Raw genomic sequence first — 115,343 nt, 5'->3', positions numbered from 1 at the left:
CGAGATACAGCAAAGAACAGTTGGATGTCGCCCTACGCCGTCAAATCATCCTGGAATCAGATGCTGCTGTAGCAGAGGTTAGTGCACGCACAATGCGTCGCTGGATTGCTAAGCAGAACGCCGCATTGGTTAACGGTGGCAATGCGACCATTGCCTTGGTACCGAATACCGATGCCCGTGGAAATCGAACCCCTCGTCTAGAAGAGCAGCAGGAGGCCTTGATATTCCACATCATCGAGAAACATTGGCGTAGTCATGAGGCCATCAGTTATCGCGATTGTCATCGAGAGCTGCGCCTCGCCTGCGACGCACAAGGAGTCAAAGCCCCCTCATATCCCACCCTTATCGCACGCATCAAAGCTGAAGAGACGAACCGTGACCTGAAACTGCGGCATGGCAAGCGTATGGCCTATCAGAAGAGTGCGTTTATTGATGTGCTATATGCCGACACTCCGCCACATGGTAGCCGGCCCTTCCAGTATGTGCATATTGACCACACGCAGCTCGACCTCGAACTGATATCCGACACGACCGGGAAGTCACTAGGTCGCCCTTGGCTATCTTTCGCCATCGATGCCTGGTCGAGACGTATCGTCGCGTTTTACCTTACCTTCGACGCGCCTTCGTATCACTCGGTAATGATGGTCATGCGCGACATGGTCAAGCGATTCCAACGCCTACCCGAGTGCATTGTGGTCGATAACGGACGTGATTTTATGTCCACCGCTTTTGAATCCTTTTTACAGGTCATGGGTGTGCATTTGCGCTTCCGTCCAGCAGGCCAACCTCGACATGGAGCCGTACTCGAGCGGGTCTTTGGTCGCGCACATACCGAATATGTCCATAATCTGGCAGGTAATACCAAAGCTACCAAGAATGTGCGCATGACGACCGGTAAGCATTTGCCAGTTAACTTTGCGGAATGGACATTGGAAGCCATGTATTACGGCATCCAGTTCTGGGCCACGGAGTACTACGAGCAGGAAAACCACCCTGCTTTAGGAATGACTCCCCGTGCAGCCTTTATGCGCGGTCTGCAACAGAGCGGCTCGCGTCCTCAACGACAAATCATCCTCAACCAGGACTTCTTGATTGCTACCTGCCCACCGGTAGACCGCACGGGAACGCGCAAGGTTAATCGACAGAGAGGCGTCAAAGTGAATGACATGCTGTATTGGAGCTCGGAGTTCCTCGACCTCAGGATTGCAGGGCAAGAGCTACCGGTCCGGTACGACCCATGGGATGCATCCTCAGTTTATGTTCGATTCAAAAACCGCTGGATTCATGCCGTCTGCCGCAATTTGATTGGACTCGGTCAATTGACTGAGACAGAACGTCGTGCCGTGACAGAGGAATACTCCAACCGAAACGCTACGGCCGCGCGTGATGCGCAAGCCATGCAGCGGCTCCGCGAATTCAAGCAGGTATTTACGCCTGAAGGAGCACTTGCACTAGCATTCGAGCGCCAAGAGGCCAACAAATCACTTTACAACACCCTGCAGCTAGGAGCGATAACTCCAGTTGCACCCATACAGAAAACTCGCCTTATCGAGGAAAACCCCAGCTCAGCCATTGACGCTGACACCAGGCCATCTATTGCAGATAACTTCGAGACTCCTGCTGAGGCACAGGAACTCGACCTTCCAGATTTTGATGAATTTTAAGGAATCGCCAACATGACACATCGCACTCAACCGGCCTCGACGTTAGCGGCAATTCCGGATGGCCCAGAGAAACTTTATGACTTACGCATCAAGCACTCGCGCATTGCCGAGGTAATGAATGAGCTCGACACGCTGATATATCCGGAAAGCCAAGATAGCATCCTTCTTGTCTGCGGCCCCACAGGTGTGGGCAAAAGCACCTTGGCCAGACACATGGTCGATACAGCCCTGCAAGACGCAGCCAGCCAAATGGAGCAAGACGCAGGAGTGATTCCGGCCGTATATGTGGAGGCCCCATCGTCTGGGGAGAGGAAATTCTCCTGGCGTTTGTTCTATCAACGCCTCCTAAATCAGTTGGAGGGCGAGCTGGAAATGCCCAAAACGGAATTCGGCATCGACACGGTCACTGGCCGTATGGTCAAACCCCGTGGCGGAGCCGCAAATACCCTCGGAGCACTTCGCACTGCTGTAGAAAGAGCCTTACGCGCAAGAAAAACGCGCTTCCTGGTCATCGATGAAGCCGCTCATATCATCCGTCAGACCAGCCGCAATGACCTGGAAATCCAGCTCGACACGCTGAAGTCTCTTGCCAACGAGTGCGGCACGCAAATGGTGCTGGTCGGTTCGTATGACCTCTACCAGTTGGTCTCGCTGTCCGGCCAATTGGCTCGTCGCACTCATGTGCTGCATTTCGAGCGCTACCGCCAGGATACAGAAACCGATGTGCGTGCCTTCAAGATGTGCGTGCAGAAGTTTCAGGACAAGCTGCCTGACCTTTGGGGTGGCAAGCTGATGCAGCATGCTGAGGCACTGCATGAGAATACCCTGGGATGCATCGGCACACTGAGTGCAGTGCTGACCCGCGCCGCGAAACTGGCCCATAAGGATGGCAGCTGGTCGGTGGATGCCCTGCGACGTGCATTGCTGACCGAGGCGCAACGCCATCAGATTCTCGAGGAAGTCCTGGAAGGTGAGGCTGCCATCAACCCAAGCTTGACACGAACCATGACCCGCCCTCGTAGCACGGCCAAGCGGAGCGTAGCATGAGCCAGCCCATGACTAACCCCCGGTCAACACTGCATGCGTTACAGCCCTATGGCGAAGGGACTCCTCACGTCGAGAGCCTGCTGAGCTACTTCTGCCGTCTGGCGGCCTCTCACAGCGTATCCACGCTTACCTTGTCGCGGACCATCGCTGCGCACTTCCAGCACGACATTGCTGCAGACTTTGATTGGCATGAGCGCCAGATTTCTGGAATTCGAGAATCAGCGTTAACTTGGGCGGCGGCCCTGTCGGAGCTGACTTCGATTCAGGGGCTTGATGGACTGACATTCCTGCCTTGGCGCGATGTCATCTCGCAAAATGGGTTATCTATCGCCAAGCGTGGCCAATTCTGCCCATCGTGTTTCGCGGATGATATCGAAAATGGCCGCTCCCCCTACTTCAGACTTGCCTGGGAGTCCAAAGATGTTTCGGTTTGTACGTCACATAGACGGCCGCTGGTTCAGGACTGTGCTCATTGCGGACGGGACAACATCCGGCATAGAGCCGTCTATATTGTGCCTGGATGGTGTACCCACTGCGGGCACTCGCTGGCCAGCCAACATCAGGATGGTGATGTTATCAACCCGGCGACCTTGTGGCGGGCACGTCAAATCGGTGACTTGCTTGCTTCTCAATCCACACTTACTTACAGCCCAAGCAGGGAAGCACTGATAGCGGCTATCGAGAAACTTATCTTGGAGATGGATGATGGCCGGTATGCAGCATTTGCTCGTCGCATCGGGGCAGGCAAAAGCACCGTTCATCATTGGCTCAGGAATGTTGGTACGCCTACTTTGGAAGTAAGCCTGAATATTGCTGCCCAGTGCGGCGTCAGCCTGCAACAACTGCTTATCGGAGACATCAACAATTGGCAGAAACCAGTTACTGAACGGCAGTTGGTCCTGATGCTGCCCAAGATTGAACAAAAAAAACGGGAAACACCGCGTCATCTGGACTGGAAATACATCGAGGCTCAGCTTCAAGGTTTCCTCAAGCTGCCCACACCAATTAGTGTGCTGGAAGCTGCTCGCAGGCTGGATGTAGAGGCGCGGCAGTTATATCTGCGCGCCAATCGCACAACCCGTCAACTCGGGGTGCGATGGAAAGGCTATCTCAAACGGCGCCAAATGGCGGCCGTTGCTGCTGCCAAGCCTTATCTGGAGCAAGCCAGTCTAGAGATTCTGGCGGAAGGAAAAGCAGTGACGCGGCGAGAAATAGTAGCGAGAGTTCCTGCTGAGATTCTGTCTCCAGTTGCCCATCTGCTCAATGTACTTAAGGATGTTCAGCTGCACTTAAAAGTCTCAGGAAAAATCGCCCGAAGCTAAAAATTCCACCATACTAAACCGGCCCATAGCGGCCGGTTTTTTTACGCCTGGAGTTTAGAATGGGAGAAAAATGCCTACTGAATAAGCACAAAAATCGAATAAAGCAAAATGTGGCCCATCGTGGAATTAAGCATAACGTGACCAAGTGGCCACTTTATGGTTAACGGCACAGTTATTTAGATCCGGTGAAGCTGAATTATTGGCGGAAGCGGTGAGATTCGAACTCACGGTAGAGTCGCCCCTACGACGGTTTTCAAGACCGTTGCCTTAAACCACTCGGCCACGCTTCCGTTAAAGAAACACTCGATTGAGCGTTTCGTGGGGCGAGATTCTAACACAAGACGCCCATTATTCATCAGGCAACTGCTGCCCCGGAAACAGCACATCGGCAAAGCCGAAATTGCGGAAATCTCGAATCCTCATGGGATAGAGAATACCCCAGAGATGATCACACTCATGCTGCACCACACGGGCATGAAAGCCGCTCACGGTGCGGTCGATAGCATTGCCGTATTGATCGAATCCCTGGTAGCGTAGCTTGATGTGCCGGGGCACGATGCCGCGCATGCCAGGTACGGAAAGGCACCCTTCCCAACCGTCTTCCATGTCTTCCGAAAACTCGGTCAATACCGGGTTGATCAACACCGTGTACGGGACTTCCTCCGCGTCAGGATAGCGCGGGTTTTTGCCGACGCCGAAAATCACCACTTGCACGCTTTCACCGATCTGCGGTGCCGCGATACCAGCCCCATCCATCGCGCCCATGGTGTCTTGCATGTCCTGAATCAAGGCATGCAACTGAGGAGTATCGAACGCCTCGATCTTCACTGCTTGTTGCAGCAACACAGGATCACCCATGCGCAGCACGGTTCTAACGGCCATGGATCACCACCAGATGCTCGAGAATGGAACGCACGCGAGTCATGGCATCGCCCAGAACGGCGTTAATGTCTTGGTAACGAATGCCGCTTTCGCTCTCACCACGGCCTGCAGCCTGGTTTGCCACCACGGCAATCGCTGCATAGTTAACATCCAGTTCGCGCGCCAATACAGCTTCCGGCATGCCTGTCATACCGACCATGGTCGCACCGTCGCGTTCCAACCGGTTGATTTCGGCCGCCGTCTCCAACCGCGGCCCTTGCACGGCGGCATAAACGCCGCCGTCGATATAGCTTTCGCCTGCTTGGGTAATGGCTTCCATGCAAAGCTTGCGCAGGTCTGCGGAATACGGTTGCGTAAAGTCGATATGAGTCACAGGCGTTTCGCCCACTTCATCGTAATAAGTGCTTCGACGTCCCCAGGTGTAGTCGATGATTTGATCTGGAATGGCTATCGTCCCCGCCTTCAGGTCGGCATGAATGCCGCCGACTGTGGCCACGGAAACGATATCCGTCACGCCTTGCTCACGCAGCGCCCAGATGTTGGCACGGTAATTCACCAGATGCGGCGGAATGGTATGGCCGTAGCCATGGCGTGCCATGAAGGCCACTTGGTGCCCCCTAATACTGCCGAATGTAATGGCGCCGGATGGCTCGCCGTATGGGGTTCTCACGACCATACGGTTGTTGATTTCCAGATTGGCCAGTTGCGTCAGCCCTGTGCCGCCGATGATTCCCAACATTTAGATTGTTCTCCCGATTGTTGCGCCCAATTCTAGCGCAATTGGGGCGGCAAGTCGGGGTGCTATACTCCGCACCCATGCACGACTCTCATCACAGGGCGGAACAGGACAGTCTGAAGCTGGCCAATAGCCATTACGAAAACTTCCCCGTCGCATCGGTATTGCTGCCAATGCGTCTGCGCCGTGCTATCGGCGTCATTTACGCTTTTGCCCGCAACGCAGACGATTTTGCCGATGAGGGCGACCTGCCGCCGGAACAGCGCCTTGCCTTGCTGGACGGCTATCGCAAGCAGCTCGACCGCATCGCCGCGGGCGAAACGCCTGAAGAACCGCTATTCATCGCCGTTGCAGCCATCATTCGGGAACATGCCCTGCCTATTCAGCTGTTCCACGACTTGCTCGATGCATTCAGCCAGGACGTGGTGAAGAAACGCTACGAGAACCTGGGCGAACTTATGGATTATTGCCGACGCTCGGCCAATCCTATTGGTCGTCTCTTGCTGCATCTCTACAAGGAGACGGATGAGCGCAACCTGGCCTATTCCGATGCCATTTGCTCGTCCTTGCAGATCATCAATTTCCTGCAAGACGTGGCTATCGACTATAAAAAGGATCGCATCTATATCCCGCAGGACGACCTGCGCAAATTCCGCATATCCGAGCAGCAAATCGCCAACGGCGACGCGGGTGGCAACTGGTGGATGCTGATGCAATTCGAGATCGAGCGCACCCGTCGTTTGCTTCAAGCAGGTGCGCCGCTCGGCCTGGTGCTCAAGGGCCGCATCGGCCTGGAAATGCGCAGTATCATCGCCGGTGGCGAAACCATCCTGCGCAAGCTGCACCGCAGTCATGGCGACATGTTTAATCACCGTCCCGTTTTGCGCCCATGGGATTGGGCCTATATCCTCTACCGCGCCGTCAGAGCCAAATAAACCATGACGCCCCAACAATATTGCCAGGACAAGGCAGCCGCTAGCGGCTCCAGCTTCTACTACAGCTTCCTGTTTCTGCCCAAACCAAGAAGAGAAGCCATCACTGCCCTCTACGCTTTCTGCCGCGAAGTGGACGATGTGGCCGACGAGTGTAGCGACATCAACCTTGCCCGCACCAAGCTCGCCTGGTGGCGGCAGGAAGTCGGCAATCTCTACGCCGGGAATCCTCAGCACCCCGTAACACAAGCACTGGAATCAGCAGTGCGAGACTATGGCCTGGACGAGGAGCATCTGCTAGAGATCATCGACGGCATGGAAATGGACCTCGACCAGAACCGTTATGCCGATTTCAAGGAACTGCAGCTTTATTGCTACCGCGTCGCCAGCGTCGTGGGCCTGCTCTCCGCTGCCATTTTCGGCTATACCGACCGCAAGACGCTGAAATATGCCCACGATCTTGGCATGGCGTTCCAGTTGACCAACATCATCCGCGACGTGGGCGAAGATGCCCGTCGCGGCCGCATCTACCTGCCGACGGATGAATTGCAGCAGTTCAGTGTTTCGGAAATCGACATCCTGCACGGACACGAAACCGAAAACGTGCGCAAACTGTTGCAGTTTCAGATCGCCCGTGCCCAGGAGTTCTACGATAAGGCATTTGCCGAGCTGCCGGCCGTTGACCGCCGTGCCCAGCGCCCCGGCCTCATGATGGCTGCGATTTATCGCACCGTGCTGGACGAAATCGCCGACGGCGATTGCGAAAAAGTGCTCAACCAGCGCATCAGCCTGACACCGCTACGCAAGCTGTGGCTGGCCTGGAAAACCTGGATCGCCGGTTAGCGGAGAAACGCGTCATGGTGGAGTCCCGCAAATCCGAAGGCATGTACGCAGCCCCGTTGGAAGACACCTTCAACAAGGTGCTCTCGCCGCTGGAAGACTTCATTCACCGCCGGACCACGGGCGGACTACTGCTCATGGCGGCTGCGATTTTGGCACTGTTGGCCGCCAACAGCCCCTGGGCCGAGGTCTATGCGCATCTGCTCCATCTCGGCGGCATCCGCAAGGTGATGCCGTATTTCATCGTCGCCACCCTGCTCTGGTATGCGCTGCTGCAATCGGGCGTACATGCCACATTGGCCGGTGTGCTCGCAGCCTTCACCATCCCCGCCCGTCCCAAATACGACGCGCCGCTGTTCAGCCGGCGCATCAGCCATTTTCTGGAACGCTTCGACCATAGCCATCGTGCCGATTCGAACATCATGACCAACGACGAGCTGCGCACCATCGTACATAGCATGGAACAGGACGCTCGACGGGTGGGCACGCCGTTGCAGCGCATGGAGCACGCATGGCACCTGCCTGTCGCCTTTCTCATCGTGCCGGTGTTCGCCCTGTGCAACGCAGGCATTCCTTTAGAGATCGATCAACTTGGAGCGGTATTGCGGCACCCCGTAACGCAGGGCGTGATGGCCGGGCTGGTGCTGGGCAAGTTCATCGGCATCAGCGGCGCAAGCTGGGCGGCATTGAAACTCGGCATCGCCCAACTCCCTGCCGGCACCCATTTCAAACAGATCATAGGCGTTTCACTATTGGGCGGCATCGGCTTCACCATGGCCATCTTCATCGCCGAACTCGGCTTCGGCCACGAGCCGGAAATGCTGCTGATGGCAAAAACCGGCATCCTGGCCGCCTCCGTGCTGGCAGGTGTCACCGGGTTCGCTTGGCTATGGCTGGCAGCCGAACGCAAACCGGGTTAAGCGATGTATATTCCGCATCATTTTCAGGCGCCGGGCATAGCGGCCATGCATGCCTTGATGGCGGACAGAGCGCTTGCTACCTTGGTGACACTGAATGGCGGACGCATGGATGCCAATCACATTCCGCTGCATTTCGAGCCCCAGGCTTCCCTAAACGGCAGCCTGCAGGGGCATATCGCCAAGGCAAATCCCATTTATGCCGGGGCCAATGAGAAAATCGACGCACTGGCTATTTTTCACGGCCCGGATAGCTATGTTTCACCCAATTGGTATCCCACCAAACAAGAGCACGGCAAAGTTGTTCCCACCTGGAACTACATCGTCGTTCATGCCCGCGGCAAGCTTCGTTTCATCGATGATCCCGTGTGGATACGCGCCCAGCTCGATACGCTTACTGCCCAGCATGAAGCGGCCTTCACGCCGGCATGGAAGACGGGAGATGCCCCGCCCGAATACATCGATCGCATGATGACAGCGATCGTCGGCATCGAGATCGCGGTCGAGACTCTCGAAGGCAAATGGAAAATCAGCCAGAACCAGCCCCGGCAGAACCAGCAAGGCGTCATTGCCGGGCTTAAGTCTGCGAGTCAGCCCGACGGCCTCGCCATCGCGGCTTGGATGGCGGCAAGCGAGCGCGAAGGCTGATGGGGGCAGCGCCGCTTAAAGTTGCCGTCATCGGCGGAGGATGGTCCGGTCTTGCCGCAGCGGTCGAACTCGCGCATGCCGGGGTTTCGGTCACGGTATTCGAAGCGGCGCCCAACCTTGGAGGGCGCGCGCGGGGTTTCAGTCGCAACGGTTTGCAGCTCGACAACGGTCAGCATATCCTGCTGGGTGCCTATCGCCAGACCTTGCAACTGCTGCGTAAGGTCGGCGTGGATGAGCACCGCGTCTTGCAGCGTCTTCCGTTGCGGTTGGAAACGCCGGGGCACCTGTTGCTATCGACGCCGCGCCTGCCTGCGCCGCTGCATCTGGCAGCAGGCTTGCTGCGCGCCGCAGGCTTGAGCTGGGCTGAACGCTGGGCGGCACTACGTTTTGTGATCGGTCTGCGCAAGGCCGGTTTTCGTGCCCCCCGGCCGCAAACCAGCGTTGCCGATCTGCTCGCAAGCCAGCCGGAACGCCTGGTGAAGCTATTGTGGGAACCCTTGTGCCTCGCCGCACTTAACACCCCCATCGGCACGGCGTCGGCGCAGGTCTTTCTTAACGTGCTGCACAACAGCTTCGGCCGTGCCCGTGCTGATAGCGACCTGTTGCTGCCCCGCGTGGATCTTTCCTCCTTGTTCCCCCTCGCCGCGGCAGATGACATCCGGGCGAGAGGCGGCGAGGTTCGCATTGCCGCCACCGTTTCGACTATCGTTGCGAACCATAGCAAGGTCGAAGTGGATGGCGAACCCTTCAGCCATGTCATTTGCGCCGTCTCGCCGCACAACCTGCCGCGTCTGCTGGCCTCCCTGCCGGAAATGACGCCGCTGCTCGACCAAGTCGCTCGGCTCGATTACCAGCCCATTGCCACCGTCTACCTGCAGTATCCGCAACAAGTCGCCCTGCCCTTCCCCATGCTGGGCATGACGGGCGGATTCGGGCAATGGGTTTTCGACCGGGGAGAATTGTGCAAACAAGCAGGTTTACTGGCCGTGGTCATCAGCGCCGAAGGGCCGCACCTGCAATTGCCGCAGGAGGCGCTCGCCGATGCAGTGCACGCAGAGTTGCAAACCCTGCTGGGGCCGCTATCGCCCCCGGAGTGGCATCAGGTCATCATTGAAAAACGCGCCACTTTCGCTTGCGTGGCTGACATGCAACGCCCTAACCACATCACGCCACACCCAAGAATACTGATTGCCGGCGACTACACCACGGGTGATTATCCCGCCACGCTGGAAGGTGCCGTCCGCAGCGGGGTACAATGCGCGACTCTATTAATTTCGCAAGCCGACTCATGAACTACCAAGCTCCCGCCCAGCATCTCAAGGACCGCGTCATTCTCATCACCGGTGCCGGTCAAGGGATTGGTGCGACGGCGGCAAAAGCCTTTGCCGCCCAGGGTGCCACCGTCATCCTGCTAGGACGCAAGCAAAGCAAGCTGGAAGAGGTCTACGACGAGATCGAAGCCGCCGGACATCCTCAGCCGGCGATTTTCCCGGTGGATCTGGCGAAAGCCAACCAGGCCGAATTCACAGCACTGGCCGAGGCCATCTATGCCCAGCTCGGTCGACTCGACGGCATCCTGCACAACGCAGCCCGATTCGATAACCTGAGCCCGCTCGAAATCCAGAACGCCGAGCAATTCAACGGCATGCTGCGCGTGAACCTGATCGCGCCCTTCCTGCTGACCAAGGCCTGTTTCCCGCTACTGAAGCGTTCGCCGGACGCATCGGTCGTATTCACATCCACCACGGCCGCGCATCATCCCGCTGCTTTCTGGGGTGCACACGCCATTTCGAAGAGCGCTGCCGAAACCATGGCGAAAATCTGGTCGGAAGAAATTGGCCTGCTGCCGAATCTGCGGATGAACACGGTTATCCCCGGAGCCATCCAAACGCCGCAACGCAAAAAATCCCACCCGGGTGAATTGGCAGAAAATCGACCGGAAATCGATGCCATCATGCCGTTGTACCTTTACTTGATGGGGCAGGACAGCGCTGGAGTGAACGGTGAGATTTTCGAAGCACTCAAGCCATAACTCGATGCAAAAGCTTAGTCTGTCTGCAGTGCTATCGGCGCTGACCCTGGCGCTCAACTCGCCATCAGTTCTGGCTGCAGATCAGTTCTCCGTGGAGGCTTTCTACAAAGATGGGGCATTGACCTCGTTAATCTTCGATTATCGGGAAGGCCGCAATAAGGCAGTACCGGGATTCTCCGCCAACAACGTACACGTAGCCGGTTCAGCCTGCTACGCCAGAATTCCGGGAAGCGACAACCTCTCTGCTTACTTGCAGTCCATCAAGAATAAGCCGCTATACCGTGAAATCGAAGAAACTCGCGGGAGGATGCGGGCCGCAGTGGGCAAGAACAAACTCGATGTCTGGCAGGAAGTGCTATGCGTAAGCACCAAACAGCCCATTCCCTACTCTGCTACCGGTGCCAATAATGGCGGAAAATGGAGCTCCATTCCAATCACGCTTAATGGTGATAAGCAAGGCGCCTGGAACGATGTGTTTACCGTCCTAAGACCAAACCACATCTATTCGATCACCGTACACCCAACGGCCATTAAACCGCAGAACTAACCGTTTCGTAGCGCATTCATCGCCTGCTCTACCCGCTCCACAGCAATGACTTCTAGGCCAGGGATCGCCTGCTTGGGTTGATTAGCTTTGGGCACGATGGCCTTGGTGAATCCCAGCTTAGCGGCCTCCTTGAGACGTTCCTGCCCGCGCTGGACAGGACGCACTTCCCCGGCCAAACCAATCTCGCCGAACACGACAAGTTTTTCTGGCAAGGGACGGTTCTTGAGACTGGAGACAATCGCCATGAGCACGGCCAAGTCGGCAGCGGGCTCCGTAATCTTGACGCCACCTACCGCATTGACGAACACATCCTGGTCGAAACAAGCCACACCGGCATGACGATGCAGCACAGCGAGCAGCATGGCGAGGCGGTTCTGTTCGAGACCGACGGATAAGCGCTTGGGATTGGGTGCATGCGCCTCGTCAACCAACGCCTGCACTTCCACCAACAGTGGACGTGTGCCTTCCTGGGTCACCATGACGCACGAGCCCGCCACTTGCTCGCTGTGATGAGACAGGAACAAGGCCGAGGGATTGCTGACTTCGCGCAGGCCTTTTTCCGTCATGGCGAACACGCCTAGTTCGTTCACTGCGCCGAAACGATTCTTGAAGGCGCGGATGAGGCGGAAGCTGGAGTTGGAATCCCCCTCGAAATACAGCACGGTATCGACGATGTGTTCGAGTACGCGCGGTCCGGCCAGCGTGCCTTCCTTGGTCACGTGACCGACGAGGATGACGGTCACGCCGCTTTGCTTGGCGAGTCGAGTCAGCTGCGCAGCGCATTCTCGTACTTGCGCGACCGAACCCGGTGCGGATTGCAGCGCTTCGGAATAGAGGGTTTGGATAGAATCGATAACGGCGATTTCGGGCTTGTGCGATTCCAGCGCAGCGCTGATTTTCTCCAGGCTGATCTCGGCCAGGAGTTGCACAGGGCTGGCGTCCAGGCTCAGCCGCTTGGCTCGCAGCGCAATCTGCTGCGCCGATTCTTCGCCGCTCACATAGAGCACCTTATGCTGATGGCCAAGATGACAAAGCGTTTGCAGCAGCAAGGTCGATTTTCCGATGCCCGGATCGCCGCCGATCAGCACTACGCCGCCCCGCACCAAGCCGCCGCCGAGTACACGATCGAATTCCGCAATCCCGGTGGGCTGGCGCGGCACTTCCGCCGCTTCCACATCGGCCAGGCTCTGCACGCTGCTGGTTTTGGCCAGCGCCGCATAGCGATTGGTCGTGGCCGGTGCCGATTCGGCGATGGTTTCGACCATGGTGTTCCAAGCCATGCAGTGCGGACACTGGCCCTGCCATTTAGGGCTCTGGCCGCCGCATTCGGTACAGGTGTAAACGGTTTTTTGTTTGGCCATCAATCCTGCTCCGCTAATCCTGTTCCTTGGGCACGCGCGGCGCCAAGGCGCATAGCAGCTCATAGCCCACCGTACCCGAAGACATTGCCACCTCATCGACGGAAACGTGCTCACCCCAGAGTTCGACCGGGCTGCCGACATCGGCTTCTGGAATACCCGTGAGGTCGACGTACAGCATGTCCATCGAGACCCTGCCCAAGGTGCGAGTGCGTTTACCCGCCACCCAAATCGGCGTGCCCGTCGGGGCATGGCGTGGATAGCCGTCTGCATAACCGCAGGCGACAACGCCAACCCTCACCGGTAGTTCGGCCCTGAACAGGCGTCCGTAGCCGACTGTACTACCTGGGCTCATGTCTTGAGTTGCGATAATGCGGCTGGTCAAGCTCATAGCCGGTTTCAGGCCGATTTCCTGAGCACTTTGGTCGGCGAAAGGACTGGAACCGTAGATCATGATGCCGGGACGCACCCAATGCAGGCGGACTTCCGGATAACGAATCAACGCTGCGGAATTGGCGACGGATTTAGGTAGGTTGATTTCTTCAGTGAGAGAATTGAAGCGGTCGAGCTGTTCGGCAATGCCGACGGCTTCATCGGCAGTAGCAAAATGCGTCATCAAGGCCATGTTGCGGACATTACGACACGTTTTGAGGCGGTCGTATGCAGCCCAGAAACGGGTCGGCAGGAACCCAAGACGATTCATGCCGGTGTTGATCTTGATGAAAACGGCTATCGGCTGCGGCAGTTGCGCTTGTTCAAGAAGACGAATCTGGTCTTCGTTGTGTACGACCAGGGCAAGCCGATGCTGCGCGGCGACAACGATATCGTCTGCATCGAACGCGCCTTCCAGCAGCAAAATCGTTTGCTGGAACCCGGCCTCGCGTAGTGCTACCCCCTCTTCCGCTCGCAGCACGGCAAAACCTTCCGCATCTTTCAGGGCTTCCGCCACGCGCAACATGCCGTGACCGTAACCATCCGCCTTGATGACGGCGAGGATGCTGGATTGCGGGGCCAGCGATTTGGCTAGCGCGAGGTTGTGCTGCAAGGCGGCCGTGTGGATCACAGCGCGGATGGGGCGGGGCATCAGTATTGCTCGGACACGTAGTTTTCGAAGCGAGTGTTCTCGCCCTTGAAGGTAAGTCGCACGGTGCCGGTCGGGCCGCTACGCTGCTTGGCGATGATGACTTCGGCCGAACCTTTGAACTGGGTATCCTTGTTGTAGACCTCGTCCCGGTAGAGAAACAGGATCACGTCGGCGTCCTGCTCGATAGCGCCGGATTCGCGCAAGTCGGACATCACCGGGCGTTTGTCGGTCCGGTCTTCGATCTTACGGTTCACCTGCGACAAGGCGATAATAGGTACGTCCAGCTCCTTGGCCAGAGACTTCAAGGAGCGCGAGATTTCCGACACTTCATTGGCGCGGTTTTCGGTCGGCCGCACCGAGGTCATGAGCTGCAAATAGTCGATGACGATGAGGCCGAGTTTCTTGCCCTCGATGGTTTCGCATTGACGCTTGAGTCGGCGAGCACGCGCCCGCAATTCCATGTAGTTGATACCGCCGGTTTCGTCGATGTGGATAGAGGCATCGTTGAGCTTGCCCAGCGCGTAGGTAAGACGTTCCCAATCGTCGTCTTCAAGCTTGCCGGTACGCATTTTCTGCTGGTCGATCTTGCCGACGGAGCCGATCAGACGCATGGCTAGCTGCGTGCTCGGCATTTCCAGGCTGAATACGGCGACGGACATATCGGCCACCAATGCCACATGCTCGGCAATATTGAGCGCAAATGCGGTCTTACCCATAGCGGGACGACCCGCAATAATGATAAGTTCGCCCCCGTGCATGCCGGAAGTCATGCCGTCGAGGTCGGTATAACCGGTCGGTACGCCGGTAATACCGCTTGGATCGTCGAGGTTGGACAGCTTGTCGAGTTGCTCGACGACGAGCGGCAGTACGGACTTGATGTCGATGAAACCTTGGGCAGCGCGGGCACCGTGCTCTTTGATCTCGAAAATCTTGGCTTCAGCTTCGTCCAGCAAGGCACTGGCGTCCTTGCCTTGAGGATTGAACGCACTTTCTGAAATACTGGAGCCGACTTCGACCAGGCGCCGCATGACCGCACGCTCCCGCACGATTTCGGCGTAGCGGCGGATATTGGCGGAACTGGGGATGTTCTGGGCCAGTGCACCGAGGTAGGCAATCCCGCCCACGCTGCCGAGCTGGCCGGTGCCTTCGAGCGACTCGGCCACCGTGACAATATCGGCAGGCCGCGCACGTTCGATCAGGCGCGAAATATGCTCGTAGATGAGCCTGTGGTCGTGGCGGTAGAAATCTTCCGTGCCCACAAGGTCCGCAATGCGGTCCCATGCGTCGTTTTCGAGCAGCAGGCCGCCCAGAACGGACTGCTCGGCTTCTACGGAATGGGGCGGAAGTTTGAGAAATTCTAGGGTGTCGTCAGCCATCCGCGCATTATAAACGTGAGGGCAAGCCCTCAGGAAAAAATGAGCGGAACGACGATTCGCAGTCCAACCTTTCAGACTCAGGCTCTTACTTGATGATATGTTGATACTCATCAGTGCAATCGCCCTTTTGACCGGCTTCTTGCTGGGCCGCGCACGCGCCATGGGCCGGGAAAATGCCAGCGTTCGCAACCAGATGGAACTCTGGCAGCGCAGCTTTGAGAAGCGTTTCTACAGCATCCTGGAGTATGCCTCCATCGGCATGGCGAGCGTGACACTGGGCGGCCGTATCATCGAGGTCAACCATCAGTTCTCCGCCATCCTCGATTACCTCAAGGAAGAACTCGAATCGGCCAGCCTGGAGGATATATGCCACCCGGACGACCTCGCACTCAACCTGTTCAATATCGACCGTCTTATCAAGCGTTTCACCGATGCCTGCCAGTTGGAAAGCCGCTACCTGACCAAGGATGGACGCACGGTGTGGGTGCTGCAAACCATCTCGCTCCTGGTCAGCGATCAAGGCACGCCGCTGCATCTGATCATCCAGATACAGGACATCACCGAGCGCAAGCAACACGAACATGCCTTGCGCGAAAACGAATATCGCTTGCGCACCATGCTGGACAGTGTCCCGGCACGGATTTCCTACTGGAACCGCGAACTGCGCAACGAATTCGCCAACAGCGGATACGAGGAGTGGTTCGGGTTTACGCCGGAGCAGATGCTGGGACGTCACTTCCGCGAGGTGATCGGGGAAGAGCGCTACCAGGCCAATCTATCCCACATCGAAGCCGTGCTACGCGGCGAGCCGCAGCTATTCGAACGCGAATTCACCGACATGCGCGGGATTTCCCATTACGCTCAAATCACCTATCAACCGGATATTTCAGGCGGGCAAGTGCGCGGCTTTTTCGCACAGGTAACCGATATCACGCAACGTCGCCAGTCCGAACAGGAACTCCGCAAGAGCGAACAGCTTTTCCGCAATGTGTTGGAAAACGCGCCCATCGGCATGGCGCTGGTCGCACTGGACAACCACTTCAAGCAGGTCAACCAGGCGTTTTGCCGGATTTCCGGCTATACGTGGGAAGAATTGATGTCGCTGACGACCTCCGATATCACGCATCCGGACGATAACCAGAGCTATCAAGCCATCGTTCAGCGCCTCAAGGATGGCGAGATCGATGCCTACGAAATCGAAAAACGTTACCTGCACAAGGATGGCACCATCGTATGGGTGCAGCTTACTGCGTCTCTACTGCGCAACGAGAGCGGCAAGCCCTATCAGATCATCAAGCAGGTGCAGGACATCACCGAACGCAAGCAACTGGAATTCGACCTGGAGCGGCAGGCGCACACGGATTATTTGACCGGGCTCGCGAATCGACGGCATTTCCTCGAACTCGCCGAGCACGAACTCGCCCATGTACGGCGTTATGGCGGCGATTTAGCCGTGGCCATGCTGGATCTCGATCATTTCAAGAACATCAACGACACTTACGGCCATCAGGTGGGGGATATTGTGCTGAAAACGCTGGCCGCACTATGCCACCAAATGCTGCGTAACGTAGACGTGATCGGCCGTATCGGCGGCGAGGAGTTCGCCATCCTGTTTCCGGAAACCGACATGCAGGAGGCGCATGAAATTGTTGAGCGGTTGCGCATTGCCATCGCCAGAAAAGACGTGCCGACGGCAGAAAACGGCGCTATCCGCTTTACCGCGTCCATCGGCATCGCTGCCTATACCCCTTCGGATACGGGTATCGATATCTTGATGAGCCGTGCCGACAAGGCACTCTACGATGCAAAGATGACAGGCCGCAATCGCGTCGCCCAGGCAGAAAGCGGGCCCTGAAAAGCAAAAGGGCTGCCGAAGCAGCCCTTTTTCACCATTCCCCGAAGGGAGATGAATTATTCGCCTTGCACGGAGACGGTGATGTCGACCACCACGTCGTGATGCAGGGCCACACTGACCGGATGGTCACCGATGGTCTTGATATGACCGTTCGGCATGCGAACTTCGGCCTTGGCCACTTCGTGACCTTGAGCCTTCAGTGCATCAGCGATGTCGCCGTTGGTGACGGAGCCGAACAGGCGACCGTCAACTCCAGCCTTTTGAGTCAGTTGCAGCGTGAAGCCAGCCAGCTTTTCGCTGCGAGCTTGTGCGCTTGCCAGGATTTCGGCTTGCTTCTTTTCCAGCTCGGCACGGCGAGCAGCGAATTCAGCCTTGTTGGCTTCGGTCGCACGCTTGGCCTTGCCTTGCGGGATCAGGAAGTTACGGCCGTAGCCATCCTTGACCTTGACGATGTCGCCCAGCTGACCGAGGTTAACAACTTTTTCCAGAAGAATAACTTGCATGTTGCGCTCCTCTTAGTGCTTGTCGGTATAGGGCAACAGCGCCAGGAAACGGGCGCGCTTGACCGCGGTGGAAAGTTGACGCTGATAGCGTGCCTTGGTACCGGTAATGCGAGCCGGAATGATCTTGCCGTTTTCGGTGATGAAGTCCTTCAGCACGTCAACATCCTTGTAATCCACTTCCACAGTGCCTTCGGCAGAGAAGCGGCAGTAACGCTTGCGCTTGAACATATCGCGTGACATGGTAATTGCCTTTCGTTAAATACTATTCAGTTTCGAGTTCGTTGAGATGCAGTACCAGCCGGTCGTTCTTGAGGCTTTTTCTGACCAGGAAGCCGGCGACTTTGACTTTGTCGCCCAGATTCAGCGTTTGCGCTTTCTTGGTCAGCTCGCCCATGGCCATCGCAGGAACTTCACATTCGGCTTGCCGTTTCATGCCCGCCTCGATCTGGATCGAAGCATGCCTGATGGTTAACGACAACACCGGAATTCCCGCGGGGGTGTGACGCAAGACTTCTAGCGCCACCACTTCGCCGGAAAGCTCCAGCCGGTTGCAGCTCACTTAGGCTGCAGCTGCAGCTTCTTCTGCCGGTGCTTCAGGCTTCGTACCGATGATGGTCTTGGCCTTTTCTTCCTTCATCATCACGGAAGGCGTAGTTACCGCTTCCTTCATGACGATGGTCAGATGGCGCAGCACAGCGTCGTTGAACTTGAAACCATGTTCGAGTTCGTCCAGGGTTTCCTGGTTGCACTCGATGTTCATGAGCAGGTAGTGCGCTTTGTGGATTTTCTGGATCGGGTAAGCCAGTTGACGGCGGCCCCAGTCTTCCAGACGGTGGATCTGGCCGCCGGAAGCGGTGATCTGATTGCGATAACGCTCGATCATCGCGGGCACTTGCTCGCTTTGGTCCGGATGGACGATGAATACGATTTCGTAATGTCGCATTAAATGCTCCTTATGGATCGTAGCCTCCCGTTATGCGAAAACGGTGAGGCAAGGTTATAAAAACGGGCGCATACCGCCACCCACTCCCGGCCAAAACCGAGAGGCGCGGATTATACGCAAAAATCCTTATCCGGGCAAATTGTTTTGCACTTCCAAGCACTTGCGAAAATAGTTTAAGATGCCCCGCAACATCGCCTATAAAAACAGGGACATTTCATGGCTTCTCCCCCTATCGTTGAAGACGCCGATCTAGCAGCGCGCCGCGCAAAAACCCGCATTGGCGTGGCCGTCGTTCTGCTCGCCATCGCCCTCGGCGGTTTGACCCTATTGAGCCGCAACAACAAAACCCATACCGAACCGGCTGAATCGCCCGTTCCCAGTGAAAAACAGGAGAGTGTTGCCAGTCCAGCACCCCAGGGACCGGCACAAATCAGCAGCGAACAACAAGAACCGCCGCCACCGCCTGCAGCAACACCGGAAACGCCTGCGGCACCCACGGCAGAAACTCCGGCTGAACCACCGCCTCCGCCACCGCCCGCCCCGGTCGTGAGCAAACTGCCTCCGGAGCCTAGCCATACCGCCGCACCGGTGACACCACGCTCCGTCACGGCGGTTTCACCCAAGGCGTTGGCAGAAGAAAAAGCGGAAAAACCGGCTCCAGCAAAACCCGCACAGCCACAAGCGGAACCGGCACCTGCCAAGCAAGCCTCTGCAACACCAGAAAAACCAGTGCCGGTAGCCGCCAAACCGACCAAGGCCGAGCCCAAATCCTACGAAGTGCAGGTAGGCGTATTTACCGACATGGATAACGCCAAACAATTGCAGGCAAAGCTGGCGGAGCACGGCATTCCCTCACATACCGAAACCAAGCTCCAGATCGGCCCGTTTGCCAGCAAGGCAGAGGCTGATGCGGCGCAGGTCAAGCTCAAGGCATTGGGGATGGGGGCTGTGATCGTTCCGGGGAAATAAGCGTTACCAGCGCTGAATCGGCGCCTCGTCCATGAGCGCGATCTGCTCGCGCAGCTCCAGGATGCGGTCCTGCCAATAGCGCTGGGTATTGAACCAGGGAAAAGCGGCCGGAAAGGCAGGATCGCTCCAGCGCCGCGCCAGCCACGCGGAATAATGAATAAGCCGCAAGGTGCGCAAGGCTTCGACCAAATGCAGCTCGCGCGTATCGAATTCCATGAAATCCTCGTAGCCGGCCAGCACATCGGAAAGTTGCCGCGTCATCTCGCTGCGGTCGCCCGAAAGTAGCATCCACAAATCCTGCACGGCAGGCCCCATCCGGCTATCGTCGAAGTCCACGAAATGCGGCCCCCGCTCACCCTCGCCGTCTAGCCAGAGCACATTGCCGACATGGCAATCTCCGTGCAAACGCAGCACATCGAAATCACCTGCTCGATCGAAACACCGACGAACGCCATCCAGTGCCTGCGCAACAACGCCCTCATAAACCGCCTGCAACTCCGGAGGAATCCATCCTCCACTTATCAGATACTGGCTGGGCTCGACACCGAAACTCTCCACATCCAATACCGGACGAGCTTGATAACTAGTATGAGCGCCGACGGCATGAATGCGTCCAATAAATCGGCCCAGCCATTCCAGCGTATCGGGATTATCCAATTCCGGGGCGCGCCCACCGCGGCGCGGAAATACTGAAAAACGAAAACCTTGATAGTGATGCAATCCAATACCAGCAGCATCCACAATGGCGGGAACAACCGGAATTTCCTGCGCATCCAGCTCGGCGACGAAGGCATGTTCTTCCAGGATGGCAGCATCACTCCAGCGCTCCGGGCGGTAGAACTTGGCGACCAGGGGCGAGCCCTCCTCCATACCAACCTGATAAACGCGATTTTCGTAACTGTTGAGCGCCAGCAGGCGGCCATCGCTACGCAGGTTGATACTGTCTAGCGCATCCAGAATGAAATCTGGCGTGAGCGCCGCAAAAGGATGTTGAGATTCAGCGCTCACGGAAGTTGAGCCAAGTCGTTTAGAACGACCCGTATTCGGCTTGATGGAGGACGTAAAAGACGTTGATGCGCTCGGCAGCAATCATGTCAAGCAATCGATGGGCCTCATCGGAGCCGGTGGCAAACTCTACCGAAACCGGCAGATCGTCCGCCAATTCGAAAAAGTGCTCTTCGTGAATGCGCCCATGACGGCCGAAGCCAGCGATGGCGCGAAAAACGGAACCGCCCTTGATGCCAAGCTTGTGCGCCTTTTCGAGCACCCACTCATAGGCCAGCTTATCGCGATGCCGCGCGTTCTGTGACATGTACAGCTTCAAATAAACACCTTGCATTCTTCTTATCCTTTGATCAGGTTTATTGTGAATATGCCCAGCATGGTCATAAGCAGCGATCCGATCACGTGCAATGCAATATGTGCCGCGGCCCAGGACAACTGCTGGCGCATCAGCAATGTAACAGCTTCGGCGGAAAAGGTGGAAAACGTGGTCAGCCCGCCGAGGAAACCCGTGGTGACGAACAAACGGGCTTCGGCGGGAAGACTGGTGTAGTGAGAAAACACACCGAGCGCCAGCCCCATGACGTAACCGCCGATGAGATTGGCTGCCAGCGTGCCGAGTGGCAAGGTGGGAATGAAGGAATTCAGCAGTAGGCCCAGCCACCAGCGCATCCATGCACCGGCAGCGGCCCCCATGCCGACAGCGGCAAAGCTGCTGAATCCCATGTCAGCGAACGATTAGTCGTTGCGCCATTCCTGGTCGTGGCAATCGAACAGCTTGTCGGTGTCCGGGCCCCACGAACCAGCGGGATAAGTCTTGAGATCGGACTTGTCCTTGATCCAGGCCTTCTGGATCGAATCGACCACGCGCCATGCCCATTCCACTTCATCGAAGCGGATGAACAAGGTCTTGTCGCCGCGGATCACGTCGAGCAGCAATGCCTGGTAGGCTTCCAACGGCTTCTCGTCTGCTTGGCGATAGGATGCGTTGAGCGACACCATGCGGGTTTGCATACCGAGACCCGGTGCACGCACGTGCATTTCCATGTGCATGTCCTCGGTCGGCTGCAGCGCCAGGTAGATCCAATTCGGTTCGATCTCTTCCAGGTCGCCCTCGTGGAACAAATGCTGGGGCGGATGACGGAAGCGAATCGCGATGGTGGATTGAGTCTTGCTCAAGCGCTTGCCGGTGCGCAGGTAGAACGGCACGCCGCGCCAGCGCCAGTTGTCGATGTAGAACTTGGCGGCGACGAAGGTTTCAGTGCTCGAATCCTCGGCCACGCCTTGTTCCTGCATGTAGCCTTGCACCGGCTGGCCCTTGGAGGTGCCTTCGGTGTATTGGGCGCGCACCACGTTGTCGGCAACCTTGTCCTCGGGAATGATGCGCAGTGACTTCAGCACCTTGACCTTTTCGTCGCGTACCGCGTCGGCTTCCATCGAAGCAGGCGGTTCCATCGCCACGACGGTCAACAGCTGCATCAAGTGGTTCTGCAGCATGTCGCGCATTGCGCCGCCGGATTTATCATAATAGTCGGCGCGGGTGCCGATACCGAGATCTTCAGCCACAGTGATCTGCACGTGATTGATGAAGTTGCGGTTCCACAACGGCTCGATCAGCGTGTTGGCAAAACGGAACACGAGCAAGTTCTGCACGGTTTCCTTGCCCAGATAGTGGTCGATACGGTAAATCTGCTCTTCGTCGAAGTGCGAGTGCAGCGAACGATTGAGTTCCATCGCGGTTTCGAGGTCGGTGCCGAAGGGCTTTTCGACCACGATGCGATGCAGGCCGCGCGGTTTGGAAAAACCGAATTCGTCCAGGTAATTGATGACCGTGTTGAAGTCTTTCGGGATGATCGAAAGATAGAACACGATGTTGCTGCAGGTTGCGTCCTTCTTCTCGGCCAGACGATCCTTAAGGTGCTGGTAGAACTGAGCCTCGCGGAGGTCGCCGGAAAGATAGGAGAAGCGCTTGGCGAACTTGGCGGCAATGACAGGATCGACCTTGTCGCCGAACTTGTCGTGCAGCACCTTGTCGAGGTGCTCCAGCCAGGCTTCCTGGGTATATTCCTGGCGGCCGAGCGCGAGAATGCTCATGTCGCCGGGAATACGCCCTGCCACTTCCAGATTGTAGAGAGAAGGCAACAGCTTGATGGTTGCCAGGTTGCCGGTCGCGCCGAAAATGACGAAATGGCACGGGCCCGGAATCGTTTCGTTGCTCATGAATTAACCTCGTTGTTTTACTGCATGGCCCCCAAAGCCATTGCGCATCATTGCCAGCATCCTGCTGGCGAAATCACCCTCACCCCGGCTGGCGAATCTGGCCATTAAAGCCGTCGCCATGACTGGGGCAGGCATCCCCTGCTCCACGGATTCGATCACCGTCCAACGTCCCTCCCCGGAATCGGTGACGAATGGTTCGATCGCATCCAGCTGCTGATCCTTGGACAGAAAATCTGCCGTCAGGTCGAGCAGCCAGCTACGCACTACACTGCCGTTGCGCCACACTTCGGCGATGGCAGCCAGATCCATATCGAATTCTGTTTTACCCTTCATCAGGGCGAAGCCCTCGGCATACGCCTGCATCATGCCGTACTCGATGCCGTTATGAACCATCTTGGTGAAATGGCCGGCACCATTAGGGCCGCAATGCAGCCACCCTTGATCGGGCGCAGGCGCCAGTGCTTCAAGGAAAGGCTGCACATGTGCAACGGCCTCTTTCTCTCCGCCCACCATCAGCGAATAGCCGTTGGCAAGCCCCCAGACACCGCCTGAAGTGCCCACATCCACAAAAGACAGCCCGGCCGACTTCATCTCGATGGCGCGCAGCTGCGAATCCTTGTAGTGCGAATTGCCGCCGTCTACCAACACATCCCCAGGCTGCAACATCTGCTTCATCTGTTCCGCCACCGCATCGGTAGCCTCACCAGCCGGCAGCATGAGCCAGACGACGCGCGGCGCATCCAGCTTTGCAACGACATCTTTCAGCGAATCCGCCGGAATCATGCCGGTTTCATCAGCCAATTTACGGTTGACTTCGGCCTCGCGACTATAGCCCACCACCTCGAGTCCGGCACGTCGCATGCGACGCACCATGTTGCCGCCCATGCGGCCTAGTCCTACCATCCCAATCTTCATGGAGCTCTCCAAAATGCTTGGATTGGTACCCTTGCCCAGCCGCGGAAGCAACGGGTATCATCGAATCAAAAAATACCGCCATTATACAGAACAACACCTTCCGGAGTCCTTTTGCGCATCCTCGTAGCAACATCCGAAGCTTATCCTCTCGTGAAAACCGGAGGGCTTGCCGATGTATCCGGCGCGTTGCCTGCGGCTTTGCGGCGGCAGAAAGTTGACGCACGCCTTTTGATCCCCGGCTACCCGCAAGTACTGGCCAAGGTGAAGAATCTCACCTTCCTAACGAAACTGGACTTCATTCCGCAAGTGGGATCAGTCAACGTACTAGCAGGAGAAATGCCTGATAGCGGCGTTCCGGTCTATGTGGTTGACCACGCTGGCCTGTATCAACGGGATGGCGGACCTTATCAGGACACCTTCGGCAAAGACTGGATCGACAACCCGCTGCGCTTCGGCGTGCTCTCGCATGTCGCCGCAGTACTGAGCTCAGGGTTCAGCCCTTTGGATTGGCTGCCGGATATCGTGCATTGCAACGATTGGCAAACCGGCCTGACCCCCGCCATCCTGCACTTTTTTAGAACAACCCGCGCCAAAACGGTGCTGGGAATCCACAACCTGGCTTACCAGGGGAACTACGGCCCGGAGTGGGTCGGCAAGCTCGGCCTTCCGCCCCAAAGCTACCAAACAGATGGCCTGGAATACTACGACCAGATGTCATTCCTGAAGGCTGGGGTCTATTACTCGGATGCCATCATCACAGTCAGTCCCACCTACGCAGAGGAAATTCAGACAGAAGCTTACGGATGCGGCATGCAGGGCTTGCTGAAATCGCGTTCTCAACGCCTGCACGGCATCCTGAACGGCATCGATACGGATGAATGGAACCCTTCGATAGATCCGCACCTGATCTGCAATTACGATGCGTCACGTCTTGCGGAAAAAAGCGCCAACAAGGAAGCGCTGCAAAATCGTCTGGGATTGGATGTGGACGCGAATGCGCCCCTGCTCTCCGTGGTCAGCCGATTGGCGAGCCAGAAGGGCTTGGACTTATTGCTCAATATCGCAACCACGCTTATCCACGAAGGCGCCCAGATCGCCCTACTGGGCAGCGGGGATGCCTGGCTGGAACACGGCTACACCCAGCTTAGCAAGGCCTATCCAGGCCGCATGAGCGCGACGATTGGTTACAACGAAGGGTTGTCGCACCAGATCATGGCGAGTTCGGATATTTTTCTCATGCCCTCGCGCTTTGAGCCGTGTGGTCTCAACCAGATGTACGGCCTGGCTTACGGAACACCGCCGGTAGTGCGGCGTACAGGCGGGTTGGCCGATTCGGTTCAGGATACCGACGAAGGCGCGCTCAAGGCCGGCAAGGCCACGGGTTTCGTCTTCGAAAATGCCAATGAGCAAGAATTCATGGCCGCTATTCGCCGTGCCATTGCGCTCTTCCACGACCGCAAATCCTGGGCGCAATTGCAGCACAACGGCATGAAGCAGGATTTCAGCTGGACGCCCAGTGCCAAAAAATATCTGGATATCTATCGCGGCCTCTAGCCTCAGCCAAAAACGGGAGAAAAAGATGGCATGGATACTGCTTAAGACTCAGCAGGCTATCTCCTAGCCCATCTCCTCCCTCAAGGGCGCCTCGAGCGCCCCTTTTTTTACCTCAATTTCTCACAACCAGGCCATAAGGCCCATTTCATGCGGGTGTGTGAGCAATTCATGGTAAGGATAAGCACGGATCAAATAGCTTAGTTTGCCGCACAGCTCGGGCTGCATTTCGAGCACGAACAGGTGCTCGTTATCCAACACTTGCTTGCATTCGAACAGAAACGGCACTGGATTGGTGCTGGTCTTGATTTGCGAAGTACGTGCCAGCAGCAATTCCACCCGGATATCCTCGGCCTTCAGTCCGCCCAAATGCACGGCAACCTCGATGCGTACGGTACGACCGAACCCGATGCGCTTAGGCGGCATCTCCACTTGCCGCATGGAAACACCGCTCCAGTGTTCCAGCACGTGCGCCTTCCAGGCGGCCAGCGTCTTGGCGGCGACAAAGCCTTTATCGGCATACCGAGCTCCTTGCCGTCCGGCTGGCAGATAAAACTTACTGACATACTCCCGCACCTGCCGCGTTGCGCTAAAGCGCGGAATAATCGTCGCCATTGAGCGCTTGGCCATCCGCACCCACTGCGGCGAATATCCCATCTTGTTCTGGCTGTAGAACGCCGGCATTACGCGGTCCTGCAAGATCTCATACAGCGTTCGCGCATCTTCCCGATACTTGGCCGCATCGTCGAAATGGTCCGGCGCGGGCTTGATGGCCCAGCCGTTGCTCCCGTCATACCCCTCGCCCCACCAGCCATCCAGCACCGACAGATTCAAGGTCCCGTTGATGCCCGCCTTCATGCCGGAAGTTCCTGAGGCCTCCATGGGGTAAACCGGCGTATTGAGCCAGACATCCGCCCCTGCAACCAATCGCCTGGCCAACCCCAAATCATACCCCTCGACCAGCAACACCTTGCCTTCGAATTCCGGCATGTTCGCCACGCGATGCACCTCGCGGATCAAGTCGTGACCTGGCGCATCGGCCGGGTGCGCTTTACCGGCAAAGATGAAGAGTACCGGCCTTTCCTTGCCGCTCGTGATCTCTCGCAGCCAGTCGAGATTCTGGAACAGTAGATTGGCGCGCTTGTAGGTCGCAAAACGTCGCGCAAAGCCTATGGTCAGCACGTTGGGGTTATCGGTATCGCAATACTTGAGCAGACGATCCAGGTGGGCTTCGCTGCCGTGGTTGCGGGCGTGCTGGGCCGAAAGCCGATGACAGATGCTGTAGAGCAGTTGCATCTTGAGCGATAGCCGTACGCTCCAAAATTGCTGGTCAGGAATATCGTCGATGCGCTCCCAGAACTCCGGGTCGTGCAGGTGGTTACGCCATTCGCCGCCCAAATGCCGGTCGAACAGCTCTGCCCATTCCAGAGCTAAAAACGTCGGCACATGCACCCCATTGGTGATGTAGTCCATCGGGTTGTCTTCGGGATCGATTTGCGGCCACAGCTTGCGGCAGATTCCCGACGAAACCTGGCCGTGAATTCGCGACACCCCGTTCTGGTAGCGCGACCCGCGTACTGCGAGGGAGGTCATGTTAAACACGTGATGATTGTCCGGATCGCGCCCCAGGTCGAAAAAACGTTCGGCATCGACATTCAACTGCGGCCAGAAATGGTTGAAATATTCCATGACCATTTCGTAATCGAAATGATCGTGACCGGCAGGGACTGGCGTGTGGGTGGTGAACACCGTGTTCGCCGCGACCGCCTCCAGCGCAGCAGCAAAATCAAGCCCTTCTGCCACCAATTTACGGATACGTTCGAGCACCAGGAAAGCCGCATGGCCTTCGTTGATGTGCCATACCGTAGGTGTTTGACCAACTGCCTCCAGCGCTCTCGCCCCGCCAACCCCGAGCAGGATTTCCTGCTGGATTCGCATGTGGCGGTCGCCGCCGTAGAGTTGGTAGGTGATATTGCGATCGGCCTCTGAATTGATCTCCAGATCGGTATCGAGCAAGTAGAGCGAGATATGGCCGACACGTGCCTGCCACACCTTGGCATGCACTTCCCGTCCAGGCAATTCCACTGAAACTTGAGCCTCCCTGCCATCGGGAGTCATGGCAGGCACCACAGGCAGATCGTCGAAATCGGCAGCTACGTAATGCACCACCTGATTGCCGTCGGCATCGATCTGTTGGGTGAAATAACCTTGCCGGTAGAGAAAACCGACCGCCACAAACGGCAGGTTGAGATCACTCGCCGCCTTGCAGTGATCTCCGGCCAATATGCCCAAGCCGCCCGAATAGATAGGGAAACTTTCGTGCAGGCCGAATTCGGCGCAGAAATAAGCGATCAGCTCGCCCTTGGGGTAGGGCTCCTGCCCTTCCAGCATGGGCGGCGCGTTTTGGTAGCTATCGTAGGAGGCCAGCACGCGGTGGTACTGGATAAGAAAGGCCGGATTCTCAGCGGCATCTTGCAGCCGCTGCTCATCGACACGCCGGAGAAATACCTTGGGATTATGCCCGACGACAGACCATAGCTTGGGATGCAGCTGGGCGAAGAGGCTGCGTGTGGGGCGGTCCCAGCTATACCAGAGGTTGCCCGCAAGCTCTTCCAACCGGGAGAGCTTGCGCGGTATGGCGGGAACCACCTCGATGGAGAACATATTGCCGCTTTTCATGACCACCTCCTGCCTGGAGTGTGGTTGAGTTCGCGGCTGCGCTCCGTCGCTTAACCCACATTAAGGTTATTCCATGCGGAGAAAATGCTCGCGGTAGTACTTGAGTTCTTCGATGGATTCGAGGATATCGGCCATTGCCGTATGGCTGCTAGCCTTCTTGAAGCCGTCGTAGAGCTTGGGGCGCCAGCGGCGGGCCAGTTCCTTGAATACGCTCACGTCTAGGTTGCGGTAGTGAAAATAGGCCTCGAGCTTGGGCATGTAGCGCGCCAGGAAGCGTCGATCCTGACAGATGGAATTACCGCACATAGGAGACTTGCTCGCAGGTACGTACTGCTTCAGGAATTCGATCATCTGCGCTTCGGCTTCGGCTTCGGTCAGGGTAGAAGCCTTGACCTTGTCGATCAAGCCGGACTTGCCATGCGTGCCTTTATTCCAGGCATCCATGCCGTCCAGCACTTCATCGGACTGGTGCACGACCAGCACAGGCGATTCGGCGATGGTATTGAGATGGACGTCGGTGACGATGATCGCCATTTCCAGAATCCGGTCGGAATCAGGCTGCAAGCCGCTCATCTCCAGGTCGATCCATATCAGATTGTCGTTATCCTGTGCCATAATGAACCTTCTCCGCGATTGTTATTCAAAATCCTTGAGATTTTAACTCAAAATTAACTCATGACCGCCTTCACAGCCCTATTTATCGCCCTTCTCGCCGTCACCGTTTTCATGCAGCAATGGCTGGGGCGTCGACAAATCGCGCATGTGCTGGCGCATCGCAATGCGGTACCTAGCGCGTTCGCTCAGGACATCACCCTGGACTCGCATCAAAAAGCGGCCGACTACAGCGTTGCAAAATCCCGGCTGAATTTGAAAGAAACTGCCACCAGCGCCGTCGTGCTCCTGTTGTTGACCCTGGGTGGCGGGCTACAAGCCATCGATACGTTTTGGCAAGGCGCCGTCGCCTCTCATCCCATGCTTGCAGGTGTAGCAGTGATTCTCTCCGCAGTATTGATCACTAGCATTGCAGAAATCCCGTTCGATTATTACAAGACCTTCACCATCGACCAGCGCTTCGGCTTCAACAAAATGACGCCGGCGATGTTTTTCCAGGATCTGGTCAAGAACGCCATCGTGGGCCTTGTCATGGGGCTGCCACTGTTGTTCGCCGCGCTTTGGCTGATGAAATCCGCGGGCAACTACTGGTGGCTGTGGCTGTGGTGCGTATGGGCGGTATTCAACCTGCTCGTACTGGCAATTTACCCCACCTTCATCGCGCCGCTGTTCAATAAATTCTCGCCGCTGACCGATGCCGCGCTGAAGTCGCGCATCGAAACCCTGCTCGCCAAATGCGGATTCAAATCTCAGGGTTTGTTCGTCATGGACGGCTCGCGTCGCAGCAGCCACGGTAACGCCTATTTCACCGGCTTCGGCGCCAACAAGCGCGTGGTGTTTTTCGACACCTTGCTGGAACGCCTGGACGAAGACGAAATCGAGGCCGTGCTGGCGCACGAGTTGGGGCATTTCAAACGTCGCCACGTCATCAAGCGCATCGTCATGATGTTCGCTGTGAGCTTCGCCGGGCTGGCGTTACTGGGTTGGCTCAAGCAGACCGACTGGTTCTACACCGGCCTCGGCGTGCAAACGCCGAGCGACCACATGGCGCTGCTGCTCCTGCTGCTAGTAAGCCCGGTGCTTACCTTCCTGCTGCGCCCGGTGTTTGCCGCCTTTGCCCGCAGCAACGAATTCGAGGCCGACGAATACGCCGCCCAGCACAGCAGCGCTCGTCATCTGGTCGAGGCCTTGGTCAAGCTGTATCGCGACAACGCGTCTACGCTGACGCCCGACCCTCTGCATTCGGCGTTTTACGATTCCCACCCGCCCGCGAGCATTCGCGTGGCTCACCTGGAAAAATTGGCGGCCGCATGATAAAAAACACTCGCTTCGCCCTGCTGGCATTACTACTGGCCTCCTTATCGGCCCACGCCGACCCTTTTGCCGCAGGCGATGCAAAAATCGGCAAGAAGATGGTGCAGCAAAACTGCACCTCATGCCATGTATCGAGTTTCGGCGGCGATGGTTCGTCGGTGTACACGCGCGAGGATCGTATCGTCAAAGACGCCAAGGGTTTGTTGGCCCGCATCCGCACCTGCGAAACCAACCTCAACCTCAAGTGGTTCGAGGATGAAGAAATGCACGTCGCGGCCTACCTCAATCAAACCTACTACCATTTTAAATAATTGCTGCAGCACGGCCTGATCGTTGCCGCGCACGGCAAACGCTACGACGTCGAATTGCACGACGGCGTCATCGTCAGTTGTGTGACGCGCGGGAAGAAAAGCGAACTCGCTTGCGGCGATAAAGTGGAAATCAAACCCACCGGCCCAGGCGAAGGCGTGGTGGAAAACTTCCTGCCGCGCTCCAGCCTACTCTATCGCAGCAATGAATTCCGCAAAAAGCTGCTGGCAGCAAACGTCACCCAAATCGTGATCGTCCTAGCGGCCAAGCCCAGCTTTTATCCTGAGCTGGTAGACCGTTGCCTGGTCGCCGCCGAATCCGAAGGCATCCGGCCGCTGATCGTGCTCAACAAGGCCGACTTGCCGGAAAGCGCTGAAGCCATGGCTCGCTTGTCGCTCTACCAGCGTCTGGGCTACGAAGTTCTCCCGCTCTCAGCCAAGCAGGACATTGCACCGTTGCTCCCTCATCTACACGGCCAAACCAGCGTATTGGTCGGGCAATCGGGCATGGGCAAATCGACCATCGTGAATGCGTTGCTGCCCGATGCCCAGGCCAGGACCGGCGAGATTTCCTCCGCGCTCGACAGCGGCAAGCACACGACGACGGCCGCGCGGCTCTATCATCTCGACGCGGCAAGTCAGCTGATCGATTCCCCTGGCTTGCAGGAATTCGGCTTGGCCCACATCACACCGGACCAAATCGAATATGCATTCCTGGAGTTCCGCCCCTACCTGGGCAAATGCCGATTCAGCGACTGCCGCCACCGCAGCGAACCCGGCTGCGCCGTGCACGAAGCCATCGAGGCCGGTGCTGTGACCACGGGCAGATTGTCGTGCTACCATCAACTCATCGACCACCCCGCTTGAAACACTAAGCCTGAAACACGGTTAGCATGCCAACCGCCTTCATCAGCCACCCGGATACTCTACTGCACGTGATGGACGGCCATCACCCGGAATCTCCCGCACGTATCTCGGCCATTAAAGATCGCTTGATGGCGGCCCATATCTACGATTACCTGCAACATCACGATGCACCAGCGGCTACCGACGAACAATTGGAGCGTGTGCACGACCGGGAATACGTCCGGCGTATTCGTAACCTCGCCCCGCCCGCAGGCATCGTCCATCTTGACCAAGACACTGCCATGGGTCCCATGACCCTGACCGCCATTCAGCATGCGGCGGGGGCCGTGACCCTAGGCGTGGATCTAGTCATGACCGGTAAAGCCCGTAGCGCCTTCTGCTGCGTTCGTCCCCCGGGACATCATGCGGGGCGCGCCCATGCCGGCGGCTTCTGCATTTTCAACAATGTCGCCGTCGGTGTTGCTCACGCCATGGCCGTTTATGGCATCCAACGTGCCGCCATTATCGACTTCGACGTGCATCACGGTGACGGCACGGAAGACATTTTCCGCGATAACCCCAAGGTCATGTTGTGCTCGACCTTTCAGTCTCCGCTCTACCCTTTCCGCGGAGAAGATAGCCGCACCGAGCGCATAATCAATGTGCCTCTGCCTTCGGGGACCGACGGCAAACAATTTCGGGCTGTCGTCGAGAAAGAATTCGCGCCGGCATTGGACGAGTTTGCGCCGGAACTCATATTCATTTCCGCGGGCTTCGATGCGCATCTGGACGATCCGCTAGGTGGGATGCGGCTGGTCCGCGACGATTACATCTGGGTGACCGAATTCGTCATGGATGTGGCTCAGCGCCATGCACAAGGCCGGATCGTCTCCTCACTGGAGGGCGGCTACGATCTTACCTCGCTGGCCGATGCGGCAGCCGCCCACGTCAGAACCCTGTCCGGCCTATAAAGCCAGGCTGGTATAATCAGCGCATCATGCAAATCACCACCAGACTTGAATTCGATGCCGGTCATCGCATTCCCAGCCACAAAAGCCAGTGCCGCAACCTGCACGGTCATCGCTACGTGATCGAAATTACGCTTTCCGGGGACATCATCCAGAACGAAGGGGCTTCGGAACAAGGCATGGTGATGGATTTCTCGGACGTCAAAGCCATTGCGCGGCAGCAAGTGGTCGACAAGTGGGATCATGCCTTCCTCGTCTACAAGGGCGATACGGCTGTACTGGATTTCCTCAAGACCATGCCCGATCATAAGACGGTGGTCATGAATAGCGTCCCCACCGCCGAGAACATGGCTGCAGAAGCTTTCCGCATCTTGGATGCAAGCTACAAGGACACCTACGGCAACCACTTGCGGCTGGAGCGGGTACGCCTGTTCGAAACGCCCAATAGCTGGGCCGACGCCCTGCGCAACGCCGATTAATTAAATCTTATGCTGATCGTCATCGGCTTTTGTGCGGCACTGCTGATCTCGACCACCATCATCCATTACGAAGTATTGCGCGGGTTGACCGCCACTTTGCCTGCACTCAGGATTCCGCCCAGGACCAAGCTGATCGCCGTCATCTTTACGATGTTTCTCGCGCATGCCCTCGAGATTTTGCTGTATGCGGCAACGGTGTATGTACTCGTCCGGTTCGAAGGACTAGGAAGACTCGCAGAAGCCAGCAAGTTCTCCTTCCATACCTGCTTCTATTTTTCTGCGGAAACCTACACTTCGCTGGGGTACGGTGACGTAGTGCCGGGCGGCGACCTGCGCTTGCTTGCCGGGGTGGAAGCGCTCAACGGCTTGCTGCTGATCGGTTGGTCGGCGTCTTACACCTACATCGCCATGGAGCGATTCTGGAACGAATCGGGAACGGCTGGTTAAGGCGGTTATAAAGCGATAGTTGCAGCGTCGTCCAATGCCATCTGCAAACTGGCTCGCCAATCCGGCAGCGCCAACCCGAACACCTTGGCGAGCTTGCCGTTATCCAACATCGAATTCGCTGGGCGTTGCGCAGTCGTGGGATATTGATCGGTACTGATGGGAAAGATATTTTGAGGCTGCAAGCGCAACACCGGCCAGCCGACCGATTCCCGGCGGGCGCGATATTCCTCGATGACGGCGCAAGCCACGCCATGCCATGAGGTCGAGCCTCCGGCGCTGAGATGATACGTTCCGGAAACCTCTTCGATATCGCGTTGCGACAACGTCAGCGCGGTCGTCTGAGCAATCAACCGACTCCATGTAGGCGTGCCGATCTGGTCATCAACGACGCTCAATTCGTGGCGTTCGTTGGCCAGCCGCAATATCGTCAGCACGAAATTCCTGCCGCGCACGCCGTAGACCCAACTCGTGCGAAAAATGAGGTGCGGCACGCCGACAGCCCGTATGGCCTCTTCGCCTGCCAGCTTGGTGCTGCCGTAGACACCCATGGGATGCGTAGGGTCGGTCTCGCGATACGGCCCAGGCTTGGTGCCGTCGAACACATAGTCCGTCGAGTAATGAACCAACCCGGCATGTATGCGCTTGGCTTCTTCCGCCAGGATACCCGGAGCAGTCCCGTTGACAGCCATCGCCAGCTCCGGCTCGGATTCGGCGCGATCAACAGCGGTATAGGCCGCAGAATTGACGATGAGATGAGGACGCACCTCGCGGATGACGCGTCGGATACTGTCAGTATCCGCCAGGTTCAGCACTGCGCTGGAAGGTGCAACGACACGACCCAGCGGCGCCAAGGCACGCTGCAACTCCCATCCTACCTGCCCGCTGGCACCCGTCAATAAAATCGTTTTCACTCAAAATGCTCCGCATCGGCGAAGCTAACGCCCTGGGCATCCTTGGCAGACAACATCGGCTCACCTTGCAATGCCCATTGGATACCGATAGCAGGATCATCCCACTGAACGCAACGCTCATGTTCAGGGGCATAAAAGTCGGTGGTTTTATAGAGAAAATCTGCAGTTTCCGACAACACTAGAAAGCCGTGGGCGAACCCTTCCGGAATCCAGAGCTGACGCTTGTTTTCGGCAGAAAGCAAGGCTCCAGCCCATCGTCCGAAAGTTGGCGACGATTTTCGCAAGTCCACTGCGACGTCGAAGACCTCCCCAGCCACTACGCGCACCAATTTACACTGCGGCTGGCGAATCTGGTAATGCAGGCCACGCAATACGTTCCTGGCCGAGCGTGAATGGTTGTCCTGCACGAAACGCGGGCGCAGCCCGGTCGCTGCAAAAAACTGGTTCTCGTTATAACTCTCGAAAAAAAATCCTCGATCGTCGCCGAACACCTTGGGCTCAAGCAGAAGGACATCGGGGATTTCGGTAGGAATAATCCTCATTAAAAAACTTTCTCTGTCAGCATGCGCTTCAGATACTGCCCGTAGCCGTTCTTGCCGTACAACCCTGCAATCTTCTCCACTTGCGCCGCATCGATATACCCCATGCGGTAGGCGATTTCTTCCGGGCAGGCGATCTTAAGCCCTTGGCGCTTCTCGATGGTTTCGATGAACAAGGAGGCTTCCAGCAGGGATTCATGGGTGCCCGTATCCAGCCACGCATGGCCGCGCCCCATGAGTTCGACGTTCAACTGGTTTTGCGCCAGGTATTGTTTGTTGACATCAGTAATTTCGAGCTCACCGCGAGGCGAAGGCTTGAGATTGGCTGCAATGTCGATCACCTGATTGTCGTAAAAATACAATCCGGTGACGGCGTAGCGAGATTTCGGCATCTTGGGTTTTTCTTCAAGACTGATAGCGCGTCCGACATCATCGAACTCGACCACCCCGTAGCGTTCCGGGTCGTGTACCGGATAAGCAAACACGGTGGCGCCCTCGGCCTGCTCGCCCGCCTGCTTTAAGCTGGGCCCAAGGTCATGACCGTAGAAAATATTGTCGCCCAGCACCAATGCACTGGGATCGCGACCAATGAATTCGCGACCGATGATAAAGGCTTGCGCCAAGCCATCGGGAGAAGGCTGCACTGCGTAGCTGATATTCAGACCCCACTGGCTGCCATCGCCAAGCAGTTCGGAAAAGCGCGGAGTGTCTTGCGGCGTGGAAATCAGCAGGATGTTGCGGATTCCGGACAGCATCAGCGTCGACAGGGGGTAGTACACCATGGGCTTGTCGTACACCGGCAGCAACTGCTTCGAAACGACTTGCGTAACCGGATAAAGCCGCGTGCCGGAACCGCCGGCCAGGATGATGCCTTTTCTCATTTTGTTCTCTCGGCGTAGTTGGTGGCGACCCAGCTGCGGTACTCACCGCTGGTCACGTGCTGGACCCAATCCTGATGATCGAGATACCACTGCACGGTTTTGCGTATCCCTGTCTCGAAGGTTTCGGCAGGTTTCCAGCCCAGTTCGCGCTCGAGCCTAGTGGCATCGATGGCATAGCGTCGATCATGGCCGGGGCGATCAGTGACAAAAATCATTTGCTCGCGATAGGACTTGCCATCGTCACGCGGAGACAATTCGTCCAGGATATCGCACAAGGTCTGCACCACTTCGATGTTGGGCTTTTCGTTCCAACCGCCGACGTTATAAGTCTCACCCACTTCGCCGGCCTCCAGAACGCGCCGGATTGCCGCACAGTGGTCCTTAACGTAGAGCCAGTCGCGAATTTGCTGGCCATCGCCATAAATAGGCAAAGGTTTTCCAGCCAGAGCGTTGTGGATCACCAAAGGAATGAGTTTTTCCGGAAAATGATACGGACCGTAGTTGTTGGAGCAATTGGTAGTGAGCACCGGCAAGCCATAGGTGTGATGGTAGGCCCGCACCAGATGGTCGGAAGCTGCCTTGGAGGCCGAATATGGACTATTGGGTTCGTATCGGTTGGTTTCTTTGAATGCCGGATCGTCCTTGCCTAGCGAGCCGTACACTTCGTCAGTGGAAACATGCAAAAAGCGGAAATCGGACCTCTCCTGATCGTCCAGCCCGTTCCAGTAGGCCCGAACTTCTTCAAGCAGGTGAAAGGTGCCGACAACATTGGTCTGAATAAAATCTTCCGGCCCATGGATCGAGCGGTCGACATGGCTTTCAGCCGCGAAATTCACTACGGCACGCGGCCGGTGCTCGACGAGGAGCTGCTGCACCAGTTTTCGGTCGCCGATATCGCCGTGGACGAAGATATGAGACGGGTTACCTTCTAGAGAAGCCAGGTTTTCCAGGTTGCCCGCATAGGTCAGCTTATCGAGATTGATGACTGTAGCATCGCAATTGTCGATCCAATCCAATACGAAATTAGCACCGATGAAACCGGCACCGCCTGTGACGATGATTTTATTATTCATTATTGCTCGCTTCGAATTGCCGCCATACGGCTGTGCCGCCAGCCGCCTTGTCCAGACTGGCTAGATACTGCTGATGCGCCTCCGCCTCTTCCGCGCTCGCTGCGATGACCTTCAGGGGGCTTTGCCGAACGAAGACGGTTTCTTCCACCACCGCTTGTTCCAGACTTATTTCCATGATCAGGCTGTCCTGACCGCGGGTCATCGCCATGTAGACATCGGCTAGCAATTCGGCGTCCAGCAAGGCGCCGTGCAGCGTACGGTTGGAGTTGTCGATGCCGTAGCGCTTACACAGTGCATCCAGATTGTTGCGCTGACCTGGATGCATCTCCCGCGCCATTTTCAGGGTATCGATGATCGCGTTGCCGATCTTGCCGAGCTCCAGCATGCCGAGTTCGTGGTTCAGGAACCCCAGATCGAACGGTGCATTGTGGATAATCAACTCGGCGTCGCCGATGAAATCCAGGAACTCATGGGCGATTTCGGCGAACTTGGGTTCGTTCTGCAAGCGTTCCAGCGTAATGCCGTGTACGGCTTGTGCCCCGGCATCGATATCGCGCTCTGGATTGATATACACGTGGTAATGATTGCCGGTCAGGCGTCGATTGATCACCTCTACGGCGGCCACTTCAATGATGCGGTGTCCTTGCGCCGGGTCGAGGCCGGTCGTTTCAGTATCGAGAAATATTTGTCTCATTGCGCGCGCCTGTTGCCAAACAGGCGGTCTCCCCCTTGATCTTTAGTATTTTATCCGCCGGATTTTACCCGCTGTGCCAGCACAGTTTCCACACCGCGGTTTGCCAATTGATCCGCACGTTCATTGCCTTCGTGCCCGGCATGCCCCTTGACCCACATCCATTCGATCTGGTGCTTGTTCGCCAGAGTATCGAGTTCCTGCCACAAATCTGCGTTCTTGACCGGCTCCTTGCTGGCTGTCCGCCATCCGCGGGCTTTCCAGCCCTTGATCCATTCGCTGATACCTTTTTGCACATATTGGGAATCGGTCGCGACGCGTGCACGGCTGGGACGTTTAAGCGCCTCGAGCGCCCTGATCACGGCCAACAGCTCCATACGATTATTCGTGGTCAATACCTCGCCGCCGAACAACTCTTTTTCATGCGAGCCGTAACGGAGCCAAGCGCCCCATCCGCCGGGGCCGGGATTACCCTTGCAAGCCCCATCGGTAAAAATTTCGATTAATTGTTCTTCACTCATGCGTTGTCTTATGGAATTCCTTTTGCGTGGGTCGCGGCACCAGCACTTGCGCAATGCTGCGGCTGCCCCATTGCGGTCGAATCAGTCGCATACCGGCAACCCGTTTCTTAGCCACCAGAAAATAGGTGCCGCCCATCATCGGCCACCAGCGGTCGCCAGCACGATTCATCCAGTCGAACTTGGCCAGCCACTTTTGGTTTCTGAGCGGCGGAGCATAGCAGGCCATGCGACCAGCGACCACTTCAAGATCGAGCAGCGCCAGCCAATCTTTCATACGCATCAATGAAATAAACTTGCCGTTCCAGGGCAAGTCTTCATGCTTGCCGAAAAGATACCGCAGCCCCCACAAGCTCACCGGATTGAAACCGCTGATGATGAGGTGCCCTTCTGGCACCAAGGCACGGACGGCATCCCGCAAGGTTTGGTGGGGGTTTTGCGCAAACTCGAGCACATGCGGCAACAACATGAGATCGATACTATGCGAGGCCAGCGGCAGGCGGTCGAAATCGCAACACAGCGCACCGGACTGAACACCTGCGGAAATCCGGTAAGGAATGCGGCTATTGCGCAGAAGATCGATGTTAGGCAGTCCGAGCTGGACGGCGTTGAAACCGAAGATATTGACGACGGCGCTGTCAAATAATTTCTGCTCGCAGGACAACACATAATCGCCCAAAGGAGTCGCAAGCCAGTCGGATTCGCTTATGATTGAAGCCATGAATATCGTTCCCGTACCTGCCTTTAGCGACAATTACATCTGGTTGATCACGCATGGAAACCATGCAGCAGTCGTCGATCCCGGAGATGCTGCACCGGTGCAGGATTACCTCCGCCAACACCGACTAGTCCTCTCAGCGATCCTGATTACACATCGCCACGATGACCATGTAGTCGGCGTTCCAGAGTTGCTTCGGCACTCGCAGGTTCCCGTATATGCGCCTCGCCATGAAAACCTAGCGTTTTCATTCGAGGGCGTAGGCGAAGGCGATGTTGTTACCTTGCCTCATCTACCCGTGGATTTCCGCGTGCTGGACGTACCCGGCCACACCTCTAAACACGTGGCGTATTATGGCGGAAATTCCCTTTTCTGTGGCGACACGCTGTTCGGCTGCGGCTGCGGCCGCATCTTCGACGGTAATACCGAAGACCTCTACCGATCCCTGCAAAAACTCGCTGCGCTACCTGACGAAACCCAGGTCTATTGCACCCATGAATACACATTGGCCAACGAGCGTTTCGCCCGCCTGATCGACCCGGACAATGCCGAACTCATGCGCCGAGTGACCAGCGATCAGCTGCAGCGCGACCAAGGCAATCCCACCCTGCCGTCCACCATCGCCGTAGAAAAAGCAACTAATCCCTTCTTGCGCTGCCATACCCCAGCCATTCGTAAGGCAGCGCAAGAACATGGGTTCGCGACCAATACCGCCGCGGAAATATTCAGCGCCATCAGGACACTTAAAAACAATTATTAATCAAGTGGATATATAAAAACAGGGTCATCCTTTCGCCTTGACGGGACTGAGCTCGGCCGGTAAACTGCGCCGAGTTTCTTCACCGGCCCTACGAATGATGATTAAAAGCCCGTTATCCAACCTGCTTTTCCTCGCATTGTTCGCATCCAGCGCCGTCGCTATGGCGGATGCCGATCCGGCCTCTTCAAGCAACTCCTCAGACGATAACAGCAATACTCCCCAGGTCAGTCAAACGGCCAGCGAGAACATTGGCCCCAACCTGAGCACCTACAGCGACGACGGCCTGCAAATGGACCTGATGCTGCGTAATGCGCCGGATGCCGACCAGGCCAGCAGCGGCGATTTGTGGCAGCGCATCCGCAACGGATACGGCATGCAGACGCTCAACTCGCCCTACACTTCCGTGCACGAATCCTGGTATGCAGCACGGCCGGATTACGTCAAACGCATGATTGCCCGCAGCAAGCGCTACCTGTTCCATGTTGTGGAAGAAGTGCAAAAGCGCGGCATGCCGACCGAAGTGGCCTTGTTGCCCATGGTCGAAAGTGCCTTCAATCCGGTGGCCTACTCCACCAGCAAGGCCTCGGGCATCTGGCAATTCGTGCCGTCCACCGGCAAGAACTTCGGGCTCAAGCAGAACTGGTGGACCGACAATCGCCGCGACGTCACCGCCGCCACCAATGCCGCGTTGAACTACCTGGAAAAGCTGCATGTCATGTTCGGCACGTGGGAACTCGCCTTGGCGGCCTACAACGCCGGCGAAGGCACAGTGCAACGCGCCATCGAATACAACCGCCGCAAAGGTTTGCCGACCGATTACCAAAGCCTGCCGCTGCCGCCGGAAACCCGGAACTACGTTCCCAAGCTGCAAGCCGTCAAGAACATCGTCGACAATCCGGAACAGTACGGGCTTAACATCCAGTCCATCCCCGACCAGCCTTATTTCACGAAGGTTACGGCACCGGCCAAGATCGACGTCAACCTCGCTGCAAAGTTGGCCGGCGTGTCGGTAGAAGAGTTCACCTCGCTCAATCCGGCGTCCAACCGCCCCATCCTGGCCAGCAAAGGTCCGTCGCAGGAAATCCTGCTGCCAGTGGGCAAGGACCAGGAGTTCGAAACCAATCTCGCCAACTACAACAAACCCTTGGTGAGTTGGCAGACCTACGAGACGAAACGCGGCGAGCGCATCGAAGCCATCGCCAACAAGTTCGGCATCAGCGTGGCCGAACTGCGGGACGTCAACGATTTGCCCGCGAAGGGCCGCCTCAAGCCTAACCAGGCGCTGCTGGTACCTGCCAAAGGCGATATCGATCCCGATGCGCAGCTCACCCTGGTAGAGAACGCACCCTCAGTCGAGCCTGATGCCCCCGCCATCAAAACGACGAAATACACCGTCCATAAGGGTGACAGTATCCCGGGCATCGCCAAACGCTTCGGGATGAATCCTAAACAGCTGATGGCGATGAACCATCTCAACGCCGGCAGCAAGCTGAAAAACGGCCAGATGCTGGCCGTGACGACCGTGGTCAAGCGTGGCGACAAGCAGGCCGAAAAGTCCATGACGGCCAAAGCCGAGAAGGCTCAAAAAGCCTCTGGAAAACCGATCAAGGTTGCTGCAGCGAAATCAAAATCGCATTACACGGTCAAACGCGGAGAAACCCTCGCCAGCATCGCCAAGAAGTTCAAGGTTGAAACCAGCGACCTCCAACGCTGGAACAACCTGAATGGCAAGCGTGCGCTGGTACCGGGCCGTACCCTGATCATCATCAAAGAAGACGCTTAACTCCTTGCTTATGCCGCGCGCACTTTGCATCGGCATCCTGCTGGCCCTGCTCGCGGCTTGCGGCAGCAACAATGCTCCACCAGCTAATCTGGATGCCGCATTTCCTCCCGAATCGGGCGGCACCATGGTGGACGCCATGTCCGGCGAGCCATCAGGCCTGATTCCCATGATCGCTGGCGAATCCGCGGCATCGGCCGTCGCCAGCCACATCTTCAATAGCCTACTGAAATACGACCGCAACCTGGAACTGGAAGGCGAACTGGCGAAGTCGTGGGACGTTTCTCCCGACCAGCGCACCATCACGTTTCACCTCAAACCCGATCTCAAGTGGGCCGACGGCCAAGCGCTCACCAGCGAAGATGTGCTGTTTACCTGGAAGCTCGTCACCGACGACAAGACGCGCACCCCTTACGGCGCCGATTACAAACTGGTGGAAAAAGCAGAAGCGCCGGACGCGTTGACATTCAAAGTCACCTACGGCCAGCCCTATGCTCCTGCGCTGGATTCCTGGGCCGGCTTGCAAGTTTTGCCCAAGCATCTGCTGCAAGGCCAGGACATCAACAACACGCCCTTCGCCCGCAACCCTATCGGCAGTAGCTACTACAAGCTGGACGAATGGAAAAACGGCGAACGGATTTCCTTGGTCCGCAACGATCACTCGGTATTGGGCCCGCCGCGCATCGACCGCCTGGTCTCACGTTTTATCCCCGACCCAGCTTCTCAGTTTTTGGAGTTGATGGCGGACAACATCGACGTGATGAACCTCAACCCGATCCAGTACGCCCGCATCGTCCCGGCACGTCCGCAGCTCAACAAACGCATCGCGCTCTACAAGGAGCTCGGCAACGGCTACACCTATCTCGGGTTTAACCTCAAGCATGCGCCGTTCGACGATGTACGCGTGCGCCGCGCAATCAACTACGCCATCGACAAGCAGGAGCTCATCGACGGCGTCTTGCTGGGTCTGGGCGAGCCCATTGCTGCGCCTTACAAACCCGGCACGCGCTGGGTCAATCCGCAGCTCAAGCCCTACCCTTACGATCCCAACAAAGCCAAGCAATTGTTGAAAGAAGCCGGCTTCGAGGACCACGATGGCGACGGCATCCTGGACCGCGACGGCAAGCCCTTGTCGTTCGAAATCCTCACCAACCAGAACAAGCAGCGCGAAATGAGTGCAGTGCTCATCCAGCGCCGCCTCAAGGAAATCGGCATCGACGTCAAAATCCGCGTTCTGGAGTGGGCCAGTTTCCTGGGGCGCTATATCAAGACCGGCGATTTCGACGTGGTCGTGCTGGGCTGGAGCCTATCGCTCGACCCCGACCAGTTCAGCATCTGGCATTCATCCCAAAACAAACCAGGCCAGTTCAACTTCATCAACTACAACAACCCGCAAGTAGACAAACTACTGGAGCAAGGCCGGCTGGAACTCGACCCGGACAAGCGCATGAAGATCTATCACGAGTTCTCACGCCTCCTGCTCGAAGACAGCCCGGTGGTATACCTGTTCGAAGGCTACGGCCTGCCCGCCATCAGCAAGCGCATTCGAGGTATCGACAACCCCGCACCGCCTGCCGGTATCGGCTGGAATTCGGAGCAGTGGTATATACCCACGCCCTTGCGCCGCACGGAGATCAGCGACCGATGATGCGCTACCTGCTGAAACGTCTGTTCTGGATGGTGCCGCTCCTGGTCGGCATCAGCCTGATTTCGTTCCTCATCATGCATCTCGCGCCGGGCGACATCACGACAACCGAAGCCGCGTTCAATCCAAAGGCGAGCGAAGAGTCGCGCGAGAAGCTGCGCAAGCTCTACCACCTCGACGAACCGGTCATCAAGCAATACGGCTATTGGCTGGAACGCATGGTGAAGCTCGATTTCGGCAACTCCTTCGCCAGCCATCAGCGTCCGGTATTCTGGGAAAAACAGGACGAGCACGGCAACGTGCAAAAAGGACTCATCCAGGATGCGCTGCCGGTAACCCTGCTAATCAATGTGCTCAGCCTGGTGTTGATCATCGTGGCAGCTCTACCGCTCGGCGTGCTATCGGCGCTCTACCACAACAAACCGGCAGACCGAGGCATTACGGTGTTCGTCTTCGTCGGCTTTGCCGTGCCTGGATTCTGGCTGGCCTTGATGATGATGTACTGGCTGGGCGTAGCGCATAACTGGCTGCCCATTTCCGGCCTGCACAGCCTGGGACACGAAAAAATGGGCTGGTTCGGCCAGCTTTGGGATTACTTCCGCCATCTGGCGATTCCCGTGTTCATCTCGGCCCTGGGTGGTTTGGCGGGCATTTCGCTCTTCGTTAAAAACGGCATGCTGGACGTGTTGCACCAGGACTACATCACCACGGCGCGCGCCAAAGGTCTGCCCGAAAATACGGTGGTCTATCGTCATGCCCTGCGCAACGCCATGCTGCCGCTGATCACATTGCTCGGCCTCTCTATTCCCGGTCTGATCGGCGGCTCGGTCATCGCGGAGTCTTTGTTTGCGATTCCCGGCATGGGCAAGCTGTTCTACGACGCCGTGCTGATGCGCGACTTCCCCGTCATCATGGGCATCCTCACCATCGGTGCCGCGCTCACGCTCGTCGGCAACCTGTTGGCAGACGTCGCCTATGCCTGGGCCGATCCCCGCGTGCGGCGAGGAGTGATGCATTGAAAGCCGTATTGCAAAATCAATTGGCGCGCTGGGGCTTCGCCATCATTCTCACCATCCTGATACTGGCACTGCTAGCGCCGCTCATCGCACCCTACGACCCGGACGCCATCGACGTTAAATCGATCCTGCTCGCCCCCTCGTCCGCCCACTGGATGGGCACCGACGGCTTGGGACGCGACGTGTTTTCGCGCATGCTGTTCGGCGCTCGCATCTCGCTATTGGTCGGTTTCGTGGCTGTTGGCATTGCCACCGTCATCGGCGTCATCCTGGGTGCAATTGCAGGCTTTTATCGCGGTTGGGTCGATGTGCTCATCATGCGCCTCGTCGATGTCATGCTGTCCATCCCGACGTTCTTCCTCATCCTCGCCGTGATCGCGTTCCTGTCGCCGTCGATCTGGAACATCATGGTGGTGATCGGGCTAACTTCTTGGATGGGTGTCACCCGCCTGGTCCGTGCAGAGTTCCTGAGTCTGCGCGAACGGGAATACGTGCTCTCAGCACAAACGCTGGGAGCGAAAAACGGGCGCTTGATCTTTCGCCATCTGCTGCCCAACAGCCTTACGCCCATCATCGTGAGCTTCGTGCTCGGTGTCGCCAGTGCCGTACTGGTCGAATCCGGGTTGTCGTTCCTGGGGCTGGGCGTACAGCCGCCGCAAGCCTCATGGGGCAACATCCTGACCGATGGCAAGGAATACATCGAATTCGCCTGGTGGCTGTCGCTGTTTCCCGGCCTCGCCATTCTGCTCACCGTGCTGGGGTATAATCTGCTTGGTGAAGGGCTGCGCGATGCGCTAGACCCGCGTTCTGCAAAAATCAACGCTTAAGTCGTTTCAAATTCAGGGAGATTTCATGGGATTCTTAACGGGCAAGCGCGCCCTTATCGTCGGCCTGCTCAGCAATCGCTCCATCGCCTACGGCATCGCCCAGGCCATGAAGCGCGAAGGCGCTGAACTCGCCTTCACCTACCAGACCGAACGTTTCGAGGATCGAGTCAAGAAGTTCGGCGCAGAATTCGGCACGGATATCGTGCTGCCTTGCGACGTGGCCGAAGACAGCCAGATCGACGCCCTGTTCGAGTCGCTCAAGACACGCTGGACGGACGGGTTCGACATCCTGGTCCACTCCGTGGCTTTCGTGCCCAAGGATGCCCTGGACGGCGACTACATGGAAAAGGTCGACCGCGAATACTTCCGCATCGCCCACGACATCAGCTCCTACAGCTTCTCGGCACTCGCTAAGGGCGCCATGCCGCTGATGGAAGGCCGCAACGGTAGCATGCTCACCATCAGCTACATCGGCGCCGAACGCACCCTGCCCAACTACAACGTCATGGGCGTGGCCAAGGCCAGCCTGGAAGCCAACGTTCGCTACATGGCGCAGAGCCTTGGTCCACGCGGCATCCGCGTCAATGCTGTGTCTGCCGGTCCGATCAAGACGTTGGCCGCTTCGGGCATCAGCGGTTTCGACCGCATCATCGGCTTCTACGAAACGCATGCCCCGCTGCGCCGCTGTGCCAGCATCGAAGAAGTCGGCAACGCGTCCGCCTTCCTGTGCAGCGACTTGGCCAGCGGCATTACCGGCGAAGTCACCTACGTAGACGGCGGCTTCAACATCACTGCTGCCGGCAACATCTAAGCGCACCGCGCCCCCAGCCTGGTCTGTTATCGGATGTCCGTCGAACTCGCACGCGATTTTCTTTTTACAGACCAGGATTTCCAACGCATCCGCAAGCTCATCTACGATTACGCCGGTATTGCACTGAGCGATGCCAAGCGCGATCTGGTCTATAGCCGCCTCGCGCGGCGACTCCGCATCAACGGCTTCAATGTTTTTAGTCACTATCTGGAATTTCTGCATGGCAACGATGCCGAGTGGGAAGCCTTCGTCAATTCGCTGACAACCAATCTGACTTCTTTTTTCCGGGAACAGCATCACTTTCCCATCCTGGCTGATCACATCAAGAAAGTCTCCCAGCGCCAACCGATTCAACTCTGGTGCTCGGCGGCATCCACGGGTGAAGAAGCTTATTCCATGGCCATGACGATGGTGGATTTGTTCGGCAATTTCCGCCCACCCGTGCAAATCCTGGCGACGGACATCGATACCCAAGTACTGAAAAAAGCCGAAAGCGGGATCTACAGCCGGGACAAACTCGACAAGCTTCCGGCAGAAACGCTGGATAAGTTTTTCGTCAAGGATGAGGTAGACGGCGAAAACGTGCTGCGGGTGCGCCGCGAATTGCGCAGCATGGTCACGTTCAGGCGGCAAAACTTACTTGACCACATCTGGGATGCAAGAGGGCCTTTCGAAGCGATCTTCTGCCGCAATGTCATGATCTACTTCGACAAGCCGACGCAATACAAGATACTCAAGAAATTCGTCCCGACGTTGCGCCAGGATGCATTACTTTTCGCCGGGCACTCGGAGAGTTTTTACCATGCGTCGGACTTGTTTCGGCTGCAAGGAAAAACAGTCTATGAACTGTCCGAGCAAGCCAAGGCAATTGCCCAGAGCTAGTTCCTAGCAGAAATTCGGCAATCAGCGCCCTTCATCGCCGATCCTGGCTTCCTCGCGCGGCGCCACTCCCAATGTATCCAACAGCTTGCCCATGTCGGCCATCAAGCGATAACGCGCAAAGCGCTCGGTATACAAGCCGTTCACGTAGTCGCTGCGAGCGCTGTAGAGTTCGTTCTCGGCATCCAGCAGGTCCACCAGGGTACGCTGCCCTACGCTGAACTGTTTGATGTAGGCATCTCGCGTCATCGTTGAGGCATCGACGCGATCCTTCAGAAGAGGAATACGTCCCTTCGCGGTTTCCAACGCACTCCAAGACATGCGCGTATCTTCTTCGATCTGACGCTTGGTACGTTCCACCGCGGCCTGCGAAGCCTGGCTCAAATACTCGGTTTCTCGGACCCTGGCACTGTCCACGCCGCCGTGAAAGAGGTTGTATTGCATGCGCAGCATGGCGTAGGCGTCGTTGTCGCGGTATTCCACACCGGCAAGATTGCGGTTGCGGCTGGTTTCCAGGTCCAGGTTCAGGCGCGGTTTGAAAGGTGCGTCCGCTCCGCGCTGCTGCGCCAATGCAGCGTCGTATTCGGCAATGGCCGAGCGCAAGGCCGGATGATTGGCATATGCGGTATCGATGGTGTTGTCCAGCGTGGGCGGGCAAAGCTCGCATGGGACATCCTCGGGCTTTACCAGCCCGTCCGGCATTTTGCCTACAACACGCTGATAGTTGATCTCCGCCTCGCGCAGATTGGCTTGGGCGGACGATAGATTGGACTGCGCCAGCGAGAGGCGGGATTCGGCCTGCTCCAGGTCGGCCTTGCGACCGATACCCGTATCGGCACGCAATTTGATCTGCTGATAGGTTTTCTCGTGGGCAGTCAGGTTTTCCTGGGTCAGCGCCAACAGTTCCTGTCGACGCAATACTTCAAGATAGACCTCGACGGCACGGAGGCCGATTTGTTCCGAGGTCGCATTGACCTTGTGAGCGGCAGCCTGCAACCGTGCTTCGCTGCGATCCACATCGCTTTTGACCGCATAGCCGTCGAACAGCATTTGCGACAAGGTCAGGCTGGATTCACGTCGCCACAAGGTCTTGTCGCCGGGTTGGGTCGAGATGTTCTCGCTACCTTCGCGGCCAATGCCGAGCGCCATATCAACCTTGGGATAGTAGCCCGCCTTTGCCTGCGTGACCTGGTGCTCTTGCGCCAGTCGTTGCTGCACGTCCACTAGCACGTCCGGGTTGCTCTTTACAGTCTGGTCGACGGCTTCTTTCAGGCTTTCCGCTCCGGCCAACTGGGCCACTGCCAACAGGCATCCGCCCCAAGCCAGCTTGGGCAGCCAGGAAGCTTTTCGTATCTTGCTCATAAAATCTCCTCAACCTCTATCGGACGCTGATTTCCACGCGGCGGTTTTTGGGCTCTTTGGTATTGTCGGGCGTCTTGACCAGCAGTTCCCGCTCGCCCCGACCCTCGATCTTGATATTCTCCGCAGGAATGCCGCGTTGAACCAGGCTATCGCGTACTTTCTGAGCGCGCCGCATTGAAAGCTTGATGTTCTGCGCATCGGTGCCGACAGTATCGGTGTGGCCGATGATCCAGATTTCCGGCACCTTGCGGTCGACGAAATCCTGATAGATCTTTTCTGCCTCTGCCTTGGATTCCGGCGTCAACTCATCCTTGCCGAGCAGGAAGTACAGGGTGAAGGAGTTCGGCGCCATCGGCATGGCCGCAAGTGCTGAGCCGAAAGTCTTTTCCAACTGCGCCTGGTCTCCGACGAAAGCCTGTTTCTGATCTCCAGCCAATGACATGGCGCTGTAATCGCCGTGCAGAACAACTTCCTTACCGTCGTTAAAGGTCACCGCCACCGTTCCCGCCTTGCCGCCATCTTCCGGCATCACCATGTAGACCTCACTCACCTTGGGGGGCGGAGGCGGCACAGGTTCAGCACAGAACGGCGATTTGCCCTCGGCTCGCTCTACCGGCTTGGCATCGGCGGTATAGATATTTTTCTGCTTGGGTGGCGCGAAGGAATTGACTATGCTGCTATAGCTGGCGCATCCGGAAACCGTGATCGCCAACGCCCCCAGCACCGCAATATTCAACGTTTTCATTGCGCTGCCTTTTCCTCGCTGGGATCTTCGACCTTGACGGAGAACTCGGTGCCGCGAACGGCGAGGATCGCTGCCGGAGTTTTGACCTTCAACGCTCCCGGGGTTTTCTGCGTGAGCTTGCCTGATATCACCGAGAGAACACCCTTTTTCATCGATACGTCGAAGCTGCCGTCATGGGTAGCGGGATCGTAACTGAACTTTTCCAGATCCAGAGTCGAATTGGGTCCTGCGGACAAGCGAGAATCGTCGTCGAACAGCAGTCCGACCGAGCCGTTCTTGCCTGTGACGATCTTGTCTTTCTGGAAAACTGGATTGCCCAGAGCAGGTGCCATAGTCTTGCCGTCGCGCTCGATAGTGACATCGCCCGACAAGGTTTTAATCTTTCCGATACCTTCGGCGGCAGCGCAAGTACCCGTCAGCAGTAACACTGCCATGAAAATTGCATTGATCGCATTCCGACTTTTCATTTCCGCCCCCTAGATTTTAAGGCCTCATCAGGCCTTGAATGTTATTGATGGCAGCTTGATCACCCGCTGCCCAATCAACCCTTATACAAAAGGTACATTGCAAAAACATGACAAAAGCTATTCCAGAATTGCCTTGAGATAGCTCGAGCCTTCATTCATGCAGTCGAACACGTGCAGGCCGAGTTCGTTGGCCATGTCCACGCAAACCTCGATTCCCCGGTAACTATTGCCTCGCGCATCCAGCGGCGGGGAATAGCTCGCGATCCCCAATTGCCGATTTACCACCGCCAGCACGCCCCCTGCCACCCCGCTCTTGGCTGGAACACCGACGCGATAAGCCCATTGGCCGGAATAGTCGTACATGCCGCAAGTGAACATAATGGAAAGCATGTCCTTGACGCACTCAATATCGAAAACTTCCTCACCGGTCAGAGGGTTGTTGCCAAGGTTGGCCAGGGTGGCGCCCATGACGGCCAGATCGCGGCTATTCACCAGGATGGAACATTGTTTGAAATAGAGATCGAGGGCAGCATCCACATGCTCTTCGACCATGCCGAAATTGAGTAGTAGGTAAGCAATAGCACGGTTGCGATGGCCGGTCCTCGATTCCGATGCGTAGACGGACTCGTCGACAGCCAGCGTACGCCCTGCCGCCGCGCTGAATCGCGACAACAGCACCTCCAGCGCCTCGCTTCCGTAATGCTGGTAAAGCAAGGCCGAGACTGTGATGGCCCCTGCATTTACCATTGGGTTGAACGGCCGGTTGGTACCGGACTCAAGCTCGATGGAATTGAATGCATCCCCGCTCGGCTCGACCCCCACATGCCTGCCTACCTTGTCGCGCCCGTAAGCCTCCACAGCCATGCCGTAGGTCAACGGCTTGGAGATGGATTGGATGGTGAACACGCGATCGGAATCGCCCGCGTCGAAGATCCGACCGTCGGCTGTCGCGATGCAAATGCCGAAATCCTTAGGATTAGCCTTGCCCAGTTCCGGAATATAGGTAGCAACCTCACCTTCATCGCAATGAGCATACCGCGTATGCAATTCATCGACGATTTCCTGCAAGCGATGCTTTGCCATCTAGGCCGCCCCCTTTATTGATCAACGTTATTGATGATCCATCTAGCAAGAGGCATGCCTTCAGGTAGGAATAATCCTAATCACCTGATATGAAAAGCAAAGAAGACCTTGCACGAGACCTAGGAATTTCCTTAATTAGCACATCATGATTCACCAAGGTGCATCAGCGATTATTAATGCGCCAAGGTGATGCATCGCATTCACTGCGTAAGGATTGATTGACAAATTTCTGCGGTTACTTGCACATTAAAAAAAGCTTAACCACAAAAACCATCATGTTTAGCCTTCTTCTTTCACTTAGCGCCCTCATGCCGGCGTTCTGAATATTTAATGGACCGACGCCCCTTGTCTCGGTTTATTTCACTGCGTCGCGGCTGGGCTGCGCCATTGGGCTTGGTCGTCCTGATCGCGCTGCATCTCGTGGGTGCAGTGCCTTTCCAGGAAACCTTGCGCACATTCTCGTTCGACCTCTACCAGATCCTCTCGCCCCGAGAGCGCGTTTCTGCACCTGTCGTCATCGTCGATATCGACGAATCTAGTCTGCAAAGCCTGGGGCAATGGCCGTGGCCGCGTAGCCTCATGGCCCAATTGGTGGAGCGTATCCATGCCATGGAACCTGCCGCCGTGGCCTTCGATATCATCATGCCCGAGGCCGACCGTACTTCTCCGTGCCAGAGTGCCCAATACATCCCGAATATCGATCAGAAACTTGCCAAGGCCATTTGCCGTCTGCCCAGCAACGACACGCTGCTGGCAGAAAAACTCAAGCAAAGCCGGGTAGTGCTCGGCGTCGCAGGCGTGGACGACGGCGGAAGCGATAGCGTCAATGCGCCTCCGATGCATGCAGTGGGTGAAGACCCGAAAAGACTGTTGCGGCATTTCACCCATGCGCTGACCAATCTCCCTGAGCTGGAACAAGCTGCCTCCGGCCATGCCATCCTCAGCGCAGATATCGAGCGAGGTGTCGTGCGCCGCGTGCCGCTTATCGCAGCCATCGGCGAAACCGTGCTGCCATCGCTTTCTCTCGAATCGCTACGCATTGCCAGCGGCAGCCCTAACTTCTTGGTCAAGACTCGCCAGGATCGCGTGGAGGGTGTCGGCGTCGAGGGGCTGTTCATCCCAACACAGGAGGACGGCACCCTCATGGTGCACTACAGCCATCACGATCCCGCCAGGTTTCTCTCGGCTGCATCTGTCCTCAAGGGCGAGGTCGATTCGGATGCCTTGCGACAAAAACTGGTATTGGTGGGGTTTTCTGGTTTAGGACTGGTCGATTTTCCCAGCACCGCACTGGGCGAACGTGTCCCCGGCGTGGAAATTCACGCTCAGGTTATGGAGTCGATCTTCGATCAAGATACCCTGCTGCGGCCTTATTGGTCGCTATGGGTTGAAGGTACCGCAATGATGGCGCTTGGTCTTGCCATCCTCTGGGGATTTCCGCGTATGAAAGCAACAGTGCTGGTGCCCATCGTGGCCTCGGTCATCGTTGCGCTGGCATTGACCGGTTTCATGCTGTATCGCTACCAGCATTGGCTGATCGATGTGGCCTCGCCCATGTTCCTGTTCGTCGTCATGTTCGGCGCCATGTTGGCCGATTCCTTGATCCGCGAGGAACTGCAACTCAAAGCGCTGGAGCAAGACTTGCAACGCCAGCGCGAGCAAGCCGCCAAAGTGCATGGTGAAATGGAGGCCGCCAAGCGCTTCCAGATGGGGATATTGCCGGATTACAGGGAAACCTTCACCAACGAACCCCGGCTGGACATCGCTGCACGCATGGAACCCGCCAAGATGGTAGGCGGCGACTTGTACGATTTCTTCATGCTGGACGAACACCGCGTGTTCTTCTCCGTAGGCGACGTCTGTGGCAAAGGGGTTCCGGCCAGTTTATTCATGGTCATCAGCAAGACCTTGTGCAAGAGCGTGGCACTACGCGACGACTTGCACTACATGAACCTGGGAAAACTGATGCGCCACGCCAACCAGGAAATCTCGCGAGACAACCCCGAAATGCTGTTTGTCACCGCATTCATCGGCCTACTGGACCTCAGGACCGGCGAATTGATCTACTGCAACGCCGGTCACGAACCGCCCTTGCTCCTGGCGCCAGGCTGCAGACCCCAAGAACTGGATGGGGCCGGGGGGCCGCCGATCAGCATCATGGACGACTACGACTACAAGACGCACAAATACATCCTGTCGAGCGAGGAGTTCCTTTGCATCTTCACCGATGGTGCGACAGAAGCATTCAATCCGGCACAGGAAGAGTACGGCAAGGAAAGATTAATGCAGGGGCTGGACGATATTCCGCCACAAGCCACCTCCGAAACTGTCATGAATCTTGCTTGGAACAACGTGAGTGCTTTTACGGATGGCGCCGAACCGTCGGATGACCTCACCATGATGGTCATCCGCTGGCGCAGTTCCAGGACATAAATCTGTCATAAACGATCCATACAATGGACTGTTTTTCATCATAAAACTTTTAGCATAAACATGGGGGACGCATGAACATTCAAGAAGAGCTGTTGCCGAACGGGGTTGTAAAAATCCATCTCTCCGGCCGCATGGATATCGCCGGTGTCGGCGAGATCGAAACGCGGTTTGCCGGCATGACCGCCTCGCCGCGCATGGCCATCATCGTGGATATGTCGCAGGTGCCGTTCATGTCGTCCATCGGCATCCGTGCCCTGCTAATCAACGCCAAAGCCGTGAGCAAGCGCGGCGGCAAGCTGGTGCTGCTTAGCCCGGAGGCCAATGTCGAGAAAGTATTGGTGACTTCCGGTATCGATCAGATTATCCCGATCTGCCACAGCCAGGAAGAAGCTGTCGGCAAAGTCACCGCTTGAACATTAGTTGCCAACCAATCACCGGAGAAACGGATTGATTGCTACGCATCGGCTGGTCATTTCAAATCAGTTATCAGCGCTGCGGGAGATGAGCGAGTGGCTGGCTGAATCCGCCCGTCAACTGGGCGCGTCGGAGGATCAGGTGTTCAATTTCGACCTCTGCGCAAACGAAGCTGTGACCAATACGATCAGCTACGCCTACCCTGAATCGGGGCTGCACGAGATTGCACTGGAATTGAGCGGACAGCCCGATCATTTGACATTGACCATCGAGGACGATGGTATCGCCTACAACCCCCTGGAAAAGCCGGAACATACGCAACCGGCCAATCTGGGTGAAGCTGAAATCGGCGGGTTGGGCATCGACCTCATCCGCCAATTCATGTCTGAATGTCGCTATTCAAGATTGCAGGACAAGAACCGGTTGACGTTGATCTTGCACTCGTCCTGAACCGCAATAGCGACAAGGCTGAAATCTCTTCATCCCTGCACTGGCCTGCGCAAAATTGTGCGCAAGTTATTTTTCAACGCCTCATCAGCCGCTTAACTCGGTTATCCACAGATTCATCCACGATTTTTGTGGATGAATATGCCATACACAGGCTCGGTGCGGACTTCGCACCATTCAAACATCAATAAGTGACTGAGCCTATTGAAGTATTCCCCTGGCTTCAGTTAGTATCCAGAAAGTTTCTGCCGTCCGCATTTCAGAATACCAAGCACTCCGGTCGCCCTCGGGCGATCTTTTCCAGAGAGGAATGGAGATGGTCTTTGAACGGAATGATGTGGGATTTAACGACAGCCTACTGTGGATCGGCGCTGTCGGCGGGTTTCTACTGCTGGGGTGGGATTACGACGATATCTTGCAAAGCCTGCATCCGCTCATCGAGGCGCTGCTGATCTGGGGTGCCGGCGCATTCCTGTTCCAGGCCCTGGTCACCACCCTGCTCGCTCCCATTCTCTGCTACCAGGCACGACGACTTCCCAAGGGACTATCGAAAACCTTCAGCGCCGCAGTGCTCATCGTCGGACTCATTTTCTCCCTCTTAATCGAACGCATCGCTTTCAATTTTTTCCGCTGGGACATGCTGAATTCGCTCGATGGCATCCTGCTCCTATGTAGCGTTCCCATCCTGATCATCATTGCCTATACCGAGTGCGAAGCCCGAGCCCAAGCAGAGTAAGGCCCGGGCATCCCCGTTACTTCGCCGTAAATTCCGTATTCGAGATGTGACAACTCTGGCAATCGTCCGGCGTCGCGTTGGGGCGATAGCGACCGCTGAAATGATTGTAGATGCGCAACGGCACCCAGGCCTTGTCGAAATGGCAGACGTTGCAATCGCGCGTGGTGAGGAAATGGTTGAGCGGCTTGGATTCCGCGTTGGGGTTATTGGGCGCGTGGCAAGAAGAGCATTTCTGCTCCGGCGGCGCGTCCTGGTGGATTTCCTCGGGCGTGGGCTGGATCAGGATTTTCTCCGGCACATCCACGGCTTCTACATCCACCTTTTTCTTGGGCTTGCCCGCTTCGTCGGCCAAGACGGGCAAGGCCATCATCAGAACGACCAGCAACAGCAGCTTCAGGATTTTCATGGCGACTCCTTTCAGGATTTACCGGTACTCATCAAACGCTTGGCCTCCTCAATGCTACCCTGGGCTTCTTTGGTGCGCTCGGCGTCCAGACCGGGCACCTTGAGCAGCGCTTCCCAATTTGCTATCGCCGTTGAGTAATCCTTGCGGTTGAAAGCGATCGTGGCCTTCAGCATCAGCGCCTTGACGTGCTTGGGATCGAGCGCCAGGGCCTTGTCCACCAGACCTTCGGATTGCTTGTCGAACTGGCCGTTGTTGCTCATCGCCAGGGCATCGGCATAATCCGCCAGCAAGTGCGGGTCGCTGGGCAACATGGTGGTGGCTTTTTCGAATGCGGGCAAGGATTCCTTGTAGCGCCTGATTTCCACATAGGTCCGAGCCAGCAAGGCCCAGCCATCCGCATTATTGGGATTCGCCTTCAGCTTCTCAGCCAGCTTGTCCGCCAACTGGCCGAGATCCATATTCATGGTGCTTGCGCCAGGATGTCCGGGCGGCATGGCTGCAGGGTTCATCGCTGACGGCATTGCAGGTTGCGTTACCGCAGTGGGGGTTCCCAGCTTTTGATAAGCCAGCACAGCCGCCAGCGGCAGGCCGAGAACCAACCCGGCAATCAGCAAGGGCCTACGGCCCATGCCGGGTTTAAGAATAGGCAACAGGATAAACCCGAGCGCCAACACCGACATCAACCCCACCAGCAACCAGAAAATCATGCTTCTTCCCCTTCTTCATCGTTATCATCAACCAGGATTTGATTGCGCCGGCGCAAGGCCAGCCACAGGCCTGCCAATCCACCCACCAGCAGCACCGACGGCCCGACCCAGAGCAGCATGGTCTGCGCCTTGACCGGCGGACGATAGCGCACGAAATCGCCATAGCGCGCCACCAGATACTCGGTAATCTCCTTGTCGCTCATGCCTTTGGCGATCAATTCCCGGATTTCGCGCCGCAGGTCTTCCGCAAGCGGCGCGGTGGAATCGGCCAGCGTCTGGTTCTGGCATACCAGGCAGCGCAATTCGGTTGAAAGCGCCTTGAGCCGTGCCTCGACGGCAGGATCGTCGCCCAAGGGTTGCGCCTGCGCCCAAGCCAGCAACGGAAGCATCAGCCAGATTCCCCATAGTTTTTTCATCATTGCAGCCCCTTGATCAGCGGCAGGATCTTGGTGTGCAGCGCCTCGTCCGTCACCGGGCCGATCTGCTTGTAGCGAATCACCCCGGCCTTGTCGATCACGTAGGTTTCCGGTACTCCGTACACGCCGTAGTCGATGCCCACGCGACCATCGGCGTCCACGGCGACCGTTTTGTAAGGGTTGCCCGCTTGCGTCAGAACACCCGATGCTTCGGCATCCGTATCCTTGTAATCCAGCCCGACCAGCGTGATTTCGCCGCGCTGGGCCATGGCCATCAGCACCGGATGCTCCTCGCGGCAGGCGCCGCACCACGACGCCCATACGTTCAGCAGCCAGACCTGGCCGCGCATGTCTTCCGGCGAGAAAGTCTGGCCTGCGGCGTTGAGTACCGGCAGGCGGAAAGCGGGCGCGGGCTTGTCGATCAACGGCGACGGCACTTCCCGGGGATCGAGCTTTAACCCCGCCGCGAAAAAGCCGACCAGCACCAGGAAAATCGCCAGCGGAAGCAGGTATTTGAAAGCGGGCTTCATGCGTTGTCTCCTTGTTGCGTCTTGTTGCGGCGGCGATAGCGCGGGTCCAGCATGGCAAGCAGCCCGCCGCCTGCCATCATCAGCGCCCCCACCCAAATCCACTGCACGAAAGGCTTGATGTAGATGCGCACCGCCCAAGCCTGCTCGCTCACCGGCTCGCCGAGCGAAACGTAAAGGTCGTTCACCAGGCCCGCACTGATCGCAGCCTCCGTCATCGGCATGCTCTGCACCGTATACATTCGTTTTTCCGGTTCCAGCACGGCCACTTCGCGTCCATTGCGCGTCGCGGTGAAATGTCCGACTGCCGCCATGTAGTTGGGTCCGGGCTGGTCCTGGATGCCGTCGAAATGGAAGCTGTAGCTACCCACGGTGGCATTATCGCCAGGGCTCATGCGCATGTCCTGCTCGACCTCATAGCCTTTCACCATGGTGACGCCGATGATGAACACGGCGACTCCAAGGTGCGCCACTATCATGCCCTGGTAAGCGCGCGGCAGATGGATCAAGGCGGCGATCATCCCGCCCTCTCGCTTTTGCAGACGATCGCGCAGGCTGACCACGGCCGTCGTGATAATCCACATCGCCATAAGCAATCCCAGCGCGATCATGGGCGTCCACTTACCCATGACGAAAGGCAGCAGCAAGGCCACAACCACGCTCACGCCGAAAGCCCATTTCAGGCGCGTCATCAAATCCGGCAATGCGGCGTTTTTCCAACGCGCGAAAATCGCCAGCCCCATGAGGAAAATCGCCGGCATCATCACGGGGACAAATACCGTGTCGAAATACGGCGGCCCGACAGAAATCTTGCCCAGGCCCAAGGCATCGAGGAACAGCGGATACAACGTGCCCAGCATGACCACACCTGCGGCCACCACCATGATGACGTTGTTGGTGAGCAGCATGGATTCGCGCGACACCATGCCGAATTTACCGCCGAGGCCGACCTTGGGCGCGCGCAGGGCGAACAGCGTCAACGCGCCGCCGATGACCAGGGCGAGAAACCCCAGGATGAACAGCCCGCGGCGCGGATCGGTGGCAAAGGCATGTACCGAGGTCAGCACGCCGGAACGCACAAGGAAAGTGCCCAACAGCGACAGCGAGAATGCGAAGATCGCCAGCAGCACCGTCCACAGCTTAAAGGCATCGCGCTTTTCCGTGACCGCAAGCGAGTGGATCAGCGCCGTGCCGACCAGCCACGGCATGAAGGAAGCGTTTTCCACCGCATCCCAGAACCACCAGCCGCCCCAGCCCAGTTCGTAATAGGCCCACTTGCTGCCGAAGGCGATGCCGACGGTCAGGAACATCCACGCCACCGTGGTCCAGGTGCGCGTCCAGCGCGCCCATTCCGGGCTCAGCTCACCACCCAGCAAGGCGGCGATAGCGAAGCCGAACGCCACCGAGAAGCCCACGTAGCCCATGTAGAGCACCGGTGGATGAAAGACCATGCCCGGATCCTGCAGCAGCGGGTTGAGGTCGCGCCCATCCATCGCCGCAGGAATGAGGCGCTCGAACGGATTGGAGGAAAGCAGGATGAACAGCAGGAAGCCGATGCTGATCAGCCCCATGGTACCCAGCAGCCGCGCCTTGAACACCGGCGGCAGATGGCGGCTGAATACCGTCACAGCCACCGTCCACAAGGCCAGCGTCGTCGCCCATAGCAACATGGAGCCTTCATGCCCGCCCCAAAGCGCCGCCAGGCGATATTGCACCGGCAAGGCCGAGTTGGAGTTGGATGCGACGTACAGGACCGAAAAATCGTTGCTGTAGAACGCGTAGGCCAGACTCAGAAAGCCGATTCCGATAAAGAAAAACTGGCCGCGTGCGGCAGAAACGCCGGCTGTCATCCACAGCTCATTGCCACGTGCCGCGCCGACCAAAGAAAAGCCTGCCTGGGTCGTCGCCAGCAGCAGGGCAAGAATAAGGGCAAAGTGTCCGAGTTCCGGGATCATCGTGCTTGTTCCGTGGTTGTTACCAGCGATTTGCCGGTTTTTTCGTTCAATGCGCCAGCCTTTTTCAGTGCCTCGGCGGCTTCAGGCGGCATGTAGTTTTCGTCGTGCTTAGCCAGCACCTGGTCTGCATGGAACAGGCCGTCCGATTCCAGCTTGCCCTGTGCTACCACGCCTTTTCCTTCTTTGAACAGGTCGGGCAGGATGCCGGAGTACACCACCTCGATGCGCTTGGCGGTGTCGGTCACCATAAAGTGCGCATCCAGGCTGTTATTGGCGCGCTTGAGACTGCCCTGTTCCACCAGGCCACCGATGCGGAAGCTGGTGCCCTTGGGTGCCTCGCCGTTTGCGACCTGGCTGGGTGTGTAAAAAAACACCAGGTTGCTGCGAAACGCGTTAAGAACCAGCGTCGCTGCAATGGCGACGGCGGCAATCCCGGCGGCGATAAAGGCAAAGCGTTTATGCCGCGCCTTCATGCTTCGTCCCCCGCCCGCTCAATACGCCGACGACGACTATGCAGCATCCACAACTCCCCTGCCAGGCAAAGCGCGGTGAGCCCGTAGGACACCCACACGTAGAAGCCATAGCCTCCCATAGCGAAAAATTCGCCGGTACTGTTCCAATGCATCATTCCGCTTCTCTCATTTCATTCATCCAGCTCGCTTCCCGTTCCCGCTCGGCGATGATGCAGCGCACCCGCAACATGGCTGCACCGATGCTGTAGGCCCAGCATGCCAGCGCCAGGATCAGCATGCCCCACAGCATCACGGCCGCCATGGCCGGTGCCTTGGTCAGGCTGATCGATGCGCCTTGGTGCAGGGTGTTCCACCATTTCACCGAAAAATAAATAATGGGCACGTTGATGGCGCCCACCAGCGCAAACACCGCAAAGGCCTTGTCCGCGCGACGTGGCTCATCCACGGCCGAATGCAGCGCCATCGCGCCGAGGTACAGGAACAACAGGATGAGTTCAGAAGTGAGCCGTGCGTCCCATACCCACCAGGCGCCCCACATCGGCTTGCCCCACAGGGCGCCGGTGACCAGCGCGACCAAGGTAAACATGGCGCCGGTGGGCGCGAGGGCCTGCGCCATCATGAACGATAGCCGCGCGTTCAACGCCAATCCGACGGCGCCCCAGCAAGCCATGACGAGATAGATGAACATCGACATCCAAGCCGCGGGCACGTGGATGAAGATGATGCGGTAGGCCTCGCCCTGCTGGAAATCGGTCGGGGCGACGAAGAAAGCGATGAACAGGCCGATGAGACCGAGCCCCATCGCTATCGCCAGAAACAAAGGCGCGAGCGTGCCGGCCAAGGGATAGAACGCCTGCGGCGAGGCGTAGCGGTACCAATGGATCGTAGAAAACCCCATATCACTCCAAACTCACGCGTAACGCCGCAGCTGCGGCGAATGGTGCAAACACTACGCCCAGCACCAGCAAGGCGCCGAGCAAAGACAAGCCGCCCCACGGGCTCATGCCGTGGGCACAGGCGGAAACCGCGCCGGCACCGAAAATCAGCACCGGGATATACAAGGGCAACACCAACACGGCCAACAACACGCCTCCACCACGCACGCCCAGCGTCAGTGCGGCGCCGATGGCACCGATCAGGCTCAACAAGGGCGTGCCCAGCAGTAGGGATAAGGTGAGGACCGCAAGTGCATCTCCAGCCAGATCGAATTGCAGGCCGAGCAGCGGCGCCAGCAACACCAGCGGCAAGCCGCTCGTCAGCCAGTGCGCGAGGGTTTTGACGGCAACGGTGAGCGTGAGCGGCACTGGCATCAACACGAGTTGCTCCAGCGAACCGTCGGCATGATCGGCCGCAAACAGGCGGTTCAGCGATAGCATGGCCGAGAGCAAGGCCGCCACCCAAAGCACGCCCGGGCCGACTGCCCGTAGCAATGCTGGCTCCGAGCCTACACCGAGCGGAAACAGGCTCGTGGCGATGATGAAAAAAAACAGCGCAGCCACCGCGTCCGACTTGCGCCGCACGACCAATTGCAGATCGCGCCAAAGCAGGCATCGCAGCATCGCATTCATCGTCCGGCCTCGATGCTGAGGATGTGCAGGCGCTGCTCGGCGACACGCGGGGTCTGGTGCGTGGTCAAGATCACCAAGCCGCCTTCGGCAAGATGAGCTTCGAGCTGCATTTCCAGCCATTGCGTGGCGTGAACATCCAAGGCAGTAAACGGCTCATCGAGGATCCATAAGGGACGCTTGTCCAGGCACAACCTCGCCAAGGCAAGACGGCGTCGCTGGCCTTGCGAAAGCACGCGGGCCGGAAGATGAAGCCGCCCATTCAATCCAACCGTTTCCAATGCGGCTCGCACGACCTTGGCATCCGGCTGCAAACCCGCGAGTCGACACGACACCGTCAGATTTTCACGCACGCTGAGATCGTCCTTGACGGCCGGTGCATGACCCAGATAAAGCATTTCCGTCAGGTAATCCTCGCGAGCCGACGAAATGGATTGCTCGCGCCAGCAGATAGCGCCATCGTCAAGAGAAGACAGTCCGGCCAGCATGCGCAGCAGACTGGTCTTGCCGCTGCCGTTGGCGCCTTGGATATGCAGCAGCTGACCTGGATTCAAGGTAAACGCCAGGTCGCGGAACAACCAGCGGCCTCCGCGCTGACAGGCAAGACTTTCGACGTTCAGCATGCTTATCGGAAATCCCAGCGGTAGCCGGCGAACAGGGTCTCGCGCCAGGTGGTGGTCTTGGTCACGGCAACGGGATCGTCGGTGTAGGTGCGGTCGATGTTCAATTCGGCTTCGAAAGACCAGTTGTCGCGCATACGGTAATTGAGGCGGATGCCCGGATTGATTTTCCAGGTTTTTTGCCCGGCATCGCGTTTTTCCTGATAGTAGCGCAGCGCACCGTCGATACGCCATTTTTCCTGCAACATCATGGAGTTGACCAGGGCAAGATTTTGCGCGTTGTACTGCGGGTCTTGCACGAAGCTCGCCATGACCATGGCAGTGTTGTTCTTGAACAAGGCGTCTGTGCCCACAGCCTGTAAGGTGAGCGTGTAGTTGTCGCTGATACCAGGCTGCGCCTCGATACTGCCAGCGCCGTCAGTCGGCCCGATACGCACAGCGCGGATATCGCCCCCAATTTGCCACTGGCTGTTCAACTGTTTGGTGACGCCGAACATTGCCATGTCGCTTTCCGGTACCAGCCCCTTGACGTAGGAATAGATATCGCCCGAGCTCAGCATCTGGCGCAAATCCTGTACCGAACGTGCCCCCGTCAATCCTTGGATCGCTGTTTCAGCGTACAGAATAGGCGACTTGCGATGATCGAACAGCACGTTGAAGTTATACCCACCTTCTGCTGTCCAGTTACCCTGCAGCATGGCCATGTTGACATCGTCGTAAATGGTGTCGTAATCCATGAGTCCGAACCACGACGTCGTGCCGTTGAAGTAACGCAGCTCCGTTCCCACCGCACGGCGTTCTACCAACCCGTCGGCCACTTGCTGGATACCGTACACCGTTCCGCTCCATTTTTCCGCCAGCGGCCCGAACTCGACCCCGACGCCGTAAAAATGCCGTTTGGTCTGCACAAAACTGTGACTGCCGTTGTCCGGTTCGCCGGCGACGGCCGTAATGCGCCACTGCGGATTGAGGCCGTAGCGTGCAAAAATCCCGTCGAAACGCCCCAACACGCCCTGCGAAGTGCCCGACTGACGGCCGATGCGGAACATGTAATCGTCGGCCTTGTTCTGATGCTCCACGTAGGCGGCCGACAAGGTGTTGCGATCCATGCGTCCTGGCAGCGCGTTATGGACTTCGGTGTCACGAAACACGATCTTGGTGTCGTACTGGTTGTGACGGAAACGGCCGGTTGCGTCCGTATTGGTAATGAGCGTCGATTGGTCGATGCTGCGTGTATCGGTCGTTTCCCCTGCCCCGTTAACCATATGGCTTTGCGTCTTGCCTGCGTAGTAATACTGAGAAACGCTGCCGGTGAAAGTATTCTGATGAATCTCTCGTACCGGCTTCTTGGTCTTGGCGGAGACTTGCTTCGCAGCCTTGGGCACCGCGAGGGAGGCTTCCAGCGCAGTCAACCGCTGCTTGACCCGATCGCTGCTCTCCCCGCTGGGGTAAAGCTTGAGATACAACTGGTATTCGGCCTTGGCCTTGTCGTACTCCCCGGCCTGTTCGCGCGCTACACCGACCAGTTCCTGTGCGTCTCGCGAGTAGTCGTTGGGCGGCAGATTGAGCAATCGGTTGAATAGTTGCACGGCGCCCAAGGCATCGCCCTTGGACAATGCTGTACGGCCTGCCATGAACAAATCGGCTGGCGGTAGTTCCGGCTCGGCTTTCGCAGTGGGAAGGAGAGCTTCCCCAACGGTTGGTTGGGCCAGCATCTGTTCTACAGGTGTTGCGGGAACAGCATTCGCAACCGCGGGGCCCTTTTCTATGGGTTTCGATTCTACCGTTTTGGAATCTAGTGGTTTGGATTCAGGAATAGCAGGTTGCGCTGGGTTGGATTCCGTCTTTTGAACCGATGCAGTCGGCTTCGCTTCTGCCTTGGCCTGTGCGGCTTTAGGCAAAGGCACCGTGACGATCAGGCTATGACCGTCGCTGCCCGGTCGCACCTGGGCGTCGATTTCCTGCTCGAACTTGATGAGCACGTTATAGCCGGTATACACGTCTCGATGATTAGCTACGCAATAGGCCGGGCTCAACATCGAACGGCGGATGGACTCGGGGAACGCTATCGTCACCTTGGGATATTCGTCGGACTTGGGTAGCCACTTGGTTTCCTGCGCCAGGATTTCTTCCGCAGCGCAAGGATCTGCCAATTCGATGAAAACATGCAGCGCCTTGCTCTTGCCCTCAGGAAACCGACGTACGTAGCGTATGGGTGTAGTAAAGCTGACGCGCATCTCGCCGTTGTTGCCGACGGTATCGATGGTCGGCTCCTCGAGAAACGCATCCTGCGCCAAGGCTTGTGCAGAAACGCATGCCGTCAGCGCCAGCCCGGCCCGAACTACAGGGCTAGGACCGTTCAAGACTGAACGCAACAAATCGAAAATCAGCATAGGGGGCGCGAGTAATTATGAAGCTGCAATGTTAAAAGCCATATTTAATTTAAGTATATAGTAATTTTATTAAATTACTTTACATAAACCCTACAACTAGCTGATTAAAATCCTGTATCTGTCGATCTGTGATGGCCGGTTCGACTGGTTTTGATCGTGGTGAAGGTGTTATTTGTGTAGATGTGGCATGCACCAGAGCAATCCTTAAGCTCAGCCACGGTATAAAGCACAGTCGTCGGTGAGGACGTTTTGATATGAGATCCCGCCTTGAACTGCTGTGCATGGCACCAGGCGCAAGCCGGCTTGTAGGCAGCGTTGCCACGATGAGGTGCCCCGGTGATGGTTTCGCTGTTATTGATGTGGCACAACAGGCAATCGCTGTACACCGTCATGTTGGGCCCGGTATGGGTCTTGTAGGACGTTGTCAGGTGCACATAGGCCTTGATGGGTTTCCACACTGTCGTGGTATGGCAGCGCTCGCAGGGTTGTGTCGTAATGAAGTGCGTTGCCGGTTTAACGGTTGCAAATCCGGTCTTGTGGCAATTGGAGCACCCTGACGTGATGCCGGAGTGCGCAAATGTTGGGGGTAGCCAGGCCGTAGTTCGATGGCAGGCATCGCAGTTGTAGGGACTGGGGCTGATGCTGGCATGCATGGCATCCGGACCGGTCGCTGCAGTCCCATTATGACAATCCTTACAGGTTTTACCCGTAATCTGGGCAGTTGTATGAGCAAAACTGGTGGGCAACCAAGCCATGGTGGTATGGCAAACCGCACACTCGCTCGTCGTGACGATGTGATTTGCCTTGGCAGGCGTGAATCCGTTGCCACTGTAGTTGTGGCACAGCAAGCAGCTACCGACACCGGTGTGGTTCATCGTAGCGGGCGTCCAGGCCGTACCGATGGTATGGCAACTGCCGCAGGTGTTACTGGTCATCGGCGAGTACAAGTGCGCCTTGGCACCAGAGGTCGGGCGCCCCGTCGCATTTATGCCGTTGTGACAAGTCGTGCAATTGCTGGCGCTGGTGACGTTGGTGTGGGCAAACGATGTGGGCAGCCAGGCCATCGTCTTATGGCAGCTAGAGCATTCGCCATATCCCGTCGTTGCAATATGTCCCACCTTGGCCGGCGTAAAGCCGTTTCCGTTGAAGTTATGGCATGAGGAACATGCCGTAAGTCCGGCATGGTTCATGGTAGCCGGCGTCCACACCGTACCGATGCTATGACAGCTGCCGCAGGTGACATTGGTCATCGGCGCCACCGTGTGTGCCTTGAGGCCGGTCGGCGTACCGGTAGCAGACGTGCCGTTGTGGCAAGTCGCGCAATTGGTCGCCGAGGTGATGCCGGCATGGGCAAAAGTGGAAGGCGTCCAGAGCGTGGTGTTATGGCAGCTGGAACATTGCGTGTAGCCCATGGTGGGGATATGCGTACTCTTGGTCGGGGTCCAGGCGTTACCCACCGGCGTTGTATGGCAACTTGCGCACAGCGTTGCGCCGGTGTGGTTCATGGTCGCCGGCTTCCAGGCCGTGCCGATGGTATGGCAATTGGCGCAGGTATTGGCGGTCATGGGCGCAGTAGCATGCGTAGTGGGACGACCTGTGGCAGCTGTGCCGTTGTGGCAAGTAGTGCAGTTGGAAGCAGCGGTGATAGCAGTGTGGTTGAACGAGGTCGGCGTCCACGCAGCAGTCGTATGACAGCTGGAGCACTGCGTATAGCCGGTCGTCGAAATATGGTTGGCCTTGGCAGGTGTAAAGCCATTGCCGGATATTGCGTGGCAACTGGTACAACTCGTTAAACCAGCGTGATTCATGGTCGCAGGCGTCCATACCGTGCCAATGCTGTGGCAGTTGCCGCAAGTCGTGCTGGTCATGGGCGAAACCAGGTGCGCCTTGGCCCCCGTAATGGGTGCGCCAGCCTGGGGAACCGCCTTGTTCGGCGTGTTATGGCACCCGGATTGCGCGCAGTTGGTGGCCGAAGTCACCGTATCGTGACGGAAAGTCGCTCCCAGCCAGCTGGTGGTGGTATGACAGGACGAACATTCCGTCGTGGTAGCCAAGTGCACGAATCCCCCGGTGGAAATCACCGTCCAAGCATTGCCGGTCTTGGAATGACAGCTGGAGCAACTCACTGCCCCGGTATGATTCATGCGTGTTCCCGGCCCCCAGGCGCCGCCGATGGTATGGCAGTTGGCACATGTCGTACTGATCATGGGGGCAACCAAGTGTGCATTGACGCCGGTGTTAGGCACACCTGCACGCGGCGTGGCGTGGTTTGCAGTGTCGTGACAGCCGGACTGGGTGCAGTTAGTAGCCGACGTGACGCCGTTAGTGGCATGGTTGAAGGTCGCCGGCAACCAGGCTGAGGTAATGTGACACGACGAACACTGTGATGATGTACTGAGGTGACTGGTCTTGGCAGGCGTCCAGGCATTGCCGGTATAGGTATGGCAAGTCGTACAGGCCGTGGCCCCGCTGTGATTCATGGTCGCGGGAATCCACGCCGTGCCAATGGTATGGCAGCTGCCGCAGGTACTGTTGGTCATCGGCGTCACTGTGTGTGCATTGACGCCGCTGGTGGGACGTCCGGTTGCGCTGGTGCCGTTATGGCAGGTCGTGCAGTTGCTGGCGGAAGTAACGCTGCTATGGCTGAACGCGGTCGGCGTCCAGGCCGTGGTGGTATGGCAGCTAGAGCACTGCGAATAGCCGGTCGTCGAGATGTGGTTGGCCTTGGGCGGCGTAAAGCCGTTGCCGGTCGCGCTGATGATGTGGCAACTGGTGCAGCTCGTCGCCGAAGTATGGTTCATGGTGGCCGGCGTCCAGGTCGACCCGATGGAATGGCAGCTCGCGCAGGTAGCGCTGGTCATAGGCGCCACCAAGTGGGCCTTGGCGCCAGTGATGGGGCGACCAGCCTTGGGTACGGCCGCACCCGGCATGTCGTGACAGCCAGATTGGGTACAGTTGGTCGCGGAAGTGAAACCGTTATGGGTGAAGCTCGCAGGCTTCCAGGCGCTGGTCCGGTGACAGTTGGAACATTGCGAGGTGGTCGTAATGTGCGTCGTGGCGGGCGTGGTGGTCCAGGTATTGCCAGCATAACTGTGGCATGTGGAACAGCTTGTTGCGCCCGTGTGGTTCATTACCCACGGCGTCCACGACGAACCGATGCTGTGGCAATTCGCGCAAGTATTTGCCGTCATGGGCGCCGTCGTATGGTTTGCGGGCCGACCGGCTTGCGGTGCTGTGCGCCCTGCCGTGCTGTGACATCCGGATTGCGCACAATTAGTTACTGCCGTGACATTGTTGTGGCTGAAGTTGGCCGGTGTCCAGGCCGTTGTCGCGTGACAGGACGAACATTGGGTAGTGGTACTGATGTGACCTGCCTTAACTGGCGTCCAGTTGTTACCGGTGTAAGCGTGACATGCAGTACACGTCGAGGTATTACCGGCCGCATGGTTCATCGGCGTCGGGATCCATGCCGTTCCGATGGTGTGGCAACTGGCACAGGTGTTGATGGTCATGGGGGCCACGGTATGTGCCTTGGCGCCCGTGGTCGGCCGCCCCGTCGCACTGGTGCCGTTGTGGCAAGTGGTGCAATTGGTCGCCGAGGTCACGCCGCTATGGGAGAAGCTCGTCGGCTTCCAGGCGGAGGTCAGGTGGCAGCTCGAGCACTGCGTATAGCCGCTGGTAGAGATGTGGTTGGATTTAGGTGTGGTCCAGACGTTACCCGTGGCACTGATCACGTGACAGCTGGCGCAGCTGGTCGCGCCGGCATGGCTCATGGTTGCCGGGGACCAGGCAACACCTACGGTATGGCAGCTGCCGCAGGTGCTGCTGGTCATGGGCGCGGTGATATGCGCCTTGGCCCCGGTCGTCGGGCGGCCGGTTGCGCTGGTGCCATTGTGGCAAGCGGTGCAATTGGTTGCTGCCGTCACGCCGCTATGGGCAAAGCTGGTGGGTTTCCAGGCAGTGGTCGCATGGCAATCCGAGCATTGGGCATGCCCTGCGGTAGAGATATGGTTGGACTTGCCCGGCGTAAAGCCGTTGCCGGTCGCACTAATGGCGTGGCAACTGGTGCAACTGGTCAAGCCGGTGTGATCCATGGTCGCCGGCGTCCAGGTGGTGCCGATGGTATGGCAGCTGCCGCAGGAAGTGCTGGTCATAGGCGCCAGCAAGTGCGCCTTGGCCCCGGTGGTTGGGCGACCAGCCCCGGGTGTGGCCTTGTTCGGCGTATCGTGGCAGCCGGCTTGGGTACAAGTGGTGGCGGATGTCACGCCGTCGTGCTTGAAGCTCGCAGGCTTCCATGCACTGGTGGTATGGCAGTTAGAACACGGCGAAGAAGTCGTGAGGTGCGTGGTGGCTGGGGTGATCGTCCACGTATTCCCGCTGTTGGAGTGGCATCCGGCGCAATTGGTCGCGCCGGTGTGGTTCATCTTGGCACCCGTCCACGTTCCGCCGATGGTGTGGCAGTTGGCACAGGTGGCATTCGTCATTGGCGCCACAGTGTGTGCCTTGGCCCCGCTGGTCGGGACACCGGCACGCGGCGTGGTGGCATTCGGTGTGTTGTGGCAACCGGATTGGGTACAGTTGGTCGCTGCCGTCACGCCCGCAATCGTATGGCTGAAATTCACCGGTAACCAGGCTGCAGTGGTGTGGCAGGACAAGCACTGGGCCGTCGTGGAAATGTGCGTGAGTTTAGCCGGTGTCCAGCTGTTGCCCGAGTAGGTATGGCAGGTAGTACAGGTGGTGATGCCGGTATGGTTCATCGTAGCCGGAATCCAGGACGTACCGATGCTGTGGCAGTTGCCGCAAGTCACGTTCGTCATGGGCGCGACAGTATGGGCCTTAGCGCCGGAGGTAGGACGGCCAGCAGCATTAGTGCCGTTATGACATGAAACCGTACAGTTGGTAGCCGTAGTGATGCCTTGATGGCGGAACGTAGACGGGCTCCACGTCACTGTGCTGTGACAATCCGAGCATTGCGCATGACCTGCCGTTGAAATGTGCGCCGTCTTGCCGGGCGTCCAAGCGTTGCCGGTCGAGCTGATGACGTGGCAGCTCGTACAGCTGGTCGCTCCAGTGTGCGTCATGCTGGCCGGTAACCAGGCTTGGCCGAACTTGTGACAACTACCGCATAAATTGGACGTCATCGGCGCGGTCTTATGCGCGTTTGGTCCATTGGCAGGACGCCCTGTTGCGGCAGTGCCGTTATGACACGTCGTACAGTTCGTGGCACTGGTCACGCCGGTATGATTGAACTGAGTAGGCTTCCAGGCCGTTGTGGTATGGCAGCTCACGCACTGCGGATATTGCGTGGTCGGAATATGGCCTGCCGGCTTGCCAGTCGCGGCGCTGCCATTGTGGCAGTTGGTGCAGCTATCGCCCGGACTTCCGGAAATTCCGACCTTGCTGTGGTCGAACGAAGTCGGCACCCAGCCTGATGTCGTGTGACAAGTCCCGCACGCCATATTGCCCACGGGAATATGCTTGGCGGTCATGCCCGTGGCACTGCGGCCATTATGGCAATAGGCGCAGGTCTTGGTGCCTAGCTGGGCTGAGGTATGGGCAAATGAGGTCGGCGACCAACCTGCCTGGGTATGGCAGACGCTGCATTGTTCGCCGGTTTGGATATGCGTGGCCGTCTTGCCTGTAGCCGTGCTGCCATTGTGACAGCTTTGACAATTGGTATCGCCCGCACCGTGGGTGAAACTGGCAGGCAGCCAGGCAGACGTTGTTTTGTGGCACGTATCGCACTGTGCGATGGTGACAACGTGGGTCGAAGGCTTGCCGGTGGCGGTCTTGCCATGGCAATCGGAGCAGCGGCCCGTCGCGGGCGGCACTAAAGTACTGTGATCCATCCCAGCGGGCACCCAGGCAGTTGTCTTGTGGCATTCGCCGCAGTCTTTACTGGTATTGATGTGCCCTGCCGGCTTGCCGGTCTGGTTGATTCCATTGTGGCAGGTCGAGCAGCTTTGAGTCAGTCCGCGGTGGCTGAAGCTCGTCGGCAGCCAGCCCTGCGGTTGGTGGCAACTACTGCACTCTTGCGTCACCGGGATATGTGTGGCCGGTTTCATTTGGGCATTCACCACACCGGCTCGATTGTGGCAGTCTGAACAGGACGTCGGCGTGCCTTTGAATACGCCTTTGACGTGGCAGCTTTCGCATGCCACGTTGGTATGCATGCCGGTCAGTTGGAACAGGGTGAGATCGTGATTGAAAGATGCGGCAGGTCGCGTGCCTTCGGCAGCATAGGGAGATAAGGAAAACGCCAGCAGCATCGCGATTGCAGACGCAACGACTCCCAACCAGCGCATTATTTTCAAATCCTTCTCCCCTTTATTCCTAACCTGTTTTTGGCAGCACAGGCTTATCCCGCGCCATGCAGCCCCGACCATTACTGCAATACCCATGCCAGGAATGCAATGTTTATAGAATATGGGTTTATCGGAAGAGAGAATGACCTAGCTGTCTCAATAAGGAGACGCTAATTTTTATGTTTTAGCTTAACACCATGATTTAATATGGAATAGGCTGTCTCCTATCGGAGACAGCCCCGTCAGCGGCCAACTTGCGGCTTGATGTCCTTGAACGAACTGGTGGTATGGCACCGCTCGCAGCGCTTACCGAAACCGCCTTCATGGACGTCCTCGGTTTCGTGACAGCCTGCGCAAGTCGTAGGTGTCAGCACTTTGTCACCCGCCATAGGTCGCTTGTGGCAATCCGTGCATTCGGCTTTCTTGTGCGCGCCGTCGATACGGTATTTGGTTCGCCGATCGTGATCGAAATCCCAGGTTTTCCAATCGCGGGCGTTGTGACAGCTATCGCACTTCTTACCTAGCCTCAGTTCGTGCTTGTCTTCCTTCTTATGACAGGAATAACAGTCCGACTTGGCGTTCTTGAATTCCGCCGTGTCGTGGCACTTCTTGCACTCGACCTTGACGTGGCTACCGAGCAAGGGGAAGTGCGATTTGTTGTGGTCGAACCGTACATCGTCCTTCCAGCTCTTCTCGGAATGGCAATCCTCGCATTTCTTGCCTTCCTGGCCGTTGTGCTTGTCGTCCTTCTTGTGACAGGCATAGCAATCGGACGGCGTCTTGTCGCGGAATCCGGGCGAGGTATGGCATTTATCGCACTTGGTTTCCTTATGTTTGAAGCGCAGCGGATACTTGGTGTCCTTGTCGTGATCGAAGCGTGTGTCCTTCCAGCTCTTTTCGCTGTGGCACTTATCGCACTTGTCACCTAGGTTGCCGTGATGGCCTTTGTCGTCGTCCGTCTTCTTGTGGCAGTCGTAGCAAACCTGGGTAAGCTTCTGCTCGTAGAGCTTGCCGGTATGACACTTGTCGCACTTCACGTCGCCATGCTTGAAGCGCAGCGGGTATTTGGTGTCCTTGTCGTGGTTGAAGAAAGTCTTCTTCCAGTCGTTTTCCTTGTGGCAGCTCTCGCACTTCTTGCCGAAATCGCCCTTGTGCGCCTTTTCATCCTCCTTCTTGTGGCAGGACCAGCAATCCAGCGCTAGCTTCTCGTATTTCAGGCCGGTGGTATGGCACTTATCGCATTTAGCCTCCTTGTGCTTGTCGCGCAAGGGAAAATGCGTGTCCTTGTCGTGATCGAAGCCCTTGGGCGTTTTCCAGTCGCGGGCGTTATGGCATTCCTCGCACCTCTCGCCTAGGGTGCCATTGTGTTTGTCGTCCTTGCGATGGCAGGAAATACAGGTCGACTTGAGCTTTTCTGCCGCCGACTTGTGACAGCTTAGGCACTTGGTATCGCGGTGCTTGTCGCGCAGGACGAAATGCGTGTCCTTGTCGTGATCGAAATGCAGGTCGTTCTTCCAGCTATTCTCGCCGTGGCAGGATTCGCACTTGGCGCCGAACACCCCGTGGTGTGCCTTGTCGTCGTCCTTGCGGTGGCACTCGATACATTTCGTCGGCGCGTCCTTGTACTTGTTGTCGATATGGCATTCCTTGCACTTAACATCGACGTGCTTACCGCGCAATTCGAAGTGTGTCTTGGAATGGTCGAAATTGGTCGTTTTCCAGTCTTTTTCGGAGTGGCACTTGGCGCAATCCTTGCCCAAATTACCCTTGTGGGCCTTGTCGTCGTCCTTGCGGTGACAATCGAAGCAGCCATGCGGTGCTTCGCGCCATTTGGCCTTGGGTTGATGGCAATCCGCGCATTTCACCTTCTCGTCGGCGTGCTTGCCCTTAAGCGGAAAATCCGTCTCGCCATGTTTGAAAGTTTTCTCGTTGAGCTGGACGACCTTGGCCGCCCGCCCCTTGTGTTCGGTATGGCATTCGCGGCAATCCTTGTCTGTCGATTGCTTGCCGTGGAAACCCTGCTTCAAGGTCACGTCCTTGCCGACTTCCTTGTGGCAGTCCATGCAGAGCTGGTTCTGCGCGGATTTATCGAAGCGCTTGTGGCAGTTCTTGCACTCTTCCTCGTACTTGGCGTGTCCCTGGATGACCTTGCCGGGCATGATGGCGGATTCCAGGCTATCGGCCCCAGCCGTCGTTGCCAACAGCGCCAGCACCAAAAATATCAATCGAATCAACATAGGATCAGTACATGTGAACCGCGATCACGTGCCAAATTGCCGTGGCGGCAAGCAAGTAAACCAGGGGAATGTGGGCGACATGCCATAGGCTGAAAATGCGCTCGAACATATCGAATTGTGCGACGCGCTCGACGGCGTAAAGGTAATCCAGCACCATTTCTCGCCGCTTCCGGGAATTACGAGAGTAGCGCGGCATATAGATCGTGCAGCGCAAATTGGCAATTTGGCGACGGATCGGCAGCGTCATGAATTTGACTAATTTGCCGAAAAAACCTGGATTGGTCTCCAGCGCGTATTGCTGAAAATCATGCAGCAGTAGCAATACCTTGGGATGGTTCTTGAGCTTCGATTCCGCTTCGCTCTCGCTACCCAGCAATTCATTTTTCAACTCGTTGAGCGTGAGCTTGCTGCCGTAGAGGCCGCGGTGGATATGGCGATAGGCATAGCGTCCGATCACGCCGCTGCCTGCTACCAATGCCATGGAAAACAGCGCCACGCCGGCATTGATCGAATTGATGTGGAAGGTCGAATGGAACAGCACCAGGAGCGGCCCGAAAATCCCAAACATCATGTGCAGGCTGAACCAGTACTTGATGGCACCCCAGCGCAAGGCGAAGCGGAAATGCTTGCGTATCGGGTAGGTCAGCAAGGTCAGCATCATCAAGCCGCCGATCAAGCCCATGTTGTAGCCGATCTCGTCGCCCGGTTTGTAGTAATGGCCGTGCGCAACATCCCACCCCAGCCAACCCAAACCCGCCGAGGCCATCAAGATAAAAGGCCAAATGATCAACTTCGCTATCCCCCTGCTGTTATTTGGCACGCCTCTTGCCTTGGCATTGCCCGGCATGCCTTCGATATAAAGCTCTTGTTTTAGCCCTGTGATAAGCCTGCGCTTGTCCATGGCAAGGCATCTATGCAAGGGGCATGCCAATTAATAACAAACAGATTATGGTTAAATACCCGGCATATGGCTGGGGTTGAGGTTTCGATCAAATGACGTTTCTTTTGCTGTTCGGATTGCCCTTTGCGGTGGTACTTTTCTTCTATTTGCGTCGCCAGCGAACGACAGACGAACGGGATCGCCACAAATTACAAGAGGCGCTCGAGTCCGGCATGGGCGAGCCGCCATCACTGCATCCCGTCTTCGATCCGGCCCTTTGCATCGGTTGCGGCGCTTGTATCCCGGCCTGTCCCGAACATGCAATCGGCATCATTGCCGGCAAAGGCGCTCTTGTGACGCCAGCCAAATGCATCGGCCACGGCGCTTGTGCGGCAGCCTGTCCGGTCAAGGGCATCCAACTGGTGTTCGGCACGGAAAAGCGCGGCATGGACATTCCGCAAGTCAAGCCGAATTTCGAGACCAACGTACCGGGCATTTTCATCGCCGGCGAACTGGGCGGCATGGGGTTGATCCGCAAGACCACGGAACAAGGCAAACAGGCCATCGAGCACATCGCCAAGCACAAAGGCGGCAAAGCGCCGTACGATGTGATTATTGTCGGTGCCGGCCCGGCGGGCATTGCAGCCACGCTAGGCGCCCAGGCACTAGGGCTGCGCTACGTCACACTGGAGCAGGAAGATTCGCTGGGCGGGGCGGTATATCACTACCCGCGCAACAAGCTCACCATGACGGCGCCGATGAATCTGCCGCAGGTTGGCGAGGTGAAGATCTACGACATCCGCAAGGAGGATTTGCTCAAGCTCTGGAACGGCATCGTTCGCGACACCGGCATCAAGATCAATTTCTTCGAGCGCATGGAGAAGATCGTGTCGTCCGAGCACGGCTACACGGTACAAACCTCAAAAGGCAGCTACGAAGCCACTTGCGTGCTGCTTTCCATCGGTCGGCGAGGTACGCCGCGCAAACTGGATGTGCCGGGCGAAAACCAACCCAAGGTGGTGTATCGATTAATCGATGCCGAGCAATACCGGGGACAGCATGTGCTGGTCGTCGGCGGCGGCGACAGCGCGATCGAGGCCGCGATATCGCTCTCGGAAGAGCCGGGTACCACGGTCACCCTCTCCTATCGCAGCGAGGCCTTTAGCCGCATCAAGCAGAAAAACCGCCAGAACCTGGACGCCGCCGAAGTGGCCAAGACGCTGACTGTAATGCTGAAATCCAACGTCAAGGATATCGGCGAAAACGATGTCACGCTTGAATGGAACGGCCAACTCGTGACTATTCCCAACCAGGCCGTAGTCATTTGCGCCGGTGGTATCCTGCCTACGCCGTTATTGAAAGAGATCGGCGTGATGGTGGAAACGCATCATGGGAAGGTCGCTGCATGAAACACCAGCTCATTCCCAATCAAGTCAAAAGCGTTTCGAATTGCCGAATATCGATCGGTGCACTGAACAGATAGCCCTGGTAGTTGTGGCAGCCAAACGATTTGAGCAGGGCATACTGATCGTCTCGTTCGACGCCTTCGGCGATAACGTTCATGCCCAGGCGGCTGCCCAGCGCTATCACGGTATGGACGATGAGCGCCGAGTCGGAGCTTTCTCGCATGTCCTGGATAAAACTACGGTCGATTTTGAGCTGGTCGAACGGCAGGCGCGTCAGATAGCTCAGGGATGAATAACCTGTACCGAAGTCGTCCATCGACAGCCCCACCCCCACCTCCTTCAACGCCAGCATTTTGCCGATCGCCTCGTAGGTATCCTCAAGCACCATGCTCTCGGTGAACTCGAGCTTGAGCATGGCGGGAGGCAAGCGGTATTTCTCGAGCACGGCCACGACTTCATCGACGAACGAAGGCTGGTAGAACTGCTTGGCACTGACGTTGACCGCCAGCGTCAATTTCGAGAATCGCGGATCGTCTTTCCATGTATCGAGTTGGCGGCAAGCCTCTTCAAGCACCCACTTGCCGATGTCGAGGATCAACCCGGTTTCTTCGGCAAGTGGAATGAAATGGCCCGGCAGCACAGTCCCGAGCCGCGGATGCTGCCATCGCACCAAGGCTTCTGCACCGATCAGCCTGCCCTCGTTGTCCACTTGCGGCTGATAGATGAGGCGAAGTTGGCCATGCGCAATGGCCAGACGTAGTTCGCGTTCGATTTCGATGCGCTTTTCCAGCGTGCGCTGCATCTCGGGGTTGAAAAAGCGGTAGGTGTTCTTGCCGCTTTTCTTGGCCTCGTACATAGCAGTATCGGCCTGGATCAGCAAAGTATCGATATTCACGGCACCTTCAGAAAAAAGCACGATGCCGATGCTGCTGGAACTCTGGAACAACACATTGTTGAGGGTATAAGGGGCGCTTAATTCGTCGGCAATTTTTTCGGCGATACGCATGGCTTGCTTGGCCGCCTGGTCTTCGAACGTGTCCAGTTCTTCCAGCAACACGACAAATTCGTCACCGCCCAATCGCGCCACAGTATCGATCTGCCTGACGCAGCCTTTCAACCGATGCGCCACCTCGCGCAGCAACTCATCGCCTGCTTGGTGCCCTTGGCTGTCGTTGACGATCTTGAAGTTATCCAGGTCGAGGTACAACAGCGCGCCATGCAGGGCGTTCCGCCGCGTGGTAGCGGTCGCATGTTCCAGTTTTTCGAGGAAGAGGCGTCGGTTGGGCAGCGCCGTCAGGGTATCGTAGAACGCCAGGTTACGAATCCGCTCTTCTGCCGCCTTGCGCTCGGAAATATCGAAGAAATTGGCGACGTAGTGCGTCACGCGTCCATCAATATCCTTGACCGAGGTAATGGTGAGCCACTTCGGGTAAATGTGGCCGTCCTTGTGGCGGTCGTAGATCTCGCCTTGCCATTGCCCCCTGGCCTTGAGATCGAGGTACATCTGCTGGTAGAAAGCGTTATCGTGACGGCCGGACTTGAGGATGTTGGGACGCTTGCCGATGACTTCCTCGGCACTATAGCCGGTGATCTTGGTAAAGGCCTGGTTAACTCGCACAATGCAGCTATCGACATCGGTAATCATGGTGCCTTCGAGCGTTTCGAAAGCGGTGGCGGCAATCAGCAGTTCTTGTTCCGTTTTCTTCCGCTCGGACACATCTTTTACAAAGCCGATGAACGCCCGTCTCCCTGCCAGATCTACGTCGCCGACCAAAAGCTCCATGGGGAAAGCCGCGCCGTTCTTCTTTCGCGCCACCACTTCCCGACCTTTGCCGATGATTCTGCCCGGTCCGCCACCCATATATTCCCGGATATATCTGTCATGGTTGCGACTATCAGGCTCCGGCATCAACACATTGACGTTTTTACCCAGCAACTCCTCTCGCGTGTAGCCGAACATGTCGGCACATACAGAATTAAACTCCTCGATTTCGCCTCGATCACTGATAACGACGATACCAATGGCGGTCGTATTAAGGAGTGCGCCAAGCCGGGCTTCCTGCTCACGATGTGCTTTCTCCAGGAGCTTTCTTTGCGTGATATCACGGAAAAACGCGATGAAATAACCGCCGTTTTCAATAAAACTGACGCTGACTTCGGCATCCCATAGTGAGCCATCCTTGCGCCGATGAAGCGTCTCGAAACAATCACCGCCGTTCTCGATAATCCTGGAAATATGACTTAAGACCTCCTCGGTACTCTCCTTGGCCTCCAGATCGGTCACATGCAGGCCGATCAATTCTTCCCTGGTGTAGCCGGAAAGGTGCTCGTAAGCCGGATTAACTTCTTGAATCACTCCACGAGAGTCCGTCAGCCAAAATCCCTCGGCCGAGGCCTGGATCACCGTGGTATAGCGACGCCGCTCGGCCTCCAGTTGCAATTGCATTCCGCGCTGCTCGGTAATGTCTTCGTAGATACCGAGGATGCCGACGACAACATCATTGGCATCGCGAAATGGCATTTTGGATGTTCTCAACCAGAGGCGCCGTCCATCTGGTGTCGTTTGGGTTTCTTCGTAATTGAGCTTGGGGGTGGCGGACTGCATGACTGCAAGGTCGTCGCCGATGTATTGCTCTGCCTCATTGCTCCAGGCAAGTTCATGGTCGGTCTTACCGACAATCTGATGAGGATGCTTTAAACCTGCATCCCACGCAAATTGAGTGTTGCAACCGAGGTAACGGGAGTGAACATCTTTCCAGAAAATACGGAAAGGGACTTTCTCGATGATTTCCTTGAAGACCGGGTCGGTATAGTCGTCTGCAGCCAGCAGGGCTTCATGTAAGAGTTCGTCCTTCAACAACTTACTTTTGGACTTCGCTAGGTCCCGGAGTTCTTTCAGCATACCCCCCGCCCTTCAACGTGAGTCAAAGATGCGAGAAAATCCGAGCCCTTACTTGATGTTGTGAACCGACCACAAGCACCTGCCATAACATCTCCCAATCAATATCGAATCAAGCCCCGTTTTATTTCGATTCTTAGGAGAAGCTCGAGGTTTCGTTGAAAACTAAACCGAACTCAAATGCAGTGCGTAAGAATATTATTGATGTACAAAAAATACAATAATCTAATAAAGGCTATTGACGCGGGATCGCGCTATTTTTAATAGGACCGCCATTGTTTAATCAATGATTGTTGCAGGACAGACACAAATAAAGAAAAACAAAAAAACCCGCGAATTATCGAAAATTTCGCGGGTTGATTGGCCTTCGTTCGATCGTCCCCTTGAGGGGGGACTTGGTGGGCGGTACTGGGATCGAACCAGTGCCGCCCACCCCGAACTAGGCCATGGGCGAGGGTTTGCGGGGCGGTACTGTCTAATAAAACCGAATTGTCTAATAGATTTTGAAAAACTCCCGCTCATCGAGGGTCACTGGTTCGGTAGTTAAACAGGGGATCGAATAGCAGGGAGGTTATGCAAAATGCAAATGTCCTATCCTGCCAGGGCAATTATTTGAGGTTTTCGACGGTGGAATTTCTCCGTTTTTTTGGCGTCGGCATGGGCGAGTAATTCTTGGGCTCTGGCAAAGACTTTTACCATCTCTGCGGACCTTTGTACGCAAATCGTGCTCGGTAAAAAGCTATCTATATTGCGGTTGCGGCTAATAATCGTGCATGAAGTTTTACCAGATATCCTTAAGCCCTTCACTTTTGAAACTGATTCAACACTTAGTCAAATCCAACTATAGAATCCATTTTAAAAAGCCGATCGTGATTCTTCAGGTTTCGGCCTTGTATCTACTCGCGTCGCTAATAGCCCAGCGGCAAGCACCAGGCCTATCTGAATCTCATAAATCTTGTGAAAATCATTGAGCTGAATGTGCTGATTCACGAGAAGAACTACTGTAATCGCTACGCCAACAACTGTTCCGATCTGCCTGATGGCTTGGTTAATCGCACTGCCGATCGCGTAATCCTTTTTAGGCAGGTTGTGCACCGCAGCAGCGGACAATGAGGGCATCACCATTCCAATTGCTGCGCCTGTAATGAGTTGTGCGGGTAACCAACTGCCGATGTAGTCAGGTGTGAGCCCCGGGATAGTGAGATACCAGAATGCACTGGATGCGAACATCAAGCACCCTGTTATCAGGATACTTCTGTGCCCTATTTTGGACGCAATCTTGCCGCTTATGATGGCGACTGGAATGACGCTTAATGGCCCAGGGGTCATCGCCAATCCAGCCTGGGGCAAACTGTATTGCCAGATGTTCGTCATGAAGAAAAAGAACGAGAAGAACATCATTGCAAAAGCAATGGAAAACAAGACTGCGGCCATATTCACGAACCGATAGGTCGGGTTTTTGAAAAGCCCCATATCGACTAACGGATCGGTGGTCTTCTTGCACCACAGAATAAAAGCGACCAGCAGCCCCATACCCGTGGTAAGCATCAGGTGAAGTCTAGTCGATGAAAGACTTGCTGATTTGATTTCAATAATGCACGTGGTCAACAACGATACCGACAATATGATCAAGCACATGCCCGCCACATCTAGTCGAATGTGAGTGTGTGAGTTTCTGGATTCATGGAGGGTTGGGATCCCTTTAAGCAGACAATACAATCCCACCGGAATATTCAGAAAAAAAGCCCACTCCCACCCCAAACTATCGATGATGAAGGAGCCCAAGCCAGGACCTATTGCGGCCGCAAGCGCGCCCACAGCGCCCCAGCTGCTCATGACCTGAGCGCGTTTGGACTGCGGAAACGCCTCCAAAATGAGCGCTAGGGAGGATGGCCCCAATAATGCGGCTCCAATCGCCTGAAGAACCCGGGCGGCAATCAACACATATATATTAGGCGCGATGCCACAAAGAAATGATGCCGCGACAAAAAGCCCGACACCGTACATAAAGACTTTCTTCCTCCCTAGCCGATCAGCGATGCCGCCAGCGGGAATCAAACTGGTGGCATAAACGATCGTGTACGCATTCATCACCCACGATATGCTGACAGGAGTGGCTTGAGGGAAACTTGCCGCAATGCTGCTGAATGCGGCATACAGGATCGTGGAATCAATCGATATTAAAAACGTCGCAAGACTGGCGATGCCAAATACAGCCCATGGATTCACTGACGGATTTTGTTGGTAGTTCATGGTGCTTGATAAGACCTGCCTCGCGATTTTTATCAGGGTTATATTGTTTCAAGGCCTGGTATGAAAATCAGATTTCCGCCATCTGTAAGTTCGTTGATGCGTTTGGCCTTCAATGGCGCATATTCCTCAGACTCATACATTGCAGTAGCCGCTTCTTTGGAAGGAAAACGAATTATGGCGGTGAGATTTCCGCTAGATTGGCCTTCTTGGACTACAACATCACCTGAAGCTGCAAGAAACTGACCTCCAAATTTCCCCACCACAGCGCTCATCAGTGAGCCATATTGCTCGAAGTATTTCGGAAAGTCTTTCACGTTGAACTGTACGAGAACAAACATGGGTTGTGCCATTGGTATCTCCTATAGGGGTTAATTGGAATGAGGGGATGATCAGTTTTGCGATGGAATTGGCCTGATCTTGAACCAGATCGCGTACATCGCAGGCAGGAATACCAAGGTCAATATTGTCCCTGCAAAAGTGCCACCGATCAGGGTATAAGCCAGCGTCCCCCAAAACACGGAATGGGTGAGCGGGATAAACGCAAGGATGGCGGCCAATGCTGTAAGAATCACAGGTCTTGCTCGCTGGACGGTCGCTTCCACCACCGCGTCAAAACGCTCCATGCCTTCCTTGAGGTTATGCTCGATCTGCCCGATCAGGATCAAGGTATTGCGCATCAAAATGCCGGACAGCGCGATCAGTCCAACCAGGGCATTGATGCCGAAAGGCTGCTGGAACAGAAGCAAAGTGGGCACAACGCCGATCAATCCAAGTGGGCTCGTGGCGAACACCATCATCATTGCCGAGATCGAACGCACTTGCAGGATGATGATGACCAGCGTAAGCGCGACCATGATTGGGAACAACGGTAACAGCGCCTTGGTCGCCTTGCCCGACTCCTCGATCGCGCCGGCTTCGTCGATACGATAGCCAGCCGGCAACTTCGCCATGATGGGTTGCAATTGTGCCTTGATGGCCGTAGACACATCGGGCGGTTGCAGATTTTCAGCGATATCGCCGCGAACGGTGATGGTCGGGGTACGATCACGACGGCGCAACGTGGCATCTTCCATGCGGACCTCGACAGTACCGATTTGCGACAATGGCACGCGTTGTCCCGACGCACCCACCAAGGTAAATGCACCGATTTCGCTGGGATTAAGACGAACATTTCCTGCCGCACGTGCAACTACTTGCACTGAGCGTATGTCTTCGCGAACGAGGGTCACAGGCAACCCGCTCAAGAAGAACTGAAGCTGCTGCGCAACGCTATTCGACGTCAAACCTACTGCTTGAAGCCGGTCCTGCTGGAGCGTGAAGTGCAGCGTAGGCGCCTTGGCACCCCAATCCGTGTTTACGGTCCGCATCATGGGGCTGGCATCCATGACGGCCCGCACTTGATATGCAATTTCGCGCAGCTTTTCCGGATCGGGCCCCGAGACGCGGAACGCGACGGGGAACGGCGAGTACGGACCAAACACCAGTTGCGTGACACGCACGCGAGCTTCCGGTGCGAGCCCGTCAGCGACAGCTTGGCGCAACCTGAACTTCAGCGCTTCCCGCTGCTCCTGATTGTCTGTCCTGACCACGATCTTTGTGAAAGAAGGATCCGGCAACTCGGGTGACATCGCCAGGTAAAAGCGCGGCGCGCCTTGTCCGATATAAGACGTAACAATCTTGGCTTCTTTTTGTTTCGCCAGCCAGGCTTCAACCTTGGCTGTTGCAGCACTTGTTTGTTCGATGGAAGTGCCGTAAGGCATCTGAACTTCGATCAACACCTCCGGCCGATCCGAGGTCGGGAAAAATTGCTTCTTGACGATGCTCATGCCGAGGATGGCGGTGACGAACGCACCGATCACGATAGCGGCCACTATCCACTTCCGGCGGATGACATTTCCCAGAAGTCGGCGAAAACGGTTGTAGTTGGGGGTGTTGTAAATGGCTTGATGCCCGCCTTCGATATTTTTGATGTCGGGCAGCATTTTCACCCCCAGGTAAGGTGTGAATACCACCGCCACGACCCAGGATGCAATGAGGGCGGTGCCTACAATCCAGAACATATTGCTGGTGTATTCACCCGCCGTGGACAGGGCAAAGCCGTTCGGCATGAAACCAATGGCAGTAACCAAGGTACCGGATAACATGGGGGCAGCGGTATGGCTCCACGCATAGGCCGAAGCGGCAACGCGGTCGTAGCCCTCCTCCATTTTCACCACCATCATTTCGATGGCGATAATGGCATCATCCACGAGCAAACCGAGCGCGAGGATCAGCGAACCCAAGGTAATACGGTCGAAATTTTTGCCCGTAGCACCCATGACCACGAAGACGGCCGCCAGCGTCAACGGCACGGCCGCGGCCACGACAAGTCCGACCCGCCAGCCCATGCTCACGAAGCTCACGACCATAACCACCAGGAGCGCCACGAAAAACTTGACCATGAACTCGTCGACAGCTGAGGCAATATTGACGGCCTGATCGGTGACCTTGCTCAACCCCATTCCTTGAGGGATTTCAGCATTGATCGCAGAAACTTCGGTATCGAGGGCTTTGCCCAGCTCGCGACCGTTCCAGCCGTCGCGCATGACGACCCCCAGCAGGATGGCCGGCTTGCCGTTGTTGCGCACCATGAACGTGGCCGGATCTTCATAGCCGCGCTCGACGGTGGCGACATCAGACAGTTTGAGTGTGCGTCCTTTCGCCGTGATGGGCGTATCGCGGATTTTCTGCAATTGGTCGAAGGCGCCGTCGATGCGAATAAAGACTTGCGGCCCCTGGGTGTCGATAGAGCCGGCAGGGGTCAGCGCATTCTGGCTATTGAGTGCTGCAAAAATGTCTAGCGGCGAAATACCGAGTGTCGCCAGGCGGTCGTGCGAAAAGGAGACGAAAATGCGTTCTGGCTGCTCGCCAATAATGTTGACTTTCTTCACACCGGCCACGTGCAGCAGGCGTTGACGCATATTTTCGGCGTCCCGCACCAGTAATCGATGCGGTTCGCCTTGGGCAGAAAGTGCGAACAGGGCAAACGTCACATCGGAGTATTCGTCATTTACCAACGGGCCGATTACGCCAGCGGGCAGATAATGGACTTCGTCGCCAATCTTTTTTCGTGCCTGATAAAACTCTTCCTGCACCTTGGACGGCGGCGTGCTGTCCAGCAAAGTTACAGTGGTGAACGCCAAGCCCGGCCGGGTAAAGGTTTCCGTCCGGTCGTAATAGCGTAACTCCTGCATCCGCTTTTCGATTTTCTCGGCGACCTGATCCTGCATTTCCTGCGCGGTTGCGCCCGGCCAAGCCGTAATCACCGTCATCGTTTTGACGGTAAACGGCGGATCTTCCGCGCGACCCAGCTTGAAGAAGGCGATCGCACCGGCCAATGAAATCAAAATAATCAGGAACAGCGTGATGGAACGTTCACGAACGGCGAGTGCGGATAAGTTGAAAGCGCTCATCGAACTTCTCCAGCCATGTGGGTTGTGCCTTCGCTGCCTGCCACCCTGACCTTTTCACCCTCTCGCAGCAGATTGGCGCCGAGGGTGACAATCTGATCGCCTGTCTTGAGACCGCTTTCAATGCGGGCATAGGAGTCATCCAGTCCCTGAACCTTCACTGCGCGCCAGGAGACGTGCGTGGGCGATCCTTCGATGACCCAAACCCCCGTGCCGCTTCCTGCATCGAAAATTGCGCCAATCGGCACTTGGAGAAAGTTTTGCGGCGTAGTGCGATTTTCAGGAATGCGAATGGTCACGGTGGCACCTAGCGGGGCATCGGCTAGCGCACCATCCAGCACATATCTGGCCTCAAATGTGCGGGTCAACGCGTCCGCCACGCTTGAAAGCTGCCTAAGTTTTGCAGGAGCGGAAACCTCCTTGCCGAAAAGGTTAGCTTGGGCTGTGGAACCCAGCACGGGGCGCAGTGTTTCCGGCAAGTTGACGGTGGCTTCACGCTGTCCGGATCGGGCGATCCGCACGACGGTCTGACCTGCGGCGACCACTTGTCCAGGTTCAGCCAAAGTCTCCATGACAACGCCATCGGCATCCGCGAGCAAAACGGCATAGCTGGATGCATTTCTGGCGACGCCGGCTTGTGCTTCTGCGGCATTGAGTTGTGCCTTGGCTGCATCTGCGGCGGCCTTGACCTGATCGTAGGTTGAAGCGGAAACGGCCCCGATCTCCACCAAGTCCCTATGCCTGATCTCCTCTTCTGCGGCTTGATCAGCCCGAGCCTTAGCCGCCGCAACAGACTCCAGACGTGCCTGCGTCTCCAATTGCAAATCCTTGGGGTCGATGCGCATGAGAGGCTGGCCAAGTTTTACATGTTGACCAGCATCCACCAAACGCTCCAGGACTTTCCCCGAAACACGAAAACCCAGGTCGCTTTGTACCCGTGCTGCCACCGTACCGGTAAACGTGCGTGATGCAGGAGAGGCCGTTTCAACACTCCCCACCCTCACCAACGGCGGTTGGGTGCGCGCATCAGGAATTGTTTTATCGGCACACCCGATTAAAGCCAGGAATGAAATACCGGTAACAGCAAGTGAAACGAATTGTGGACGTCGCATGAGGATCCCCTCCATTAAGGCAGGGGCCCATTGTCACAACAGTGACTAATTTAGTCAATAGTCACATATATTTTTACGGGGCGAGACTTCGTAACACCAGAGCGGAAAGCAGGGAGGGTGCTTCTTCGGCAAGGTCGAGATTGTATTGCAGCAGCAATGGATTGATGAACGGTCGCATCACGAGATAGATGGCATCGACGGTTTCATCAATAGGTGTTTTGCGCTCGAACTCGCCTGTTTCACGGCCTTCGCGTACGAGCGTTTCGATAATCTGCTTGACCTCTTTTCCATAGGAAATGGTCGGCGCCCAATTCTCGCTCGCGGCAAAGGCGGCGATCTCGTAAAGCTTTCGATCTTGGAAGAAAAGCTCGACGCTTGACGCAACCATCTTCTTGAAAAAATGACGAAACTTAATAGAAGGAGAAGAAGCCTTTTCAACCTCATCCTTAACGCCGGTGATAATTGAATTCAGACAATTGCCACAGATCACCTCACCGATCGCCTGCTTCGATTCAAAGAATTTATAGATGTACGCCTTTGAGAATCCGATGGACTTGGCCAAATCGGATACGGTGGTTTTCTCATACCCGTAATGACTGAAATGCTCTTCAGCCGCCTCAACAATTTGAGTGCGAACATTATGGTCAGCCGGCCCCCTCAGGGGCGTCGCTTTGGAAATTGATTTGTTCATACTTAATAAGTTACCCCTACTTTTGACATTTGACAACTTGTGACCAAGTGGTAATATAGTCACGAATAAATTTCGAGTGAGAATATTATGTTTCCTCGTCGCGCTCTTGTCTTTTTTGTCTTGGCTGCCATTTCGGCAGGTTGCGCCGTCGGTCCGGAATACAAGAAGCCGGAAGTCGCGCTCCCTGATCAATATCTTGGTAAAAGCCAAGCAGAACAGCGCACCTCCACGGCAAAAGCAGATCTTGGGACCTGGTGGGAAGGGTTTAACGACCCATTGCTGTCGCGCTTCGTATTGCGTGCTTTCGAACAAAACTTGGATTTAGTACAAGCGTCAGCACGGATTCGTCAGGCCCGTTCAGGTCTTCGTCTGGCTGATGTCGCCTTGCTCCCCTCAGGTTACGTCAGTGCAAGTGCGGCAAAAAATCACCAATCACTGGAAACGCCCTTAGGCCAATTACTGAATGCCACGCCAAATTACGATCGGAACGGCAGCCTCTACGAAGCGGACATCAGCGCCTCATGGGAAATGGATGTTTTTGGCGGACTACATCGTGATCAGGAAGCCGCCATTGCCGAGTATCAGGCTTCGGAAGCCAGTAAGAACGCAGCACGTCTAGCAGTCGCCGCGCAAACCGCCGACCTTTACATCACCATTCGCAGCCTGCAATCTCGCATCGCCATCGCCAAGCATCAACTCGAAACCCAACAAAAGCTGCTGAAGATGGTGGGCTTGCTCTACGGCAAGGGGCTAGCACCCAAACTCCAGGTGAATCAGGCTGAAGGAGCTGTGGCTCAGACCCAGGCGACTATACCGGCGCTTGAGGCTGGTCTGGATACGGCACTGAATGCCTTCGATGTCATGCTGGGCGTTCCCCCCGGCACTTATCGGTCGGAACTTGCTCCGGTTCAGGATATTCCATCTCCCCCGCAAATCTCCGACATGGGAACCCCTTCCGACCTATTAAGGCGCCGGCCCGACCTCATCGTGGCGGAGCGTCGCCTGGTGGCCGCCAATGCAAGAATCGGGGCGGCCATTGCTGAGTACTACCCCAAATTTTCCATCACTGCCTTACTAGGAACGGCTACCGCTATTTCTACCGGCAACCTGTTCAGCAGCGGAGCGAGCCAGGCATCAGGCGTGCTCGGCTTGCGCTGGCGTCTTTTCGATTTCAAACGTATCGATGCCCAAGTCGAACTCGCACGAGGCAATGAAGCGGAAGCGCTTGCCGGATACCGCCAAGCGGTACTGCATGCCACAGAAGATGTCGAGAACGCCCTGTCCTCGCTGGTTAAGAGCGAAGAACAAACAGGCGTCCTGGCTCAAGGAGAAACATCATTGAGCCAGGCAAGAAATTCCGCGCTTGCGGCTTATCAGAAAGGGGTCGTCAGCCTGATCGAGGTTCTGCATGCAGACGAAAATCTTTTAAAAATTTCCGATGCAAAAGCCCAGGCACAAGCGCAATCGGCGCGAGCCGCAGTGGCAACCTTCAAGGCACTGGGTGGAGGGTGGGAAGGAAGCAATCTGGGGTTACAGCCAGCTATCGCAAATGAAGCAGCAATCAGTTCGGCAGCGCATTAACTGACTTTAATCATTTGGAGAACTCCAATGCTATACAGTTACATCGTCAAGAAAAAAATTCGGCAAACCTTCGACCACGTCAACAATCATCGCTGGGATGAGGCGACGGAAGCGCTCGCCCCGGATGTACATCATCGCGTTTCCGGCACTCACGCGCTTGCCGGAGAACGCCATAGCAAAGCAGCCCTGCGCCGCTGGTTTGAGCGCCTAGGCCGCGTCCAGCCCAATCTCCATATCAAGGTTGACAATATCTGGGTGACAGGTTGGCCGGGGAATACCACCGTATTTGTTCAATGGGACGGCACTGCAACGCTGCTTAACGGCGAGGCATACGCTAATCGTGGCCTCCACGTGTTCACTCTGCGGTGGGGCAAAGTCCATGCACTCGAGGAATTTCAGGATTCGCAAGCAGCAGCCAATGCGCTTGCTGCACAAGCGGCAGCCGGTCTCAAGGAAGCTGTCGCCGAACAAATTGTGACCTAGTAAAAGGGCGGTAATGAGGCCAGCGATTGGATTGCTGGCCTGTCAATCGTATTGCTGGAAATATGGCCTTGTCAGCCAATCTACTGCCCGAAATTGAATTAAGAATCAGCCCGTTAAATCTATTCAAATTATTACAAGGGAGTTGAAAATGAATATCACAGCTGTCCTGCTTATCCTGATCGCATCGCTGGCCGCGCCTTGGCTGGTATCCTTTTTAGTCGAAGCGCTAAGACCCGTCCCCAAAACGCCTGAGACAATGCCCTGGGATCCAAGCTTGAAGCCCTCCTACGTCACGGTAGACGGGGTCAATATCCGCTATTTAAAAAGTGGCCAGGGCCCTGCTCTGGTATTGCTCCACACACTCAGAACACAACTCGATCTATTTCATAAAGTCATTCCGGAACTGAGCAAGGATTTCACGGTTTATGCCCCTGAATATCCCGGGCACGGATATTCCGATATTGCGGATGGGTCCTACGATGCCGAATTCTTCGTGAATAATGTCGTCGGTTTTCTCGATGCCCTTGACCTTAAGGATGTCACCCTGGCGGGCGTATCCATCGGCGCAAGCATTTCCCTGCTAGTGGCAGCACGTCGCAATCCGCGCGTGGCGCGAATTATCCCCATCAACCCCTACGATTATTACGAGGGAAAAGGATTGGCTCGATCTTCCTCGCTTGGACGCGTTATTGTCATGGTCTCAGCGATTCCATTTATTGGCGAAACCGTGGTGCGCTTGCGTAATTTCGAGATCATGAAGGCTGTTTTGTCTGGCGGAGTCAGTGATCCAAAGTCTATCTCCCCCGCACTTATGAAAGAGATGTACGACGTGGGCAACCGCAGCGGCCATTACCGTGCCTTCCTTAAACTCCTCAGAAATGCTGCAAGCTGGGAACATGCCCGCTCGCAATACCGCAATATCAACGTACCGACCTTGATCCTTTGGGGGTCGGATGACTGGTCGCTTGCCGAGGAAAGACGCTACGACGAATCCCTAGTTCCCGGAGTGAAGGCGGCCACCATTCACAAGGGCGGGCATTTCTTACCTTTTGATGCACCCGAAGCAGTGATACATCACATCAAAGATTTTAGTCTAGTGAAAGCGTAGATTAATTTTGGCTGAAAGGGAGAAGCTGTGTCTTATATTAGATGACTTCTCCCGGCTTAAATGCGGGGCTCCATCCAGAAGCAGACACTGGGGTATTTGAAGGAGGAGAAAAGGGGAAGTAATAAAGTATCCCTGGTTTTTTCGGGTAAGAAATATCCAGAAAAAAAGACCAAAAAGTGTCTAATTGGATAAACCCGTATCTAATAAAAACAAAAGGTTACGACCCCTAAGAATCTAAACTTATTAGACACTTGAAAGTTCGTAACCTATTGATTTTTCTTCGCTTTCGTATGGTGGGCGATACTGGGATCGAACCAGTGACCCCTGCCGTGTGAAGGCAGTGCTCTACCGCTGAGCTAACCGCCCAACGAAGGAAGGCCCGCATTAAATCATAGAAAGCGGACCCCGGTCAACCGAATCGGGCGTATTTAAACGAGTTTGGCCCACAGGTCATGGGCGTCAGCATCGGTGATGACGACCTCGGCAAATTCGCCCACCTGGAGGTTTTCGCCGTTGCTGATGTAGACCAAACCGTCGATTTCCGGTGCGTCGGCATAGCTGCGGGCGATGGCACCCTCTTCGTCGATTTCTTCCACCAACACAGTCATGCGGCGGTCGATTTTCTTGGCGAGTTTGGCAGCGCTGATTTCGGATTGCGTGTCCATGAAGATCGCCTGCCGCTCCAGCTTGACCTCTTCCGGCACCGAGCCTGGTAACGCGTTGGCGGCCGCTCCCTCCACCGCAGAATAGGTAAAGCATCCGACGCGATCGAGTTCGGCTTCTTCCAGGAAATCCAGCAATTGTTCAAAGTCTTCGTCGGTTTCACCGGGGAAGCCGACGATAAAGGTGCTGCGTATGGCGAGATCGGGACACATCTCTCGCCAGCGGCGGATGCGGGCCAGCGTATTGTCGATGTCGCCCGGACGCTTCATTGCCTTGAGAATACGCGGACTAGCGTGTTGGAACGGGATATCTAGATACGGCAGGATCTTGCCTTCCGCCATGAGCGGGATGACCTCGTCGACGTGCGGATAGGGATACACATAGTGCAACCTCACCCAAGCGCCGAGTTCGCCCAAAGCAGAGGCAAGTTCTGTCATGCGCGTCTTGAGCGGGCGGCCGTTCCAGAAGCCGGTGCGGTATTTGACGTCCACGCCGTAAGCGGAAGTGTCTTGCGAGATGACAAGCAGCTCTTTCACGCCGGATTGCACGAGGGTTTCGGCCTCGCTCATCACGTCGCCGATGGGACGGCTCACGAGATCGCCGCGCAGGGATGGAATGATGCAGAAGCTGCATCGGTGGTTACAGCCTTCAGAAATCTTCAGATAAGCAAAATGGTCCGGCGTGAGACGAATTCCCTGCGGCGGGATGAGGTCGATAAAGGGATCGTGTGGCTTGGGCAAATGCTCGTGCACGGCTCCCATCACTTCTTCCAACGCATGTGGACCGGTTACGGCCAACACGCTGGGATGCGCCTGCTGCACCACGTTGCCCTTGGCCCCGAGGCAGCCAGTCACAATGACCTTGCCGTTTTCGGCCAAGGCTTCGCCAATCGCGTCCAACGATTCTTCAACGGCCGAGTCGATGAAACCGCACGTATTGACGACGACCAGGTCGGCATCCTGATAAGAACCGGAAATCTCGTAACCTTCTGCCCGCAATTGGGTGAGGATGCGCTCGGCATCCGAAGACGCCTTGGGACAACCGAGGGAAACGAAACCGACTTGGGGGGTGTGCTTGGACATAAAAACTGCGACCGCGATGAAAAACGGTGCAGTATACAACCACTTAGCCCACAGCCATAGCCTTTTGATTGTTTAGGGATATTTCAATGGAAGGCCGGGGCGATGCCAAAATATGCTAGCCTTGGCGCTATGTATATCGTCGCAATCGCGTGGCTTTACGTCACCTTCATGATGGCCATCACGGAAACCAGCATTACCGGCGGCATCCTGACTTTTCTGTTCTACGGCGTGCTGCCTTGCGGCCTGTTTCTCTGGCTGGTGGGCACACCCCAGCGCAAGCGCAATAAATCAGGCCAGATCGCCGAGTAACACTTTGGTAAGCCAGATCGAGCCGATGCCCAGGCTGATCAGCACGACTTGTTGTGCAGTCGCATGCAATTCAGGACGCTTGTGCAGGCCAGGAATCAGGTCGGCCACGGCCACGTAAATCATGCTAGCCGCCGCCAAGCCCAAGACGTAGGGCACCACTTCTTTCATCGTCCCCAGCAGGTAATACGCCAGCACGCCGCCGACCAGCGTCGCAACGCTCGACAAGAGGTTGAGCAAAATCGCCTGGCGCTTGGTGTAGCCGGAGTGCAGCAGGATGAGGAAATCGCCGACTTCCTGGGGAATCTCGTGCGCGATGATGGCCAGCGCCGTTACCACGCCCAGTTTGAAATCGGTCAAGAACGCCGCGGCGATAAGAATACCGTCCACGAAGTTGTGGAAGGTATCGCCCACCGTGATCATTAAGCCACTGCGGCCGTGGTCGTGCCCATCATGCCCATAATGATGGCCGGAAGTGGTTTCTTCATGCGTATGCGTGCCGTGGGCTTCGCATTCTTCGCCGTGGCAGTGGCGCCACAACACCAGTTTTTCCAGCACGAAAAACAGCAAGATGCCGAACAGTACCGTAGCCGCCATGCTTTGGGCGCTGGCGCCAGATTCGAAAGCCTCGGGAATAATCTCGAGGAACGCCGCACCCAGCAGCGCGCCGATGGCATAGCTTACGAGCACCGGTACCCAGGTCGCACGCGCCTGGAAGGCAACGAAGCCGGCAGCCAGGACGCTCAGCACACCGCCCAGCAAGCTGGCGGCAAGAATGGCAGCAAGAATAGTCATGCCGGACATTATAAAGGGGCTGTCAAGCCTTCCAGATCAGGCTCGCCATGCGACCGGTGCGACCGTCGCGGCGATAGGAATAAAAACGTTGGGAATCGCTGTAAGTACAGTATTCGCCGCCGTAGATGCGAGCGACGCCTACAGCATCGAGACGTTGTCGAGCCAGCACATAGAGATCGGCGAGAAATTTGCCTGGCGTCGTTGGATCAGGCTTGAACGCTTGCCCGGCAGCGGGGTTGTGTTCGATAAAGGCGGCGCGCACGTCCTCGCCCACTTCGAAAGAGTCCGGGCCGATGGCAGGCCCCAACCAAGCCAGCAGCCGGTTGCCGCCGACTTGCATCGCATCCACTGTCTGCTCGATCACACCATCCGCCAAACCGCGCCAGCCGGCATGCGCCGCGCCGACGACGCTGCCGTCCTCGGCGCACAGCAGCACCGGCAGGCAATCCGCCGTCATGATGGCGCAAACCGCGTTGTCGGCTCTTGCCACGCAAGCATCGCCTTTAGGCAAGCATCCCGCGGTTTCGGCCAGCACGACGTGCGTGCCGTGTACTTGCTCCAGCCAGACCGGCTCGCTCGGCATATACGGATTGAGCAGGTTGCGGTTGCGTTCGACTATCAGCGGCTCATCGCCCACATGACTGCCGAGGTTGAGACTGTCGTAAGGCGGACGGCTCAGTCCGCCCAGCCGAGTGGTTTGCAACGCATGGACATTCGCAGGCGCCGGCCACTCGGGAACGATGAAATTATTCTTCATCCTCGTCCCAGTCGTCTTCGTTGTCAGCGAAGTCGTCGTATTCGTAAGGTTCCGTCGGATCCCACCAGACCGCCTCGCCCTGCTCCTCGGCCGCACTGACGGCTTCTCTGGCATCCTCGCGCAACACGGCCAGCAAGGCCTTCATGTCGTCGGGCAGTTCGGATTGCCACAGCATGGGCTCACGCGTTTGCGGGTGAATCAAGCCCAATCGGGCAGCATGCAATGCTTGACGTTTGAATCCACGCACGGCCTCAGCCAATGTGTCGGACATTTTGACCCCGGCCATGACGCCGCCCCTTGGACCGTATACCGGATCGCCCACTAGCGGTGCCTTGAGCGATTGCATGTGAACGCGAATCTGATGGGTACGGCCAGTTTCCAGCAGGCAGCGCACATAGCTATGCCAGGAGAAGGTTTCCATGGCCTCGAAGTGCGTCACGGCGTGCTTGCCGAAATGCTTGACCACCGCCATCTTCTTGCGGTCGTGCGGGTCGCGGCCGATCGGCGCATCCACCTTGCCCTTGCCGTGCACGACACCCCAGACGATAGCGCGGTATTCGCGTTTGACGGTGCGCGCCTGCAGCTGGCGCACCAGGTCGGTCTGCGCCTGCAGGGTTTTCGCAACCACCAGCAGACCGCTGGTTTCCTTGTCCAGGCGATGCACGATACCGGCGCGCGGTACCGACTCGACCTGCGGCAGGTGATGCAGCAAGGCATTGAGCAGCGTGCCTTCCCAATTGCCTGCGGCAGGATGTACGACCAGGCCGGCAGGCTTGTCGATGACTAATAATTGATCATCTTCGTAGACAATGTTGAGCGGAATATCCTGCGCCTTGTAAGCGGATTCTTCCGCGGTGGGCTGTGGCGCCACGATGACTTGCTCGCCGCCCCAGACCTTCTGCTTGACGTCGCCCTTCGCCCCGGCGACCGTCACCAAGCCTTCCTTGATCCAACTTTGCAGCCTGCTGCGCGAGAATTCCGGCAGTAGTTTGGCCAGTGCTTGATCGAGGCGCATGCTGCCACAATCATTAGGGATAGTCAGGGTAATCGGCTCAAGTGTGGACACGTTTCGGATATAATCGGGAAAATAACTAGCCACGGATTGTATCCATGAAACGTCACTTCGCGTTAGCACTTCTTTCCCTGTTCGTCCTGCTGTCATCGGGCTGCGCCATCTTCGGCGATCCGACTGAAGTCGACGAAACCAAGGGGTGGAACGTGCAGCGGATTTACCAGGCCGGCGAAGATGCGATGCGCGACCGCGACTACGACAAGGCCATCAAGTACTTCCAGATCATCGAATCCCGCTACCCCCATGGCCGCTACGCCATGCAATCGCAGTTGGAAGTGGCCTACGCCTATTACAAGAAACAAGACCCTGTTGCCGCCACCGCCGCAGCTGACCGCTTCATCAAGCTGCACCCGCACCATCCCAATGTCGACTACGCCTACTACTTGAAGGGCCTGGCGGTCTTTAACGAGCGAGGCGTCGTCGAAAAAATCACCGAGCAGCAAATCAGCGATCGCGACCCCAAGGCTCTGCGCGACTCCTTCCTCGCCTTCAAGGAACTAGTCAACAAGTTCCCCAACAGCAAATACATCAAGGATGCGACCCAGCGCATGACCTATCTGGTCAACACCCTCGCCGACCACGAACTGCACGTCGCTCATTACTATATGAAACGCCAGGCTTATCTGGCCGCAGTCAATCGTTGTAAATATGTGCTGACGGAATACCCGGACTCTCCTTCGCAGGAAGAAGCCCTGATCGTCATGATCAGCGCCTACGATCTGATGGGCCTGGACGATTACAAGCAGGACGCCATGCGTGTGCTCAAGACCAATTACCCCAACAGCCGCTTCGTAACCGGCGACGTCCCCAAGGATCAAAAGGTGTGGTGGAAATTCTGGGAGCCTCTCCTAGGGAACTGAGTTACATAAAACAGAGTTACAGCGCTGATCAAAACTTCAAGGGCGTGGATCGAGTACCATCGATTCACGCCCTTGTTGTATCTAACCGCTAACCTTCTGAAAATCAATCCTGTCTGGGTTCGAACTCCAACGATGCTGAGTTAAGACAATACCGCAGTCCTGTTGGCGGCGGACCGTCTTCGAACACATGGCCCAGATGCGCCCCGCAACGTTTGCAGGTAATCTCGGTACGTATCATGCCGTAGCTGGTATCCCGGCTTTCCTCAATGCTTTGCTCCGAAACAGGCTGCCAAAAGCTAGGCCACCCCGTCCCGGAATCGAATTTTGTCTCCGAGTCGAACAAAGGCTCGCCGCAACATACACAGCGGTAAGTCCCCTTGTCATGCAAATCCCAATATTTACCAGTAAACGGCGGCTCCGTGCTGCACTGCCGCGTTACCTCATAGGACTCTTGCGACAGTTGCTGCCGCCACTCGTCATCTGTCTTGACCACCTTATCCATGATCTGCTCCTCGTGCCTTGAGCGCCTGTTCGATACTTTGCAGCGCTTTCATGATGGTTTGGCGCGGCGCGCCGATGTTCATGCGCATAAATCCGCTGCCGCCTTCGCCGAACACGGTGCCCGGATTCATGCCCACCTTGCTGTGAACCACAAAAAACGTTTTGAGTTCCTGATCGCTCATATCCAAGCCGCGGCAATCCAACCAGAGCAGATACGTGCCCTCCGGCTCTATCAGCTTGATCTTCGGCAGACGGACTCTTAGGAATTCGCGGACCGTATTCCTGGTCTTGGTAAGGTATTGCAGCAAGGCCTCCAGCCAAGGCTCTCCTTCGCGATAAGCAGCTTCGAACGCCGCCACGCTGAAAGGATTGGAAGCACTGACGTGTAGCAGCTCAAACACACGGTGCAAGGCAGCGCGGTGCCCGGCATTGGGAACGATTAGCGCAGAAAGTCCCAAGCCGGGAATATTGAATGTTTTACTGGGCGCCACGGCGGTTATAACTGCATCCTCCGGCCCTGCCAGGGTTGCAAGCGGCGTATGGTCGATACCCGGATACACCAGATCTGCGTGAATTTCATCTGCGAAAACGACTAGGCTATGCCGCCGCGCGATATCCAGCAAACGTTCCAATTCAGCCTGCGTCCACACCCGCCCTACAGGGTTGTGCGGCGAACAGAACAGTAGCAACTTGGCAGATGCAGCCACTTCTTCCAGATGATCGAAATCGATAGCGTATCGCCCGTTTCGCTCGATCAAGGGATTGCGGACCACGCTGCGCCCGGTATTGGTCACGCAGGAAAAGAACGGGAAATACACCGGCGGCTGCACGATCACGCCCTGTCCTGGCTCAGCAAAGGCCATGGCAGCAGCATGCAGCGATGGCACGACGCCGGGACACAGCACGATCCACTCTCGCTCTACCGTCCAGCCGTGACGCTTTTTCAACCAGGCAATCAGGCTGTCGTAAATGCTATCCGGATACATCGTGTAGCCATAGATCGGATGCGCTGCCCGCGCAGCCAAGGCTTTTGTCACGGCTTCCGGCGCGGCGAAATCCATATCCGCCACCCACAGCGGCATCACATCTTCCGTACCGAAATAAGCGCGACGTCCGTCGTACTTGACGCTGCTCGACCCCGCACGCGAAATTTCGCGGTCGAAATCGAACATTACTTCACGCGTTCCCAAAGCGTGGCTTCCGACAACGTATGCTGGAATTTACGCCGTGTTTCGCGGATGACGAAAGGTACCTCCAGCGGTCCGCTTACCAACCTGAAATGCTCGCCGAGCAGAGCTTTCAGGCCATCCAGCGTGGTATAGCTCTCGCCGTCCTTCTTGAAACCGCCGATCCACTCCTCGCGCTCGGTATGCTCTTCGAGCCAGGTATAGGGCGAGGTAATCATCAAGATTCCGCCCAGGTTCAAACGCTCATGAATGGATCTGAGGAATTTCTTCGGGCTGTAGAGCCGGTCGATCAGGTTGGCGGCGAGGATCAGGTCATACCCCGTGAATTGAGGCTTGAGGTTGCAGGCGTCGCCTTGGTAAAACTCCACCTTGCCGCGTACGTCCTCCAGGCCTAAGTCGCTCAGCTTGCGCTCGCGGTAAGAAACCAGTTCGCCCTCGTCCACCAAGGTATAGCGCGCCATGCCCTGCTCGGCCAGTTTGACGCCCAAGCCGATGAAGCGTGCCGAAAAGTCGACACCAGTGACATGATCGAAGGCCTGAGCCAGTTCGAACGTTGCACGGCCTGTGGCACAGCCCAGATCTAGCGCGGAGCGTCTAGGCTTGCCTGCCATAGTCTCGATAGCGATCTGCGCCAACGCCTTGGGAAAATTAGGTACGCCGTAATATTCGTCGCCGTAATGGAACTCGGCATATTCGGAGAGCAGCTTGTCGGTTTCGTACATGGAACTCACAGGCGCTTTGGGCGGCTCGCCGACAACATACCGGAAACCCGCGTGTTGGAAGAAATGTCGGCGGAAGGCGTAGCGTGCGCTCAGCAACGCCTCGTTGCCGCAGGAAATCCACGAGCCCCCCTTGAAAAGGTTATGGCGTTCGTCGAACGTCGGCGTCGTGAAATCGTCGTAGATGGGATGTATTTCGAAACCATCGAAAGGATAGATCGGCGTTTCCGTCCATTGCCAGACGTTACCCATGACATCATAAAACGCACCTTGCGCAAAGCTATCCACCGGGCAGGAAGACGCATAGTGATCGAGGTGCAGGTTAGCGTTGGCTGCCTCGCCGCGCGGCACTTCATCAAGACCGGCAACAGCGGCCAACCGGTACCACTCGTCCTCTGTGGGCAGGCGCACGGGCTGGCCGGTCGTTTCGGCTTTCCAGTTACAAAACGCCTTGGCCTCGTGATAATTGACCTCCACTGGCCAGTTCCACGGCATGGGGACTTCCTCCGTCATGAGACGTAGATGCCACCCATCACCCGTCTTGAGCCAGAAAGTCGGGTGCGTGGCCTGGGTAAAGTCCCTCCAGCCGCGACCTTCTTCCTCCCAGTAGCGTTCTTCCAGATAACAGCCGGCCTCCACAAACGTCAGAAACTCTTGATTGCTCACCAGGAATTTCGTGGCCTGAAAGGCTGGTACTTCGGCTTCGTGGCGGCCGTATTCGTTATCCCAGCCGTAATAGGGATCGGCTTTGGATTTACCCAACGTGACGGTACCCGCCGCAACATCAATCAGTGCATTCGCCGGCGCAGCACCTGCAACCCTGCAAGGCTGCCAGGCAGCATGCGGACGAACGTAGTGCAAAGCATGCTGGCGGATCAGCACGGACGAGGTTTCGAGGTGAATCCGCTCGTGCTCCACGCCCATGAGGATGGCCCACCAGGCGTTGTTCCAATCGATGGGCAAGCTGAGCGGCGCGGTTTGGATAATGCGGTCGACGGCTTCCCGCACTTTTGCGCGATAGGCGAAGACCTCGCTCACCTTGGGCCAATCGTAGCGGGTGTCGTTGAGGTCGTCCCAGCTCATTTCGTCCACGCCCACGGCGAAGATGGACTCGAAACGAGGATTGATGCGTTCTTTCATCAGCCCGGCCAGGATCAGCTTGTTGACGAAAAACGTCGCGGTATGGCCCAAGTAGAAAATCAGCGGATGACGCAGCGTAATAGGCTTTTTGTAATAGGCCTCGTCGCTCGCCAGCGTTTCGAACAATGATTCGTAACGGCTGAAGGTATCGTGAAAATAGGCGCGAATTTCCTCGCGCTTTTGTTCCGGATCGCCGGCATCCAATTGGGGTGTCCGGCTAAAAAGACGATGATCCTCGGCAGCAGGCAACGATGCGATTTCGATGTTCATGATGTGTTCGGAAGCTCGATATGCGGCGCATGCGCATTCTAGCCCAGGTCAGCGGATAGAAAGGCGATGTCCGTCTTTCAATAATTGAACGAATTCCTCGGCTGGCAATGGCCGGCTGAAGAGATAACCTTGTATTTCGTCGCAGCCCTCCTTGCGCAGGAATTCGAGCTGCTGCTGCGTTTCCACGCCCTCGGCAATGACCTTGAGGCCCAGGCTCTTGCCCATGGCAATGATCGCCCGGGTGATCGATATATCGTCCGCATCGCTGGGAATGCCGCGCACGAACGATTGATCCACCTTGAGCTTGTCGATAGGGAAACGCTTGAGATATGACAGCGAGGAATACCCCGTGCCGAAATCGTCCAGCGAAATCTGCATGCCTAGTTGGGCCAGGTCAGTCAGCATATCGATCACCCGCTCGACATTGTTCATCACCATGCTTTCGGTAATTTCCAGCTCCAAAAGTTCATGGGCAAGACCGTGCGCCTTCAACGTGGCCGACACTTCGTCCACGAGCGGGAGGCGGAACTGCTGTGCGGAAAGATTGACGGCGAGCTTGACCACCGGCACGCCTTCTTGCTCCCAAGCCTTGTTCTGCGCCACGGCCTGCTCGATAACCCACTGGCCGATCGGTACGATCAAGCCCGTTTCCTCGGCCAAGGGAATGAAATGGATGGGCGAGACCATGCCAAGATCAGGATGCTCCCAGCGCAGCAGCACTTCGGCACCGATGATTTCTCCGGTATGGATATCGGCTTGCGGCTGATAGAACAGCAGCAACTCCTTGCGATCCAGCGCCCGTCGCAGGCTGCTCTCGAGTTCGAGCTTTTCCAGCGAACGCACGTTCATGTCGTCGGAATAGAACAGGAAATTGCTGCGACCTTGTTCCTTGGCGCGATACATGGCGATGTCCGCATGCTTGAGCAAGTCTTCAACCGTGTTGCCGTCAGTCGGATATACGCTGATGCCGATACTGGCCGAAATGGAAATTTCATGGCCGTCGATGAGAAATGGCGAGGCGAAGATCGCGAGGATTTTTTGCGCGACAATCGCCACGTCCGCAGGCTTGGCAATATCGACCAGAGCCACCACGAATTCATCGCCGCCAAGACGAGCCACAACGTCCGAAGCGCGAAGACAGGTCTTGAAACGGGTCGCGACGCGTTGGATCAATTGATCACCCGCGCCATGGCCCAAGGTGTCATTGACGTACTTGAAGCGGTCGAGATCGATGAACATCAGTGCGCCCGACAGGTTTTGCCTACTGGCGATAATCAGCGCCTGTTCCATCAGGCTGTATAGGGTCGAACGATTGGGCAATCCGGTCAGGGTATCGTAGAACGCCAGTTGGCGGATGCGTTCTTCTGCCGCCACGCGCTCGCTGATGTCCGAGAAGGTGGATATGTAATGGGTGACCACGCCGTGGTCGTTCTTCACCGCGCTCAGATTGGCCCATTTGGGGAATATGGCACCATCCTTGTGGCGATCCCACAATTCGCCCTGCCAATGGCCGCTCTCCTTGAGCGACGTCCACATCTCTTCGTAGAACGCCTTGTCGTGCCGTCCAGAGCGCAGGATGCGAGGCGTTTCACCCAGTACATCCTCTGAACCGAAACCCGTGATACTGGTAAACGCCTGGTTGACGGCGACGATCTTCTCATCGGCATCGGTGATCAGGATGCCCTCGCCGCTGTTCTCGAAAATACGGCCAAAGAGACGCAGGCTTTCCTCTTTTTTCAGGCGCTCGGTAATGTCGCGCACGTAACCAACCAAGCCAGCCGGGTTGCCGTCCTGATCGCGCGCCAAAGAAAGCGTGACGCTGGCCCAGAATACTTCGCCGGATTTCTTGCGACGCTGCACGACCATTTCGCGGTCGCCCGACAATAAGGGATCGTCGAACGGGTCGGCTTCGTCCTCATCCACATAGAGAAACAGGATGTTCTGCCCGATGGCTTCGTTGGCACTATAGCCGAACAACCGCTCTGCGCCGCCATTCCAGCCCGTGATGTAGCCCATCAAGTCCATGGTGATGACGGAATCCTCGATGCGATCGAGAATCTGGGCCTGTCGCTGCAACTGCACGGTCATGCCGTCCAACTCGCGTTCGCGCCTGGTCAGCGTAAGGCGAGCCTCAAGTGCAGGAGCAATGCAAGCAGCCAGGGACTCCAGCAAGTCAATATCGGTTTCGGTAAAGGCCCGACCTGCGATGCCTACAGCCCCCATTGCACCGCTTAGCGACAGTAAAGGCACGGCTGCCGATTGATCGGAAACATAGGTTTGTCCGCTACGAGTACGTTCGCAAGCGTCTTTCCAAGCCGGCGGCACTGGGTCGTTTTCAAAAAGGAGAACCATGCCCTGCGGGCATTGCAGGGTGGCAGCTAATTGATTGCCGATAGCTTCGAGCAAGCGCGGCTCGGCATTGAGAAAAATGGCGGAGAGAATGCGCTGAGCGCTCAGAAAGGGGTTTTCCGGCGTAGTGTCTCGCGCATTCACGGTGTACTAGCCCATTTCCTGGCTCATGCCCGCAGCCCATTTCAACGCGTCGAATTGACAATCGGCGAATTGTTCCGCCGTCAGCGAGAGGAAATCTGGTACAGCAATAGGTTGGGCACCGGCTTGCAGCGCGACCACAAGCTTGAGCATATCGCCCAACTCGCCCGGCTCACCAAGTAGCGCAGCCTGCACTTCATCGGGCAGCTTGATGATGGCCAGAATTTCCGGCATGGACATACCAAGCAAGGTGTCCAGCAAGGAGAAAATCCCAACCATGAAAGCCTGTTCCTGACGGTGCGCGTCCCATGCCATGGCAGCGGCGAAACGCTCCATCAAGCGGGCTCGCATGGCGGCCTGCTGTAACAGCGGATTAGGCACGTCGGTAGATTGCTGGTGGCGGGTGTAGAGCATGAGCTGGATCCAGCGCTGCATCTGACGCCGTCCCAAAATCATGATGGCTTGGTTGAAGGTCGTGATCTTGCTCTTCAAGCCCATGGAAACCGAGTTGACCAGGCGGAAGAGATTGAACGATAACTCCGGCTCGCGTTTGAACACGTTCTCGATTTCAGTACCGTCGGCGTCTTCGGCGATCAGCGTGAGCAATTTTAGCAAGGTTGCCCGGCTGGAATCTTTCTTACCCTCGACCACTGGAGGATGTGCAATATACGGTCCGCTGAACCAGGCCGCGCCCTTGCCAGCAGCCTCATCCCATTGGCCTTGAGAGGTCACGTTTGGAATAAAGTCGCGTCCTTCGACAGCTTTGGCAAAACCAGCAGGCACCGCAGCATCAGCACTTTTGACGACAATAAGAGTTCGTTCTGCAGGGAGGGCTTGCGCTAACGCATCAGGCACCGCACCGAGGTCGAGCAGAATTCTCAAGCCGCCGACATCAATGCCAAGCAACTCAGCATGAGTGGAAATCAATGAAGCGTCTTCCGGTTTACCGGAGATCCACACGCCTCCCCATGCTCCGTCACTGTCGATGACAGGAGCCAGCGCAATTTTTATCATTTCGTTCATGCTGGCTATTGTAGTCATAAAACCTAAAGTGTGGGAATTTACCCACACTCGATGGACGTCTTACGACTTATCAGCGAAAGGATTGGCGCCTTGCTTGAATTGGATGACGAGGGGCGTCCCTGTTAGTTCGAACGCCTTGCGGAAGAAACCTTCTAGGTATCGACGATAGCTGGCAGGAATTTTGGTCACGTGGTTGCCGTGAATCACGATGATCGGAGGATTCTTGCCCCCCTGGTGGGCATAGCGGAGCTTCGGGCGAATAGCGCCACCAACCGGCGGTTGATGTTGCTGTACAGCGGCTTCCAACACGCGTGTCAGCTTGGGCGTGGACAGCTTGGACATAGCAGCCGCATAGGCCGCATCCACCGACTTCATGAGGGGTGGCAGCCCCTGTCCTTTTAGGGCTGAAAGGTAATGGAATTTCGCATAGGTGAGGAAATGCAACTTGCGGTCGATGTCTTTCTTGACCTGGTCGCGCTGTTCTTCCTTCAACCCGTCCCACTTGTTGATCGCCACCACCAGCGCACGACCGGTTTCCAGCACGAAGGCAGCGAGACTGCCGTCCTGCTCGGTAATGGTGTCCTGCGCATCCAGCACCAGCACCACTACGTTGGCGTCTTCGATAGCTTGCAACGTCTTGATGACGGAGAACTTTTCGATGGCTTCGAATACCTTGCCGCGACGGCGCACACCGGCGGTATCGACGAGCGTGTATTGCTTGCCGTCGCGTTCGAAATCGATGTGGATGGAGTCGCGCGTGGTGCCCGGCATATCGAAGGCAATGACGCGCTCCTCACCCAGCAAGGCGTTGACCAACGTTGATTTACCGACATTAGGGCGACCTACAATGGCAATCTTGGGCGGCAAGTCCTCGTCATCGGCAGCCTCAGGCTCGGGAGGAAAATCAGCCAGGGCCAGATTGATGAGATCTCGTACGCCTTCGCCATGCGCGGAGGAAATCGCATAAGGCTCGCCCAGGCCTAACTCATAGAATTCGGCAGCGGCGATGGTCCGGTTCATACCTTCGGACTTGTTGACGGCGAGCAGCACGGATCGGCCGGTACGGCGCAGACGGTCGGCGATCACCTTGTCTTGCGCGGTGATGCCTTGGCGGCCGTCGACTAGAAAAATGATGGCATCGGCTTCGTCGACGGCTTGGAGCGTTTGACGCGCCATTTCGACAAGGATGCCGGTATCCGCGGCCGGTTCGAAACCGCCGGTATCGACCACCAGATATGGACGATCACCCACCACGCCGCGACCATAGTGACGGTCGCGTGTCAGACCTGGGAAATCAGCAACAAGGGCATCGCGCGTCTTGGTCAGCCGGTTGAACAACGTGGATTTGCCGACGTTAGGCCGGCCGACTAAGGCGATGGTGGGTAGCATGATTACTTCTGTGAAATGGCGTACAGGTAGCCGCCGCGGGTCTGGACCAGAACCGTACTCGAATCGAGCTGCATGGGCTGCGGCATGACGGCACTGCCGTCGGTTTTGAGACGTGCGACGAAAGCACCGTCGTCTCGTCCCAGGATATGCACGTAACCTTCGAAATCTCCGACCAATGCATTCCGCGCGAACACGACAGGCGCGGTGGTCAGACGCCCTTGCAGCCCGCCTTGGCGCCAGTATGTCTTGCCATTGGAATAATCGAGGGCGTAGACAGCACCATTGCTATGCGTGACAAATAACGAGGCGCCGTCGATGGCAATGCCGGTATAACTGGAAATATCACGATTCCACAGGACGCGGCCCGAGCTACGCTCGATGCCCACAATACGCCCCTGGAATGCCGCTGCATAAACGTACCGTCCGTCGACGACTGGCAGGCTGGTGATATCGGCAATGCGCTCGATTTCGGTGGTGCCCTTCGGCTGAGCAACAGAAGCTTCCCAAATGACCTTGCCCGATGCGACATCCAAGGCGATCAGCTTGCCGCCGGCAAAGCCGACAAATGCTGCGCCGCCCTCGTCGACGACCACACCCGCGCTGCTACGAAGGGAAAGCGTAGGCGTTGCCCGTTCGTAGACCCACTTGCGCTTGCCGTCGGTCGCATCAATGCCGTAGATGCGAGAATCGCCGCTACGTACCACGACTGTGCCGTGATAGATGCGCGGCGCGGAGAGCACTTCGCTCGCCACCTTGGATTTCCACAACGGTTTGCCGGTCGTTTGGTCGAAGGCGAGCACCATACCGCGAGGGGTCCCCACCAACACGAGATTTTCACCCGCACCGGCACCGCCTGAGAGTTTTTCCCCGGCATTGACGTGCCATACCTGCTTACCGCTGGAGGCTTCCAGGCGCACGATGTCGCCTTCCTGGCCTGCGGCATAAATGGCGTTACCGTCGGTCGAAGCAGAGAAATCATAATCCGGGGAAGAACCGACCTTGACCTGCCACAAGATGCGGGCATCAACTGAAGTCTTGATGTCCTGTAAGGGCGTGGCATTTTCAGCGACGTCGCGGCCGAACATGCGTTCGGACAGGTCGTTCTTCATGTCAGTCATGCCGCTGCAGCCTGCAAGCAGGGCGAGCATGGCCGTTGCGATGATTCGCTTGGTCATATCAGCTTCCCAGCGCGTCCAGTTTCTGCTCGGTGATCTTGCGGAAGCGGCTCTTCTGGTCGAAATTGGCAAGCGCTTCGACATAAGCCTTCTTGGCATCGTCCTTCTTCCCTTGCGCGGTCAGGACATCGCCCTTAAGGTCGGCGACCAAGCCATCGAAGGCAGGATCATGCTTCTCATCAAGCGTCTTGAGCGCATCGTCGTACTTTTTCTCGTCCAGCAGCAAGCTCGCCAGTTGCAGCTGGGCAATCGTCTTGATGGAGTCTTCCTTGGCATGCGCCATAGCCCATTCGGCTTGCGCATGAGCGCTCTTGGCATCGCCAGCTTCGTAATTGGCGCGGGCTGCCATCAGGGCTGCGCGTGCCGCATAAGGCGTGCCGGAATATTTGTCCATCAGTTGGGCTGAAATCGCACGCACCTGCTTGGTATCCTTGATATCGAGCTGGGCCAGCGTTTCATATTGTGCGGAGGCTTCCAGCGATTGCTTGTGCTGGTAATACTTCCAACCCTGGTAACCGGCGAAGCCAACGCACAATGCGGCCACTGCCAGCATCACATTGTTGCCGTGGGTGTTCCACCACGCCTTCAGCGCGTCTAACTGTTCCTGCTCTTCAAGATCGTATGCCATGCTTTTCCTGTCGATTTAAAGCTAAGCGGCCTGGCGATGCCGGCCGGGGATAGAATTCAATAAGTTTTGCGTGTATTCCTCACGCGGATTGGCGTAGAGCGCTTCGACCTGGCCCTGCTCCACCACGCGACCGCGGTGCATCACGGCCACTTCATCGGCAATATGCCGCACTACGCGCAAATCGTGACTGATGAACAAGTAACTCAACCCCATCTCGCGCTGCAATTCCTTGAGCAACAACAGGATTTGCGCCTGGATGGAAACATCCAGCGCCGATACCGGCTCGTCGCAAACCACTACCTTGGGGTCGAGGATCAAGGCGCGCGCAATGCCGATACGTTGCCGCTGCCCCCCCGAAAACTCGTGCGGATATTTCTTCATGTCCGCAGCGCTCAAACCGACGCGCTCCAGCATGCTCACCACTTTGGCACGGCGCTGTTCCGCATCGCCCAGTTGGTGAATCACCAGTCCTTCCACCACGATCTCGCCAACACGCATACGCGGATTGAGCGAAGCGAACGGGTCCTGGAATACCATCTGCAAGTCACGCCGTGCGGCACGCAAGGCTTCTCGGTCGAGGCTCGCCAAATCGCGCCCATCGAACAAGACCTTGCCTGCATCGAGGGGCTGCAATTGTAGCAGACAACGCGCGAGGGTGGATTTGCCGCTGCCGGACTCTCCTACGACCGCCAATGTGGTGCCTGACTTCAAGGCGATGTCCACATTGTCCAGCGCCTTGACCAAGGTAGTTGAAAAGCCGAATCGACCGCTGCGCTGCTTATAGGTCTTGGTCAGGCCGGTGGCAGAGAGAATAAATTCGCTCATACGGACGCTCCCTTGAGCCAGTCATAGTCGATGGGTTTCAGGGCTTTCCTGCCTTCGGCGTCCGGCACGCAATCGAGCAATGCCCTGGTATAGGGATGCTGCGGACGGTCCAGTACATCACCAACACTGCCCTTTTCCACGATTTCCCCACGGAACATCACCACCACATCGTCGGCGATGTCTGCGACGACACCGAAGTCATGGGTGATGAACAGCATCCCCATGTTCATTCGCGTCTTGAGATCGGCCAATAGCGCGAGGATTTGCGCCTGTACCGTGACGTCTAGCGCGGTGGTTGGCTCGTCTGCAATCAGCATGGCGGGTTCGCAAGCAATGCTCATGGCGATCATCACGCGCTGGCGCTGGCCGCCGGACAATTCATCCGGATAACTGTTAGCTCGTTCAGCTGGAATTCCGACACTTTCGAGTAACGCCGCCACTTTAGTCCGCAAAGCCTTGCCGGAAAGCCCCAGATGCGTGCTCAAAGTCTCGCCGACCTGGAAGCCGATGGTCAGCACGGGGTTCAGCGAGGTCATCGGTTCTTGAAAAATCATGCCAATGCGCTTACCGCGCACATCGCACATCTGGGTATTGCTGAGGCCGACGAGAGAGCTGCCCTGGAATACGATATCGCCCGAAACGCGCTGCAACGCCTTGGGCAGCAGCCCCATGACGGAAAGCGCGGTGAGGCTCTTGCCGCTGCCCGATTCGCCGACGATACAAGTCGTGCGACCGGGAGAAAGTGAAAATGAAACGTTGTTGACCAACAGACGAGAAGGCGCTGCCGCAGGTGCGACGGTCAGCTTCTCGACTTTAAGCAGGTCAGCCACGCAACCCCTCCGCTATTTGTGCCATCGGCACACGGACTTGCTCGCCTTCGCCGCGCAAGGGCTTCAGGCTTGCCTCGCCCGCTTGCGCTTCGTCGTCACCAACGATGACGGCGTAACGTGCGCCGCTCGCATCTGCCTTTTTCATTTGCGATTTGAAGCTGCCGCCACCGCAATGCAGCACAGCGTTGAAGCCTGCGTTGCGAATATCTTCAGCCAAGGTCATGGCGACCTTGTCGGCCAGTTCACCAACATGAACTACATACGCATCGGGGCCATCCGCGGGCGGCTCGAAACCTTGATCCTGCATGAGCGCCAGCAAACGCTCGACCCCCATGGCAAAACCGCAAGCGGGGGCGGGCTTACCGCCGATTTGTTCGATCAGGCTGTCATACCGGCCACCGGCACAGACCGTGCCTTGCGCCCCTAGGCGCGTCGTCACCCATTCGAACACTGTGGCATTGTAGTAATCCAGGCCGCGGACCAATCGTGTATTGATTCGATAAGGAATATTGGCCGCCTGCAGCATCTGTTGCAGCTGCTCGAAATGCTTGAGCGAAGCTTCGTCGAGCACGTCTATGAGCTTGGGCGCCCCCTCGACCATGGCCTGCATTGCCGGATTCTTGGTATCGAGAATACGCAAGGGATTGCTGTGCAAGCGGCGCTTGGCATCTTCATCGAGCACATCTGCGTGCTGCTCGAAATAGGCGATCAATTGGGCGCGATAATTGGCCCGCGCCTCGGCAGAACCCAGGGAATTGATCTCGAGGGCCACATCCTCCAACCCCAACAGCTTCCACAGTCGAGCCGTCATAATGATGTGCTCGGCGTCCATGTCTGGACCATCAAAACCCAGGGACTCGATCCCTACCTGATGGAACTGTCGATACCGCCCCTTCTGCGGACGCTCGTGGCGGAACATCGGCCCCATGTACCACAAGCGTTGCGGAGCGTTGTATAGCAAGTTGTGCTGAACAACGGAACGCACGCAGGAAGCCGTGCCCTCCGGACGCAGCGTCAGTTGCTCGCCGTTCAAGCGATCTTCGAAACTGTACATTTCCTTTTCCACGATATCAGTAACTTCACCGATGGATCGGACGAAAAGGTCTGTCGATTCGACGATAGGCGTACGAATCTGCTTATAGCCGTAGCCGCGCAGCCAGTCGCGCACGGTCTCCTCGAAAAACTCCCACAGCGGGGCATCGGCGGGCAGCATGTCGTTCATGCCGCGCACGGCCTGGATGGTCTTGCTCATTGTTTTGATTAGAGAATCGGGTAAAAAATTTTAACACGCGCCGGGAGAGCGCAACTATACGATTTAAGCCAGCGTTAGCGGGATAACCTTCTGTTCGCGGCGCAACACCCCGCCCTCCGCATAATGCGTACGAACATAGTCTTCGACGATGGCTTGGAATTCTTCGGCAATTTGGTCGCCCTTGAGCGTCACGGTCTTTTCGCCGTCGACAAATACGGGGGCAACAGGCACTTCGCCAGTACCGGGCAGGCTGATACCGATATTCGCGAGCTTGGATTCGCCGGGGCCATTCACCACGCAGCCCATCACGGCCACGTTCATGGTCTCGACACCGGGATACTGACTGCGCCAGATCGGCATTTGCTCACGCAGGTATCGCTGGATTTTCTGCGCAAGCTCCTGAAAGAACGTCGAGGTCGTACGGCCGCAGCCGGGACACGCGGTCACCAGGGGCGTGAATGAACGGATACCCATGGTTTGCAGGATTTCCTGCGCCACCACGACTTCCTTGGTACGTGATTCGCCGGGTTCGGGCGTCAGGCTGATGCGGATGGTATCGCCGATGCCTTCCTGCAACAGCACGGAAAGCGCGGCCGTCGAGGCCACGATGCCCTTGGAACCCATACCGGCTTCGGTCAAGCCCATATGCAGCGGATAGTCGCAACGACGGGCCAACTCGCGGTAAACGGTGATCAAATCCTGCACGTCGCTGACCTTGCAGGAGATGATGATGCGATCGCCGGGCAGCCCCAAGGCTTCGGCCTGAGCCGCGCTTTCTAACGCTGACTGGATCAAGGCCTCGCGCATCAAGGCTTCGGACGACAACGGCTCGGCAGCCTGTGCATTCTCGTCCATCATGCGCGCCATCTTGGCTTGGTCCAGGCTGCCCCAGTTGACGCCGATACGCACGGGCTTGCCGTACTTCACGGCCATCTCAATCATCGCGGCGAACTGCTCGTCGCGCTTGGAGCCCTTGCCAACGTTACCGGGATTGATGCGGTATTTAGCCAATGCTTCGGCGCAATCCGGATATTGCGCGAGCAGCTTGTGGCCATTGAAATGGAAATCGCCCACAAGCGGCACGTTACAACCCATGGCATCGAGTTTTTTACGAATGCTGCCGACCTGGGCCGCGGCCTCAGGCGAATTGACGGTAATGCGAACGACTTCAGAGCCTGCCTGCCATAGCTCATACGCCTGCTGAGCCGTTCCTTCGGCGTCAGCCGTATCGGTATTGGTCATGGACTGCACCACGACCGGCGCACCGCCGCCTACCGCGACATGGCCAACCATGACACGGCGCGTATGATGGCGTTGAATGTGCTGCTGAGAACTCATGTATTACTCCAGGGTCAGGCGTGCCACGTTGGCCTTGGCGTGCGACAGCACGTCGACCGGTTGTCCCTTGTAGATGACCGTTGCCCCATTGACGTTGCCGATCACGACCTTGAGCGGCGGCTTACCCTCCACCACTTCCTCGCTGGCAGCCGGCTTGGTCTTGTTCAGTAATTCCTTGCCGTCGGCATCCATGACGCGCACCCAACTGGATTCGGAAAACTTCAGTTCGACGCGGGCAATCCCGGCAGCAACGGCATTGGAAGGCGCAGGTACAGCGGCAGATGGAGTTTGAGACGGTGTCGCAACCGGTACTGCGGGGGCTGCCGGTGCAGGGCTTGCAGACGGCACAGAAGGCGCAGCTGGTTCAGCCTGAGCCAGCGTCGCATTAGGGGCTGGCTCGGTCAATTGCTCAGGTTGCATCCCTGCCCCCATGGGTGCAGGCTCTGGCTGAGCTTGAAGCGGCACGGGCGTCGTAGCGGATTCGGTTTTAGCGGGAGCCGCTACATTTTCAGCAGGTTCAACCGCCGCGGGATGGCTCTCCCGCCAATCCATGTAGAACCACCATGCGGCAGCGGCCAGGACGAGGATGCCGGTAGCAACTAGGTATGGCAACCAGGAACCGCGATTGCCGGTCTGAATCGGAATACCCTCGGTATGTAGGCTAATGGCCGACAGGCTGGGCGCGTCGGGCACTTTGCTGCGATACATGGCCAACAGCGGCTCCGCCTCGATCTGCAACAATTTGGCGTAGTTTCGAATAAAACCGCGGGTAAATGTCGCCGAGGGCAGATCCGAGTAAGCGTCAGCCTCCAACGCAACGACTTGCCGCGGGCTCAGGCAAAGCTGACGCGCAACATCATCCACTTCCAGTCCCAATTGCTCTCGCGTCGTGCGTAGCAGCTCGCCTAACCGCGACGGTTGAACGTCGGGAGTCTCGTTTTCCATGACAGAAATTTCTTCGCTCATTCTGGTTACTGGGCAGAGGCTTCTTGCGCCACGGCCCTTGTCTGTTCGGAGTCAGGGAACTGGTTGCGTAGCAGCAACGCCAAGCTGGCTTCCGCATTCTGGTCACCCACTGCACGTGCAATGCGCCAGCCGAGATAAGCGACATCGGGAGTAGGCGCACCTTCTTGCAGTGCAAACTGGATATGCCGATTTGCAAGTGTCTTGTTGCCGCGCTTGAAATAGATATTAGCCAACTGGTAATTGGCGTTGCGCAGGTTGGGCTGAATTTGCAAGGCATTCGTCAGGTAAGTTTCAGCGTTCTTTTCATCACCCTTGCGCAAAGCGCAAATCCCTGCGTTCATCCACGCGCTTTCCGGCGAGGAATAAAGGGGATTTTTCAGGGCAGCCATGAATTCCTTGATGGAATCGTCGATCCGATTGCGCGAACACAGGAAAGTGCCGTAATTATTGTGCGCTTCGGAATTGCTGGGCTCCAACTGGACGGCGCGCTTGAAATTGGCTTCGGCCTTGTCGTCCTCATGCAGGGCGGCGTAGACCAGCCCAAGGCCGTTGTAGGCACCTGGATATCCAGGGTCGATCTGAACTGCTGAAGAAAACTCTTCTAGCGCAATCGCCAATTTATTCTGGGAAAAATAGCCGGCACCCAGATCGGTGTGCAGCCGCGCGCGATGGCGTTCCGGAGATTCATTGCCGATTCCGGCGGCGGTTCCGGAATAGCTTTCCTGATTTTGACTCGGCGCATTGGCACACCCTGCCAGCACCAGCATGCCGATGGCTAACCAGCGTTTCATACCTTGTTCAACTCCACGATCCGTTTCAGGGTCCGACGCGTTTTGTCTTGCACCTTGCCGGCCAACTGGCCGCAAGCCGCATCGATATCGTCGCCGCGCGTTTTGCGTGTAGTTACGACGTAACCCGCCTGCATCAAGATATCACGGAAACGGCGGATGCTGTCGGGCTTGGAGGTTCCGTAGCCGCTATCCGGGAATGGATTGAACGGAATCAGGTTGAACTTGCAGGGTACATCGCGCACCAGGTCGAGCAATTGCCGCGCGTGCTCCGGCGTATCGTTGACGCCGTCCAACATAACGTACTCGAAAGTCACGAAATCGCGCGGTGCTTTCTCCAGATAGCGCTGGCAAGCCGCCATCAGTTCATGCAGCGGATATTTCTTGTTAATCGGCACAATCACGTCGCGCAGCGCGTCGTTGGGCGCATGCAGACTGACGGCCAAAGCGACCGGGCACTCGTCGCGCAGCCGATCCATGGCGGGCACCAGGCCGCTGGTGGACACCGTCACGCGTCGACGGCTCAAGCCGTAGGCGTTGTCGTCCAGCATGATATTGAGCGCGGTGACCACGTTGTCGAAATTCGCCAGCGGCTCGCCCATGCCCATCATGACGACGTTGGAGATGATGCGGTCGCCCTTGGGATCGCGTCCCAGCGCCTTATTGGCAATCCACAGCTGCCCGATGATTTCGGAGACAGATAGATTGCGGTTGAAACCCTGGCGACCAGTGGAGCAGAACGTGCATTCCAAGGCACAACCGACCTGCGAGGAAACACACAAGGTACCGCGGTCGGATTCGGGAATAAAGACAGTCTCCACGCCGTTGCCTGCACCAACGTCGATGAGGAATTTACGGGTGCCGTCTTCGGAAATCTGTTCGAGTTTGATCTCGGGAGGAATAATCGCAGCCACCTGCGCGAGTTTGTCGCGCAGGGCCTTGGCGATATCCGTCATTTGCTCGAAATCGCTCACGCCGAAATGATGCATCCAGCGCATCAGCTGCTTGGCACGGAACGGCTTTTCGCCGAGTTCCGCAAAGTAGGCAGCGAGTTTGGGTTGGTCGAAATCGAGCAGGTTAACGGTCATTCAATCATTGCGCAGAACATTCGATAAATAGATCCAATGTCCCGCATGCCTCACATTAGCGGGAGAACACCTGGGAAGACGGGAAGAAGTAAGCGATTTCGTTCGCTGCGTTTTCCAAGGAATCGGAGCCGTGCACGGCATTAGCATCGATGCTGTCGGCAAAATCGGCACGGATGGTGCCGGGAGCTGCCTTCTTGGGGTCGGTAGCGCCCATCAGGTCACGGTGAGCCAGCACGGCGTTTTCGCCTTCCAGCACTTGGATCACAACGGGACCGGAAGTCATGAACTTGACCAGGTCGGCAAAGAAAGGACGCTCGCGGTGAACAGCGTAGAAACCTTCGGCTTCAGCCTGGGACAGGAAAGCCATGCGGGAAGCGACGATCTTGAGACCAGCGTCTTCGAAACGGGTGTAGATCTTGCCGATCACGTTCTTGGCAACTGCGTCGGGTTTGATGATGGACAGGGTACGTTCAACAGCCATGATGACTCCAAAATTGAGGGTTTGAAAAACCCGATAAAATAGCACGTTAGCCGGTTTAAATAAACCACCGGCTCAGCCGCGGCCGTCGGCTCAAGCCGTCGAACGTTGGCGTCTCGCCTCGTACAGACACATGCCGCTGGCAACCGAAACGTTGAGGCTCTCTACCGTACCGAACATTGGAATGCGTACCAACGCATCGCAGGTTTCAGACGTCAAACGGCGCAGCCCGGTTCCCTCCGCCCCCATCACTAACGCAATCGGACCGGTGAGCTTGGTCGTGAACAAATCGCCCTCCGCCTCTGCCGCAGCCCCGACCAGCCACACGCCGGCCTCCTTCAACTCGCGCAGGGTACGCGCCAGGTTGGTCACAGCGATAAACGGGACGCTCTCGGCCGCGCCGCAGGCAACCTTACGCACCGTGGCGTTCAAGCCTGCAGCGCGATCCTTGGGTGCAATGACGGCATGGACGCCCATGGCGTCGGCCACCCGCAGGCAAGCGCCGAGATTGTGCGGGTCTTCCACACCGTCCAGCACCAGCAGCAACGGCGGCTCGTCGAGGTCGGATTCGAGGATATCGTGGATATCCTGATACGGCAGTGGCGCATCTTCAACCCTTGCCAGCACGCCTTGGTGACGGCCGTGCGCAGACAAGCCGTCCAAGCGTTCGCGCTCCATCTGCATGACGCGAACCCCCTTCTGTTCGGCGAGTTGCAGCAAATCCTGCATGCGCATGTCGTTACGCGTTTTGTCGATGCAAACTTCTTGAATGCTGGTCGGGTTCTGGCGCAGGCGGCCGGCGACGGCATGAAAGCCGAATATGATACGGGTACTACTCATTTCTTCTTGGAGCCTCTCGTGCTGCGGGTGGATTTGGATGTAGCGCGCGACGTGCGCGGCGAAGTGGATTTGCTTTTGGGCTTGCGGCCTGGCGCAGCGGGCAGACCCAAGGTATTACGCCCTCGTCCTGCGCCATCTGTTTTTGCAGTTGTTGCCTTTGCCGGTTTCTTCGCGGCCGGCATTTTGGCCGGTTTCTCGCCCGGCGTCGACTCCGACGCCTCATTTAGCGACGCAAGCACGAAATCAATCTTGCTGGTTTCCATATCGACACGAGCCACCTTGATCCGCACCCGATCGCCCAGGCGGAAACTCTTACCGGTACGTTCGCCCGTCATCATGTGCCGCACGTTATCAAAGTGGAAGTAATCGTTGCCCAGCTCGGTTACGTGCAACAAGCCCTCGACGTAGACGCCATCCAGCGCCACGAACAGGCCAAAACTCGCCACGCCGCTGACTGTGCCTTCGAACACTTCGCCGACGCGATCTTGCATGTAGTAGCACTTGAGCCAGGTCTGGACATCGCGTGTCGCTTCATCGGCTCGCCGCTCGGTCATCGAGCAGTGCATGCCCAGCTCGACCCAATTGCCGGGCTTGTATTTCTTGCCCTCCAGCACGGCCTTGATGGCACGGTGAACCAAAAGATCAGGATATCGGCGGATCGGCGAAGTGAAGTGCGTATAGGATTCGTAGGCGAGACCGAAATGGCCGACGTTATCCGGGCTGTAGACCGCTTGCTGCATCGACCGTAGCAATACCGTTTGCAGCAACTGCTCGTCCGGCCGCCCCTTGATCTTGTCTAGCAGCTTGCAGTAGTCCTTGGCATGAGGCGCATCCCCGCCGCCCAGCTGGAAGCCGAATTCAGCCATGAAACCGCGTACCTTCTCCAGCTTTTCCTCGGTGGGCCCTTCATGGATTCGGTAGAGCACGGGATGGTGGTGCTCCTTGAGGAAATCCGAGGCGCAGACATTGGCTGCCAGCATGCATTCTTCAATCAGACGGTGGGCATCGTTCCGCACCACCGGCTCGATCCGGTCGATTTTGCCCTGGTCGTTGAAGATCATAAGCGTTTCGGTGGTTTCGAACTCGATCGCCCCGCGCTTCTCGCGCGCCTTGACCAGCACTTGGTAGAGATCGTACAGGTTCCGCACATGCGGCTGGATATGCGCATATTCACGGGCCAGCTCGCCTTCGGGATTGATGATCATGTCGTAGACCTTGGTATAGGTCATCCGCGCCTTGGAACGCATTACCGAGGGGTAGAACTTATAGCGCTTGATCTTGCCCTTGCCGTCGATCTGCATGTCACACACCATGCATAGCCGGTCCACATCCGGGTTGATCGAACATAGGCCGTTAGACAACGCCTCGGGCAACATGGGAATCACGCGCCGGGGGAAATATACCGAGTTGCCGCGGTCGTAAGCCTCTTTGTCCAATGCGTCGCCCGGCCTCACATAGAAACTCACATCAGCAATCGCGACGACCAGGCGCCACCCCTTGGGCTCCTTCTTATCGCCTGACGTAGCGATAGGCTCGCAATATACGGCGTCGTCGAAGTCGCGTGCGGTTTCGCCGTCGATGGTGATCAGCGGCAATTCACGCAGGTCGATGCGCCCTTTCCAGTCCTTGGCCAACACCTTGGGTTTGAATTGCTCGGCCAAGGCCATGGTTTCGTGCGAGAACTGATGCGGCAAGTAATGCTTGCGCAAGGCGATTTCGATCTCCATGCCTGGGTCGGCATAATTACCCAGTACCTCGACCACCCGCCCTATCGGCTTGGCGTATGCGGACGGTTGCTCGATCAGTTCGACCATCACCACCTGCCCGGCCTTGGCTTTCATGTCTTGCCCCGGCGGAATCAGCACATCCTGGTTAAAGCGGTGGTCCTCGGCTGCCACCATCACAACGCCTTGCTCGCGGATCAACCGGCCAACCAGTTGTTTATTGACGCGCTCCAGCACCTCGACGATCTTGCCTTCACGCCGACCTCTTCGATCCAACCCGCCGGGCCGCACCATCACACGATCGCCGTGTAGCACCTGTGCCATTTCCCGGGGCGAGAGGAACAAATCCTCGCCGCCGCCGTCGGGAATGAGAAAACCGAAGCCGTCTTGATGGCCTTGTACGCGTCCAGCGATAAGGTCCAACTTCTCCGCTAGGCACAATGCACCCTTGCGGTTGCGGATGATCTGCCCGTCGCGCTCCATGGCCGCCAAGCGGCGATTAAAGACATCGCGTTCCGCCTTGCGGATACCCACTAATTTATACAGTTGCTCAACTGCAACGGGGGCTCCTTCCTCCTCCATGACTTGCAAGACAAATTCACGACTCGGGAGGGGGTTTTCATAACGTTCGGCCTCTCGCTCGGCGTGTGGATCCTTGCTTTGGCGTTTATTTTTCATTTGACAAACTCGTTCTTTCATTTAAAATGCGCGGACTTTCTAGCCCAGATGGCGGAATTGGTAGACGCGCTAGGTTCAGGTCCTAGTGGTGGCAACACTGTGGAGGTTCGAGTCCTCTTCTGGGCACCAAATCCAAAAAACGCACCGAACTGAATTCAGACGGTGCGTTTTTGTTTTTACCGTTACCCGCATCGATCAAAGCCGCTTCAGAATTCTCTGGCCCGCATTCTCCCACGTATTGATCACACCGTTTCAAATTCTTTGATCTCATTCTTTAACTAAGACCGCCGTATGGCACGGCTGTTCGCGGCTGAATCCCTGCCGCCTAATTAATGCCGATCAAAAATTTCGCAATCAGCACCGGATCACCGCTATGCAATATTTGCGCGACCGAGAGTTGACGTGAAGGCGCATCGGCATCGCCATCGAGACGATCCACACCCCAGCCTATTCCCATGGAAATCAGGGTTGCGGCCACCATGACCATGAATTTTTGACGTGGAACCATCGCACCCTGCTTTTCCATCTGCCACGTCAACAACCTAGCAACAATGGAAAAGGTGATGGTAGAGACAATAAAACCAAGCAATGAATTAAACCTATTTGTTGTAGAGCAAGCCCGAATAGTACGCTCAATGTCCTGATGATTTGAAGATCAAACCTGTCGTCGTACATAACAAGCTTCGTTGCCGGGGTACAATCCCACCCCTATTTTCATCTAGGCAGGTTTTCGGCTCACGATTTTAGATGCAGGAATAACAATGTCCCCACAATTTCACGATCTCGTCGGCTATCCCGCAGCTTTTCTCACCACGGTCGCATTCATTCCGCAGGCCTGGCAATCCTGGCGCACACGGGATCTTTCCGGCATCTCGCTCCCGATGTATGCCTTGTTTACCCTAGGCGTGGCCTTATGGATGATCTACGGGCTGTTGATCGACAGCCTGCCGGTATTTGTCGCCAACATCATCACCCTCGGTCTTTCATCCCTCGTGCTGGCGCTGAAAATCCAGCAAGCCCTACGTTCTCGATAACCTGTTCAGATCAAGCTTGTACGCACTGTAACCCACTGAAAAGTTGAAGCAAGTGATGTAGGATGCGGGGATGTCAAGAAAACACAAAAGACGTTCGGAAAAAGTCGGGCTGCCAGCAGGCTCGCTGATCCATATCGGCGAGGTAAAAACGGAGCGGCCGGAACTGGTATTGATCAGTTTCGATGGCAACCAGCTCACCGAGAAAGCCGCAGGCAACCTGACCGACCTTTGCCTGCCGGAAGCAGTC

General features: G+C 56.8%; 107 protein-coding genes, 3 tRNA genes and 1 pseudogene (2 of these 111 running past the window's edge). 39 read left to right on the top strand and 72 right to left on the bottom strand.

Going from position 1 to position 115,343, the window contains the following annotated elements; translation table 11 throughout:
- The 3 genes in view from NMK_RS02620 to NMK_RS02610 are tightly spaced (at most 12 nt apart) and all read left to right on the top strand, a layout consistent with a single transcriptional unit that may run on beyond the window.
- A protein-coding gene (locus tag NMK_RS02620) for a TnsB C-terminal domain-containing protein (protein WP_227871330.1) crosses the window boundary here: on the top strand, positions 1-1,664 show its 3' portion. The gene continues 1,045 nt to the left of window position 1, outside the view; only the last 1,664 of its 2,709 coding nucleotides appear in the window; its start codon lies beyond the left edge, outside the window; it ends in the stop codon at positions 1,662-1,664.
- Positions 1,665-1,676: 12 nt separating this feature from the next.
- Positions 1,677-2,711: an AAA family ATPase gene (locus tag NMK_RS02615; RefSeq protein WP_109014201.1), complete on the top strand. Its 1,035-nt coding sequence runs from the start codon at positions 1,677-1,679 to the stop codon at positions 2,709-2,711.
- Positions 2,708-4,033 (top strand): helix-turn-helix domain-containing protein, encoded by a 1,326-nt coding sequence (locus tag NMK_RS02610; protein ID WP_109014200.1) that lies wholly within the window; start codon positions 2,708-2,710, stop codon positions 4,031-4,033. Before NMK_RS02615 ends, NMK_RS02610 begins: the two co-directional genes overlap by 4 nt.
- Positions 4,034-4,233: 200 nt before the next feature.
- Here NMK_RS02610 and NMK_RS02605 read toward each other — a convergent pair.
- From NMK_RS02605 to NMK_RS02595, 3 genes are all read right to left on the bottom strand, one after another.
- Positions 4,234-4,323 (bottom strand) — tRNA-Ser (locus tag NMK_RS02605).
- A gap of 58 nt (positions 4,324-4,381) precedes the next feature.
- Positions 4,382-4,915: a peptide deformylase gene (gene def, locus NMK_RS02600; RefSeq protein WP_109014199.1), complete on the bottom strand. Its 534-nt coding sequence runs from the start codon at positions 4,913-4,915 to the stop codon at positions 4,382-4,384.
- Positions 4,905-5,654, bottom strand: coding sequence for an S-methyl-5'-thioinosine phosphorylase (locus NMK_RS02595; RefSeq protein WP_109014198.1), 750 nt, complete (start codon positions 5,652-5,654; stop codon positions 4,905-4,907). The genes def and NMK_RS02595 overlap by 11 nt, the downstream gene beginning before the upstream one ends.
- A gap of 77 nt (positions 5,655-5,731) precedes the next feature.
- On the opposite strand from NMK_RS02595, the gene hpnC reads away from it, so the two are divergent.
- The 7 genes from hpnC to NMK_RS02560 are packed head-to-tail and all read left to right on the top strand — an operon-like array spanning position 5,732 to position 11,567.
- Positions 5,732-6,586, top strand: a complete 855-nt coding sequence (gene hpnC, locus NMK_RS02590; RefSeq protein WP_109014197.1) for a squalene synthase HpnC — start codon at positions 5,732-5,734, stop codon at positions 6,584-6,586.
- A gap of 3 nt (positions 6,587-6,589) precedes the next feature.
- A complete protein-coding gene (gene hpnD, locus NMK_RS02585) occupies positions 6,590-7,426 on the top strand; it encodes a presqualene diphosphate synthase HpnD (protein ID WP_109014196.1) in 837 nt (278 codons plus the stop codon).
- Entirely contained in the window at positions 7,342-8,343 is a 1,002-nt protein-coding gene (locus NMK_RS02580; protein WP_227871329.1) for a Na+/H+ antiporter NhaA, read from the top strand. The genes hpnD and NMK_RS02580 overlap by 85 nt, the downstream gene beginning before the upstream one ends.
- 3 nt (positions 8,344-8,346) lie before the next feature.
- Positions 8,347-8,988, top strand: coding sequence for an FMN-binding negative transcriptional regulator (locus NMK_RS02575; protein ID WP_109014194.1), 642 nt, complete (start codon positions 8,347-8,349; stop codon positions 8,986-8,988).
- A complete protein-coding gene (hpnE, locus tag NMK_RS02570) occupies positions 8,988-10,280 on the top strand; it encodes a hydroxysqualene dehydroxylase HpnE (protein ID WP_109014193.1) in 1,293 nt (430 codons plus the stop codon). The genes NMK_RS02575 and hpnE overlap by 1 nt, the downstream gene beginning before the upstream one ends.
- Positions 10,277-11,020: a YciK family oxidoreductase gene (locus tag NMK_RS02565; RefSeq protein WP_227871328.1), complete on the top strand. Its 744-nt coding sequence runs from the start codon at positions 10,277-10,279 to the stop codon at positions 11,018-11,020. Before hpnE ends, NMK_RS02565 begins: the two co-directional genes overlap by 4 nt.
- Positions 11,021-11,024: 4 nt before the next feature.
- Positions 11,025-11,567, top strand: coding sequence for a hypothetical protein (locus tag NMK_RS02560; protein ID WP_109014191.1), 543 nt, complete (start codon positions 11,025-11,027; stop codon positions 11,565-11,567).
- Here the strand turns inward: NMK_RS02560 and radA are convergent.
- Genes radA through dnaB form a run of 3 tightly spaced genes read right to left on the bottom strand, consistent with a single transcriptional unit; the run spans position 11,564 to position 15,385 of the window.
- Positions 11,564-12,928, bottom strand: coding sequence for a DNA repair protein RadA (gene radA / locus NMK_RS02555; protein ID WP_109014190.1), 1,365 nt, complete (start codon positions 12,926-12,928; stop codon positions 11,564-11,566). The genes NMK_RS02560 and radA overlap by 4 nt on opposite strands.
- Before the next feature lie 13 nt (positions 12,929-12,941).
- A complete protein-coding gene (gene alr, locus NMK_RS02550) occupies positions 12,942-14,009 on the bottom strand; it encodes an alanine racemase (RefSeq protein ID WP_109014189.1) in 1,068 nt (355 codons plus the stop codon).
- Positions 14,009-15,385, bottom strand: coding sequence for a replicative DNA helicase (gene dnaB, locus NMK_RS02545; RefSeq protein WP_109014188.1), 1,377 nt, complete (start codon positions 15,383-15,385; stop codon positions 14,009-14,011). Before dnaB ends, alr begins: the two co-directional genes overlap by 1 nt.
- A 97-nt stretch (positions 15,386-15,482) precedes the next feature.
- On the opposite strand from dnaB, the gene NMK_RS02540 reads away from it, so the two are divergent.
- Positions 15,483-17,240, top strand: coding sequence for a GGDEF domain-containing protein (locus NMK_RS02540; RefSeq protein WP_109014187.1), 1,758 nt, complete (start codon positions 15,483-15,485; stop codon positions 17,238-17,240).
- Positions 17,241-17,296: 56 nt separating this feature from the next.
- Here the strand turns inward: NMK_RS02540 and rplI are convergent, their stop codons facing one another.
- From rplI to rpsF, 4 genes are read right to left on the bottom strand one after another with little or no spacing between them, the layout of a single operon-like run.
- The gene (gene rplI, locus NMK_RS02535) at positions 17,297-17,743 is read right to left on the bottom strand and encodes a 50S ribosomal protein L9 (RefSeq protein ID WP_109014186.1); all 447 of its coding nucleotides are present in this window, start codon (positions 17,741-17,743) and stop codon (positions 17,297-17,299) included.
- 12 nt (positions 17,744-17,755) lie between these two features.
- A complete protein-coding gene (gene rpsR / locus NMK_RS02530) occupies positions 17,756-17,983 on the bottom strand; it encodes a 30S ribosomal protein S18 (RefSeq protein WP_109014185.1) in 228 nt (75 codons plus the stop codon).
- 22 nt (positions 17,984-18,005) lie between these two features.
- On the bottom strand, positions 18,006-18,302 hold the full coding sequence (gene priB, locus NMK_RS02525; RefSeq protein ID WP_109014184.1) for a primosomal replication protein N: 297 nt from the start codon (positions 18,300-18,302) through the stop codon (positions 18,006-18,008).
- Positions 18,303-18,686: a 30S ribosomal protein S6 gene (gene rpsF, locus NMK_RS02520; RefSeq protein WP_109014183.1), complete on the bottom strand. Its 384-nt coding sequence runs from the start codon at positions 18,684-18,686 to the stop codon at positions 18,303-18,305.
- Positions 18,687-18,902: 216 nt separating this feature from the next.
- Between rpsF and NMK_RS02515 the strand changes: the two genes are divergently transcribed.
- The gene (locus tag NMK_RS02515) at positions 18,903-19,655 is read left to right on the top strand and encodes an SPOR domain-containing protein (RefSeq protein WP_109014182.1); all 753 of its coding nucleotides are present in this window, start codon (positions 18,903-18,905) and stop codon (positions 19,653-19,655) included.
- A gap of 3 nt (positions 19,656-19,658) precedes the next feature.
- Here the strand turns inward: NMK_RS02515 and NMK_RS02510 are convergent, their stop codons facing one another.
- The 5 genes from NMK_RS02510 to gnd are packed head-to-tail and all read right to left on the bottom strand — an operon-like array spanning position 19,659 to position 23,792.
- On the bottom strand, positions 19,659-20,663 hold the full coding sequence (locus NMK_RS02510) for a serine/threonine protein kinase (RefSeq protein ID WP_109014181.1): 1,005 nt from the start codon (positions 20,661-20,663) through the stop codon (positions 19,659-19,661).
- A 19-nt stretch (positions 20,664-20,682) separates the two neighbouring features.
- A complete protein-coding gene (locus tag NMK_RS02505) occupies positions 20,683-20,994 on the bottom strand; it encodes a DUF190 domain-containing protein (RefSeq protein ID WP_109014180.1) in 312 nt (103 codons plus the stop codon).
- A 5-nt stretch (positions 20,995-20,999) separates the two neighbouring features.
- Positions 21,000-21,383 carry a fluoride efflux transporter CrcB gene (gene crcB / locus NMK_RS02500; protein ID WP_109014179.1) on the bottom strand — a complete coding sequence of 128 codons (384 nt, stop codon included), beginning with the start codon at positions 21,381-21,383 and terminating at the stop codon, positions 21,000-21,002.
- Positions 21,384-21,395: 12 nt separating this feature from the next.
- Positions 21,396-22,877: a glucose-6-phosphate dehydrogenase gene (gene zwf / locus NMK_RS02495; RefSeq protein ID WP_109014178.1), complete on the bottom strand. Its 1,482-nt coding sequence runs from the start codon at positions 22,875-22,877 to the stop codon at positions 21,396-21,398.
- A gap of 3 nt (positions 22,878-22,880) precedes the next feature.
- A complete protein-coding gene (gene gnd, locus NMK_RS02490; protein WP_109014177.1) occupies positions 22,881-23,792 on the bottom strand; it encodes a phosphogluconate dehydrogenase (NAD(+)-dependent, decarboxylating) in 912 nt (303 codons plus the stop codon).
- 111 nt (positions 23,793-23,903) lie between these two features.
- Here gnd and glgA point away from each other — a divergent pair, with 111 nt between their 5' ends.
- Positions 23,904-25,346 (top strand): glycogen synthase GlgA, encoded by a 1,443-nt coding sequence (gene glgA / locus NMK_RS02485; RefSeq protein WP_109014176.1) that lies wholly within the window; start codon positions 23,904-23,906, stop codon positions 25,344-25,346.
- A 120-nt stretch (positions 25,347-25,466) separates the two neighbouring features.
- Here the strand turns inward: glgA and glgP are convergent, their stop codons facing one another.
- Positions 25,467-28,022, bottom strand: coding sequence for an alpha-glucan family phosphorylase (glgP, locus tag NMK_RS02480; protein ID WP_109014175.1), 2,556 nt, complete (start codon positions 28,020-28,022; stop codon positions 25,467-25,469).
- A 66-nt stretch (positions 28,023-28,088) separates the two neighbouring features.
- A complete protein-coding gene (orn, locus tag NMK_RS02475) occupies positions 28,089-28,637 on the bottom strand; it encodes an oligoribonuclease (RefSeq protein WP_109014174.1) in 549 nt (182 codons plus the stop codon).
- Positions 28,638-28,697: 60 nt separating this feature from the next.
- On the opposite strand from orn, the gene NMK_RS02470 reads away from it, so the two are divergent.
- The 6 genes from NMK_RS02470 to NMK_RS02445 are packed head-to-tail and all read left to right on the top strand — an operon-like array spanning position 28,698 to position 32,996.
- On the top strand, positions 28,698-29,948 hold the full coding sequence (locus NMK_RS02470) for a M48 family metallopeptidase (RefSeq protein ID WP_109014173.1): 1,251 nt from the start codon (positions 28,698-28,700) through the stop codon (positions 29,946-29,948).
- On the top strand, positions 29,945-30,259 hold the full coding sequence (locus NMK_RS02465) for a hypothetical protein (protein WP_109014172.1): 315 nt from the start codon (positions 29,945-29,947) through the stop codon (positions 30,257-30,259). The genes NMK_RS02470 and NMK_RS02465 overlap by 4 nt, the downstream gene beginning before the upstream one ends.
- Positions 30,260-31,123, top strand: coding sequence for a ribosome small subunit-dependent GTPase A (gene rsgA, locus NMK_RS02460; RefSeq protein ID WP_181376144.1), 864 nt, complete (start codon positions 30,260-30,262; stop codon positions 31,121-31,123).
- Between the two features lie 26 nt (positions 31,124-31,149).
- Complete coding sequence (locus NMK_RS02455) at positions 31,150-32,073, top strand: histone deacetylase family protein (protein WP_109014171.1); 924 nt, start codon at positions 31,150-31,152, stop codon at positions 32,071-32,073.
- Between the two features lie 26 nt (positions 32,074-32,099).
- Entirely contained in the window at positions 32,100-32,549 is a 450-nt protein-coding gene (queD, locus tag NMK_RS02450; protein ID WP_109014170.1) for a 6-carboxytetrahydropterin synthase QueD, read from the top strand.
- Between the two features lie 9 nt (positions 32,550-32,558).
- Positions 32,559-32,996: a potassium channel family protein gene (locus tag NMK_RS02445; RefSeq protein ID WP_109014169.1), complete on the top strand. Its 438-nt coding sequence runs from the start codon at positions 32,559-32,561 to the stop codon at positions 32,994-32,996.
- A gap of 5 nt (positions 32,997-33,001) precedes the next feature.
- Here NMK_RS02445 and rfbD read toward each other — a convergent pair whose 3' ends face one another.
- From rfbD to NMK_RS02410, 7 genes are read right to left on the bottom strand one after another with little or no spacing between them, the layout of a single operon-like run.
- On the bottom strand, positions 33,002-33,907 hold the full coding sequence (gene rfbD, locus NMK_RS02440) for a dTDP-4-dehydrorhamnose reductase (protein WP_109014168.1): 906 nt from the start codon (positions 33,905-33,907) through the stop codon (positions 33,002-33,004).
- A complete protein-coding gene (gene rfbC, locus NMK_RS02435) occupies positions 33,904-34,449 on the bottom strand; it encodes a dTDP-4-dehydrorhamnose 3,5-epimerase (protein ID WP_109014167.1) in 546 nt (181 codons plus the stop codon). The genes rfbD and rfbC overlap by 4 nt, the downstream gene beginning before the upstream one ends.
- Positions 34,449-35,327, bottom strand: coding sequence for a glucose-1-phosphate thymidylyltransferase RfbA (gene rfbA / locus NMK_RS02430; protein WP_109014166.1), 879 nt, complete (start codon positions 35,325-35,327; stop codon positions 34,449-34,451). The genes rfbC and rfbA overlap by 1 nt, the downstream gene beginning before the upstream one ends.
- Positions 35,324-36,400 carry a dTDP-glucose 4,6-dehydratase gene (gene rfbB / locus NMK_RS02425; RefSeq protein WP_109014165.1) on the bottom strand — a complete coding sequence of 359 codons (1,077 nt, stop codon included), beginning with the start codon at positions 36,398-36,400 and terminating at the stop codon, positions 35,324-35,326. Before rfbB ends, rfbA begins: the two co-directional genes overlap by 4 nt.
- Positions 36,393-37,094 carry a DNA polymerase III subunit epsilon gene (dnaQ, locus tag NMK_RS02420; RefSeq protein ID WP_109014164.1) on the bottom strand — a complete coding sequence of 234 codons (702 nt, stop codon included), beginning with the start codon at positions 37,092-37,094 and terminating at the stop codon, positions 36,393-36,395. The genes rfbB and dnaQ overlap by 8 nt, the downstream gene beginning before the upstream one ends.
- Positions 37,095-37,144: 50 nt before the next feature.
- Entirely contained in the window at positions 37,145-37,612 is a 468-nt protein-coding gene (rnhA, locus tag NMK_RS02415) for a ribonuclease HI (protein WP_109014163.1), read from the bottom strand.
- Entirely contained in the window at positions 37,605-38,330 is a 726-nt protein-coding gene (locus NMK_RS02410; RefSeq protein ID WP_109014162.1) for a class I SAM-dependent methyltransferase, read from the bottom strand. The genes rnhA and NMK_RS02410 overlap by 8 nt, the downstream gene beginning before the upstream one ends.
- Between NMK_RS02410 and gloB the strand changes: the two genes are divergently transcribed.
- The 7 genes from gloB (at position 38,329) to NMK_RS02375 (ending at position 46,048) form a co-directional block, all read left to right on the top strand.
- Positions 38,329-39,087: a hydroxyacylglutathione hydrolase gene (gene gloB / locus NMK_RS02405; protein ID WP_109014161.1), complete on the top strand. Its 759-nt coding sequence runs from the start codon at positions 38,329-38,331 to the stop codon at positions 39,085-39,087. The two genes, NMK_RS02410 and gloB, sit on opposite strands and share 2 nt — an antisense overlap.
- Before the next feature lie 94 nt (positions 39,088-39,181).
- Entirely contained in the window at positions 39,182-40,870 is a 1,689-nt protein-coding gene (locus NMK_RS02400; protein WP_109014160.1) for a lytic transglycosylase, read from the top strand.
- A 10-nt stretch (positions 40,871-40,880) separates the two neighbouring features.
- Positions 40,881-42,515, top strand: coding sequence for a peptide-binding protein (locus NMK_RS02395; protein WP_109014159.1), 1,635 nt, complete (start codon positions 40,881-40,883; stop codon positions 42,513-42,515).
- A complete protein-coding gene (locus NMK_RS02390) occupies positions 42,512-43,531 on the top strand; it encodes an ABC transporter permease (protein ID WP_109014158.1) in 1,020 nt (339 codons plus the stop codon). Before NMK_RS02395 ends, NMK_RS02390 begins: the two co-directional genes overlap by 4 nt.
- Positions 43,528-44,355 carry an ABC transporter permease gene (locus NMK_RS02385; protein ID WP_109014157.1) on the top strand — a complete coding sequence of 276 codons (828 nt, stop codon included), beginning with the start codon at positions 43,528-43,530 and terminating at the stop codon, positions 44,353-44,355. Before NMK_RS02390 ends, NMK_RS02385 begins: the two co-directional genes overlap by 4 nt.
- A 25-nt stretch (positions 44,356-44,380) precedes the next feature.
- Positions 44,381-45,166 carry an enoyl-ACP reductase FabI gene (locus NMK_RS02380; protein WP_109014156.1) on the top strand — a complete coding sequence of 262 codons (786 nt, stop codon included), beginning with the start codon at positions 44,381-44,383 and terminating at the stop codon, positions 45,164-45,166.
- 33 nt (positions 45,167-45,199) lie between these two features.
- A complete protein-coding gene (locus tag NMK_RS02375; RefSeq protein WP_109014155.1) occupies positions 45,200-46,048 on the top strand; it encodes a CheR family methyltransferase in 849 nt (282 codons plus the stop codon).
- A gap of 21 nt (positions 46,049-46,069) precedes the next feature.
- On the opposite strand, the gene NMK_RS02370 is transcribed toward NMK_RS02375, so the two are convergent.
- From NMK_RS02370 to glsA, 4 genes are all read right to left on the bottom strand, one after another.
- The gene (locus NMK_RS02370; protein ID WP_109014154.1) at positions 46,070-47,407 is read right to left on the bottom strand and encodes a TolC family outer membrane protein; all 1,338 of its coding nucleotides are present in this window, start codon (positions 47,405-47,407) and stop codon (positions 46,070-46,072) included.
- A 16-nt stretch (positions 47,408-47,423) separates the two neighbouring features.
- Positions 47,424-48,152 carry an OmpA family protein gene (locus NMK_RS18935; protein WP_109014153.1) on the bottom strand — a complete coding sequence of 243 codons (729 nt, stop codon included), beginning with the start codon at positions 48,150-48,152 and terminating at the stop codon, positions 47,424-47,426.
- Entirely contained in the window at positions 48,149-48,619 is a 471-nt protein-coding gene (locus NMK_RS02360; protein WP_109014152.1) for a FecR family protein, read from the bottom strand. The genes NMK_RS18935 and NMK_RS02360 overlap by 4 nt, the downstream gene beginning before the upstream one ends.
- A 117-nt stretch (positions 48,620-48,736) precedes the next feature.
- The gene (gene glsA, locus NMK_RS02355) at positions 48,737-49,702 is read right to left on the bottom strand and encodes a glutaminase A (protein ID WP_109014151.1); all 966 of its coding nucleotides are present in this window, start codon (positions 49,700-49,702) and stop codon (positions 48,737-48,739) included.
- Between the two features lie 330 nt (positions 49,703-50,032).
- On the opposite strand from glsA, the gene NMK_RS02350 reads away from it, so the two are divergent.
- From NMK_RS02350 to NMK_RS02335, 4 genes are all read left to right on the top strand, one after another.
- Complete coding sequence (locus tag NMK_RS02350; protein ID WP_109014150.1) at positions 50,033-52,135, top strand: CHASE2 domain-containing protein; 2,103 nt, start codon at positions 50,033-50,035, stop codon at positions 52,133-52,135.
- A 71-nt stretch (positions 52,136-52,206) separates the two neighbouring features.
- Positions 52,207-52,548 (top strand): STAS domain-containing protein, encoded by a 342-nt coding sequence (locus NMK_RS02345; protein WP_109014149.1) that lies wholly within the window; start codon positions 52,207-52,209, stop codon positions 52,546-52,548.
- A 34-nt stretch (positions 52,549-52,582) separates the two neighbouring features.
- Positions 52,583-52,999 carry an ATP-binding protein gene (locus NMK_RS02340; protein ID WP_109014148.1) on the top strand — a complete coding sequence of 139 codons (417 nt, stop codon included), beginning with the start codon at positions 52,583-52,585 and terminating at the stop codon, positions 52,997-52,999.
- A 313-nt stretch (positions 53,000-53,312) separates the two neighbouring features.
- Positions 53,313-53,732 carry a hypothetical protein gene (locus tag NMK_RS02335; protein ID WP_109014147.1) on the top strand — a complete coding sequence of 140 codons (420 nt, stop codon included), beginning with the start codon at positions 53,313-53,315 and terminating at the stop codon, positions 53,730-53,732.
- A gap of 16 nt (positions 53,733-53,748) precedes the next feature.
- On the opposite strand, the gene NMK_RS02330 is transcribed toward NMK_RS02335, so the two are convergent.
- From NMK_RS02330 to NMK_RS02265, 14 genes are all read right to left on the bottom strand, one after another.
- Complete coding sequence (locus NMK_RS02330) at positions 53,749-54,138, bottom strand: hypothetical protein (protein ID WP_109014146.1); 390 nt, start codon at positions 54,136-54,138, stop codon at positions 53,749-53,751.
- Positions 54,139-54,149: 11 nt separating this feature from the next.
- The gene (locus NMK_RS02325) at positions 54,150-54,845 is read right to left on the bottom strand and encodes a tetratricopeptide repeat protein (protein WP_109014145.1); all 696 of its coding nucleotides are present in this window, start codon (positions 54,843-54,845) and stop codon (positions 54,150-54,152) included.
- Positions 54,842-55,264, bottom strand: coding sequence for a cytochrome c-type biogenesis protein (locus NMK_RS02320; RefSeq protein WP_109014144.1), 423 nt, complete (start codon positions 55,262-55,264; stop codon positions 54,842-54,844). The genes NMK_RS02325 and NMK_RS02320 overlap by 4 nt, the downstream gene beginning before the upstream one ends.
- Entirely contained in the window at positions 55,261-55,791 is a 531-nt protein-coding gene (locus tag NMK_RS02315) for a DsbE family thiol:disulfide interchange protein (RefSeq protein ID WP_109014143.1), read from the bottom strand. Before NMK_RS02315 ends, NMK_RS02320 begins: the two co-directional genes overlap by 4 nt.
- Complete coding sequence (locus NMK_RS02310; RefSeq protein ID WP_109014142.1) at positions 55,788-57,743, bottom strand: heme lyase CcmF/NrfE family subunit; 1,956 nt, start codon at positions 57,741-57,743, stop codon at positions 55,788-55,790. Before NMK_RS02310 ends, NMK_RS02315 begins: the two co-directional genes overlap by 4 nt.
- Positions 57,740-58,216 (bottom strand): cytochrome c maturation protein CcmE, encoded by a 477-nt coding sequence (gene ccmE / locus NMK_RS02305; protein ID WP_109014141.1) that lies wholly within the window; start codon positions 58,214-58,216, stop codon positions 57,740-57,742. The genes NMK_RS02310 and ccmE overlap by 4 nt, the downstream gene beginning before the upstream one ends.
- Complete coding sequence (gene ccmD / locus NMK_RS02300; protein ID WP_227871327.1) at positions 58,213-58,371, bottom strand: heme exporter protein CcmD; 159 nt, start codon at positions 58,369-58,371, stop codon at positions 58,213-58,215. Before ccmD ends, ccmE begins: the two co-directional genes overlap by 4 nt.
- Positions 58,368-59,114, bottom strand: a complete 747-nt coding sequence (ccmC, locus tag NMK_RS02295; protein ID WP_109014140.1) for a heme ABC transporter permease CcmC — start codon at positions 59,112-59,114, stop codon at positions 58,368-58,370. The genes ccmD and ccmC overlap by 4 nt, the downstream gene beginning before the upstream one ends.
- A gap of 1 nt (position 59,115) precedes the next feature.
- Positions 59,116-59,775 carry a heme exporter protein CcmB gene (gene ccmB / locus NMK_RS02290; RefSeq protein WP_227871344.1) on the bottom strand — a complete coding sequence of 220 codons (660 nt, stop codon included), beginning with the start codon at positions 59,773-59,775 and terminating at the stop codon, positions 59,116-59,118.
- Between the two features lie 5 nt (positions 59,776-59,780).
- A complete protein-coding gene (gene ccmA, locus NMK_RS02285; protein ID WP_109014138.1) occupies positions 59,781-60,404 on the bottom strand; it encodes a cytochrome c biogenesis heme-transporting ATPase CcmA in 624 nt (207 codons plus the stop codon).
- Between the two features lie 2 nt (positions 60,405-60,406).
- Positions 60,407-62,794 (bottom strand): tetratricopeptide repeat protein, encoded by a 2,388-nt coding sequence (locus NMK_RS02280; protein WP_109014137.1) that lies wholly within the window; start codon positions 62,792-62,794, stop codon positions 60,407-60,409.
- 104 nt (positions 62,795-62,898) lie between these two features.
- Positions 62,899-69,099, bottom strand: coding sequence for a cytochrome c3 family protein (locus NMK_RS02275; RefSeq protein WP_181376143.1), 6,201 nt, complete (start codon positions 69,097-69,099; stop codon positions 62,899-62,901).
- A 242-nt stretch (positions 69,100-69,341) separates the two neighbouring features.
- On the bottom strand, positions 69,342-71,336 hold the full coding sequence (locus tag NMK_RS02270; RefSeq protein WP_227871326.1) for a cytochrome c3 family protein: 1,995 nt from the start codon (positions 71,334-71,336) through the stop codon (positions 69,342-69,344).
- Between the two features lie 4 nt (positions 71,337-71,340).
- Positions 71,341-72,126, bottom strand: a complete 786-nt coding sequence (locus NMK_RS02265; RefSeq protein ID WP_146187119.1) for a hypothetical protein — start codon at positions 72,124-72,126, stop codon at positions 71,341-71,343.
- A gap of 203 nt (positions 72,127-72,329) precedes the next feature.
- Here NMK_RS02265 and NMK_RS02260 point away from each other — a divergent pair, with 203 nt between their 5' ends.
- Positions 72,330-73,625: an NAD(P)-binding domain-containing protein gene (locus NMK_RS02260; RefSeq protein ID WP_109014134.1), complete on the top strand. Its 1,296-nt coding sequence runs from the start codon at positions 72,330-72,332 to the stop codon at positions 73,623-73,625.
- A 19-nt stretch (positions 73,626-73,644) separates the two neighbouring features.
- Here NMK_RS02260 and NMK_RS02255 read toward each other — a convergent pair whose 3' ends face one another.
- The 6 genes from NMK_RS02255 to NMK_RS02230 all read right to left on the bottom strand — a co-directional run bounded on the left by NMK_RS02255 (position 73,645) and on the right by NMK_RS02230 (position 84,026).
- Entirely contained in the window at positions 73,645-76,524 is a 2,880-nt protein-coding gene (locus NMK_RS02255) for a PAS domain S-box protein (protein ID WP_109014133.1), read from the bottom strand.
- Positions 76,525-77,376: 852 nt separating this feature from the next.
- Positions 77,377-78,774, bottom strand: coding sequence for a DHA2 family efflux MFS transporter permease subunit (locus NMK_RS02250; RefSeq protein WP_109014132.1), 1,398 nt, complete (start codon positions 78,772-78,774; stop codon positions 77,377-77,379).
- Between the two features lie 38 nt (positions 78,775-78,812).
- Positions 78,813-79,124 (bottom strand): DUF1330 domain-containing protein, encoded by a 312-nt coding sequence (locus tag NMK_RS02245; RefSeq protein ID WP_109014131.1) that lies wholly within the window; start codon positions 79,122-79,124, stop codon positions 78,813-78,815.
- 39 nt (positions 79,125-79,163) lie between these two features.
- Complete coding sequence (locus NMK_RS02240; RefSeq protein ID WP_109014130.1) at positions 79,164-82,226, bottom strand: efflux RND transporter permease subunit; 3,063 nt, start codon at positions 82,224-82,226, stop codon at positions 79,164-79,166.
- Entirely contained in the window at positions 82,223-83,335 is a 1,113-nt protein-coding gene (locus NMK_RS02235; protein ID WP_109014129.1) for an efflux RND transporter periplasmic adaptor subunit, read from the bottom strand. Before NMK_RS02235 ends, NMK_RS02240 begins: the two co-directional genes overlap by 4 nt.
- A 73-nt stretch (positions 83,336-83,408) precedes the next feature.
- On the bottom strand, positions 83,409-84,026 hold the full coding sequence (locus tag NMK_RS02230; RefSeq protein WP_109014128.1) for a TetR/AcrR family transcriptional regulator: 618 nt from the start codon (positions 84,024-84,026) through the stop codon (positions 83,409-83,411).
- Between the two features lie 87 nt (positions 84,027-84,113).
- Here NMK_RS02230 and NMK_RS02225 point away from each other — a divergent pair, with 87 nt between their 5' ends.
- The 3 genes from NMK_RS02225 to NMK_RS02215 all read left to right on the top strand — a co-directional run bounded on the left by NMK_RS02225 (position 84,114) and on the right by NMK_RS02215 (position 87,198).
- Positions 84,114-85,607: an efflux transporter outer membrane subunit gene (locus tag NMK_RS02225; protein ID WP_109014127.1), complete on the top strand. Its 1,494-nt coding sequence runs from the start codon at positions 84,114-84,116 to the stop codon at positions 85,605-85,607.
- Positions 85,608-85,634: 27 nt separating this feature from the next.
- Positions 85,635-86,090 (top strand): nuclear transport factor 2 family protein, encoded by a 456-nt coding sequence (locus NMK_RS02220; protein ID WP_109014126.1) that lies wholly within the window; start codon positions 85,635-85,637, stop codon positions 86,088-86,090.
- A gap of 148 nt (positions 86,091-86,238) precedes the next feature.
- Positions 86,239-87,198: an alpha/beta fold hydrolase gene (locus NMK_RS02215; RefSeq protein ID WP_109014125.1), complete on the top strand. Its 960-nt coding sequence runs from the start codon at positions 86,239-86,241 to the stop codon at positions 87,196-87,198.
- A 291-nt stretch (positions 87,199-87,489) separates the two neighbouring features.
- On the opposite strand, the gene NMK_RS02210 is transcribed toward NMK_RS02215, so the two are convergent.
- Both NMK_RS02210 and rimO read right to left on the bottom strand, forming a co-directional pair.
- Positions 87,490-87,564, bottom strand: a tRNA-Val gene (locus NMK_RS02210).
- A 62-nt stretch (positions 87,565-87,626) separates the two neighbouring features.
- Positions 87,627-88,943 carry a 30S ribosomal protein S12 methylthiotransferase RimO gene (gene rimO / locus NMK_RS02205; protein WP_109014384.1) on the bottom strand — a complete coding sequence of 439 codons (1,317 nt, stop codon included), beginning with the start codon at positions 88,941-88,943 and terminating at the stop codon, positions 87,627-87,629.
- 129 nt (positions 88,944-89,072) lie between these two features.
- Here rimO and NMK_RS02200 point away from each other — a divergent pair, with 129 nt between their 5' ends.
- Positions 89,073-89,252 (top strand): hypothetical protein, encoded by a 180-nt coding sequence (locus NMK_RS02200; protein WP_109014124.1) that lies wholly within the window; start codon positions 89,073-89,075, stop codon positions 89,250-89,252.
- Here NMK_RS02200 and NMK_RS02195 read toward each other — a convergent pair.
- Genes NMK_RS02195 through rluD form a run of 3 tightly spaced genes read right to left on the bottom strand, consistent with a single transcriptional unit; the run spans position 89,232 to position 91,867 of the window.
- On the bottom strand, positions 89,232-90,044 hold the full coding sequence (locus NMK_RS02195) for a ZIP family metal transporter (protein ID WP_109014383.1): 813 nt from the start codon (positions 90,042-90,044) through the stop codon (positions 89,232-89,234). The two genes, NMK_RS02200 and NMK_RS02195, sit on opposite strands and share 21 nt — an antisense overlap.
- A gap of 22 nt (positions 90,045-90,066) precedes the next feature.
- Complete coding sequence (pgeF, locus tag NMK_RS02190; protein ID WP_109014123.1) at positions 90,067-90,801, bottom strand: peptidoglycan editing factor PgeF; 735 nt, start codon at positions 90,799-90,801, stop codon at positions 90,067-90,069.
- A complete protein-coding gene (gene rluD / locus NMK_RS02185) occupies positions 90,791-91,867 on the bottom strand; it encodes a 23S rRNA pseudouridine(1911/1915/1917) synthase RluD (RefSeq protein ID WP_227871343.1) in 1,077 nt (358 codons plus the stop codon). Before rluD ends, pgeF begins: the two co-directional genes overlap by 11 nt.
- Before the next feature lie 44 nt (positions 91,868-91,911).
- On the opposite strand from rluD, the gene NMK_RS02180 reads away from it, so the two are divergent.
- Positions 91,912-92,733 (top strand): outer membrane protein assembly factor BamD, encoded by an 822-nt coding sequence (locus NMK_RS02180; protein WP_109014382.1) that lies wholly within the window; start codon positions 91,912-91,914, stop codon positions 92,731-92,733.
- A 103-nt stretch (positions 92,734-92,836) separates the two neighbouring features.
- Here the strand turns inward: NMK_RS02180 and msrB are convergent, their stop codons facing one another.
- The 18 genes and pseudogenes from msrB to rnr all read right to left on the bottom strand — a co-directional run bounded on the left by msrB (position 92,837) and on the right by rnr (position 114,062).
- On the bottom strand, positions 92,837-93,235 hold the full coding sequence (gene msrB, locus NMK_RS02175) for a peptide-methionine (R)-S-oxide reductase MsrB (RefSeq protein WP_109014121.1): 399 nt from the start codon (positions 93,233-93,235) through the stop codon (positions 92,837-92,839).
- Positions 93,228-94,406, bottom strand: a complete 1,179-nt coding sequence (locus tag NMK_RS02170) for a MalY/PatB family protein (protein WP_109014120.1) — start codon at positions 94,404-94,406, stop codon at positions 93,228-93,230. The genes msrB and NMK_RS02170 overlap by 8 nt, the downstream gene beginning before the upstream one ends.
- On the bottom strand, positions 94,406-96,550 hold the full coding sequence (gene ovoA, locus NMK_RS02165) for a 5-histidylcysteine sulfoxide synthase (protein WP_109014119.1): 2,145 nt from the start codon (positions 96,548-96,550) through the stop codon (positions 94,406-94,408). Before ovoA ends, NMK_RS02170 begins: the two co-directional genes overlap by 1 nt.
- A gap of 48 nt (positions 96,551-96,598) precedes the next feature.
- Positions 96,599-99,043, bottom strand: coding sequence for a putative bifunctional diguanylate cyclase/phosphodiesterase (locus NMK_RS02160; protein ID WP_109014118.1), 2,445 nt, complete (start codon positions 99,041-99,043; stop codon positions 96,599-96,601).
- A 6-nt stretch (positions 99,044-99,049) separates the two neighbouring features.
- Positions 99,050-100,063, bottom strand: a complete 1,014-nt coding sequence (locus tag NMK_RS02155) for an EAL and HDOD domain-containing protein (protein WP_181376142.1) — start codon at positions 100,061-100,063, stop codon at positions 99,050-99,052.
- A 66-nt stretch (positions 100,064-100,129) separates the two neighbouring features.
- Positions 100,130-101,452 (bottom strand): annotated as a pseudogene (gene der / locus NMK_RS02150) (ribosome biogenesis GTPase Der); the annotation flags it as partial.
- A 2-nt stretch (positions 101,453-101,454) separates the two neighbouring features.
- Positions 101,455-102,627 (bottom strand): outer membrane protein assembly factor BamB, encoded by a 1,173-nt coding sequence (gene bamB / locus NMK_RS02145; RefSeq protein WP_109014115.1) that lies wholly within the window; start codon positions 102,625-102,627, stop codon positions 101,455-101,457.
- 1 nt (position 102,628) lies between these two features.
- Positions 102,629-103,255 carry a YfgM family protein gene (locus tag NMK_RS02140; protein WP_109014114.1) on the bottom strand — a complete coding sequence of 209 codons (627 nt, stop codon included), beginning with the start codon at positions 103,253-103,255 and terminating at the stop codon, positions 102,629-102,631.
- A 21-nt stretch (positions 103,256-103,276) separates the two neighbouring features.
- A complete protein-coding gene (locus NMK_RS02135; protein WP_109014113.1) occupies positions 103,277-104,080 on the bottom strand; it encodes an ABC transporter ATP-binding protein in 804 nt (267 codons plus the stop codon).
- A complete protein-coding gene (locus NMK_RS02130) occupies positions 104,077-104,910 on the bottom strand; it encodes an ATP-binding cassette domain-containing protein (protein ID WP_109014112.1) in 834 nt (277 codons plus the stop codon). The genes NMK_RS02135 and NMK_RS02130 overlap by 4 nt, the downstream gene beginning before the upstream one ends.
- Complete coding sequence (gene hisS / locus NMK_RS02125; RefSeq protein ID WP_109014111.1) at positions 104,903-106,162, bottom strand: histidine--tRNA ligase; 1,260 nt, start codon at positions 106,160-106,162, stop codon at positions 104,903-104,905. Before hisS ends, NMK_RS02130 begins: the two co-directional genes overlap by 8 nt.
- A 63-nt stretch (positions 106,163-106,225) precedes the next feature.
- Positions 106,226-107,500, bottom strand: a complete 1,275-nt coding sequence (ispG, locus tag NMK_RS02120) for a flavodoxin-dependent (E)-4-hydroxy-3-methylbut-2-enyl-diphosphate synthase (protein WP_109014110.1) — start codon at positions 107,498-107,500, stop codon at positions 106,226-106,228.
- 3 nt (positions 107,501-107,503) lie between these two features.
- A complete protein-coding gene (locus tag NMK_RS02115; RefSeq protein ID WP_109014109.1) occupies positions 107,504-108,466 on the bottom strand; it encodes a RodZ domain-containing protein in 963 nt (320 codons plus the stop codon).
- A gap of 5 nt (positions 108,467-108,471) precedes the next feature.
- On the bottom strand, positions 108,472-109,257 hold the full coding sequence (gene pilW, locus NMK_RS02110) for a type IV pilus biogenesis/stability protein PilW (protein ID WP_109014108.1): 786 nt from the start codon (positions 109,255-109,257) through the stop codon (positions 108,472-108,474).
- Positions 109,254-110,342, bottom strand: coding sequence for a dual-specificity RNA methyltransferase RlmN (gene rlmN, locus NMK_RS02105; protein WP_109014107.1), 1,089 nt, complete (start codon positions 110,340-110,342; stop codon positions 109,254-109,256). The genes pilW and rlmN overlap by 4 nt, the downstream gene beginning before the upstream one ends.
- A gap of 55 nt (positions 110,343-110,397) precedes the next feature.
- Positions 110,398-110,823, bottom strand: a complete 426-nt coding sequence (ndk, locus tag NMK_RS02100; protein WP_109014106.1) for a nucleoside-diphosphate kinase — start codon at positions 110,821-110,823, stop codon at positions 110,398-110,400.
- 90 nt (positions 110,824-110,913) lie between these two features.
- Positions 110,914-111,660, bottom strand: coding sequence for a 23S rRNA (guanosine(2251)-2'-O)-methyltransferase RlmB (rlmB, locus tag NMK_RS02095; RefSeq protein ID WP_109014105.1), 747 nt, complete (start codon positions 111,658-111,660; stop codon positions 110,914-110,916).
- Positions 111,657-114,062, bottom strand: coding sequence for a ribonuclease R (rnr, locus tag NMK_RS02090; protein WP_109014104.1), 2,406 nt, complete (start codon positions 114,060-114,062; stop codon positions 111,657-111,659). The genes rlmB and rnr overlap by 4 nt, the downstream gene beginning before the upstream one ends.
- A 42-nt stretch (positions 114,063-114,104) precedes the next feature.
- Here rnr and NMK_RS02085 point away from each other — a divergent pair.
- Positions 114,105-114,191 (top strand) — tRNA-Leu (locus NMK_RS02085).
- 196 nt (positions 114,192-114,387) lie between these two features.
- Here NMK_RS02085 and NMK_RS02080 read toward each other — a convergent pair.
- Positions 114,388-114,570, bottom strand: coding sequence for a hypothetical protein (locus NMK_RS02080; RefSeq protein ID WP_146187118.1), 183 nt, complete (start codon positions 114,568-114,570; stop codon positions 114,388-114,390).
- A 253-nt stretch (positions 114,571-114,823) separates the two neighbouring features.
- On the opposite strand from NMK_RS02080, the gene NMK_RS02075 reads away from it, so the two are divergent.
- A complete protein-coding gene (locus NMK_RS02075; RefSeq protein WP_109014102.1) occupies positions 114,824-115,096 on the top strand; it encodes a SemiSWEET transporter in 273 nt (90 codons plus the stop codon).
- 70 nt (positions 115,097-115,166) lie between these two features.
- Positions 115,167-115,343, top strand: partial view of a magnesium/cobalt transporter CorA gene (gene corA / locus NMK_RS02070; protein WP_109014101.1) — the 5' end (the start) only. 894 nt of this gene lie beyond the right edge of the window; the window shows 177 of its 1,071 coding nt (coding positions 1-177); it begins with the start codon at positions 115,167-115,169; its stop codon lies beyond the right edge, outside the window.

Origin of the sequence: Novimethylophilus kurashikiensis (assembly GCF_003112435.1) — a bacterium.
Lineage (GTDB): Bacteria > Pseudomonadota > Gammaproteobacteria > Burkholderiales > Methylophilaceae > Novimethylophilus > Novimethylophilus kurashikiensis.
This window is presented reverse-complemented; position numbering and strand designations above follow the sequence as displayed.

Bases quoted from the DNA above. Each gene is read 5' to 3' on its own strand.
- ccmE (WP_109014141.1), bottom strand. From the start codon at position 58,216: ATGAAGGCGCGGCATAAACGCTTTGCCTTTATCGCCGCCGGGATTGCC.
- hisS (WP_109014111.1), bottom strand. From the start codon at position 106,162: ATGAGCAAGACCATCCAGGCCGTGCGCGGCATGAACGACATGCTGCCC.
- NMK_RS02470 (WP_109014173.1), top strand. From the start codon at position 28,698: ATGACCGCCTTCACAGCCCTATTTATCGCCCTTCTCGCCGTCACCGTT.
- NMK_RS02345 (WP_109014149.1), top strand. From the start codon at position 52,207: ATGAACATTCAAGAAGAGCTGTTGCCGAACGGGGTTGTAAAAATCCAT.
- NMK_RS02215 (WP_109014125.1), top strand. From the start codon at position 86,239: ATGAATATCACAGCTGTCCTGCTTATCCTGATCGCATCGCTGGCCGCG.
- orn (WP_109014174.1), bottom strand. From the start codon at position 28,637: ATGGCACAGGATAACGACAATCTGATATGGATCGACCTGGAGATGAGC.
- rplI (WP_109014186.1), bottom strand. From the start codon at position 17,743: ATGCAAGTTATTCTTCTGGAAAAAGTTGTTAACCTCGGTCAGCTGGGC.
- ccmB (WP_227871344.1), bottom strand. From the start codon at position 59,775: ATGCTGCGATGCCTGCTTTGGCGCGATCTGCAATTGGTCGTGCGGCGC.
- radA (WP_109014190.1), bottom strand. From the start codon at position 12,928: ATGGCCAAACAAAAAACCGTTTACACCTGTACCGAATGCGGCGGCCAG.
- NMK_RS02075 (WP_109014102.1), top strand. From the start codon at position 114,824: ATGTCCCCACAATTTCACGATCTCGTCGGCTATCCCGCAGCTTTTCTC.
- NMK_RS02230 (WP_109014128.1), bottom strand. From the start codon at position 84,026: ATGAACAAATCAATTTCCAAAGCGACGCCCCTGAGGGGGCCGGCTGAC.
- NMK_RS02575 (WP_109014194.1), top strand. From the start codon at position 8,347: ATGTATATTCCGCATCATTTTCAGGCGCCGGGCATAGCGGCCATGCAT.
- NMK_RS02560 (WP_109014191.1), top strand. From the start codon at position 11,025: ATGCAAAAGCTTAGTCTGTCTGCAGTGCTATCGGCGCTGACCCTGGCG.
- NMK_RS02410 (WP_109014162.1), bottom strand. From the start codon at position 38,330: ATGGCTTCAATCATAAGCGAATCCGACTGGCTTGCGACTCCTTTGGGC.
- NMK_RS02610 (WP_109014200.1), top strand. From the start codon at position 2,708: ATGAGCCAGCCCATGACTAACCCCCGGTCAACACTGCATGCGTTACAG.
- NMK_RS02370 (WP_109014154.1), bottom strand. From the start codon at position 47,407: ATGAGCAAGATACGAAAAGCTTCCTGGCTGCCCAAGCTGGCTTGGGGC.
- NMK_RS02315 (WP_109014143.1), bottom strand. From the start codon at position 55,791: ATGAAGCCCGCTTTCAAATACCTGCTTCCGCTGGCGATTTTCCTGGTG.
- NMK_RS02140 (WP_109014114.1), bottom strand. From the start codon at position 103,255: ATGGCATACGATCTTGAAGAGCAGGAACAGTTAGACGCGCTGAAGGCG.
- rlmB (WP_109014105.1), bottom strand. From the start codon at position 111,660: ATGAGTAGTACCCGTATCATATTCGGCTTTCATGCCGTCGCCGGCCGC.
- rnhA (WP_109014163.1), bottom strand. From the start codon at position 37,612: ATGAGTGAAGAACAATTAATCGAAATTTTTACCGATGGGGCTTGCAAG.
- NMK_RS02270 (WP_227871326.1), bottom strand. From the start codon at position 71,336: ATGTTGATTCGATTGATATTTTTGGTGCTGGCGCTGTTGGCAACGACG.
- glgP (WP_109014175.1), bottom strand. From the start codon at position 28,022: ATGAAAAGCGGCAATATGTTCTCCATCGAGGTGGTTCCCGCCATACCG.
- rfbA (WP_109014166.1), bottom strand. From the start codon at position 35,327: ATGAGAAAAGGCATCATCCTGGCCGGCGGTTCCGGCACGCGGCTTTAT.
- ccmC (WP_109014140.1), bottom strand. From the start codon at position 59,114: ATGGGGTTTTCTACGATCCATTGGTACCGCTACGCCTCGCCGCAGGCG.
- NMK_RS02255 (WP_109014133.1), bottom strand. From the start codon at position 76,524: ATGCTGAAAGAACTCCGGGACCTAGCGAAGTCCAAAAGTAAGTTGTTG.
- hpnD (WP_109014196.1), top strand. From the start codon at position 6,590: ATGACGCCCCAACAATATTGCCAGGACAAGGCAGCCGCTAGCGGCTCC.
- NMK_RS02395 (WP_109014159.1), top strand. From the start codon at position 40,881: ATGCCGCGCGCACTTTGCATCGGCATCCTGCTGGCCCTGCTCGCGGCT.
- NMK_RS02375 (WP_109014155.1), top strand. From the start codon at position 45,200: ATGTCCGTCGAACTCGCACGCGATTTTCTTTTTACAGACCAGGATTTC.
- NMK_RS02455 (WP_109014171.1), top strand. From the start codon at position 31,150: ATGCCAACCGCCTTCATCAGCCACCCGGATACTCTACTGCACGTGATG.
- rfbC (WP_109014167.1), bottom strand. From the start codon at position 34,449: ATGAGGATTATTCCTACCGAAATCCCCGATGTCCTTCTGCTTGAGCCC.
- hpnE (WP_109014193.1), top strand. From the start codon at position 8,988: ATGGGGGCAGCGCCGCTTAAAGTTGCCGTCATCGGCGGAGGATGGTCC.
- NMK_RS02180 (WP_109014382.1), top strand. From the start codon at position 91,912: ATGAAACGTCACTTCGCGTTAGCACTTCTTTCCCTGTTCGTCCTGCTG.
- NMK_RS02515 (WP_109014182.1), top strand. From the start codon at position 18,903: ATGGCTTCTCCCCCTATCGTTGAAGACGCCGATCTAGCAGCGCGCCGC.
- rnr (WP_109014104.1), bottom strand. From the start codon at position 114,062: ATGAAAAATAAACGCCAAAGCAAGGATCCACACGCCGAGCGAGAGGCC.
- NMK_RS02310 (WP_109014142.1), bottom strand. From the start codon at position 57,743: ATGATCCCGGAACTCGGACACTTTGCCCTTATTCTTGCCCTGCTGCTG.
- ovoA (WP_109014119.1), bottom strand. From the start codon at position 96,550: ATGAACATCGAAATCGCATCGTTGCCTGCTGCCGAGGATCATCGTCTT.
- dnaB (WP_109014188.1), bottom strand. From the start codon at position 15,385: ATGGCTGACGACACCCTAGAATTTCTCAAACTTCCGCCCCATTCCGTA.
- msrB (WP_109014121.1), bottom strand. From the start codon at position 93,235: ATGGATAAGGTGGTCAAGACAGATGACGAGTGGCGGCAGCAACTGTCG.
- rpsR (WP_109014185.1), bottom strand. From the start codon at position 17,983: ATGTCACGCGATATGTTCAAGCGCAAGCGTTACTGCCGCTTCTCTGCC.
- crcB (WP_109014179.1), bottom strand. From the start codon at position 21,383: ATGGGATTCAGCAGCTTTGCCGCTGTCGGCATGGGGGCCGCTGCCGGT.
- rpsF (WP_109014183.1), bottom strand. From the start codon at position 18,686: ATGCGACATTACGAAATCGTATTCATCGTCCATCCGGACCAAAGCGAG.
- zwf (WP_109014178.1), bottom strand. From the start codon at position 22,877: ATGAGCAACGAAACGATTCCGGGCCCGTGCCATTTCGTCATTTTCGGC.
- hpnC (WP_109014197.1), top strand. From the start codon at position 5,732: ATGCACGACTCTCATCACAGGGCGGAACAGGACAGTCTGAAGCTGGCC.
- NMK_RS02260 (WP_109014134.1), top strand. From the start codon at position 72,330: ATGACGTTTCTTTTGCTGTTCGGATTGCCCTTTGCGGTGGTACTTTTC.
- glsA (WP_109014151.1), bottom strand. From the start codon at position 49,702: ATGGCAAAGCATCGCTTGCAGGAAATCGTCGATGAATTGCATACGCGG.
- rlmN (WP_109014107.1), bottom strand. From the start codon at position 110,342: ATGACCGTTAACCTGCTCGATTTCGACCAACCCAAACTCGCTGCCTAC.
- NMK_RS02335 (WP_109014147.1), top strand. From the start codon at position 53,313: ATGGTCTTTGAACGGAATGATGTGGGATTTAACGACAGCCTACTGTGG.
- NMK_RS02250 (WP_109014132.1), bottom strand. From the start codon at position 78,774: ATGAACTACCAACAAAATCCGTCAGTGAATCCATGGGCTGTATTTGGC.
- NMK_RS02275 (WP_181376143.1), bottom strand. From the start codon at position 69,099: ATGCGCTGGTTGGGAGTCGTTGCGTCTGCAATCGCGATGCTGCTGGCG.
- NMK_RS02615 (WP_109014201.1), top strand. From the start codon at position 1,677: ATGACACATCGCACTCAACCGGCCTCGACGTTAGCGGCAATTCCGGAT.
- NMK_RS02235 (WP_109014129.1), bottom strand. From the start codon at position 83,335: ATGCGACGTCCACAATTCGTTTCACTTGCTGTTACCGGTATTTCATTC.
- NMK_RS02115 (WP_109014109.1), bottom strand. From the start codon at position 108,466: ATGAGCGAAGAAATTTCTGTCATGGAAAACGAGACTCCCGACGTTCAA.
- rfbB (WP_109014165.1), bottom strand. From the start codon at position 36,400: ATGAATAATAAAATCATCGTCACAGGCGGTGCCGGTTTCATCGGTGCT.
- NMK_RS02280 (WP_109014137.1), bottom strand. From the start codon at position 62,794: ATGCTGATTTTCGATTTGTTGCGTTCAGTCTTGAACGGTCCTAGCCCT.
- NMK_RS02155 (WP_181376142.1), bottom strand. From the start codon at position 100,063: ATGAACGAAATGATAAAAATTGCGCTGGCTCCTGTCATCGACAGTGAC.
- ccmA (WP_109014138.1), bottom strand. From the start codon at position 60,404: ATGCTGAACGTCGAAAGTCTTGCCTGTCAGCGCGGAGGCCGCTGGTTG.
- NMK_RS02400 (WP_109014160.1), top strand. From the start codon at position 39,182: ATGATGATTAAAAGCCCGTTATCCAACCTGCTTTTCCTCGCATTGTTC.
- NMK_RS02325 (WP_109014145.1), bottom strand. From the start codon at position 54,845: ATGATTTTCTGGTTGCTGGTGGGGTTGATGTCGGTGTTGGCGCTCGGG.
- NMK_RS02540 (WP_109014187.1), top strand. From the start codon at position 15,483: ATGTTGATACTCATCAGTGCAATCGCCCTTTTGACCGGCTTCTTGCTG.
- alr (WP_109014189.1), bottom strand. From the start codon at position 14,009: ATGCCCCGCCCCATCCGCGCTGTGATCCACACGGCCGCCTTGCAGCAC.
- NMK_RS02320 (WP_109014144.1), bottom strand. From the start codon at position 55,264: ATGATGAAAAAACTATGGGGAATCTGGCTGATGCTTCCGTTGCTGGCT.
- gloB (WP_109014161.1), top strand. From the start codon at position 38,329: ATGAATATCGTTCCCGTACCTGCCTTTAGCGACAATTACATCTGGTTG.
- NMK_RS02225 (WP_109014127.1), top strand. From the start codon at position 84,114: ATGTTTCCTCGTCGCGCTCTTGTCTTTTTTGTCTTGGCTGCCATTTCG.
- NMK_RS02220 (WP_109014126.1), top strand. From the start codon at position 85,635: ATGCTATACAGTTACATCGTCAAGAAAAAAATTCGGCAAACCTTCGAC.
- NMK_RS02135 (WP_109014113.1), bottom strand. From the start codon at position 104,080: ATGAGCGAATTTATTCTCTCTGCCACCGGCCTGACCAAGACCTATAAG.
- def (WP_109014199.1), bottom strand. From the start codon at position 4,915: ATGGCCGTTAGAACCGTGCTGCGCATGGGTGATCCTGTGTTGCTGCAA.
- NMK_RS02565 (WP_227871328.1), top strand. From the start codon at position 10,277: ATGAACTACCAAGCTCCCGCCCAGCATCTCAAGGACCGCGTCATTCTC.
- gnd (WP_109014177.1), bottom strand. From the start codon at position 23,792: ATGAAGATTGGGATGGTAGGACTAGGCCGCATGGGCGGCAACATGGTG.
- ispG (WP_109014110.1), bottom strand. From the start codon at position 107,500: ATGAGTTCTCAGCAGCACATTCAACGCCATCATACGCGCCGTGTCATG.
- NMK_RS02595 (WP_109014198.1), bottom strand. From the start codon at position 5,654: ATGTTGGGAATCATCGGCGGCACAGGGCTGACGCAACTGGCCAATCTG.
- NMK_RS02390 (WP_109014158.1), top strand. From the start codon at position 42,512: ATGATGCGCTACCTGCTGAAACGTCTGTTCTGGATGGTGCCGCTCCTG.
- NMK_RS02080 (WP_146187118.1), bottom strand. From the start codon at position 114,570: ATGGTTCCACGTCAAAAATTCATGGTCATGGTGGCCGCAACCCTGATT.
- pgeF (WP_109014123.1), bottom strand. From the start codon at position 90,801: ATGAAGAATAATTTCATCGTTCCCGAGTGGCCGGCGCCTGCGAATGTC.
- NMK_RS02445 (WP_109014169.1), top strand. From the start codon at position 32,559: ATGCTGATCGTCATCGGCTTTTGTGCGGCACTGCTGATCTCGACCACC.
- NMK_RS02465 (WP_109014172.1), top strand. From the start codon at position 29,945: ATGATAAAAAACACTCGCTTCGCCCTGCTGGCATTACTACTGGCCTCC.
- pilW (WP_109014108.1), bottom strand. From the start codon at position 109,257: ATGAAACGCTGGTTAGCCATCGGCATGCTGGTGCTGGCAGGGTGTGCC.
- ccmD (WP_227871327.1), bottom strand. From the start codon at position 58,371: ATGATGCATTGGAACAGTACCGGCGAATTTTTCGCTATGGGAGGCTAT.
- NMK_RS02330 (WP_109014146.1), bottom strand. From the start codon at position 54,138: ATGAAAATCCTGAAGCTGCTGTTGCTGGTCGTTCTGATGATGGCCTTG.
- bamB (WP_109014115.1), bottom strand. From the start codon at position 102,627: ATGACCAAGCGAATCATCGCAACGGCCATGCTCGCCCTGCTTGCAGGC.
- NMK_RS18935 (WP_109014153.1), bottom strand. From the start codon at position 48,152: ATGAAAACGTTGAATATTGCGGTGCTGGGGGCGTTGGCGATCACGGTT.
- NMK_RS02170 (WP_109014120.1), bottom strand. From the start codon at position 94,406: ATGTTCGATTTCGACCGCGAAATTTCGCGTGCGGGGTCGAGCAGCGTC.
- NMK_RS02200 (WP_109014124.1), top strand. From the start codon at position 89,073: ATGTATATCGTCGCAATCGCGTGGCTTTACGTCACCTTCATGATGGCC.
- ndk (WP_109014106.1), bottom strand. From the start codon at position 110,823: ATGGCTGTTGAACGTACCCTGTCCATCATCAAACCCGACGCAGTTGCC.
- NMK_RS02380 (WP_109014156.1), top strand. From the start codon at position 44,381: ATGGGATTCTTAACGGGCAAGCGCGCCCTTATCGTCGGCCTGCTCAGC.
- NMK_RS02195 (WP_109014383.1), bottom strand. From the start codon at position 90,044: ATGACTATTCTTGCTGCCATTCTTGCCGCCAGCTTGCTGGGCGGTGTG.
- dnaQ (WP_109014164.1), bottom strand. From the start codon at position 37,094: ATGAGACAAATATTTCTCGATACTGAAACGACCGGCCTCGACCCGGCG.
- NMK_RS02360 (WP_109014152.1), bottom strand. From the start codon at position 48,619: ATGAAAAGTCGGAATGCGATCAATGCAATTTTCATGGCAGTGTTACTG.
- rimO (WP_109014384.1), bottom strand. From the start codon at position 88,943: ATGTCCAAGCACACCCCCCAAGTCGGTTTCGTTTCCCTCGGTTGTCCC.
- NMK_RS02505 (WP_109014180.1), bottom strand. From the start codon at position 20,994: ATGCAAGGTGTTTATTTGAAGCTGTACATGTCACAGAACGCGCGGCAT.
- NMK_RS02245 (WP_109014131.1), bottom strand. From the start codon at position 79,124: ATGGCACAACCCATGTTTGTTCTCGTACAGTTCAACGTGAAAGACTTT.
- NMK_RS02240 (WP_109014130.1), bottom strand. From the start codon at position 82,226: ATGAGCGCTTTCAACTTATCCGCACTCGCCGTTCGTGAACGTTCCATC.
- NMK_RS02350 (WP_109014150.1), top strand. From the start codon at position 50,033: ATGGACCGACGCCCCTTGTCTCGGTTTATTTCACTGCGTCGCGGCTGG.
- queD (WP_109014170.1), top strand. From the start codon at position 32,100: ATGCAAATCACCACCAGACTTGAATTCGATGCCGGTCATCGCATTCCC.